Origin of the sequence: Streptomyces sp. NPDC055955, assembly GCF_042270245.1 — a bacterium.
In the GTDB taxonomy this organism is placed as follows: Bacteria; Actinomycetota; Actinomycetes; order Streptomycetales; family Streptomycetaceae; genus Streptomyces.
The window spans coordinates 1-111348 of record NZ_JBHJYS010000016.1 but is presented as its reverse complement, the minus strand read 5'-3'; the positions used below and the strand labels follow the sequence as shown (position 1 = coordinate 111348).

112 protein-coding genes, 1 pseudogene and 2 riboswitches (1 of these 115 only partly in view) are annotated in these 111348 nt (G+C 71.8%); of the genes and pseudogenes, 55 read left to right on the top strand and 58 right to left on the bottom strand.

The genetic code is table 11. The features are described from left to right. From ACFC96_RS29140 to ACFC96_RS29125, 4 genes are all read left to right on the top strand, one after another. Positions 1-36: the final stretch of an ATP-dependent Clp protease proteolytic subunit gene (locus ACFC96_RS29140; protein ID WP_376614914.1), read on the top strand. 600 nt of this gene lie to the left of the window's left edge; the window shows 36 of its 636 coding nt (coding positions 601-636); its start codon lies beyond the left edge, outside the window; it ends in the stop codon at positions 34-36. A 4-nt stretch (positions 37-40) separates the two neighbouring features. Next, on the top strand, positions 41-352 hold the full coding sequence (locus ACFC96_RS29135; RefSeq protein ID WP_376263349.1) for a hypothetical protein: 312 nt from the start codon (positions 41-43) through the stop codon (positions 350-352). 353 nt (positions 353-705) lie between these two features. After that, positions 706-883: riboswitch (cyclic di-AMP (ydaO/yuaA leader) on the top strand. 3 nt (positions 884-886) lie between these two features. Continuing rightward, positions 887-1360 (top strand): C40 family peptidase, encoded by a 474-nt coding sequence (locus tag ACFC96_RS29130; RefSeq protein ID WP_376263352.1) that lies wholly within the window; start codon positions 887-889, stop codon positions 1358-1360. Between the two features lie 106 nt (positions 1361-1466). Then, positions 1467-2024: a DUF6328 family protein gene (locus ACFC96_RS29125; RefSeq protein ID WP_376263355.1), complete on the top strand. Its 558-nt coding sequence runs from the start codon at positions 1467-1469 to the stop codon at positions 2022-2024. Positions 2025-2046: 22 nt separating this feature from the next. On the opposite strand, the gene ACFC96_RS29120 is transcribed toward ACFC96_RS29125, so the two are convergent. Next, entirely contained in the window at positions 2047-2481 is a 435-nt protein-coding gene (locus tag ACFC96_RS29120; protein WP_376614912.1) for an ATP-binding protein, read from the bottom strand. A 273-nt stretch (positions 2482-2754) separates the two neighbouring features. Here ACFC96_RS29120 and ACFC96_RS29115 point away from each other — a divergent pair, with 273 nt between their 5' ends. Further along, entirely contained in the window at positions 2755-3636 is an 882-nt protein-coding gene (locus tag ACFC96_RS29115) for a helix-turn-helix domain-containing protein (RefSeq protein ID WP_376263361.1), read from the top strand. A 9-nt stretch (positions 3637-3645) separates the two neighbouring features. Beyond that, positions 3646-3882 carry a DUF397 domain-containing protein gene (locus ACFC96_RS29110; RefSeq protein ID WP_376263364.1) on the top strand — a complete coding sequence of 79 codons (237 nt, stop codon included), beginning with the start codon at positions 3646-3648 and terminating at the stop codon, positions 3880-3882. On the opposite strand, the gene ACFC96_RS29105 is transcribed toward ACFC96_RS29110, so the two are convergent. Then, positions 3866-5026 (bottom strand): 8-amino-7-oxononanoate synthase, encoded by a 1161-nt coding sequence (locus ACFC96_RS29105; RefSeq protein WP_376614911.1) that lies wholly within the window; start codon positions 5024-5026, stop codon positions 3866-3868. The two genes, ACFC96_RS29110 and ACFC96_RS29105, sit on opposite strands and share 17 nt — an antisense overlap. 213 nt (positions 5027-5239) lie before the next feature. Between ACFC96_RS29105 and bioB the strand changes: the two genes are divergently transcribed. From bioB to bioD, 3 genes are read left to right on the top strand one after another with little or no spacing between them, the layout of a single operon-like run. Next, a complete protein-coding gene (gene bioB / locus ACFC96_RS29100) occupies positions 5240-6457 on the top strand; it encodes a biotin synthase BioB (protein WP_376263370.1) in 1218 nt (405 codons plus the stop codon). Next, positions 6450-7763 (top strand): adenosylmethionine--8-amino-7-oxononanoate transaminase, encoded by a 1314-nt coding sequence (locus tag ACFC96_RS29095; protein WP_376614909.1) that lies wholly within the window; start codon positions 6450-6452, stop codon positions 7761-7763. Before bioB ends, ACFC96_RS29095 begins: the two co-directional genes overlap by 8 nt. A 4-nt stretch (positions 7764-7767) precedes the next feature. Then, complete coding sequence (gene bioD, locus ACFC96_RS29090; protein ID WP_376614907.1) at positions 7768-8496, top strand: dethiobiotin synthase; 729 nt, start codon at positions 7768-7770, stop codon at positions 8494-8496. Between the two features lie 5 nt (positions 8497-8501). On the opposite strand, the gene ACFC96_RS29085 is transcribed toward bioD, so the two are convergent. Next, positions 8502-8840, bottom strand: coding sequence for a fic family toxin-antitoxin system, toxin component (locus ACFC96_RS29085; RefSeq protein WP_376263628.1), 339 nt, complete (start codon positions 8838-8840; stop codon positions 8502-8504). 49 nt (positions 8841-8889) lie between these two features. Then, entirely contained in the window at positions 8890-9117 is a 228-nt protein-coding gene (locus tag ACFC96_RS29080; protein WP_376263378.1) for a toxin-antitoxin system HicB family antitoxin, read from the bottom strand. Positions 9118-9294: 177 nt separating this feature from the next. Here ACFC96_RS29080 and ACFC96_RS29075 point away from each other — a divergent pair, with 177 nt between their 5' ends. The 9 genes from ACFC96_RS29075 (at position 9295) to mug (ending at position 19648) form a co-directional block, all read left to right on the top strand. Next, positions 9295-10092, top strand: a complete 798-nt coding sequence (locus ACFC96_RS29075; protein WP_376614905.1) for an ABC transporter ATP-binding protein — start codon at positions 9295-9297, stop codon at positions 10090-10092. A gap of 10 nt (positions 10093-10102) precedes the next feature. After that, the gene (locus tag ACFC96_RS29070) at positions 10103-12670 is read left to right on the top strand and encodes an ABC transporter permease (RefSeq protein WP_376614904.1); all 2568 of its coding nucleotides are present in this window, start codon (positions 10103-10105) and stop codon (positions 12668-12670) included. Positions 12671-12740: 70 nt separating this feature from the next. Next, the gene (locus ACFC96_RS29065; protein ID WP_376263385.1) at positions 12741-13631 is read left to right on the top strand and encodes an LLM class F420-dependent oxidoreductase; all 891 of its coding nucleotides are present in this window, start codon (positions 12741-12743) and stop codon (positions 13629-13631) included. A gap of 68 nt (positions 13632-13699) precedes the next feature. After that, positions 13700-14125: a GNAT family N-acetyltransferase gene (locus tag ACFC96_RS29060; RefSeq protein WP_376263388.1), complete on the top strand. Its 426-nt coding sequence runs from the start codon at positions 13700-13702 to the stop codon at positions 14123-14125. A gap of 191 nt (positions 14126-14316) precedes the next feature. Further along, positions 14317-15657, top strand: coding sequence for a hemolysin family protein (locus ACFC96_RS29055; RefSeq protein WP_376263391.1), 1341 nt, complete (start codon positions 14317-14319; stop codon positions 15655-15657). Then, positions 15654-16667, top strand: a complete 1014-nt coding sequence (locus tag ACFC96_RS29050) for a hemolysin family protein (protein WP_376614902.1) — start codon at positions 15654-15656, stop codon at positions 16665-16667. The genes ACFC96_RS29055 and ACFC96_RS29050 overlap by 4 nt, the downstream gene beginning before the upstream one ends. Before the next feature lie 79 nt (positions 16668-16746). Continuing rightward, positions 16747-17535: an SGNH/GDSL hydrolase family protein gene (locus ACFC96_RS29045; RefSeq protein WP_376263397.1), complete on the top strand. Its 789-nt coding sequence runs from the start codon at positions 16747-16749 to the stop codon at positions 17533-17535. Positions 17536-17639: 104 nt separating this feature from the next. Beyond that, on the top strand, positions 17640-19082 hold the full coding sequence (gene purB, locus ACFC96_RS29040) for an adenylosuccinate lyase (RefSeq protein WP_376263400.1): 1443 nt from the start codon (positions 17640-17642) through the stop codon (positions 19080-19082). Next, complete coding sequence (mug, locus tag ACFC96_RS29035; RefSeq protein WP_376614997.1) at positions 19079-19648, top strand: G/U mismatch-specific DNA glycosylase; 570 nt, start codon at positions 19079-19081, stop codon at positions 19646-19648. The genes purB and mug overlap by 4 nt, the downstream gene beginning before the upstream one ends. A gap of 33 nt (positions 19649-19681) precedes the next feature. On the opposite strand, the gene ACFC96_RS29030 is transcribed toward mug, so the two are convergent. From ACFC96_RS29030 to ACFC96_RS29015, 4 genes are all read right to left on the bottom strand, one after another. Further along, a complete protein-coding gene (locus ACFC96_RS29030) occupies positions 19682-20488 on the bottom strand; it encodes an SAM-dependent methyltransferase (protein ID WP_376614900.1) in 807 nt (268 codons plus the stop codon). A 90-nt stretch (positions 20489-20578) separates the two neighbouring features. After that, positions 20579-21013 (bottom strand): hypothetical protein, encoded by a 435-nt coding sequence (locus ACFC96_RS29025; RefSeq protein WP_376614898.1) that lies wholly within the window; start codon positions 21011-21013, stop codon positions 20579-20581. Between the two features lie 65 nt (positions 21014-21078). Continuing rightward, positions 21079-21816: an ABC transporter permease gene (locus tag ACFC96_RS29020; protein ID WP_376614896.1), complete on the bottom strand. Its 738-nt coding sequence runs from the start codon at positions 21814-21816 to the stop codon at positions 21079-21081. A gap of 2 nt (positions 21817-21818) precedes the next feature. Further along, positions 21819-22748, bottom strand: coding sequence for an ATP-binding cassette domain-containing protein (locus ACFC96_RS29015; RefSeq protein WP_376614894.1), 930 nt, complete (start codon positions 22746-22748; stop codon positions 21819-21821). A gap of 108 nt (positions 22749-22856) precedes the next feature. Here ACFC96_RS29015 and ACFC96_RS29010 point away from each other — a divergent pair, with 108 nt between their 5' ends. The 3 genes from ACFC96_RS29010 to ACFC96_RS29000 all read left to right on the top strand — a co-directional run bounded on the left by ACFC96_RS29010 (position 22857) and on the right by ACFC96_RS29000 (position 26053). Further along, the gene (locus tag ACFC96_RS29010) at positions 22857-24080 is read left to right on the top strand and encodes a sensor histidine kinase (protein ID WP_376614892.1); all 1224 of its coding nucleotides are present in this window, start codon (positions 22857-22859) and stop codon (positions 24078-24080) included. A gap of 45 nt (positions 24081-24125) precedes the next feature. Next, entirely contained in the window at positions 24126-24776 is a 651-nt protein-coding gene (locus tag ACFC96_RS29005; RefSeq protein ID WP_376263417.1) for a response regulator, read from the top strand. A gap of 119 nt (positions 24777-24895) precedes the next feature. Next, positions 24896-26053, top strand: a complete 1158-nt coding sequence (locus ACFC96_RS29000; protein WP_376263420.1) for an ROK family transcriptional regulator — start codon at positions 24896-24898, stop codon at positions 26051-26053. Positions 26054-26144: 91 nt separating this feature from the next. On the opposite strand, the gene ACFC96_RS28995 is transcribed toward ACFC96_RS29000, so the two are convergent. Further along, on the bottom strand, positions 26145-26912 hold the full coding sequence (locus tag ACFC96_RS28995; RefSeq protein ID WP_376614890.1) for a GntR family transcriptional regulator: 768 nt from the start codon (positions 26910-26912) through the stop codon (positions 26145-26147). A gap of 259 nt (positions 26913-27171) precedes the next feature. Next, the gene (locus ACFC96_RS28990; RefSeq protein ID WP_376614888.1) at positions 27172-28050 is read right to left on the bottom strand and encodes an RNA polymerase sigma-70 factor; all 879 of its coding nucleotides are present in this window, start codon (positions 28048-28050) and stop codon (positions 27172-27174) included. Positions 28051-28232: 182 nt separating this feature from the next. On the opposite strand from ACFC96_RS28990, the gene ACFC96_RS28985 reads away from it, so the two are divergent. Then, positions 28233-29063, top strand: a complete 831-nt coding sequence (locus ACFC96_RS28985) for an alpha/beta fold hydrolase (RefSeq protein ID WP_376263429.1) — start codon at positions 28233-28235, stop codon at positions 29061-29063. Positions 29064-29099: 36 nt separating this feature from the next. On the opposite strand, the pseudogene ACFC96_RS28980 reads toward ACFC96_RS28985, so the two are convergent. Then, positions 29100-29936: pseudogene (locus ACFC96_RS28980) on the bottom strand (EamA family transporter); the annotation flags it as partial. Positions 29937-29983: 47 nt separating this feature from the next. Between ACFC96_RS28980 and ACFC96_RS28975 the strand changes: the two are divergent. The 3 genes from ACFC96_RS28975 (at position 29984) to ACFC96_RS28965 (ending at position 34773) form a co-directional block, all read left to right on the top strand. Then, positions 29984-31465 carry a PLP-dependent aminotransferase family protein gene (locus tag ACFC96_RS28975; RefSeq protein ID WP_376614886.1) on the top strand — a complete coding sequence of 494 codons (1482 nt, stop codon included), beginning with the start codon at positions 29984-29986 and terminating at the stop codon, positions 31463-31465. Between the two features lie 176 nt (positions 31466-31641). Then, positions 31642-33225, top strand: coding sequence for an alkaline phosphatase D family protein (locus tag ACFC96_RS28970; protein ID WP_376263433.1), 1584 nt, complete (start codon positions 31642-31644; stop codon positions 33223-33225). Between the two features lie 96 nt (positions 33226-33321). After that, positions 33322-34773: a GNAT family N-acetyltransferase gene (locus ACFC96_RS28965; protein ID WP_376614884.1), complete on the top strand. Its 1452-nt coding sequence runs from the start codon at positions 33322-33324 to the stop codon at positions 34771-34773. Between the two features lie 152 nt (positions 34774-34925). Here ACFC96_RS28965 and ACFC96_RS28960 read toward each other — a convergent pair whose 3' ends face one another. Beyond that, complete coding sequence (locus ACFC96_RS28960; protein WP_376614882.1) at positions 34926-36137, bottom strand: trans-sulfuration enzyme family protein; 1212 nt, start codon at positions 36135-36137, stop codon at positions 34926-34928. Between the two features lie 60 nt (positions 36138-36197). Here ACFC96_RS28960 and ACFC96_RS28955 point away from each other — a divergent pair, with 60 nt between their 5' ends. Then, positions 36198-36692: an Lrp/AsnC family transcriptional regulator gene (locus tag ACFC96_RS28955; protein WP_116500114.1), complete on the top strand. Its 495-nt coding sequence runs from the start codon at positions 36198-36200 to the stop codon at positions 36690-36692. Positions 36693-36727: 35 nt separating this feature from the next. Further along, complete coding sequence (locus ACFC96_RS28950; protein WP_376614880.1) at positions 36728-38431, top strand: DUF885 domain-containing protein; 1704 nt, start codon at positions 36728-36730, stop codon at positions 38429-38431. Between the two features lie 59 nt (positions 38432-38490). On the opposite strand, the gene ACFC96_RS28945 is transcribed toward ACFC96_RS28950, so the two are convergent. Further along, positions 38491-38976: a rhodanese-like domain-containing protein gene (locus tag ACFC96_RS28945; RefSeq protein ID WP_376263446.1), complete on the bottom strand. Its 486-nt coding sequence runs from the start codon at positions 38974-38976 to the stop codon at positions 38491-38493. 146 nt (positions 38977-39122) lie between these two features. Here ACFC96_RS28945 and ACFC96_RS28940 point away from each other — a divergent pair, with 146 nt between their 5' ends. Further along, positions 39123-39578 (top strand): Lrp/AsnC family transcriptional regulator, encoded by a 456-nt coding sequence (locus tag ACFC96_RS28940; protein WP_116500112.1) that lies wholly within the window; start codon positions 39123-39125, stop codon positions 39576-39578. Positions 39579-39605: 27 nt separating this feature from the next. Here the strand turns inward: ACFC96_RS28940 and ACFC96_RS28935 are convergent, their stop codons facing one another. The 3 genes from ACFC96_RS28935 to ACFC96_RS28925 all read right to left on the bottom strand — a co-directional run bounded on the left by ACFC96_RS28935 (position 39606) and on the right by ACFC96_RS28925 (position 44485). Then, positions 39606-42602, bottom strand: coding sequence for an AAA family ATPase (locus ACFC96_RS28935; protein WP_376614878.1), 2997 nt, complete (start codon positions 42600-42602; stop codon positions 39606-39608). Beyond that, positions 42599-43762 carry an exonuclease SbcCD subunit D gene (locus ACFC96_RS28930; protein ID WP_376614876.1) on the bottom strand — a complete coding sequence of 388 codons (1164 nt, stop codon included), beginning with the start codon at positions 43760-43762 and terminating at the stop codon, positions 42599-42601. Before ACFC96_RS28930 ends, ACFC96_RS28935 begins: the two co-directional genes overlap by 4 nt. Positions 43763-43858: 96 nt before the next feature. Beyond that, complete coding sequence (locus ACFC96_RS28925; RefSeq protein WP_376263454.1) at positions 43859-44485, bottom strand: YigZ family protein; 627 nt, start codon at positions 44483-44485, stop codon at positions 43859-43861. Positions 44486-44656: 171 nt separating this feature from the next. Here ACFC96_RS28925 and ACFC96_RS28920 point away from each other — a divergent pair, with 171 nt between their 5' ends. From ACFC96_RS28920 to ACFC96_RS28905, 4 genes are all read left to right on the top strand, one after another. Further along, entirely contained in the window at positions 44657-46633 is a 1977-nt protein-coding gene (locus ACFC96_RS28920; RefSeq protein WP_376263456.1) for an amino acid transporter, read from the top strand. A 73-nt stretch (positions 46634-46706) separates the two neighbouring features. After that, on the top strand, positions 46707-47123 hold the full coding sequence (locus tag ACFC96_RS28915; RefSeq protein ID WP_340460889.1) for a BlaI/MecI/CopY family transcriptional regulator: 417 nt from the start codon (positions 46707-46709) through the stop codon (positions 47121-47123). Between the two features lie 8 nt (positions 47124-47131). Then, entirely contained in the window at positions 47132-48064 is a 933-nt protein-coding gene (locus ACFC96_RS28910; RefSeq protein ID WP_376263459.1) for a M56 family metallopeptidase, read from the top strand. A gap of 77 nt (positions 48065-48141) precedes the next feature. Next, a complete protein-coding gene (locus tag ACFC96_RS28905; RefSeq protein ID WP_376263462.1) occupies positions 48142-48549 on the top strand; it encodes a CoA-binding protein in 408 nt (135 codons plus the stop codon). A 143-nt stretch (positions 48550-48692) separates the two neighbouring features. On the opposite strand, the gene ACFC96_RS28900 is transcribed toward ACFC96_RS28905, so the two are convergent. From ACFC96_RS28900 to ACFC96_RS28890, 3 genes are all read right to left on the bottom strand, one after another. Then, positions 48693-49544, bottom strand: a complete 852-nt coding sequence (locus ACFC96_RS28900) for a hypothetical protein (protein WP_376614874.1) — start codon at positions 49542-49544, stop codon at positions 48693-48695. A gap of 103 nt (positions 49545-49647) precedes the next feature. After that, a complete protein-coding gene (locus tag ACFC96_RS28895; protein WP_376263468.1) occupies positions 49648-50205 on the bottom strand; it encodes a YbaK/EbsC family protein in 558 nt (185 codons plus the stop codon). 43 nt (positions 50206-50248) lie between these two features. Further along, a complete protein-coding gene (locus ACFC96_RS28890; RefSeq protein WP_376614872.1) occupies positions 50249-50821 on the bottom strand; it encodes a helix-turn-helix domain-containing protein in 573 nt (190 codons plus the stop codon). A 103-nt stretch (positions 50822-50924) separates the two neighbouring features. On the opposite strand from ACFC96_RS28890, the gene ACFC96_RS28885 reads away from it, so the two are divergent. Next, entirely contained in the window at positions 50925-51791 is an 867-nt protein-coding gene (locus ACFC96_RS28885; RefSeq protein ID WP_376263473.1) for an EamA family transporter, read from the top strand. Between the two features lie 90 nt (positions 51792-51881). On the opposite strand, the gene ACFC96_RS28880 is transcribed toward ACFC96_RS28885, so the two are convergent. Next, on the bottom strand, positions 51882-52646 hold the full coding sequence (locus tag ACFC96_RS28880) for an acyltransferase (RefSeq protein ID WP_376614870.1): 765 nt from the start codon (positions 52644-52646) through the stop codon (positions 51882-51884). A gap of 142 nt (positions 52647-52788) precedes the next feature. On the opposite strand from ACFC96_RS28880, the gene ACFC96_RS28875 reads away from it, so the two are divergent. Beyond that, complete coding sequence (locus tag ACFC96_RS28875; RefSeq protein ID WP_376263478.1) at positions 52789-53322, top strand: gamma carbonic anhydrase family protein; 534 nt, start codon at positions 52789-52791, stop codon at positions 53320-53322. Between the two features lie 23 nt (positions 53323-53345). Here ACFC96_RS28875 and ACFC96_RS28870 read toward each other — a convergent pair whose 3' ends face one another. Together ACFC96_RS28870 and ACFC96_RS28865 are read right to left on the bottom strand one after the other, a co-directional pair. Continuing rightward, on the bottom strand, positions 53346-53981 hold the full coding sequence (locus ACFC96_RS28870) for a DedA family protein (protein WP_376263481.1): 636 nt from the start codon (positions 53979-53981) through the stop codon (positions 53346-53348). Between the two features lie 99 nt (positions 53982-54080). Next, on the bottom strand, positions 54081-54518 hold the full coding sequence (locus tag ACFC96_RS28865) for a DUF4442 domain-containing protein (protein WP_376614995.1): 438 nt from the start codon (positions 54516-54518) through the stop codon (positions 54081-54083). A gap of 87 nt (positions 54519-54605) precedes the next feature. On the opposite strand from ACFC96_RS28865, the gene ACFC96_RS28860 reads away from it, so the two are divergent. From ACFC96_RS28860 to ACFC96_RS28850, 3 genes are all read left to right on the top strand, one after another. Beyond that, positions 54606-55562 carry a hypothetical protein gene (locus tag ACFC96_RS28860; RefSeq protein ID WP_376614869.1) on the top strand — a complete coding sequence of 319 codons (957 nt, stop codon included), beginning with the start codon at positions 54606-54608 and terminating at the stop codon, positions 55560-55562. Positions 55563-55657: 95 nt separating this feature from the next. Then, on the top strand, positions 55658-56695 hold the full coding sequence (locus ACFC96_RS28855; RefSeq protein ID WP_376614867.1) for a hypothetical protein: 1038 nt from the start codon (positions 55658-55660) through the stop codon (positions 56693-56695). A gap of 466 nt (positions 56696-57161) precedes the next feature. Next, positions 57162-58478: an MFS transporter gene (locus tag ACFC96_RS28850; RefSeq protein WP_376263488.1), complete on the top strand. Its 1317-nt coding sequence runs from the start codon at positions 57162-57164 to the stop codon at positions 58476-58478. On the opposite strand, the gene ACFC96_RS28845 is transcribed toward ACFC96_RS28850, so the two are convergent. The 4 genes from ACFC96_RS28845 to ACFC96_RS28830 form a co-directional block, all read right to left on the bottom strand. Then, the gene (locus ACFC96_RS28845; protein WP_376263491.1) at positions 58440-59285 is read right to left on the bottom strand and encodes a spermidine synthase; all 846 of its coding nucleotides are present in this window, start codon (positions 59283-59285) and stop codon (positions 58440-58442) included. The two genes, ACFC96_RS28850 and ACFC96_RS28845, sit on opposite strands and share 39 nt — an antisense overlap. 180 nt (positions 59286-59465) lie before the next feature. Continuing rightward, complete coding sequence (locus ACFC96_RS28840; protein ID WP_376614865.1) at positions 59466-60305, bottom strand: patatin-like phospholipase family protein; 840 nt, start codon at positions 60303-60305, stop codon at positions 59466-59468. Positions 60306-60393: 88 nt separating this feature from the next. Next, a complete protein-coding gene (tuf, locus tag ACFC96_RS28835; RefSeq protein WP_376263497.1) occupies positions 60394-61572 on the bottom strand; it encodes an elongation factor Tu in 1179 nt (392 codons plus the stop codon). A 327-nt stretch (positions 61573-61899) separates the two neighbouring features. Further along, the gene (locus tag ACFC96_RS28830; RefSeq protein WP_376614863.1) at positions 61900-62604 is read right to left on the bottom strand and encodes a DNA alkylation repair protein; all 705 of its coding nucleotides are present in this window, start codon (positions 62602-62604) and stop codon (positions 61900-61902) included. Between the two features lie 50 nt (positions 62605-62654). Here ACFC96_RS28830 and ACFC96_RS28825 point away from each other — a divergent pair, with 50 nt between their 5' ends. After that, positions 62655-63380, top strand: coding sequence for a TVP38/TMEM64 family protein (locus ACFC96_RS28825; RefSeq protein ID WP_376614861.1), 726 nt, complete (start codon positions 62655-62657; stop codon positions 63378-63380). Between the two features lie 33 nt (positions 63381-63413). Here ACFC96_RS28825 and ACFC96_RS28820 read toward each other — a convergent pair whose 3' ends face one another. Beyond that, positions 63414-64583: a thiolase family protein gene (locus tag ACFC96_RS28820; RefSeq protein WP_376614860.1), complete on the bottom strand. Its 1170-nt coding sequence runs from the start codon at positions 64581-64583 to the stop codon at positions 63414-63416. Between the two features lie 120 nt (positions 64584-64703). Here ACFC96_RS28820 and ACFC96_RS28815 point away from each other — a divergent pair, with 120 nt between their 5' ends. Then, positions 64704-65174: a winged helix-turn-helix transcriptional regulator gene (locus ACFC96_RS28815; RefSeq protein WP_376263508.1), complete on the top strand. Its 471-nt coding sequence runs from the start codon at positions 64704-64706 to the stop codon at positions 65172-65174. Between the two features lie 194 nt (positions 65175-65368). After that, a complete protein-coding gene (locus ACFC96_RS28810) occupies positions 65369-66244 on the top strand; it encodes an undecaprenyl-diphosphate phosphatase (RefSeq protein WP_376263510.1) in 876 nt (291 codons plus the stop codon). Positions 66245-66286: 42 nt separating this feature from the next. On the opposite strand, the gene ACFC96_RS28805 is transcribed toward ACFC96_RS28810, so the two are convergent. Next, entirely contained in the window at positions 66287-66640 is a 354-nt protein-coding gene (locus ACFC96_RS28805; protein WP_376263513.1) for a hypothetical protein, read from the bottom strand. A 127-nt stretch (positions 66641-66767) separates the two neighbouring features. Between ACFC96_RS28805 and ACFC96_RS28800 the strand changes: the two genes are divergently transcribed. Then, a complete protein-coding gene (locus tag ACFC96_RS28800; protein ID WP_227293511.1) occupies positions 66768-66944 on the top strand; it encodes a hypothetical protein in 177 nt (58 codons plus the stop codon). 45 nt (positions 66945-66989) lie between these two features. Here ACFC96_RS28800 and ACFC96_RS28795 read toward each other — a convergent pair whose 3' ends face one another. After that, positions 66990-67628 carry a maleylpyruvate isomerase N-terminal domain-containing protein gene (locus tag ACFC96_RS28795; RefSeq protein ID WP_376614858.1) on the bottom strand — a complete coding sequence of 213 codons (639 nt, stop codon included), beginning with the start codon at positions 67626-67628 and terminating at the stop codon, positions 66990-66992. A gap of 86 nt (positions 67629-67714) precedes the next feature. On the opposite strand from ACFC96_RS28795, the gene ACFC96_RS28790 reads away from it, so the two are divergent. After that, positions 67715-68227, top strand: a complete 513-nt coding sequence (locus tag ACFC96_RS28790; protein ID WP_376263519.1) for a nuclear transport factor 2 family protein — start codon at positions 67715-67717, stop codon at positions 68225-68227. Between the two features lie 92 nt (positions 68228-68319). Further along, a complete protein-coding gene (lnt, locus tag ACFC96_RS28785) occupies positions 68320-70014 on the top strand; it encodes an apolipoprotein N-acyltransferase (RefSeq protein ID WP_376614856.1) in 1695 nt (564 codons plus the stop codon). On the opposite strand, the gene ACFC96_RS28780 is transcribed toward lnt, so the two are convergent. Together ACFC96_RS28780 and ACFC96_RS28775 are read right to left on the bottom strand one after the other, a co-directional pair. Then, a complete protein-coding gene (locus ACFC96_RS28780) occupies positions 69938-70843 on the bottom strand; it encodes a Gfo/Idh/MocA family protein (RefSeq protein ID WP_376614854.1) in 906 nt (301 codons plus the stop codon). The genes lnt and ACFC96_RS28780 overlap by 77 nt on opposite strands. Further along, positions 70840-72180 carry an FAD-dependent monooxygenase gene (locus ACFC96_RS28775; RefSeq protein WP_376614852.1) on the bottom strand — a complete coding sequence of 447 codons (1341 nt, stop codon included), beginning with the start codon at positions 72178-72180 and terminating at the stop codon, positions 70840-70842. Before ACFC96_RS28775 ends, ACFC96_RS28780 begins: the two co-directional genes overlap by 4 nt. Positions 72181-72297: 117 nt before the next feature. On the opposite strand from ACFC96_RS28775, the gene ACFC96_RS28770 reads away from it, so the two are divergent. Beyond that, positions 72298-72912, top strand: coding sequence for a TetR/AcrR family transcriptional regulator (locus ACFC96_RS28770; protein WP_376614850.1), 615 nt, complete (start codon positions 72298-72300; stop codon positions 72910-72912). Between the two features lie 686 nt (positions 72913-73598). Here the strand turns inward: ACFC96_RS28770 and ACFC96_RS28765 are convergent. The 7 genes from ACFC96_RS28765 to ACFC96_RS28735 form a co-directional block, all read right to left on the bottom strand. After that, positions 73599-74150 carry a hypothetical protein gene (locus ACFC96_RS28765; RefSeq protein WP_376263533.1) on the bottom strand — a complete coding sequence of 184 codons (552 nt, stop codon included), beginning with the start codon at positions 74148-74150 and terminating at the stop codon, positions 73599-73601. A gap of 164 nt (positions 74151-74314) precedes the next feature. Beyond that, positions 74315-74998, bottom strand: a complete 684-nt coding sequence (gene ung, locus ACFC96_RS28760) for a uracil-DNA glycosylase (RefSeq protein WP_376263536.1) — start codon at positions 74996-74998, stop codon at positions 74315-74317. Between the two features lie 105 nt (positions 74999-75103). Continuing rightward, positions 75104-76684 (bottom strand): ABC transporter substrate-binding protein, encoded by a 1581-nt coding sequence (locus tag ACFC96_RS28755; protein ID WP_376614848.1) that lies wholly within the window; start codon positions 76682-76684, stop codon positions 75104-75106. 165 nt (positions 76685-76849) lie between these two features. Then, the gene (locus ACFC96_RS28750) at positions 76850-77617 is read right to left on the bottom strand and encodes an SDR family oxidoreductase (protein ID WP_376263542.1); all 768 of its coding nucleotides are present in this window, start codon (positions 77615-77617) and stop codon (positions 76850-76852) included. Between the two features lie 18 nt (positions 77618-77635). Beyond that, the gene (gene fabG / locus ACFC96_RS28745; RefSeq protein WP_376614846.1) at positions 77636-78397 is read right to left on the bottom strand and encodes a 3-oxoacyl-ACP reductase FabG; all 762 of its coding nucleotides are present in this window, start codon (positions 78395-78397) and stop codon (positions 77636-77638) included. A 159-nt stretch (positions 78398-78556) separates the two neighbouring features. Further along, complete coding sequence (locus ACFC96_RS28740) at positions 78557-78943, bottom strand: DUF3037 domain-containing protein (RefSeq protein WP_376614844.1); 387 nt, start codon at positions 78941-78943, stop codon at positions 78557-78559. After that, positions 78940-79767 carry a HipA family kinase gene (locus tag ACFC96_RS28735; protein ID WP_376614843.1) on the bottom strand — a complete coding sequence of 276 codons (828 nt, stop codon included), beginning with the start codon at positions 79765-79767 and terminating at the stop codon, positions 78940-78942. The genes ACFC96_RS28740 and ACFC96_RS28735 overlap by 4 nt, the downstream gene beginning before the upstream one ends. Before the next feature lie 119 nt (positions 79768-79886). On the opposite strand from ACFC96_RS28735, the gene ACFC96_RS28730 reads away from it, so the two are divergent. After that, the gene (locus tag ACFC96_RS28730) at positions 79887-80345 is read left to right on the top strand and encodes a Rieske (2Fe-2S) protein (RefSeq protein WP_376263553.1); all 459 of its coding nucleotides are present in this window, start codon (positions 79887-79889) and stop codon (positions 80343-80345) included. Between the two features lie 9 nt (positions 80346-80354). Here the strand turns inward: ACFC96_RS28730 and ACFC96_RS28725 are convergent, their stop codons facing one another. Continuing rightward, positions 80355-80999, bottom strand: coding sequence for a cysteine hydrolase (locus tag ACFC96_RS28725; protein ID WP_376614841.1), 645 nt, complete (start codon positions 80997-80999; stop codon positions 80355-80357). A 125-nt stretch (positions 81000-81124) separates the two neighbouring features. Between ACFC96_RS28725 and ACFC96_RS28720 the strand changes: the two genes are divergently transcribed. Further along, the gene (locus tag ACFC96_RS28720) at positions 81125-81592 is read left to right on the top strand and encodes a pyridoxamine 5'-phosphate oxidase family protein (protein ID WP_340460953.1); all 468 of its coding nucleotides are present in this window, start codon (positions 81125-81127) and stop codon (positions 81590-81592) included. Between the two features lie 57 nt (positions 81593-81649). On the opposite strand, the gene ACFC96_RS28715 is transcribed toward ACFC96_RS28720, so the two are convergent. After that, complete coding sequence (locus ACFC96_RS28715; protein WP_376614839.1) at positions 81650-82636, bottom strand: LysR family transcriptional regulator; 987 nt, start codon at positions 82634-82636, stop codon at positions 81650-81652. Positions 82637-82711: 75 nt separating this feature from the next. Here ACFC96_RS28715 and ACFC96_RS28710 point away from each other — a divergent pair, with 75 nt between their 5' ends. After that, positions 82712-83701: a DMT family transporter gene (locus ACFC96_RS28710; protein ID WP_376263563.1), complete on the top strand. Its 990-nt coding sequence runs from the start codon at positions 82712-82714 to the stop codon at positions 83699-83701. Here ACFC96_RS28710 and ACFC96_RS28705 read toward each other — a convergent pair. Continuing rightward, positions 83692-85023: an aminotransferase class I/II-fold pyridoxal phosphate-dependent enzyme gene (locus ACFC96_RS28705; protein ID WP_376614837.1), complete on the bottom strand. Its 1332-nt coding sequence runs from the start codon at positions 85021-85023 to the stop codon at positions 83692-83694. The two genes, ACFC96_RS28710 and ACFC96_RS28705, sit on opposite strands and share 10 nt — an antisense overlap. 35 nt (positions 85024-85058) lie before the next feature. Here ACFC96_RS28705 and ACFC96_RS28700 point away from each other — a divergent pair, with 35 nt between their 5' ends. Then, positions 85059-85757 carry a pyridoxamine 5'-phosphate oxidase family protein gene (locus ACFC96_RS28700; RefSeq protein ID WP_376263568.1) on the top strand — a complete coding sequence of 233 codons (699 nt, stop codon included), beginning with the start codon at positions 85059-85061 and terminating at the stop codon, positions 85755-85757. 70 nt (positions 85758-85827) lie between these two features. Here the strand turns inward: ACFC96_RS28700 and ACFC96_RS28695 are convergent, their stop codons facing one another. From ACFC96_RS28695 to ACFC96_RS28685, 3 genes are all read right to left on the bottom strand, one after another. Then, positions 85828-86802: a DMT family transporter gene (locus ACFC96_RS28695; protein WP_376614835.1), complete on the bottom strand. Its 975-nt coding sequence runs from the start codon at positions 86800-86802 to the stop codon at positions 85828-85830. 214 nt (positions 86803-87016) lie between these two features. Beyond that, positions 87017-88063 (bottom strand): DMT family transporter, encoded by a 1047-nt coding sequence (locus tag ACFC96_RS28690; RefSeq protein WP_376263574.1) that lies wholly within the window; start codon positions 88061-88063, stop codon positions 87017-87019. Between the two features lie 155 nt (positions 88064-88218). Continuing rightward, positions 88219-88731 (bottom strand): Clp protease N-terminal domain-containing protein, encoded by a 513-nt coding sequence (locus ACFC96_RS28685; RefSeq protein ID WP_376614834.1) that lies wholly within the window; start codon positions 88729-88731, stop codon positions 88219-88221. 199 nt (positions 88732-88930) lie between these two features. On the opposite strand from ACFC96_RS28685, the gene ACFC96_RS28680 reads away from it, so the two are divergent. Next, a complete protein-coding gene (locus ACFC96_RS28680; RefSeq protein WP_362909918.1) occupies positions 88931-89119 on the top strand; it encodes a hypothetical protein in 189 nt (62 codons plus the stop codon). A 122-nt stretch (positions 89120-89241) separates the two neighbouring features. Beyond that, positions 89242-89670: an SRPBCC family protein gene (locus tag ACFC96_RS28675; RefSeq protein ID WP_266566793.1), complete on the top strand. Its 429-nt coding sequence runs from the start codon at positions 89242-89244 to the stop codon at positions 89668-89670. An 88-nt stretch (positions 89671-89758) separates the two neighbouring features. Here ACFC96_RS28675 and ACFC96_RS28670 read toward each other — a convergent pair whose 3' ends face one another. Further along, the gene (locus ACFC96_RS28670) at positions 89759-90367 is read right to left on the bottom strand and encodes a PadR family transcriptional regulator (protein ID WP_376614832.1); all 609 of its coding nucleotides are present in this window, start codon (positions 90365-90367) and stop codon (positions 89759-89761) included. 140 nt (positions 90368-90507) lie between these two features. Between ACFC96_RS28670 and ACFC96_RS28665 the strand changes: the two genes are divergently transcribed. Further along, positions 90508-91317, top strand: a complete 810-nt coding sequence (locus tag ACFC96_RS28665) for a PhzF family phenazine biosynthesis protein (RefSeq protein WP_376263586.1) — start codon at positions 90508-90510, stop codon at positions 91315-91317. A 75-nt stretch (positions 91318-91392) separates the two neighbouring features. On the opposite strand, the gene ACFC96_RS28660 is transcribed toward ACFC96_RS28665, so the two are convergent. Then, on the bottom strand, positions 91393-92193 hold the full coding sequence (locus ACFC96_RS28660) for a CPBP family intramembrane glutamic endopeptidase (RefSeq protein ID WP_376263589.1): 801 nt from the start codon (positions 92191-92193) through the stop codon (positions 91393-91395). Between the two features lie 164 nt (positions 92194-92357). Here ACFC96_RS28660 and ACFC96_RS28655 point away from each other — a divergent pair, with 164 nt between their 5' ends. Further along, on the top strand, positions 92358-94130 hold the full coding sequence (locus ACFC96_RS28655) for a substrate-binding and VWA domain-containing protein (RefSeq protein WP_376614830.1): 1773 nt from the start codon (positions 92358-92360) through the stop codon (positions 94128-94130). A gap of 22 nt (positions 94131-94152) precedes the next feature. Here the strand turns inward: ACFC96_RS28655 and ACFC96_RS28650 are convergent, their stop codons facing one another. After that, complete coding sequence (locus ACFC96_RS28650; RefSeq protein WP_376614829.1) at positions 94153-95673, bottom strand: glutamate-cysteine ligase family protein; 1521 nt, start codon at positions 95671-95673, stop codon at positions 94153-94155. Between the two features lie 490 nt (positions 95674-96163). Between ACFC96_RS28650 and ACFC96_RS28645 the strand changes: the two genes are divergently transcribed. Both ACFC96_RS28645 and ACFC96_RS28640 read left to right on the top strand, forming a co-directional pair. Further along, positions 96164-96751 carry a hypothetical protein gene (locus ACFC96_RS28645; RefSeq protein ID WP_376263596.1) on the top strand — a complete coding sequence of 196 codons (588 nt, stop codon included), beginning with the start codon at positions 96164-96166 and terminating at the stop codon, positions 96749-96751. 341 nt (positions 96752-97092) lie between these two features. Further along, entirely contained in the window at positions 97093-97290 is a 198-nt protein-coding gene (locus ACFC96_RS28640; RefSeq protein WP_376263634.1) for a DUF5999 family protein, read from the top strand. Positions 97291-97379: 89 nt separating this feature from the next. On the opposite strand, the gene gcvP is transcribed toward ACFC96_RS28640, so the two are convergent. Further along, complete coding sequence (gcvP, locus tag ACFC96_RS28635) at positions 97380-100265, bottom strand: aminomethyl-transferring glycine dehydrogenase (protein ID WP_376263599.1); 2886 nt, start codon at positions 100263-100265, stop codon at positions 97380-97382. A gap of 183 nt (positions 100266-100448) precedes the next feature. Continuing rightward, a riboswitch (glycine riboswitch) is annotated at positions 100449-100544 on the bottom strand. A gap of 114 nt (positions 100545-100658) precedes the next feature. Between gcvP and ACFC96_RS28630 the strand changes: the two genes are divergently transcribed. Beyond that, a complete protein-coding gene (locus ACFC96_RS28630; RefSeq protein WP_376263602.1) occupies positions 100659-101045 on the top strand; it encodes a PRC-barrel domain-containing protein in 387 nt (128 codons plus the stop codon). Here ACFC96_RS28630 and ACFC96_RS28625 read toward each other — a convergent pair. The 10 genes from ACFC96_RS28625 to ACFC96_RS28580 all read right to left on the bottom strand — a co-directional run bounded on the left by ACFC96_RS28625 (position 101031) and on the right by ACFC96_RS28580 (position 111141). Further along, positions 101031-102455, bottom strand: a complete 1425-nt coding sequence (locus tag ACFC96_RS28625) for a DNA polymerase IV (protein WP_376614827.1) — start codon at positions 102453-102455, stop codon at positions 101031-101033. The genes ACFC96_RS28630 and ACFC96_RS28625 overlap by 15 nt on opposite strands. A gap of 56 nt (positions 102456-102511) precedes the next feature. Continuing rightward, a complete protein-coding gene (locus tag ACFC96_RS28620; protein WP_376614825.1) occupies positions 102512-103156 on the bottom strand; it encodes a MerR family transcriptional regulator in 645 nt (214 codons plus the stop codon). 194 nt (positions 103157-103350) lie between these two features. Then, a complete protein-coding gene (locus tag ACFC96_RS28615; RefSeq protein ID WP_100597640.1) occupies positions 103351-103824 on the bottom strand; it encodes a bifunctional nuclease family protein in 474 nt (157 codons plus the stop codon). An 86-nt stretch (positions 103825-103910) separates the two neighbouring features. Then, the gene (locus ACFC96_RS28610; protein WP_376263610.1) at positions 103911-104654 is read right to left on the bottom strand and encodes a MerR family transcriptional regulator; all 744 of its coding nucleotides are present in this window, start codon (positions 104652-104654) and stop codon (positions 103911-103913) included. Positions 104655-104670: 16 nt separating this feature from the next. Continuing rightward, positions 104671-105516: an FHA domain-containing protein gene (locus ACFC96_RS28605; RefSeq protein ID WP_376614823.1), complete on the bottom strand. Its 846-nt coding sequence runs from the start codon at positions 105514-105516 to the stop codon at positions 104671-104673. Between the two features lie 199 nt (positions 105517-105715). Then, complete coding sequence (locus tag ACFC96_RS28600) at positions 105716-106588, bottom strand: DUF881 domain-containing protein (protein ID WP_376263613.1); 873 nt, start codon at positions 106586-106588, stop codon at positions 105716-105718. 5 nt (positions 106589-106593) lie between these two features. Then, complete coding sequence (locus ACFC96_RS28595; protein ID WP_100597644.1) at positions 106594-106926, bottom strand: small basic family protein; 333 nt, start codon at positions 106924-106926, stop codon at positions 106594-106596. After that, positions 106923-107831 (bottom strand): DUF881 domain-containing protein, encoded by a 909-nt coding sequence (locus ACFC96_RS28590; protein WP_340459424.1) that lies wholly within the window; start codon positions 107829-107831, stop codon positions 106923-106925. Before ACFC96_RS28590 ends, ACFC96_RS28595 begins: the two co-directional genes overlap by 4 nt. Before the next feature lie 90 nt (positions 107832-107921). Then, positions 107922-110417 (bottom strand): sugar phosphate nucleotidyltransferase, encoded by a 2496-nt coding sequence (locus ACFC96_RS28585; protein WP_376614821.1) that lies wholly within the window; start codon positions 110415-110417, stop codon positions 107922-107924. A gap of 115 nt (positions 110418-110532) precedes the next feature. After that, positions 110533-111141, bottom strand: coding sequence for a CDP-alcohol phosphatidyltransferase family protein (locus ACFC96_RS28580; protein ID WP_227293547.1), 609 nt, complete (start codon positions 111139-111141; stop codon positions 110533-110535). Positions 111142-111348 lie beyond the last annotated feature (207 nt).

The following is a 111348-nucleotide window of genomic DNA, read 5'->3' as shown; positions in this document are numbered from 1 at the left end:
CGCAAGACGTCCGGTCCGGTCCGCGGCGCCAGGTGATCCGGTGACGCTGCCACCCGAACTGCCCCCGCTGCCCGCACTGACACGGGCCGAGTGCGAACTCCTCGACCGCTACCTGGAAGTGGTCGACCTGCTCGGCAGGATCAACCCGGCCAGGGGCAACCACACGTATGGCGGACTGCGGGCCGCGCAAGCGCTCGTCGGCAGGGCGACGGCCCTCCGGGACGCTCTGACGCTCATGCACCACCGGGGCGAGAGCGAGGTCCACGCGACGACGCTGGCTCAGGCTTTGCGGGTCCTGGACGGAGAAAGGAGGACACAACGGGTCACAGTTCCACCGGAGCCGGTCAACTGACAGCACGTTCAAGAACGAAGCGATCGATGCGAACCGTCCGGAGCCGGATCGAAACGGACCAGAAGAGGTACCCACATACGGAGTAGCCGGCACTCGCACATGGGAACCGGAAAAGTTGCGCGGAACGCCGACGCGGAGTCCTGGATTCCGCCTTCCGCTGCTGGTGCGGGCGTCGTCGGGACCCCCGCGCCGGGATGGAAAGGTGCTCTGTCCACCCGAACAGGCCAGTCGTGAGGACACTCACTTAACGCCGGTTCGGCTCTGCGTTCTTGGCGTTCTTGCGTGAAGATCCCTTCCGACGACAAGCCCCCGCCGCCGCGGCGGGGCGGTCCGCGCGGACGCCGAGTCCTGCCGCCGTGCGGATGCCAGGTCGACAGAAGTGGATCGGCAGGAGTGGAGGACCCGAGCATGACGGGCCGCCGGAGCTGTTTTCCGGGCCGGCCCTTGGGGTGAAGCCGCACTGCGCGGCCGGGCAACTTCGCCAGCCCGAATCCGACAGGTCATCCTTCACAGGCGGCTGACGAAGGGTTGCGCATGACCTCGCTCAATCGTGTCCCGTCGCTGCTCACCCGGGCCGGAACGGCCTCGGCCCTCACACTCGCCGTAGCGGGTGGCAGCCTGCTGGTCCCCGGAGCCGCGCCCGAAGCGGACGCCGCGCCACCGGCGACGAAAGCACTCCAGATCGCGGCCTCCAAGAAGGGGAGCCCCTACCGATGGGGCGCCACAGGGCCGCGCACGTTCGACTGCTCGGGCCTGACGCTCTACTCGTTCAAGGCTGCGGGCAAGAAGCTGCCCCGCACCGCCGCCCAGCAGTACAACAAGACCCGCCATGTCTCCGCGTCCCATCGAAAACGCGGGGACCTGGTCTTCTTCCACTCGGGCCGCGGCGTCTACCACGTCGGCATCTACGCCGGGAAGGGAAGGATCTGGCACTCCCCGAAGACCGGTGCCGTGGTGCGGCTCGAGCGGATCTGGACGAAGAGCGTCTGGTACGGGCGCGTGCGCTAGCGCCGCCTGACGGGTCCCCGGGAGCGCTGGGGACCCGTCAGGCGCCGGAGAGTGCTCGCGCGGCCCCGTCCGCCTCGGAACCTCGCAATGGGGTACTCGTGGTCGTATGGACGAGGAGCGAACGGCAGGCGACGAGGCCGCCCCACGCGACCCGGGCCCGCCGAGCGGAGGCCGGGACCGGCACGAGACGCCGCTGGAGCGCGCGGACCGCAACTTCGGCGAACTGCTCCAGGAGCTGAGAGTCACCCAGACAGGCGTGCAGATCCTCTTCGCGTTCCTGCTGACGCTGGCGTTCACTCCGCGGTTCGCGGCGCTGGACTCCGTGCAGCGCGCGACCTACATCGCGACGCTGCTGCTCGCGGTGCTCGCCGCCGCGCTGTTCACGGCGCCCGCGGCGCTGCACCGCGCCTTGTTCCGGCGCGGCGCCAAGCCGCAGATCGTGCAGATGTCCTCGCGCCTCGCCACGGCCGGCCTGAGCGTACTGGTGCTCGCCCTGACCGGGTCCGTGCTGCTCGTCGTGGACGTCGCGGCGGGGCGGGCGGCCGGGATCGCGGCGGGTGCGGGCACGTTCGCGGTCTGTGCGGGCCTGTGGGGCGTGCTGCCGCGTCTGGTGCGGCGCTCGCTCGCGCGGGCGAAGGAGGGGACGGACACCCCGTCCCCGTAGCCGCTCGCCACCCGCCGCCTTTTCACACCTGCTGGACAGGGACCGTCCACGGCAGGGCGATCCACACGGTCTTGCCGCCTTCGGGGGTGGGCATGACCGACAGGCTCCCGCCGCACTCGGCGGTCAGCCAACGGATGATCACCATGCCGCGCCCGTTGTCCTGCTGGACGGCGGCCGGGAGCCGCTTCGGGTGGCGAGGGTGGCTGTCCGTGACGCCGATGCGCAGGTGTTCGTCACGCTCCAGCTGCACGTCGACCTTGAAGACGGGCGACTGTCCGCGGGTGTGCATCACGGCGTTCGTGGCGAGTTCGGAGACGATGAGCCGGACCGTGTCGGCGGTTTCCGCGTCGCGCGGCATGCCCCATTCGGCGAGTACGTCACCGACATATGTGCGGGCCGAGGAGACCGAGGCGGGATCGCTCGGCAGAGTGACGGATGCTTCCTGGTGATCTGCCATGGCGACGTCGTCCCTTTTTTCGCCGGGGCCTGAATCCGACACATGGCGGATGACTCGAGGCGCCCCCCGGACTGGTGCTTCGCGCCAGAGTGCCACTCCCGCCCGGCCGGTGGAGCCGATCCCCCGAGATATGCATATATCTGTCGCTCGAAGCGGTGAACTCTGCGTCGATGGCCCGCATTTGGGCGCAGGCCGCCGGCTTCCTCTACGGTCGGCTCAGCACACCGATCCGCCCGGCCTGAAGGAGCCGGGCCGCAGGTCCGAGGAGACGGGATGAAACACGGTCCGGCGGTGCGCCGCCGCAGGCTCGGCGCGGAACTGCGCGCGCTGCGTGCCCGCGCGGGACTCACCAGTGGTGAGACGGCCCGGCTCGTCGGCTGGCACCAGTCGAAAGTGAGCCGTATCGAGACCGGGCACAGCGGCGTGAAAGCGTCGGACGTCCGGCTCCTGCTGGACGCGTTCGAGGTCACGGACCCCGGGATACGGGACCTGCTGGTCGCCTTGGCCGGATCGGGCGACGACGGCGGCCGGCACTGGTGGCACGCCTACCGAGGTCTTCTGCCGCCCGCCTACCGGGACTTCATCAGCCTGGAGTCGCAGGCGTGCCGGGTCAGGACGGTCGAGACGTCCGTCGTGCCGGGCCTCCTCCAGACGCCCGACTACGCGCGTGCGGTGACCAGGGCCGCGCTCGGCGGGCTGCCGGACGGACAGGTCGACGCACTGGTCGAGGTGCGGATCGCCCGGCAGGACGTGCTGCGTTCCGCGTCACCGCTCCGGCTCAGCGCGGTGCTCGACGAGGCGGTGCTGCGGCGGCCGGTGGGCGGTCCCCGGGTGATGGCGGAGCAGCTGCGCCATCTGGCCGCCGTGGCGAAACTTCCCCATGTACGGCTTCAGGTATTGCCGTTCACCGCAGGGGAGCATGTCGGACTAACCGGCCCTTTCGTTGTTTTCTCATTTCCGAACACTTCTGATCTGGACGTAGTGGTTCTCGACCAATTGACGAGTAGCCTCTACCTCGAACGGAAAGAAGACCTCAAGGCGTACACGGACGCCTTTGACACCCTTCGGATCCACGCCCTTTCGCCCGGGGACTCGCTGGATTTCATCGCCGGGATCGCCGGAGCGCACCGCCCTTGGGACAGTGAAAGCACGTAAGGAGGCACCATGTCAGCACTGCCTCGGTACGTACCATCTGCCGCGGTTCCCAGCACCTCTCTGCACGACGCGCCATGGCGGCGAAGCAGCCGAAGCACCGGAATGAACAACTGCGTCGAGACCGCTCCGCTGCACCATGGCCCCTCGGCCGGACTCCTCGCCGTGCGCGACTCCAAGCGCACGGCCGGACCCGCGCTGCTGTTCTCGCCCTCCGCCTGGGAGGGATTCCTCAACTCCTTGCGGTGAACGCCGAGTCAGGAGCATTGCGGCTGATCACCCGTACCGCCTGGGCGATTTGATCGTCGGTCAGGTCGGCGCGGGCGGTCAGCCGCAGCCGTGAGATGCCGTCCGGCACCGACGGGGGACGGAAGCAGCCGACGGCGAGGCCGGCTTCGCGGCAGTCCGCCGCCCAGCGCACCGCCTCCTCGGGGGACGGCGCGCGCACGGAGACGACGGCGGCGTCGGGCCGTACGGCCTGGAGCCCCTCGGCCGTGAGGAGTTCGTGCAGCGAGGACGCCACGGCGCGGGCCCTTTCGGCGCGCTCGGGTTCGCGGCGCAGCAGACGCAGGGCCGCGAGCGCGGCGCCGGCGGCCGCGGGCGCGAGGCCCGTGTCGAAGATGAACGTCCGAGCGGTGTTGACGAGATGGTCGATCACCCGGGCCGGACCGAGGACGGCGCCGCCCTGACTGCCGAACGACTTGGAGAGGGTGACCGTGACGACGGTGTCGTCCGCGCCCGCGAGCCCCGCCGCCTGCGGCGCGCCCCTGCCGCCGTCACCGAGCACGCCGAGCCCGTGCGCGTCGTCGACGATCAGACCTGCCCCGAACTCCCTTGCCACCCGCGCGAGTTCGTCCAGTGGAGCCGCGTCGCCGTCCACCGAGAAGACGGAGTCCGAGACGACGACGGCCTGTCCCTGATGCGTGTCGAGGGCCTTGCGGACGGCGTCGGGGTCGGCGTGCGGGACGACCTGCGTCGCGCCGCGAGCGAGCCGGCAGCCGTCGATGAGGGAGGCATGGTTGCTCGCGTCCGAGACGATCAGCGATCCGTGCGGGGCGAGAGCGGTCACGGCGGCGAGATTGGCGGCGTAGCCGGACGACAGAACCAGCGCCGCCTCGAAACCGCAGAACTCGGCCAGTTCGCGCTCGAGTTCGGCGTGCAGTTCCGTGGTGCCCGTGACGAGCCGCGAGCCGGTGGCGCCGCCACCCCAGCGCTGCGCCGCGTCCGCCGCTCCTGCGGTGATCTCGGGGTGTCGCGTGAGGCCGAGGTAGTCGTTGCTCGCGAGATCGAGGAGGGGGTTCGATGCGGGGCGGGGGCGCAGCGTGCGGACGAGTCCGGCGCCGCGGCGCACGCGCTCCTGCTCGTCGATCCAGCCGAACGGCGATGCCGCCATGTGAGTCCCTCCGCCCGGCCGTCGGGCGACCGGTTCTCGAGTGGGGTGTGCAGTCCCGTGCCCGCTGCTGTCCTGCACACAGTTTTGTAGGCAGTGCACAGACACTAGCGGGACATCCAGCCGCCCAGGGTGTGGCAATACCCACACCTCGAACCGGCAGAGTTGTGCAAAGCCTCCTTGGCCTGAGCAGGGCGCGTAGGCCAGGATCGGGCCATGGACCTGCTGAACACGCTGGTGGACAAGGGGCTGCGGCGCGAGCTGCCCAGCCGTGAAGAAGCGCTCGCCGTTCTGGCGACTTCCGACGACGAACTGCTCGATGTGGTGGCCGCGGCCGGCAAGGTGCGGCGGCAGTGGTTCGGGCGCCGGGTGAAACTCAACTATCTGGTGAACCTCAAGTCGGGCCTGTGCCCCGAGGACTGCTCGTACTGCTCGCAGCGGTTGGGGTCCAAGGCCGAGATCCTCAAGTACACGTGGCTGAAGCCCGACGAGGCGTCGAAGGCCGCGGCCGCCGGTGTCGCGGGCGGCGCGAAGCGGGTCTGCCTGGTGGCGTCCGGGCGCGGGCCGACGGACCGCGACGTCGACCGTGTCTCGGAGACGATCGGCGCGATCAAGGAGCAGAACGAGGGCGTCGAGGTGTGCGCCTGCCTCGGTCTGCTCTCCGAGGGCCAGGCCGAACGGCTGCGCGGCGCGGGCGCCGACGCGTACAACCACAACCTCAACACCTCCGAGGGCACGTACGGCGACATCACGACGACGCACACCTACGCTGACCGCGTCGACACGGTGCAGAAGGCCCACGCGGCCGGTCTGTCCGCCTGCTCCGGGCTCATCGCGGGCATGGGCGAGAGCGACGAGGACCTGGTCGACGTCGTCTACTCGCTGCGCGCGCTCGACCCGGACTCGGTGCCGGTCAACTTCCTGATCCCCTTCGAGGGCACGCCGCTCGCCAAGGAGTGGAACCTGACTCCGCAGCGCTGCCTGCGGATCCTCGCGATGGTCCGCTTCGTCTGCCCCGATGTCGAGGTGCGGATCGCGGGCGGGCGCGAGGTGCACCTGCGCTCGATGCAGCCGCTGGCGCTCCACCTCGCCAACTCCATCTTCCTCGGCGACTACCTGACGAGTGAGGGCCAGGCGGGCAAGGCGGACCTGGACATGATCACGGACGCCGGGTTCGAGGTCGAGGGCACCGACCAGGTCACGCTGCCCGAGCACCGGGGCGGGCCGTGTGGTTCCGACGCGGAGGCGGCCTGCGGTTCCGGCGCGCACGCGGCCTGCGGTTCCGGCGCGGGTTCGGCCTGCGGTTCCGGTGAGGGGTGCGGCTCCCATGAAGAGGCTGCGCAGTCCCCCGTCGCCGAGGTGCCCGAGGCGCGCACGGACCTGGTCGCCGTACGCCGCCGGGGTGCCGGTACGGATCTCGCGCCCAATGCCTGAGCTGCCCGGGCCCGCGGTGACGGGGCTGCCCGTGGCGGAGCTGCTCGACCTCGACCGGCGGCACGTCTGGCATCCGTACGGTCCGATGCCGGGGCGGCAGGAGCCGTTGGTCGTCGAGTCGGCGGCCGGGGTACGGCTGCGACTCGCCGGTGAGAGCGGTCAGGGCGCCGAGCTGGTCGACGGGATGTCGTCGTGGTGGTCGGCGATCCACGGCTACAACCACCCCGTGCTCAACGAGGCGGTGCGCGACCAGCTCGACCGGATGAGCCACGTCATGTTCGGCGGGCTCACCCACGAGCCCGCCGTCGGGCTCGCGAAGCGTCTTGTCGACATGTCGCCGGAGGGGCTCGAGCATGTGTTCCTCGCCGACTCGGGCTCCGTGTCCGTCGAGGTCGCGATCAAGATGTGTCTCCAGCACTGGCGTTCCCTCGGGCGGCCGGAGAAGCGCCGCCTGTTGACGTGGCGCGGCGGCTATCACGGCGACACCTGGCAGCCGATGGCGGTCTGCGACCCCGAGGGCGGCATGCACGAGCTGTGGTCGGGGGCGCTGCCGAAGCACGTGTTCGCCGACGCCCCGCCCACCGGGTACGAGCAGGCCTACGCGGATCATCTGCACGAGCTGATCGGGCGGCACGCCCATGAGCTGGCGGCCGTCATCGTGGAGCCCGTGGTGCAGGGCGCGGGCGGGATGCGGTTCCACTCCCCCGCGTATCTGCGGGTCCTGCGCGAGGCCTGCGACGCACACGACGTGCTCCTCGTGTTCGACGAGATCGCCACGGGGTTCGGCCGGACCGGGGCCCTGTTCGCCGCTGAGCACGCGTCGGTGACTCCCGATGTGATGTGTGTCGGCAAGGCTCTGACCGGCGGCTACATGACGCTGGCTGCGACGCTGTGCACGGCGCGTGTGGCGGACGGGATCTCGCGCGGCGACGTGCCGGTGCTGGCGCACGGGCCCACCTTCATGGGGAACCCCCTCGCCGCCGCGGTGGCCTGCGCCTCGATCGACCTCCTGCTCGGGCAGGACTGGGCGACGGAGGTCAAGCGGATCGAGTCGGGGCTGAGCGAATCGCTCGGCGCCGCCTCGGAGGTGCCCGGAGTGCGCGATGTGCGCGTGCTCGGCGCGATCGGGGTCGTGCAGCTGGACCACGAGATCGACATGGCTGCGGCCACGCGGGCGGCGGTGCGCGAGGGCGTGTGGCTGCGGCCGTTCCGCGACCTCGTGTACACGATGCCTCCGTACATCACGGGGGACGAGGATCTGGCACGGATCGGCCGCGCGGTGTGCGCGGCCGCGCGGGAGGGCTGAACACATGACAGTACTGGTGGTCACGGGGACCGGAACCGAGATCGGCAAGACGGTCACGACGGCGGCCGTGGCGGCCGCCGCGCTGGCCGCGGGGCGTTCGGTGGCCGTCCTGAAACCGGCCCAGACCGGTGTCGGGCCCGGTGAGCGCGGGGACGCCGACGAGGTGACGCGCCTGGTCGGCGGCGGGGTGACGGCCGTGGAACTGGCGCGGTACCCCGAGCCGCTGGCGCCCGCGACGGCCGCTCTGCGCGCCGGCCTGCCCCCGGTGCGCCCGCACGAGGTGGCCGACGCGGCGGCGAAGCTGGCGACGGACCACGACCTGGTCCTGGTCGAGGGCGCGGGCGGCCTGCTCGTGCGGTTCGACGCGGACGGGGGCACGCTCGCGGATGCCGCCGGGCAGCTGCGCGCGCCGGTCCTCGTCGTCGCGGCGGCGGGGCTCGGCACGCTCAACTCGACGGCCCTGACGACGGAGGCCCTGCGCGCCCGGGACCTGACGCCGCTCGGCGTGGTCGTCGGCAGCTGGCCGGAGCATCCCGACCTCGCGGCCCGCTGCAACCTCGCGGACTTCCCCGAGGTCTCGGGGACGAAGCTCCTCGGCGCGATCCCCGAGGGGGCCGGTGCGCACCCCGACTTCCGCGCAGCCGCGCCGAGTTGGCTGGCGCCGGAGCTGTCGGGCACATGGGACGCGGCGGCGTTCACCACGAGCGCCGAGGTGCCCCCGGTGAGTGCCTAGGGGCCTCACAGGCTCCAGCTGCGCAGTTCCTCCGCGATGTCGTGCACGGTCGCCCCGCCGTCCTTGACCAGGCGGGCCAGTTCCCTGACCTGGTCGGGCGACGTGGCGACCTTCAGGCCGCTCGCGACGAGATAGGCGTACGCGACGGCCGACGCGAACATCGCGTTCGAGCGTTCGAGAGCAGGGACGTGGAGGAGCAGCTGGAGCAGTGCGGCGGCCCGCGCCTGCGGGCTGTCGTACACGGCGGTCCCGAATATCTCGGCCTCGTGCCGGCTGACGGCTGCGACGAGCGCGCCCCAGTCGGTCACCTGAGGGTCTCCGGGCGTCTTCTGTTCGGCGATCATGAGAAGCCAGGCAAGGTCGATCCGCACGTTCTTCGATTCGCTCAAGGGCTCAGCGTCGGCCGTCGCGTTCCGCGCCGAATTCCTCGGCGAACACGGATTCGTACTGCTTCATGAAGTCGGCGGCCGCCTCGACGAACGTCCGGCCGAGCTCGCCCGCGTCCTGTCTGACCAGCTCCTCGATGTACCGGTTCACACTCACGCCGCGCGCCAGCGCACGCTCACGCGCGGCTCGGGCGGTGTCCTCGTCCACCCGTACGTTCAGCTGAGTCTTCGCCATGACTTCACGCTAGCGCCGACGTGCTAGCACCGGCAAGAAGACGCCGAATGTGCCCCTTACACGCGTATCGGGAGCCCGACCTCGGAGGGATACCGCGCGTGTGACGCACCCCACTACTCTCGTACGCGACACGGGAGTCGGTACGGCCAGGACGACGGCGAGACCCAGGAGGCGGCCTTGTCCACAGCGGCAGCAGAACAGCCCCACGGCCTGGCGGAGGCGGGCGACGTCGCCGCCCGCGCTCGGGGCCTGACCAAGGCGTACGGGTCCGGGGAGACCTCCGTTCTCGCGCTCGACTCGGTCGACGTGGACATCGCGCGCGGCCGGTTCACCGCGGTCATGGGCCCCTCGGGATCGGGCAAGTCCACGCTGATGCACTGTCTGGCCGGGCTCGACTCGGTCTCCGCGGGCCAGGTGTGGCTCGGGGGCACCGAGATCACGGGCCTGCGCGACAAGGAGCTGACGCGGTTGCGGCGCGACCGGATCGGCTTCATGTTCCAGTCCTTCAACCTCATTCCGACGCTGAACGCGGCGGAGAACATCACGCTGCCGATGGACATCGCGGGCCGCACCCCGGACGCGGAGTGGCTGAAGCAGGTCATCGACACGCTGGGCCTCGGCGACCGGCTGGGGCACCGTCCCGCGCAGCTCTCCGGAGGTCAGCAGCAGCGGGTGGCCTGCGCGAGGGCGCTCGCCTCGCGACCGGAACTCATCTTCGCGGACGAGCCGACCGGGAACCTGGACTCGCGTGCGGGCCTGGAGGTACTCGGGTTCCTGCGCGAGGCGGTGGACGGCCTCGGGCAGACCGTCGTGATGGTGACGCACGACCCCGGCGCCGCGGGCCACTCCGACCTGGTGCTCTTCCTCGCCGACGGCCGCCTCGTGGACGAGATGCCGCGGCCCACGGCGGAGGCGGTCCTGGAGCGCATGCGTCTGTTCACCGGGGGCAACAACCCCCACAACTCCCAGCCTTAGAGGGGCCGCTGTGCTGAAGGCGACGCTCAGGAGTTTCCTCGCGCACAAGGGCCGGCTGGTCCTGTCGGGGCTTGCCATCGTTCTCTCGGTCGCGTTCGTGGCGGGCAGCCTGATCTTCTCGGACACGGTGACCCGCACCTTCGACCGGCTCTTCGCGTCCACGTCCGCCGACGTGCAGGTGAATCCGAAGCAGGACTCCCTCGGCGAGACGGTGCCGACCGGGGCCGTCGAGACGGTCCCCGCCCGGCTCGCCCGGCAGATCAGGTCCGTCGACGGCGTCGCCGCGGCCAGGATCGACGCCGCCGCCCAGAACATCACCGTCGTGGACGCCAGGCACGACTCGGTCGGCCCGACCAGCGGCGCACCCACCATCGCCACCAACTGGTACGTCACGGACCGCAGTCCGGTCCGCCTGACCTCGGGCCATGCCCCGCGCGGCAGTGGCGAGGCACTGCTCGACGCGGACACCGCCGACAAGAAGCACCTGCGCATCGGCGACTCCCTCACCGTCCTCGCGCAACCGGGCTCCTTCACCGTCCGGATCGTCGGCATCGCGACCTTCCGCACCACCAACCCCGGCGCCGCGCTCGTCTTCCTGGACACGGCGACGGCACAGGCGAAGCTGCTCGGCGGGACGGACCGCGCGACGAGCATCTCCGTGGACGCGGCGCCCGGGGTGAGCGACGCCGCGCTGAAGCGGCGGATCGCCCGACAGCTCGGTTCCGGCTACGACCTGAAGACCGCAAGCGAACAGGCCACGTCGGACGCGGCGGACCTCGGCCCGTTCCTCGACGTGATCAAGTACGTGATGCTGGGGTTCGCCGGGATCGCGGTCCTGGTCGGGATCTTCCTGATCGTGAACACGTTCTCGATGCTGATCGCGCAGCGCACCCGCGAGCTGGGACTGCTGCGCGCGCTCGGCGCCGACCGACGGCAGGTGCGCCGCTCCGTCCTGACCGAGGCGGTGCTGCTCGGCCTGGTGGGCTCGGTGCTCGGCCTCGCGGCGGGCATCGGGCTGGCGCTCGGCCTCATCAGACTCATGAGCGCGTTCGGGATGAACCTCAAGTCGACCGAGATCGTGATCGGCTGGGGGACGCCCGTCGCCGCGTTCGCGGTCGGCGTCGGGGTCACGTTCGTGGCCGCGTATCTGCCGTCGCGGCGAGCGTCCCGGGTCTCCCCCATGGCGGCGCTCGCGGACGCCGAGATCGCGGGTGCGGGACGGCCGCTGCGGGTGCGCGCGGTGACAGGAGCGGTGGTCGGCGTGGCGGGGACGGCCGCTCTCGCCGGCTGCGCCGCGGCCACGAAGACGGCGAGCGCCTCGCTGCTCCTGATGGCCGGCATCGTCCTGACGCTGCTGGCCATGGTGATCGCGGGCCCCTTGCTCGTACGTCCCGTGATCCGCGTCCTGGGCGGCGCGTTCCCGGCCGTGTTCGGCTCGGTGGGACGGCTGAGCCAGCGCAACGCGCTGCGCAACCCGCGGCGCACCGGGGCCACCGCGGCCGCGCTGATGGTCGGGCTCGCTCTGGTGGCGGGCATGTCCGTGGCCAGCGCGTCGATGAGCAAGTCGTTCGACGAGCAGATCGACAAGACCCTGGGCGCCGACTTCACCGTCCAGAATGCCAACTTCGCGCCCTTCCCCGAAGAAGTCACTGAAAAGATCCGCGCCACGAAAGGGGCGGGGCTCGTCGTGCGACAGCGGTTCGTGCCGCTCGCGGTGCGTCTGCCGGACGGCAAGCGCGTGAAGACGACGGCCGCGGGTTACGAGGCACAGCTCGACGACGTCGCGCACATCACGTACTCCCAGGGCGACTCGGCGGCCGCACTCGCCCCCGGGAAGGTCGCGATGGACGCGGAGTTCGCCAAGGAGCACCACGCGCGCGTGGGCACGGTGGTGCCCGTGGACCTGCCCGGCGGGCGCACGGACCGGCTCACCGTCGCGGCCCTCACCGACCAGGGCGGGGGCGACGGATTCGGCATGTCCGGCGGCCTGTTCATGGGGATGGGGACGCTGGAGACGTTCCTGCCCGACGGCCAGGACTCGGCGGTGTACGTGAACGCCGCCCCCGGCACGGGCGTGGACGTGCTCCGCGCCCGCCTGGAGAAGGCCCTCGATCCGTACCCACAGGTGCAGGTCCGCGACCTGGCCGACTACAAGAAGCTCGTGCACGACCAGATCGCGGTGCTGCTGTACCTCGTGTACGCGCTGGTCGGGCTCGCGATCGTCATCGCCGTCCTGGGCGTCGTCAACACCCTGGCCCTGTCGGTCGTCGAGCGGACGCGGGAGATCGGTCTGCTCCGCGCCATCGGGCTCTCCCGGCGCCAGTTGCGCCGGATGATCCGCCTGGAGTCCGTGGTGATCGCCGTGTTCGGCGCGGTGCTCGGGCTCACGCTCGGTGTCGTGTGGGGGCTGGCCATCCACGAGGTGCTCGCGCTCCAGGGCATGGAGGCGCTCGCCATCCCATGGGGCACGATCGTCACGGTCGTGGTCGGTTCGGTCGTCGTGGGGCTCGCGGCGGCGCTCCTTCCGGCGCTGCGCGCCTCGCGGATGAACGTGCTGGCGGCCATCGCCCACGAATGATGTACTCGCCGTACGGGCTCCCACCGACCAGCGCCGGCGAGTTCAACTCGCCCGATACCGAGGAGAGTTCATGAGTCGCGCGTTCCGCTTCGGCGTCAACATGGTCACCCCCGCGTCCGGCGACGAGTGGCGCAAGCGCTGCCGCAGGGCCGAGGAGCTCGACTACGACGTGATCCTCGTCGCCGACCACCTGGGCGTGCCCTCGCCGTTCCCCTCCCTGGTCGCCGCCGCCGAGGCGACCGAGCGTCCGCGAGTGGGCACGTTCGTCCTCAACGCCGGCTTCTGGAACCCGGTGCTCCTCGCCCGCGAGGTGGCGACCACGGACGCGCTCACCGGCGGCAGGCTCGAACTGGGGCTGGGCGCAGGATACGTACAGGCGGAGCACGAGGCGGCCGGGCTGCCGTGGGGGTCGCCCGGTGAGCGGGTGGACCATCTGCGGCACGTCGTGGAGGAGCTGGACCGGCTGCTCGGGTCCGACGAGCATCAGCCCCGGCCCGTGCAGCACCCCCGCCCGCCGCTCCTGATCGGCGGCAACGGCGACCGGATGCTGAAGCTGACGGCCGAGCACGCACAGATCGCGGCGTTCACCGGGGCGCGCTCGGTCCCCGGCCACCCGGGCGGGAAGCTCGAGCACCTCACCCCTGAGGAGCTGGACGAGCGCGTCGCCGTGTACCGGCGCTTCGCGGCGGGGCGCGCGGAGCCCGCCGAACTCAATCTGCTGATCCAGATGGTCACGGTGACCGACGACCGGCGGGCGGCGATCCGGCCGGTTCTCGAACACATCCCGCAGTTCACGGAGGACGAGGCGCTGGACCTGCCGCTGCTGCTCGTCGGCACGGTCCGTGAGATCGCGGACCAGGTGCGCGCGCAGCGCGACCGTTACGGGTTCACGTACCTCACGGTCCTGGAGCCGTACATGGAGGCGTTCGGTCCGGTCATCGAGGAGCTGCGGAAGGCCTGAGCCGGGGGTGCTGTCCACATCCTGAAAACGGCGCGCGGGCCCGGCCGCCCGATGATGGGATCGCCCCCATGGATGATCTTCGGATACGGGCCGCGACGCCCGACGACCTCGATGCCGCCCTCGCCTTCTGGAAGCTGGCCGCCGAGGGCACCAGCATCAGTGACGACCGCGCGGGCGTGGAGCGGCTCGTCGCCCGCGACCCCGAGTCGCTGCTGCTCGCCGAGCGCGACGGGGTGCTGGTGGGGACCGTCATCGCCGGCTTCGACGGGTGGCGCTGCCATCTGTACCGGCTGGCGGTGCATCCGGACGCGCGGCGGCGGGGTGTGGGGTCGGCGCTGCTCGCGGCCGCGGAGGAGCGGTTCGTACGGCTCGGCGGGCGGCGGGGCGACGCGATGGTCCTGGACCGCAACGAACGCGCGCAGCACGCGTGGCGCGCCGGGGGCTATGCGCCGGAGCCGCAGTGGACACGCTGGGTCAAGCACCTCACGGACTGACCTGCGCGGCATGGGCGGCGGCGCCCCGACCACACGGGCTTTGCCGATCCTTTACCATGGACGCTCCACCTGTCTTCCCCTTCTCCCGAAAGGTGTGAGCGTCCGCCCATGGGCGAGCCTCCCAGTACCCGGCGCCTGCGACATCGCGCGATACCCACCGCCCTGCCCGATCATGGGACGGAGGTGACCCGATGACCGAAGTGCTCCTGCTCGCCGTGGCGGTGCTGCTCTCGCTCGCCTGCGGTGCGTTCGTCGCTGCCGAGTTCTCCCTCACCACGGTCGAGCGTTCCGGCCTCGAGCGCGCCGTCGAGCGCGGTGAGCGGGGCGCCGCCGGTGCCCTCAAGGCCGTACGGAACCTGACCTTCCAGCTCTCCGGCGCCCAGCTCGGGATCACCGTGACCAATCTGGTCGTCGGCATGCTCGCCCAGCCGTCCATCGCCACACTGATCGCCGGCCCCCTGGAGGCTCTCGGGCTCTCCCGCTCCGCCGCCTCCTCGACCGCACTGGTCATCGGCACGGGCCTGTCCACCGTCTTCCTGATGGTCGTCGGTGAGCTCGTCCCCAAGAACTGGGCGATCTCGTCACCGCTGGCCGTCGCCAAGCGCGTCGCCACGCCGCAGCGCCTGTTCAGCGCCGCGTTCCGCCCCTTCATCACGCACCTGAACAACACCGCCAACCGGGCGGTGCGCCGCCTCGGCATGGAGCCCGCCGAGGAGCTGGCCTCCGCGCGCGGACCCCAGGAACTGGTGGCCCTGGCCCGGCACTCCGCCAAGGAGGGCGCCCTCGAGGCGGACACCGCCGAACTGTTCATGCGCACCCTGAACCTCGCGGACCTCACCGCGGAGAACGTGATGACGCCGCGCGTCCAGGTCGTGGCGCTCGACGCGCAGGCCACCTGCGAGGACGTGGCGAACGCGACCCGGGCCACGGGCCTGTCCCGGTTCCCCGTCTACCGCGGCAGCCTCGACTCGGTCGTCGGCGTCGCGCACATCAAGGACGTCCTCGCCGTGCCCGCCGAACTCCGGGGCCGCCGTCCCGTGTCCGACCTGATGCGCGAGCCGCTCCTCGTACCCGAGACCCTGACCGTCGACCGGCTCCTCGACCGGCTCTCCGGGAAGCGCACGATGGCCGTCGTCATCGACGAGTACGGCGGCACCGCCGGCGTCGCCACCGTGGAGGACATCGTCGAGGAGGTCGTCGGCGAGGTGCGGGACGAGCACGACCCGCACGAGACACCCGACCTCGCCCCGGCCGGCGTGGACGACGAGGGCCACGCCCTCTACTCCGCCGACGGAGCCGCCCGCACCGACCAGCTCCAGCGGGTCGGCCTGCGCGTCCCCCACGGCCCCTACGAGACGCTCGCCGGCCTGGTCGCCACCGAGCTCGGCCGGATCCCGGCCGTCGGTGACAGCGTCGAGGTCGCCGGATGGCGGCTCGACGTCGTGGACGCCGCGGGCCACCGCGCGGCCCGCGTCCTGCTGCACGCGCCGCTCACCGAGGGGTCCGACGACGTCCCGGAGGGGGACCGATGACCGTGATCCAGCTCCTGATCGGCCTGGCGACGCTCGTCGTCAACGCCTTCTTCGTGGGTGGCGAGTTCGCCCTGATCTCCGTACGCCGCAGCCAGATCGAACCGCACGCGGACGAGGGCGACCGGCGGGCGAAGAGCGTCCTGTGGGGCCTTCAGCACGTGTCGGCCCTGCTGGCCGCGGCGCAGCTCGGCATCACGCTGTGCACCCTGGTGCTCGGCATCGTCGCCGAACCCGCCATCGCCCATCTTCTGGAGCCGGTGTTCGACGCGGTCGGCGTGCCGCACGGTCTGATCCACCCGATCTCGTTCGTGATCGCGCTGACGGTGGCCACGTATCTGCACATGCTGCTCGGCGAGATGATCCCGAAGAACGTCGCGCTCGCCGAGCCGGTGCGCAGCGCGCTGCTGCTCGGTCCCCCGCTCGTGGCCTTGGCCAGGGCGCTGCGTCCCGTGATCTTCACCGTCAACGCCTTCGCGAACGGGCTGCTCAAGCTGTTGCGCGTCGACGTCAAGGACGAGGTGTCCGCGACGTTCTCGGACGACGAGCTGGCCCGTCTGGTCAAGGACTCGGGCGACGCGGGACTCATCGACGACCGCGCCCAGGAGCGCCTGCGCGACGCGCTCGAACTGGGCCGGCGCCCGGTCAGGGATGTCGTCCTGCCGCTGGAGCGGGTGGTCTACGCCCATGTGGGCGTCACACCCGAGCAGCTGGAGCGGCTGTCGGCCCGGTCGGGGTTCTCACGCTTCCCCGTCGTCGACGACAACCGCCGCATCGTCGGCTATCTGCATGTGAAGGACGCCCTGGACGCGTCGCCGCGCGATCTGCCGTTCCGCATTCCTGACATGCGGCCGATCGCACGCGTCCGCGAGACGACGCCGCTCGACGACGTCCTCTCGGCGATGCGCGGCAGCCGTACGCACGTGGCGGCGGTCCTCGGCGCCGACGGGCGGCTCGCCGGTCTGGTGACGATGGAGGACGTCCTTCGGGAGCTGTTCGGACAGCCGGTGTGATCTCGGCGCCGTGTGCCCGACGCCGGGCACACGGCGCCCCGTCGGGCGGCCCGGGGCCCGGGTTACCATCGCTTCCGCCATGCAGAAAAATGCCAACCACACCAGTTACAGCAGCCTCGTCACGATCGGTGATTCGTTCTCCGAGGGCATGTCCGACCTGCTGCCCGACGGCTCCTACCGCGGCTGGGCCGATGTACTGGCCGGCCGGATGGCGGCGCGCACCCCCGGGTTCCGCTACGCGAACCTCGCCGTGCGCGGCAAGCTCATCGGCCAGATCGTCGACGAGCAGGTGGACGTCGCGGCCGCGATGGGCGCCGATGTCATCACACTGGTGGGCGGCCTCAACGACACCCTGCGCCCCAAGGTCGACATGGGCCGGGTGCGCGGGCTCCTCGAAGAGGCCGTCGAGAAGCTCGCGCCGGCCTGTGAGCAGCTCGTCCTGATGCGCAGCCCCGGACGCAACGGGCCCGTGCTGGAGCGCTTCCGGCCGCGCATGGAGGAGCTGTTCGCCTGCATCGACGACCTCGCGGCGCGGCACGGCGCGGTGGTCGTGGACCTGTACGGGCCACCCGCCCTCGGTGACCCCCGCATGTGGGACGTGGACCGGCTGCATCTGACGGCGGAGGGGCACCGCCGGGTCGCCGAGGCCGTCTGGCAGGCGCTCGGCCACGAGCCCGAGGCCGACTGGCAGGCCGTGCTCCCGCCGACCGCGCCGCCGGGGTGGGGCACACGCAGGCTCGCCGACGTCCGCTTCGCCAAGCAGCACCTGGTCCCGTGGATCGGCCGCCGCCTGACGGGCCGCTCCTCCGGCGACGGCCGCCCGGCGAAGCGCCCCGAGCTGCTGCCGTACGAGGCTCCGCGCGGCTGACCTGCCGTGACGAGGGGGCGCGCGGCGGACGCCCCGCCCTCGTAGCTTCCGACGAACGGGACCCTGGCGCTGGCCTGCACGAATCGCCAGTAGAATCCGTACACGTGACTGCTGCGCCTGCAAAGCCCCGTATCCCGAATGTTCTCGCCGGACGCTACGCCTCCGCCGAGCTCGCCACTCTCTGGTCCCCCGAGCAGAAGGTGAAGCTGGAGCGTCAGCTCTGGCTCGCCGTGCTGCGCGCGCAGAAGGACCTCGGGATCGAGGTGCCGGACGCCGCACTCGCCGACTACGAGCGCGTCCTCGACCAGGTCGACCTGGCCTCCATCGCCGAGCGCGAGAAGGTCACGCGCCACGACGTGAAGGCCCGCATCGAGGAGTTCAACGCCCTCGCCGGCCATGAGCAGGTCCACAAGGGCATGACGTCCCGCGACCTGACGGAGAACGTCGAGCAGCTCCAGATCCGCCTCTCCCTCGAGCTGGTCCGCGACCGCGCCGTCGCCGTCCTCGCGCGCCTCGGCAAGCTGGCCGGCGAGTACGGCGAGCTGGTGATCGCGGGCCGTTCGCACAACGTCGCGGCGCAGGCCACGACCCTCGGCAAGCGCTTCGCGACCGCCACCGACGAGCTCCTCGTCGCGTACGCCCGGGTCGAGGAGCTGCTCTCCCGCTACCCGCTGCGCGGCATCAAGGGCCCCGTCGGCACCGCGCAGGACATGCTGGACCTGCTCGGCGGCGACGCGGCGAAGCTCGATGAGCTGGAGCAGCGCATCGCGGGCCACCTGGGCTTCTCGCAGGCGTTCACCTCGGTCGGCCAGGTCTACCCGCGCTCCCTCGACTACGAGGTCGTGACCGCACTCGTACAGCTCGCGGCCGCGCCGTCCTCGACCGCCAAGACGATCCGTCTGATGGCCGGGCACGAGCTCGTCACCGAGGGCTTCAAGCCGGGCCAGGTCGGCTCGTCCGCGATGCCGCACAAGATGAACACCCGCTCCTGCGAGCGCGTCAACGGCCTCATGGTCATCCTGCGCGGCTACGCGTCGATGACCGGGGAGCTGGCGGGCGACCAGTGGAACGAGGGCGACGTCTCCTGCTCCGTGGTGCGCCGCGTCGCGCTGCCGGACGCGTTCTTCGCGCTCGACGGTCTCCTGGAGACGTTCCTGACCGTGCTCGACGAGTTCGGCGCGTTCCCGGCCGTCGTCGCCCGCGAGCTGGACCGCTACCTGCCGTTCCTCGCCACGACGAAGGTCCTGATGGCCTCCGTTCGGGCGGGCGTCGGCCGCGAGGAGGCCCACGAGGCCATCAAGGAGAACGCCGTCGCGTCGGCCCTCGCCATGCGTGAGCAGGGCGCCGAGCGCAACGAGCTGCTCGACAAGCTCGCCGCGGACACCCGGATCCCGCTGGACCGCGCCGGGCTCGACGAGCTGATGGCCGACAAGCTGTCGTTCACGGGCGCCGCGAGCGACCAGGTAGCCACCGTCGTCGCGCGTGTCGAGGAGATCGTCAAGCAGCACCCGGAGGCCGCCGGTTACGCGCCCGGAGCGATCCTCTGACCCGGCTGTCCCCCGCGGACCTGGAGGCCGCCCGTGACCGCATCGTTCCCGATGTGGTCGCGAGCGGCCTCTCCGTGCTTTTCTGCGGGATCAACCCGGGCCTGATGACGGCGGCGACCGGCCACCACTTCGCGCGCCCCGGCAACCGCTTCTGGCCGGTGCTCCACCTCTCCGGGTTCACGCCCCGGCAGCTGGCCCCCGCCGAGCAGGAGGAACTCCTGTCGTACGGGCTCGGGATCACGAACGTCGTCGCGCGGGCCACGGCGCGAGCGGACGAGCTGAGCGCGAAGGAGTACCGCGACGGCGGCCGTCTGCTCACCGCCAAGGTGGAGCGGCTGCGGCCGCGCTGGCTCGCCGTCGTGGGCGTGACGGCGTACCGGTCGGCCTTCGGGGAGCCGAAGGCGAGGATCGGCCCGCAGGAGCGGATGATCGGCGGGACCCGGGTGTGGGCGCTGCCCAACCCCAGTGGTCTGAACGCGCATTGGACGGCGGCGACGATGGCCGAGGAGTACGGGCGGCTGCGCGCCGCCGCCTCGGGGGACGACGGCGCGGGGCTGCCCGGCTGACGCGGCGTGTGACGGGTCGCGTGGTGGCGTGCGTCAGGGCTTGCGGGCCACGACGCCGAACTGGGCGACGATCGGCGCCTCGTCGGCGTCGTCCGTCCGCCAGCGCGCGCAGGAGACGAGGCCCGGCTCCAGGACGTCGAGCCCGTCGAGGAAGCCCTCGATCTCGGCCCGGCCGCGTGCCGTGATCGGCGGCGTCGCGTTCTCGTTCCAGAAGCGCATCGCCGCCTCGTTTCCCTCGCCGCCCAGTTCCAGTGTGGGGTGCGTGAGCACGAGGTAGCTGCCCGAGGGGACCGCGCCCAGGAGGTGGCGCACGATGGACGTGGCCTCGGCGGTGTCGAGGACGAAGTTCAGGATGCCGAGCATCATGACGGCGACCGGCCGGCCGAGGTCGAGGGTGCCGGACGCGGCGCGCAGGATGGCCGCGGGGTCGCGCGCGTCCGCGTCCACATAGCTGGTGGCGCCCTCGTCCGTGCTGGTGAGGAGCGCCCGGGCGTGCGTGAGCACGATCGGGTCGTTGTCGACGTAGACGACGCGGGATTCGGGGGCGATGCGCTGGGCGACCTCGTGGGTGTTCTCCGCGGTGGGCAGGCCGGTGCCGATGTCGAGGTACTGGCGGATGCCTGCCCGGCCGGCGAGGTGGGTGACGGCCTTGCCGAGGAAGACCCGGTCGGCGCGCGCCACTTCGCCGATGCTGGGGTACATGGACGTGACCCGGTCGCCGACCTGTTGGTCCACCTCGTAGTGGTCCTTGCCGCCGAGCCAGTAGTTCCACACGCGGGCGTTGTGCGCGATGTGGGTCGCGGTCTGCTCCCCCGGCTGCTGCCCGCTCTGCTCGCTCACGTGCTCTCCCTCGCCTCGGTCGTGCCCTGCTCCGGTGCCAAGATCCCATGGTGGCACGGGAGTTCCCGCCCGCACGGCCGAGGCGCGTCGTCAGGGCGGGTCCACGTCCGTGACGGCGGCGACGAGCCTGAACGGCAGGTCCTCCGCGCCGAGCGGGATGCCCAGCACGATCCACCGCCCGTCGGCCTGCCACACCTGGACGTCCGGCACATACGCGCTGAGCGCGGCCCAGGGCTCCGGTATGTCCTCGCCGCCCTCGACGGCGCGCAGGCTGACGCTCCACAGACTGAACCACTGCGGCTCTCCCCAACGCTCGGTGAGCAACGAGGAGAGCCCGTCCCGGTCGGCGACCCACTGCTCCTGAGCGGCGCCCTTGAGGGCGGCCTCCTGGGGCTCGTCGCACGTCGCCAACTCCGCGATGTGATAGCCCGGTCCGCCGGAGCCCGCGTCCGATCTGCCGTGCTCCGCGGGGAACTCACGGGAGCGCAGCAGGTCGATCGTCGCGAGATGCTGTGCGGTGCTCATGACGTCCAGTAAAGCGGCCACCACTGACATCTGGCGGGGCGTCCGGCGGTTACGAGCCTCTGTCGTCACGCGTCCCTGCGGCGCAGCGCCCACCAGCCGGCGAGCAGCGCGGCCGCCGCCCACCCGGCGGTGACGGCGAGCCCGGTCCACGGCCCGAGCGTGCCGGCCGGGTCCTGGCGCAGGACCTGTTGTCCGGCGTGGTCCGGCAGGAAGTCGGCGACGGAGGCGGCCATGTCGCCCACGACGAAGGACACGATCAGGATGAACGGGATCAGCAGGCTCAGGACGGCGACCGCGCTGCGCAGGACGACGGTGAGACCGGCCGCGAACAGGGACATCAGCGCGAGGTAGAGGCCGCCTCCGACGCAGGCGCGCAGCGCGCCCGGATCACCGAGCCCGAGGGCGTAGGACCCCATGAACATCTGCCCGGAGAGGAAGGTGACGAACGAGGTGACCTGGCCCGCGACGACGGCGAGGGCGCCGACGACCGTCATCTTCGCGGCGTAGAGCAGGTTCCTGTCGGGGACCGCGGCGAGGGAGACGCGCAGGGCGCCGTTGAGGTACTCCGACGACACGGCCGTCGTGCCGAAGGCGATGGCCGCGATCTGGCCGAAGTTGAGTGCGTAGAAGGCTCCGAAAAGGAGGTCGGCGTCTTCGTTGTCGGCCTCGGCCTGCCCGACCGCGGCGGAGGCCAGGATGTTGATGGCGACGGTCGTGACGAAGACCGCGACGAGTGAGCCGGCGCTCGCGCGCACCGACCTCACCTTGATCCATTCGGAACGCAGCACGGCGGTGGTCGACATCGTCAGGCCTCCTGGAGGGGGGTCGCGGCGGACGCGAACTCGGTGGAGCCCGCGGTGAGGGCGAGATAGGCATCCTCCAAGGAGGCCGATTCGTCGGCGAGTTCGAGGACGGGGATGCCGTCCGTGGCGGCGAGCGCGCCGATCTCCTCGGCGCGCGCGCCCGCGACGGTCCAGCGGCCGTCGCCGGTCGCCACGGCTTCGAGTCCCTTGCGGCGAAGTGCGGCGTGCAGGCTCGCGGGGTCGGTGGTGCGGACGCGGACGCGCCGCTCGCTGTGCGCGTCGATGAAGTCCCGCATCGGGGTGTCGGCGAGCAGCCTGCCCCTGCCCAGGACGACGAGATGGTCGGCGAAGGTGGCGGTCTCGTTCATGAGGTGGCTGGAGACGAGGACCGTGCGGCCCTCGCGGGCGAGGCTCCGCATCAGTTCGCGGATCCAGATGATGCCTTCGGGGTCGAGGCCGTTGGACGGCTCGTCGAGCATCACGACCTGCGGGTCGCCGAGGAGCGCGGCGGCGATGCCGAGGCGCTGGCGCATGCCCAGCGAGAACGTCTTGATCCGGCGTCCGGCGACGGCCGCGATGCCGGCGAGCTCCAGGACCTCGTCGACCCGGCGTACCGGAATGCGGTTCGAGGCGGCAAGAACGCGGAGGTGGTCGCGGGCGGTACGGGAGCCGTGTGCTGCCTGGGCGTCGAGCAGGGCGCCGACCTCGCGCAGGGGTTCGCCGAGCGTCGTGTAGGGGCGGCCGCCGAGTGTGGCGGTGCCCGACGTGGGCCGGTCGAGCCCGAGGACGAGGCGCATGGTGGTGGACTTCCCCGCGCCGTTGGGGCCGAGGAATCCGGTGACCCGGCCGGGCCCGACACGGAACGTCAGGCGGTCCACCGCGCGGGTCGTGCCGTACTCCTTGGTGAGCTCTTGGACGTCGATGCTGGTCATGGCTCCAGCCTTCCGGCCGCGCCCCCGCCGGAACCTCCCCCGGGCGTGGAGAGCGTCTCCCCCATGAGGGGGAGCCGTCCGCACCCGCATCGCTGGCACGATGGCGGCATGTCCCGCCTCCTCGCGCCGCTGACCCGCGCGGTCACGTACACCCGCTGGCTGCACCTCCTCGTCGGCGCGATCATCGCCCTCGTGTGCGGGGCGGTGTACCCGGGGCTCACCAGGCCGGGATACGGGGACTGGCTCCTCATGCTGGTGACACCGGTCCCGCTCCTCCTGGGGGCCGCCGTGTTCCCCGTCGTGCGCAGGGCCGAGGGGCTGCAGGCCCGGCTGATGCTGTTCCCCGGTGCCCACGCGCGCGTGGACGGCGACGCGCGGGACGCGGGCGTCTCCGTGGCACCCTCGGCGTCATGGCGCGACCGGGGCAGGACCGCGGTGTGGCTGACGCTGCGTCTGTGGGCAGGCTGCGCGGTCGCGTTCGTGACCGGCCAGCTCATGGCTCTCGCCCTGGAACTGGTGGACGCCACGTCGGGCGGCCCCGCCGAACCCGAGTCCCTCGTCCCCGTACCGGGGTACGGCTGGGCGTACGCGCTGCTCGTGCCGGTGCCGCCGCTGGTGCTTGTGGGAGCGGTCGCGCTCGCCGGGCGCCTGATGGCCTCGGCCGCCCTCGCTCTGCTCGGGCCGTCGGCGGCGGAGCGTCTGGCCGCCCTGGAGGAGCGCACCGAGCAGCTGCTCGAACGCAATCGCATCGCCCGGGAACTCCACGACTCCATCGGGCACGCACTGACCGTCGCCGTCGTGCAGGCGGGCGCGGCGCGGGCGGCCGCCGATCCGGCGTTCACCGACCGCGCCCTGGACGCCATCGAGGAGACGGGCAGGGCGGCGCTGGAGGACTTGGAGCGCGTCCTGTTGGTGCTGCGCGAGTCGGAGCAGCCCGCGAGCCGCCGGCCCACGCTGACGGAGGCGGACCGCCTGCTGGACTCGGCGCGTGCCTCGGGCGCCGAGGTCGACGCGGAGGTGCTCGGCGCGCTGGACACAGTGCCCGGTCCCGTCTCCCGAGAGGGCTATCGCATTCTCCAGGAGGCGCTGACGAACGTGCTGCGTCACTCGGGGACCGTCCCGATCCGGGTCGCCGTCACGGTCGACGCCGCCCGCCTGTGGCTCGACGTGCGCAATCCCCTTCCCGCGGGCGCGCCGGTGAGCGGCGGCGGCGGTGGCAGCGGCAGCGGTCTGCGGGGCATCCGGGAGAGGGCGGCGCTTCTCGGCGGCCGGGCGCGGACCGGTCCCGAAGCGGGGCAGTGGCGGGTGCACGTCGAGCTGCCGCTCGGGTGATCCCCGCCCTCAGGTACGCCCCGGCGGCTCCCCTAGGCTGTCCGGATGCCGCTCACCGTGCTCCTTGTCGACGACGAACCGCTGGTCCGCGCCGGGTTGCGTGCCGTGCTCTCGGCGCAGCCGGACATCGAGGTCGTGGGCGAGGCGGCCGACGGCGCCGCGGTGATCCCGCTCGTCAGGCAGCTGCGTCCGGACGTCGTCGCGATGGATGTGCGTATGCCTCTCCTGGACGGGATCGAGGCCACGCGAGCGGTGCTGCGCAGTGTGCCCGAACCGCCCAAGATTTTGGTCATCACGACGTTCGAGAACGACGAGTACGTGTACGGGGCGCTGCGGGCGGGCGCCGACGGGTTCCTGCTGAAGCGGTCGCGGCCCACCGAGATCGTGAACGCGGTCCGGCTCGTGGCCGAGGGCGATTCCCTGCTGTTCCCCGCGGCAGTACGGCGGCTCGCGGCCGAGTACGGCAACAGGTCGGCACGCGAGGCGATGGACCGCGCCGCGCTCACGGAGCGGGAGGCGGACGTGCTGCGCCTGATGACGGGCGGTCTGTCCAACGCGGAGATCGCCGAGCGGCTCGTCGTGGGAACGGAGACGGTCAAGTCGCATGTGAGCGCGGTTCTCGCCAAGCTCGGGGCGCGGGACCGGACGCAGGCCGTCATCGCCGCGTACGAATCCGGTTTCGTCTCGCCCGGCTGAGCGTCCCCGCGACCCGCCCGGCTGAGCGTCCCGCGACGCAGAAGTGCACCCGCGCTCGCCGGTGTCCGCGGCGGCGAGTACGATCCGCCCAACACGCGCGCGAGCTGGGAGGACGGACGTTGGGGCGGCTGACCGGCGGGGACCCTTCCCTGCTACGGCGGATCAACTCCGCGGTGGTGCTGCATGCCCTGCGCGCCACGGATCTCGCGACGCTCACGGAGATCACCCGGGTCACCGGGCTGTCCCGGCCCACGGTCGAGGGCGTCGTCGAAGGGCTCATCGCGGCGGGGCTCGTCGTCGAGACGGCCGTCGACGACAGCGGGGCGCGGCGTCAGGGGCGGCCCGCGCGGCGGTTCCGCTTCCGGGCCGAGGCGGGACACCTGCTGGGCCTGGAGATCGGCCCGCACCGCGTGGCCGCCGTCCTGTCGGACCTGGACGGCAAGGTGCTCGGCACGGCCGCGAAGGACGTCGACGAGACCGCTCCGGCCGACGAGCGCATCGAGCGGCTGCGGACCGCGGTCGCGGACCTGCTGCGCCGCGCGGGCGTCGCCCGGAACTCGCTGCGGGCGGTCGGCGTCGGCAGCCCCGGCATCGTGGAGGCCGACGGCACCGTGCGCCTCGGTACCGCCCTGCCGGAGTGGACGGGGCTGCAGCTGGGCGAGCGGCTACGGCGCTCCTTCAAGTGCCCGGTCCTGGTGGAGAACGACGCGAACGCGGCTGCGGTGGCCGAGCACTGGAAGGGCGCGGCGACCGAGTCCGACGACATCGTGTTCGTGCTGGCGGGCCTCAGCCCGGGCGCCGGCGCGCTGATCGGCGGTCGGCTGCACCGCGGGTACGGCGGCGCGGCCGGGGAGATCGGCGCGCTGCACCTCCTGGGGCGCGAGGTGCGCCCCGAGACGCTGCTGTCGACGACGGACGAGCCGCTGCACCCGCTCGACGAGCAGGCCGTCGCGCAGGTCTTCGCTCTCGCGCGCCAGGGCGACGAGCGGGCCGGCGCGGCTGTCGACCGGTTCCTCCAGCGCCTGGTGCACGACGTGGCGGCGCTGGTGCTCGCCCTCGACCCGGAGCTGGTCGTCGTGGGCGGCTGGGCGGCCGGCCTGGACGGCGTACTGGAGCCGCTGCGACGGGAGTTGGCCCGCTACTGCCTGCGGCCGCCGCGCGTGGCCCTGTCGGTGCTGGGCGAGGCGGCGGTGGCGACCGGGGCGCTGCGGCTCGCGCTGGATCATGTCGAGGAGCAGCTGTTCGCCGTCGAGGGCACGGTCACGGCGCGCCGCTAGCGGGAGACGTGCAGACGCCGAAGGCCCACCGTGGAACATCACGGTGGGCCTTTCACGGAACACGACGCGCGCGGGTCTCGCCGCGCGTGGGTCAGGAGGCGCGGCGGTCGGGGCCGTGGTGGATCTCGACGCCGCCCGAGTCGCCGAAGGTGAGGCGGCAGGTGTCGGCTCGGTAGGTGGCCACGGAGACCGCGGCCGTCCCGCCCTCGCAGAAGAACCGGGTCGTGACGACGAGGACGGGCGCGCCGGGCAGCCGGTCGAGCTCCTTCGCGTCGTCGGCACGGGCCGAGCCCAGCTCGACGGCGCGGTCCTGGCCCTCGAGCCCGAGCCGCCCCAGTTCGCGGAGCACGACCCGCGCGCGCGAGGGCCCGGACGGGGCGTCTATGGCGGAGAGTTCGGGCACGGACGACGCCGGTACGTAGAGCAGTTCGGCGGCGACGGGCTGGCCGTGCGACACGCGCGTACGGCGCACCCGGTGGACGCGCTCGTCGGGCGCGGTGCCGAGGATGCGGGCCACGGCCGCCGGCGGTACCGCGGGCTCGCTGTCGACGGCCTGCCAGGCTTCACCGTCGGCGGCGCCGGGCCACTCCTGGTCGTCGGACGAGTCGACCGCCACGCCCACGCGCGGCGGGGCGACGGTGGTGCCGACGCCACGGCGGCGCTGGAGCCTGCCTTCGAGTTCGAGCTGTTCGAGCGCCTGGCGGAGCGTGGCACGGGCGACTCCGAAGCGGGCCGCGAGGTCCCGCTCGTTCGGCAGGATCTCTCCCACCGCGAACTCGGAGTCGAGTGCCTCGGTCAGCACGGTCTTGAGGTGCCAGTACTTCGGCTCCGGCGCCGTCTCCAACTGCGTGGTCCCCACCCTGTCCTCCGCAATCGCCGTGTCCCGGCGGCGTTTAGCGCCCTTGTTTATTAAAGGTTCCTGCACTATCTCTGCGAGGGTAGGCCCGCCCTACGACTTGGTCAAGACCAATCCTCGGTCCGCTCGGGGGCTCGCGGGGGCTTTGCCGCAGAGCGTTCACGGCGGTCGGCACAGCGTTCACGCCGCGTTCGCGAAACGACGAAAGCCCCCGCCCGGTCGGGGCGGGGGCTTCGGCACGGCCGGCGCCGTGGCGAGGACGTCAGGCGAGCGACATGAGCTTGTCCGGGTTGCGCACGATGTATACGCACTGCACGTGGCCGTCGGCGACATCGACCTGGAAGACGCTGTCCGGCTTGCCGTCGACCAGGGCCAGCACCGCAGGCCGCGCGTTGAGCTCCACGATCCGGAAGGTGAATCCGGCGCCGCCGCCCTTGGCGGCCCCGGCCAGGAAGCGGCCGACCTTGTCGGCGGACTCGATGACGCGCAGCGGCGCCTTGGACTTGCCGCCGCTGTCGCCGACGAGACGCGCGTCGGGCGCGAGGAGCGCCATCAGACCCTCCAGGTCCCCGCGCGTCGCTGCCGCGAGGAAGCGCTCGGTGAGGTCGCGCTGCTCGACGGGGTCGACGTCGAAGCGCGGCCGGCGCTCGTCCACGTGCTTGCGGGCACGTCCCGCGAGCTGGCGCACGGCGGACTCGCTGCGTTCGAGCGTGGTGGCGATCTCGGCGAACGGGAACCCGAACGCCTCACGCAGGACGAACACGGCGCGCTCCAGCGGCGAGAGCGACTCCAGGACGACGAGGACGGCGAGCGACACCGACTCGGCGAGCACGGCCGCCTCCGCGGTGTCGGGCGCGGTCGGCCCGAAGTCGGTGACCAGCGGCTCCGGCAGCCAGGGACCCACGTACGCCTCGCGCCGGACCTGTGCCTGCCGCAGCCGGTCGATGGCCAGGCGGGTGGCGACGCGGACGAGATAGGCGCGTGGTTCGCGCACCTCGTCGCGGTCGGCCTGCGCCCAGCGCAGCCAGGCGTCCTGGACGACGTCCTCGGCGTCGGCCACACGGCCCAGCATGCGGTAGGCGACCCCCATCAGGACCGGCCGGTGCTCTTCGAAGACCTCAATCACGGTGTCGGTTGCCACTCCTCCATCCCAACGGACGCGACGGCGCGTGTCCAGGCGGAATCGATGCGGCGGTGACCACAAACGGCTCGACGCGGGCCTCTCTCGCCCCCTCCCCCTTGAACTGGGGGCTACTGAGCGGTAATTGTTGCTGACAAGCCGTCTAAGGAACCGTCGCTCGGGCGTCGGGGACAGGGAGCGACATGGCCGCAGAGGTGTCCTTCAGCATCGAAACCCCCGGTGGCCCCCGTGAGGTGACCGTCGCGTACGAACGCGTGGGCACCGGGGAGCCCCTGCTTCTGCTGCACGGGATCGGCCACCACTGGCAGGCCTGGGCTCCCGTGATCCCGGTCCTGGCCGCCGAACGCGACGTGATCGCGATCGATCTGCCGGGCTTCGGCTCCTCTCCCGCGCTGCCCGACGGCGTGGCCTACGACCTTCCGACGGTGACGGCCACGCTCGGCTCGCTCTGCGCGGCTCTCGGCATCGAGCGGCCGCATGTGGCCGGCAACTCCCTGGGCGGTCTGCTCGCGCTGGAGCTCGGCCGTGAGAAGCTCGTACGGTCGGTCACCGCGCTGTCGCCCGGCGGGTTCTGGTCGCAGGCCGAGCGCCTTTACGCGTTCGGCACGCTGCGCGCGATGCGGCAGGGCGCGCGGGCGCTGCCGGTTCCCGCGATCGAGCGGCTCGCGCGGTCGGCCGCGGGCCGGGCGGCCCTGACGAGCACCATCTACGCCCGTCCCGGCCGCCGTTCACCCGATGCGGTCGTCGCGGAGACGCTGGCCCTGCGCCACGCTCCCGGGTTCGCGCAGACCCTCGCCGCGGGTCTGGAGGTGCAGTTCACGGACGACGTGCCCGACATCCCCGTGACCGTCGCCTGGGGCACCCGCGACCGGCTGCTGCTGCGCCGCCAGGGCATCAGGGCCAAGCACGCCGTCCCCGGGGCCCGCCTTGTGCGGCTGCCCGGCTGCGGTCACGTCCCCATGAGCGACGACCCGGCGCTCGTCTCCCGCGTCATCCTGGACACCAGCCGCTGACCGCACCCCGAACACCCCCGAGCCGAGCGCCACTCCGGCGCCGACGAGCGCGCTGCCGACGGCCTGCGCGGCGCCGTACGTCCCGGTGCCGACGAGCGGCGCGGTGCACGCCGCCGCCACGGGGATGAGTCCGGAGAACAGGGTGGCGCGCTCGGCTCCGACGCGCTGCATGCCGACGTACCAGCACACGAAGCCGATCACCGTGACGACGGCGGCCTGCCACAGCAGAGCCGTCGCCTCGGTGGCGTCGGGTACGCGGAGCATGTCCGTGCCGTCGAGCACCACGCCGACGAGGGCCGACTCCAGGGCGGCGATCCCGCAGACCGCCCAGGACAGCAGCTTCGGGCCGAGGAGGCGCAGCACCGGCACCGCGAGGACGGCGAAACCGACCTCTCCGATGAGGGCCCCCAGGGAGAACAGCAGACCGGCCACGTCCGTACGCCCCCAGCCCTGGACGGTGAACGCGCCGAAGGCGACCAGCAACGCCCCGTGGAGAACGACCCGTTGGGGCCGGCGGCCCGCGAGGAGGGGCACGAGCACCGCCACGACGACCGGGGCGCATCCGACGAAGACGCCCGGGACGGCCGGTTCGGCGCTGCGCTCCGCGGCGAGCACCGCGAGGTTGAAGCCGACCATCCCGACGGCCGCCAGCAGGGCGAGCCGCCCCCATCGGCGCCCCGCGAGGTGGCGCAGCGGCGCCGCGCCGCCCCTGCCCAGCAGCGGCAGCAGAAGCAGGCAGGCGAGGGCGTACCGAAGGAACTGGCCGCCCGCGTAGGGGTAGTTCCCGAGGACGCTGTTGGCGGTGAAGGAGGCGCCGACGAGGACGCAGGCGAGGGCGGCCGGCAGGGCCCCTCGGATCGAGTGCGCGTTCATGGCCCTGACGCTAGGAGGGGTGGCGGCCCGGATTAAGGTCCACGTCCATGACGTCATCGGGGACCAATCCGCGTGCGGCCGGTCCGGGCACGGCGGACGAGGGGAGCCAACCGCCCTCCGCCGCGTGGGAGTTACTCCTGCCCGCCGCGTCGGCGCCCGCACGCGCGCGTGGCCGCAGTCTCCAGGCGGCGCTGCGGGACGCCGTCAGGTCGGGGCGGCTCGCGCCCGGGACACGCCTGCCGTCGAGCCGTGATCTCGCCGCGGATCTCGGCGTCTCGCGCGGGCTGATCACCGAGGCGTACGAGCAGTTGACCGCCGAGGGGTATCTGCGCAGCGGGCGAGGTGCGGGGACGTGGGTGGGCGGGGCGGTGCGCGCCGCGGCGGCCGCCGGTGTGCGGGACCTGGCGCCCCGCCCGCCGGGTACCCGGGCCGACTTCGTGGCGGGCAGCCCCGACCTGTCGCTGTTCCCGCGCGCCGCGTGGGCGGCGGCGCAGCGCGGCGTGCTGGCCGAACTGCCGCACCACATGATGGGCTACCCCGACCCGCGGGGCATCCCCCGGCTGCGGACCGCGCTGGCCGAACTCCTCACGCGGCGGCGGGGCGTGGTCGCCGATCCGGAGCGGATCATCGTCTGTTCCGGGGTGGCACAGGCGGTGACCCTGCTCGGATTCGTGCTGCACGCGCGCGGGGAGCGGTCCGTGGGCGTCGAGGACCCGGGGAGTCCCGATCTCGGTGCGCTGTTCGCCTCGGCCGGGGTCGGCACGACCGCCCTCCCGCTGGACGGCGACGGGCTGGCCATCGGGCCGCTGCGGGACTCGGGCGTGCGCTCCGCGGTGACGACGCCGTCCCACCAGTTCCCCTCGGGTATCGCCTACTCACCGGCGCGCCGCACTCAACTCCTCGACTGGGCACGGTCGGTGGACGGCCTCGTCGTCGAGGACGACTACGACGGGGACTTCCGCTACGACCGCGCGCCGGTGGGCGCGCTTCAGGGCCTCGATCCGGAGCATGTCGCGTACACGGGATCGGTGAGCAAGTCGCTCGCTCCCGGGCTGAGGCTCGGCTGGATGATCGTGCCCGCGGGGCTGACCGACGAGGTCGTCGAGCGCAAGCGCTACATGGATCTCGGCAATCCGGCCCTCGACCAGGCTCTTCTGGCCCGCTTCGTCGAGCGGGGCGACTACGACCGTCAGCTGCGGCGCTGCCAGCGCGCCTACCGCGAGCGCCGCGACACCCTCGTGGCCGCGCTCCACGCCCATCTGCCGGGCGCTCAGGTGACGGGGATCGCCGCCGGACTGCACGTCATCGTCCGGCTCCCCGAGCACTGCGGGCCGCAGTCCGAGCTCCTCGAACGGGCCTCGGCGGCCGGGGTCACCGTCCGCCCGCTGACCCACTACGGCACCTCGGACGGCGGAGACGGCGCGGTGCGCCTCGTCCTCGGCTACGCGCATCTGCCGCCGGCCCGGATCGTGGAAGGCGTACGTCTCCTGGCGCGCGCCGCGGCCCGCGAGGGGGCCACGCGCGCGTGAACGGCGGCGTGGTCGCGTGAGGCGATGCAGCGCGCCGGGTTCCCCGATCCCCAGGGGCAGTTGTTCACTTGGGGTTCGCGTGTGCGCCGTGGTGAGCCCGTAGGTGTGGCTTCGCCGCGGCGCCCCGCAGTGGTGGCACCGCACTGTCGTCGGAACCCGTTTCTGGAGGCGTATTCATGTCACACCGTCCGCCGAGTTCTCTGCCCGGCCGCCGCGGAGTGCTGCGCGGTTCGCTCGCCGCCTCGGCCGCGCTGGCCCTGCCCGCCGTGGGGGCGGCCGCCGCGCCGGCCTTCGCCCGGTCGGGTCGCCCCGAGGCGGCATGGGGTGTCCAGGCAGGCGACGTCGGCGCGAACTCGGGGCTGATCTGGACGCGCTCCGACCGCCCCGCCCGCATGATCGTGGAGACCTCCGCGACGGAGTCGTTCCGCCGGGCCACCACGTGGCGCGGGCCGCTGATCGGCGCGGGCACGGACTTCACGGGCACCACCCGCCTGCGCGGGCTGCCGCCGGGCGAGCAGATCCACTACCGCGTGGTGCTCGCCGACCCCGACGACCCCCGCCGCACGGGCGAACCCGTCACCGGCACGTTCCGCACCACCCCCGTGGGCCGCCGTGACGGGGTGCGCTTCCTGTGGTCGGGCGACATCGCGGGCCAGGGCTGGGGCATCAATCCGGACCTCGGCGGCTATCGCGTGTACGAGGACATGCGCGCCCTGGACCCCGACTTCTTCCTGTGCAGCGGCGACAACATCTACGCCGACGGCCCGATCCTGCCCAGCGTCACCCTGCCGGACGGCCGCGTGTGGCGGAACGTCACGACCCAGGAGAAGTCCAAGGTCGCCGAGACGCTGGCCGAGTTCCGCGGCGCGTTCCGCTACAACCTCCTCGACGAGAACCTGCGCCGGTTCAACGCGCAGGTGCCGTCGATCGTCCAGTGGGACGACCACGAGGTGCACAACAACTGGTACCCGGGCCAGATCCTGGACGACGCCCGCTACACGGAGAAGGACACGAACGTCCTCGCCGCGCGCTCGCTGCGGGCGTTCAGCGAGTACTTCCCCGTGTCCACGCTGCCGCCGGGCGACGACGAGGGGCGCGTGTACCGGGTCCTGCGGCACGGCCCTCTGCTCGATGTGTTCGTGCTCGACATGCGCTCGTACCGCAACGCCAACTCCCCGGGCCGGCAGCCCGACGACGCGACGGGGATCCTCGGCGCGCGGCAGCTGGCCTGGCTCAAGCGCGAGCTGTCGCGGTCGCGGGCCGTCTGGAAGGTGATCGCCTCCGACATGCCGCTCGGCCTGGTCGTGGCCGACGGCAAGGTGAACTTCGAGGCCGTCGCCCAGGGCGATCCGGGAGCGCCGCTCGGCCGCGAGCTGCAGATCGCGGAGCTGCTGCGCCACATCAAGCACGACCGGATCACGGGCACGCTGTGGCTCACGGCGGACGTGCACTACACGTCGGCGCAGCACTACGACCCGTCGCGCGCCGCGTTCCAGGACTTCGAGCCCTTCTGGGAGTTCGTCTCCGGCCCGCTGGCGGCGGGCGGATTCCAGGCGGTGAAGCTGGACGCCACCTTCGGCCCCGAGCAGAGCTTCATCAAGGCCCCGGACCGGGCCAACACCTCCCCGATGGAGACCCCGCAGTATTTCGGCGAGGTCGACATCGACGGCGGCAGCGGCGAACTGACGGTACGGCTGCGGCAGCAGGGCGGCGACGTGCTGTTCTCCCAGGTGCTCCAGCCGGGACGAGTGGGGCAGTAGCCGCCAAACGGGACGTAAGCAGTCTTTACTCATCGGTCACAATGCGTTCGCGATCACGCAACACCGTTCCTTCACAGTGGCTGCATGAGTCCAGACATGTCTGATGTGAGGCGGACCAGGAACGGCCGCCCCGTCCACCACTGGCGGCGCGACGTCGTCGAGCTCGCCGCCCTGTTCACGGCCGTGGCCGTCGCGGACGCCGTGGCGAACCTCGTCGGCCACGGCCCCGACGGCCCCGTGCTGCTCGCCGTCTCGGCCGTGGCACTGCTCGCCACGGCCGGATTCCACACCTGGTGGGCACGACGCCACAACCACGCACCCCCGACAGGCGATACCGAGGCCCGGCGGCTCCCCACGGAGCGCGCCGGGCAGTCGGAACGGTCCGACACAGAGATCCCCGCGGGCGACGGCCCGCAGGCGACGCACCCGGCCACGGCCACCGCGCTGTGGCGCATGCGGACGACGGTCCGTGACGAGCCGGGGTCGCTCGCGTCGCTGTGCACGGCGCTCGCCCCGCTGCGGGTCGACATCCTGAGCCTGCAGACGCACCCTCTGGGTGAGGGCACCGTGGACGAGTTCCTGCTGCGCGCGCCGCAGGAGCTGCCCGCCGCCGAACTCACCCGAGTCGTGTCCCGGGCCGGTGGCTCCGGCACCTGGATCGAGCGCGCCGACGCCCACGACCTCGTGGACGCGCCCACCCGCATCCTCGGTCTCGCCACGCGCACGGCCCTGGACGCCGCCGAACTCCCGCTGGCGCTGCGTCAGTTGCTCGGCCGATGCACCATCAGGTCACTGCCGGCCACGCAGACGAGCGGCCGAAGGACGCAGAGCGCGCCGGTGGAGGGGGCGCTCGAAGGGACCGTGATGCGGCTCCGGGCCCCCGAGGGCGGCGTGATCACCGTGGAGCGGCCGTATCTGCCGTTCACGCCGACCGAGTTCGCGCGGGCCCGCGCCCTGGTCGAGCTCGACGCGCGGCTCGGCCCGCGCATCCCGCGCAGCCAGGACGTCCTGACGCTCCCCGAGGGCAACGCGATCACCGTGCGCCGGGCCGACTCGAACGACGTGGACGAGGCCAAGGCGATGCAGGAGCGCTGCTCACGCGCGACGCTGAGCAAGCGCTACCACGGGCCCGTCGGCGACGCGGACCGCTACCTCAACCACCTGCTCAGCCCCCGCTTCGGCCGCACGCTCGCCGCGCAGACCGCGTCGGGCCGCATCGTCGCCCTCGGTCATCTGCTGTGGGACGGAGACGAGACGGAGATCGCGCTGCTCGTCGAGGACGACTGGCAGCGCCGCGGCATCGGCTCCGAGCTGCTCGGCCGCCTCGTGGCGATGGCGGTCGAGGCGGGCTGCGAGAGCGTGTACGCGGTCACGCAGGCGTCCAACACCGGGATGGTCGCGGCGATGCGCGGTCTCGGGCTGCCCCTCGACTACCAGATCGAGGAGGGCACGCTGGTGATCACGGCTCGTCTGGAGGCGACCGAGGTCAGGTCGCTGCTGCCGCACGACGGTCCCCGCACGGCGTACGAGCAGGCCGAACAGCACTGAGGGCCGGGCCGGCCGGGACCGACTCCACGTGAGCCGGCCCGGACCGGTCCCCTCCTCTTTCGGCCGGTCCGGGCCGGCGGCGCCCCTCTTCCCGGCCCCGTCCGGGCAGGCGCCGCTCCTCCATACGGCCGGTCCGGGCCGGCGGCTCTACGTCACTCCGGCACCCGCAGGCGCGCCGTGGTCGCACGCCCCGTACCTCCGCCCGGCTCCCCCAGCGCCTGGTCCAGGTCCGCCCACAGGTCCTCGACGTCCTCCAGACCCACCGACAGCCGCAGCAGCTTGTCGCTCACTCCGGCCGACCTGCGGTCGGAGGCGTCCACGATGCGGTGGCTGATGGACGCCGGGTGCTGGATGAGCGAGTCGACGCTGCCGAGGCTGACCGCCGGTGTCACCAACCGGACCGTCCGGATCACCTCGTGCGGGTCGCCCACGGTCTCGAAGGCGACCATCGCGCCGCCGATCCGCGGATAGTGCACGCGCGCGACCCGCGGATCCCGGGACAGCCGCGCCGCCAGTTCGGCCGCCGCCGCCGACGCGGCCCGCACGCGCACCGGCAGCGTCGCGAGGCCGCGCAGCAGCAGATAGCCGGCGAGCGGATGCAGCACGCCGCCCGTCGCGAACCGCACCTGACGCAGTTGCCGGGCGAACGCCTCGTCGCACGCCACGACCCCGCCCATGACGTCCCCGTGTCCGCCGAGGAACTTGGTCGCACTGTGCAGCACCAGCCGCGCGCCGTGCTCGACGGGCCGCTGGAGCACCGGCGTGGCGAAGGTGTTGTCCGCGAGGAGCGGGACCGTTCCGCAGGAGTGGGCCACGGCCCGCAGATCGAGTTCGGCGAGCGTCGGATTGGCGGGTGACTCCACCATCACGAGCCCGGTGTCGGGCCGGATCGCGTCCGCGATGCCCGCCGGATCGACCCAGGTCACCTCGGTGCCGAGCGCCCCGGCGGTGAGCAGGTGGTCGCTGCATCCGTACAGCGGCCGGACGGCGACGACATGACGCAGCCCGCCGCCGCCCCGTACGAGCAGCACCGCGGTCAGCGCGGCCATGCCGCTCGCGAAGGCGACCGCGCTCTCGGTCCCTTCGAGCCGGGCGAGCGCGGTCTCGAACCGGCCGACGGTCGGGTTGCCGAGCCGGGCGTACACCGGCGGGCCCTCGTCGACGACGCCGTCCGCCGCGAACGCGTCGATGCGGGCGGCCTCGCCGCGGCTGTCGTACGACGGGTAGGTGGTGGACAGGTCGATGGGCGGGGCGTGCAGCCCGAGTCCGGCGAGGTCGTCGCGGCCGGCGTGCACGGCTTCGGTCGCCAGGGCCCGCCGGTGGGCGGGGCCCGGGCGCGTGCCTGCGTACAGGTCGTTGTCCATGGACGACAGCCTGAACAACGACCGGAGAGGGCGGAACGAACCCCGTGCTACGTTCGGCCGATGGCCGATTCTGTCGTACTCGATCCGGTTGACCTGCACATACTGCGCCTCCTTCAGAACGATGCCCGCATCACCTACCGGGACCTCGCCGCGCAGGTCGGCGTCGCGCCGTCCACCTGCCTCGACCGCGTGACCCGGCTGCGCCGGTCCGGCGTGATCCTCGGGCATCAGCTGCGCCTCGACCCGGCGAAGCTGGGCCGCGGGCTCCAGGCGCTGCTCTCGGTGCAGGTGCGGCCGCACCGGCGCGAGCTGGTCGGTCCGTTCGTGGAGCGGATCCGGGCACTGCCTGAGGCGCGGTCCGTCTTCCATCTGACGGGCCCCGACGACTACTTGGTGCATGTCGCCGTCCGCGACACCGCCGATCTCCAGCGGCTCGTGCTCGACGAGTTCACCGCGCGCCGCGAGGTGGCGCGCGTCGAGACCCGGCTGATCTTCCAGCAGTGGGAGTGCGGCCCGCTCCTGCCCCCGTCGGCCGACGCCGTGGGTGAATCCTGATGACGCGGCCCCCCACCCCGTACGACCATGGCGTCATGTCAGATTCGCCAGCCACAGCAGCAGCCGTCACCGGACCGCTCCCGCGCGAGGTCGCCGACGCCTACGTCGACGAGCTCGTCGCCCTCGACCCCGTCACCGGCACCTACCTCGGCGTGCCCGAGAGCCACAGCAAGCTGCCCGATCTCTCACCCGCAGGTGTGGAGGCCCTCGCCGGTCTCGCCCGGGCGACCCTGGCCCGGCTCGACGAGGCCGAGCGCAGGCCCGGCGCCGACAGCGCGATCGAGCGCCGCTGCGGGCGGCTCCTGCGGGAGCGGCTCACGGCCGAACTCGCCGTGCACGACGCGGAGGAGCACCTTCGCGCCGTCACCAACCTCGGCGGGCCCGTGCACAACGTGCGGGAGGTCTTCACCCTCACGCCGACCACGACGGACGCCGACTGGGCGGCCGTCGCCGAGCGGCTGCGCGCCGTTCCGGCGGCGCTGGCCGGATACCGCGAGACGCTGTCGCTGGGCCTGGCGAAGAAGCTCCACGCGGGACCGCGTCCCACCGCCACGTTCATCGAGCAGCTCACCGAGTGGGCGGGCGGAGGGCGCGGCTGGTTCGAGGACTTCACCTCGGACGGGCCCGACGCGCTGCGCGCCGAGCTGGACGCGGCGGGCGCCGCCGCGACGGCCGCGGTGGTCGAGCTGCGCGACTGGATGCGCGACGTGTACGCCTCCGCGATCGAGGGCGCGCCCGACACGGTGGGCCGTGAGCGGTACGCCCGCTGGTCGCGCTACTACAACGGCACGGACCTCGACCTGGACGAGGCGTACGCGTACGGCTGGGCGGAGTACCACCGGCTGCTCGGCGAGATGAGGACCGAGGCGGAGAAGATCCTTCCCGGGGCGGCGACACCGTGGGTGGTGCTCGCGCACCTCGACGAGCACGGCACGCACATCGAGGGTGTGGAGGAGGTGCAGCGCTGGCTCCAGAACCTGATGGACGAGGCGATCGAGGCCCTCGACGGCACCCACTTCGAACTCGCCGAGCGGGTGCGGAAGGTGGAGTCCCGGATCGCCCCGGCCGGCAGCGCCGCGGCGCCCTACTACACGGCGCCGTCCGAGGACTTCACGCGGCCGGGGCGCACCTGGCTGCCGACGATGGGCCAGACCCGGTTCCCCGTGTACGACCTGGTGTCCACCTGGTATCACGAGGGCGTGCCCGGACACCATCTCCAGCTCGCCCAGTGGACACACGTCGCGGACAGCCTCTCCCGCTACCAGGCCGGTATCGGGATGGTGAGCGCCAACGCCGAGGGGTGGGCGCTGTACGCGGAGCGCCTGATGGACGAACTGGGCTTCCTCAAGGACGCCGAGCAACGGCTCGGGTATCTGGACGCGCAGATGATGCGCGCGGCCCGCGTCATCGTCGACATCGGTATGCATCTGGAGCTGGAGATCCCGGCGGACTCGCCGTTCCACCCGGGCGAGCGGTGGACGCCCGATCTCGCGCAGGAGTTCTTCGGGGCGCACAGCAGCCGGCCCGCGGACTTCGTGGAGAGCGAGCTGACCCGCTATCTGTCCATCCCCGGGCAGGCGATCGGCTACAAGCTGGGCGAGCGCGCGTGGCTGCTCGGCCGGGCCAACGCGCAGGCCAGGCACGGGGACGCGTTCGACGCGAAGGCCTGGCACATGGCGGCTCTCTCACAGGGGTCGCTCGGCCTCGACGACCTGGTGGACGAGCTGTCCCGGCTGTGACTCCGCCGCGGGCGGCGGCCGGTGGGGCCGCCGCCCGTACGGCGGTCCCTCTCGCGGTGTCAGCAGCCGCAGTCGTCCGAGTCGACCGGCGCCGTCAGCGGGTCGGCGTCGCGCCGCGCGGGCCCCTCCCACGTCTCGTACGCGAAGCCCTCCCGCGCCCAGTACTCGAAGCCGCCGAGCATCTCCTTGACCTGGAAGCCGAGTTCGGCGAGGGCGAGGGCCGCGCGCGTGGCGCCGTTGCAGCCCGGGCCCCAGCAGTACGTGACGACGGGCACCGCCTTGTCGAGGAGCTGCCCGGCCTGCTCGGCGATGAGCGCGGTGGGCAGGTGGACGGCGCCGGGTACGTGTCCCTGGTCCCACGAGGCGGTGGAGCGGGTGTCGATGACGACGAAGCCCGGGTCCCCGCCGGCGGCGAGCGCGGAGGCGACGTCGGACACGTCGGCGTGGAAGGCGAGGCTCGCGCGGAAGTGGGCGGCGGCCGCGGCGGGGGACGCCGGGGGCACACGGAGCACGGCGTTGGGGGTGGCGGTGGTGGTCGCGGTCATGATGTCGGCCTCCCTGGCGGATCGCTGCGGGCCGCACGACCGTGCCGCCCTCGACCAGAAATCTACGATCCGTGGCGATCTTCCTGAAGTGACGATCCCCGGCATCCCTCTTGATCGGCCGGGGATGTCCCTGCTATTCCTGCCACATGACCGGCGAATCCCCGTACACCCCCGATGCCACCGACTGGCGCATCCTCGACGTCCTCCAGCGCGAGGGCCGCGCGAGCTACGCCGAGCTCGCGAGGGCCGTCTCCATGTCCGCGAGCGCCGTCACCGAGCGGGTGAAGCGCCTCGAGGAGGCCGGGGTGATCGCGGGATACGCGGCGGTGGTCGTCCCCGAGCGGATCGGCCTGCCCATCCTCGCGTTCGTCCGGCTGCGCTATCCGAACGGGCACTACAAGCCGTTCCACGACCTCGTCGAGGTGACGCCGGAGATCCTTGAGGCGCACCACGTCACCGGTGACGACTGCTTCGTCATCAAGGTCGCGGCCCGCTCGATGAAGCACCTGGAGGAGGTCTCGGGCAGGATCGGCGCGCTCGGCTCGGTGACGACCAGCGTGGTCTACTCGTCCCCGCTCCCCCGGCGGCCGCTCGGCCACTGACCCGCCGCCGGGCGGCCACGGCCGGGCTCAGGTCCGCTGCCGTACGACCGAGCCCGACCGCCCCTTCACGATCTCCAGTTGCGCGTGCACCCGGCGGCGCAGGTCGGCGACGTGGCTGACGATGCCGACGCTGCGGTCCCGCTCGCGCAGGGAGTCCAGGACGTCGAGCACCTCGTCCAGGGTCTGGTCGTCGAGACTGCCGAAGCCCTCGTCGATGAAGAGGGTGTCGAGGCGGACACCGCCCGCCTCGTCCGTGACGACGTCCGCGAGACCGAGGGCGAGGGCCAGCGACGCGAAGAACGTCTCCCCGCCGGAGAGTGTCGCGGTGTCCCGCTCGCGCCCCGTCCACGCGTCCACGACGTGCAGGCCGAGGCCCGAACGGCCGCGCCCCGTACGGTCGTCGGAGTGCACCAGCGTGTACCGGCCGGACGACATGCGGGACAGTCGCGCGGTCGCCGCGGCGGCGACCTGTTCGAGCCGGGCCGCGAGCACGTAGGACTCCAGACGCATCTTGCGTTCGTTGTCCGCGGACGTGCCGGCGGCGAGGCCCGCCATGCGCGCCACCCGGTCGTACGCGGCGCGCAGCGGCGCGAGTCGTCGCACGGCCGTGGCGCAGCGAGCCGAGAGCCGGTCGATCTCGGTACAGCGGCGGTCCGCCTCGTCACGCGCGGAAGCCGCGTCGCGCACCCGCCGGTCGGCCGCCTCGGCCGTGTGCTGCGCGGCGGGCACATCGGCGGGCGCCTGACGGGCCGCCGCCGCGGTGTCGTCCTCGGCAAGGACGGCACGCACCGCGGCCTCCTCGGACTGGCGGGCGTCGAGCCGGTGCTGAAGGTCCCTGTGCTGGGCGTCGTCCAGAAGGGCGGCGTCCGCGGCTTCCGGCGTGTCGAACCCGGCGCGGAACGCCGCGTCGGCGAGTCGCGCGTCGGCGTCCTTGAGCCGCGTGGCGGACTCGTCGGCGCCCCGGGCGGCGTCGGCGGCCGCCGTGAGCTGCGCGGCGAGGCGCTCCAGCTGCGCGGCGCGCGCGCCCACACTGGCCTCCGCCCCGCGCGCCTGCACCAACTCGCGCTCCAGAACGCCCTGTTCGCGGTCGACGCTCTCACGCAGCGTGGCTCGGGCGGCGGCGCGACGTGCGGCTTCCTGCTGTACGGCGAGTCTGCGGTCGTGCTCGCCCTCGGCCTGTCCGAGGGCCTCACGCGCGGCGTGCAGCCCGGAGGCGAGGCCGCGCGCCTCGGCGTGTCGGGCGCCCAACTCCTCGGCCGCATCGGCGAGTTCCCGGGCGGATGTCTCGCCGGCGGCGGCCGTCGCGGCGGCGAGGGACTCACGCACCGCGGCGAGCCGGCTCTCCTGCTCGGTGCGCGCTTCGTCCGCGCGGCGGTATGCGGCGAGGGCGGACTCCTCGGCGTCGCGGCCGACATGCTCCGCGGTCTTGCGCATGGGGGCGGGGTGTTCGGTGGACCCGCACACCGCACAGCTCTCGCCGGGGACCAGCTGCGCGGCCAGTTCGGCCGCGATCCCGTTCAGCCGCTGTTCCTTGAGGCCGAGCCAGTACTCATGGGCGGCCGCGGCCTCCTCGCGGGCCCGCAGGGTGCGCGTCCGGGCGTCGGCGGCCTCGCCGGAAAGCAGGTCGCGACGCCGGGCGGCCTCCAACTTCTGTCGCGCGGGCTCCAGTTGCCCCGCCAGGTGCTCGGCGCGCGTCGCGGCCTCCTGCGCGGACTCGACGGCTTCCTGGAGCGCGGCCCGGGCGCTGTCCCAGCCGGCGAGCCAGCTCGCCGCGTCCTGGAGCAGCTCGTCGTCGGCGCGCTCCTCGCGGTCGAGTCCTCGGCGCTGCCCGGCGAGTTCCGTCAGGCGCAGTTCGGCGCGCCGGGCGGACTCCAGGCCGCCCAGCTCCTCGGCCGCCTTCCGCGCGGCGGCGGCGAGACCCGCCGCGCCGGCGCCGTCGAACGACTCGGGCAGCGCGGCACGCGCGCGTGCGTCCTCGCCCGTGGCCCTGCGGTGTTCGGCCTCCGCGGCCTCGCGCAGCGCGAGGGCGGGCGCCACGGCCTCGGCCTTGCGGCCCCGCGCCATGCGCTCCTGGACCCGCCGGTGCTCGTCCGCGCGCTCGTCGAGCCGCGCGGCCCGCTCCCGCGCCTCCTCGAACCGCCGCTGGAGCCGGCGCACTTCCTGTACGTCGTCCAACTCGCGCTGCGCCTGCGTGCGGGCCGCGTCGGCGGCGGTCAGCGCGAGGTGTGCCGCGGTGAGCCGCTCGCGGGCGGCGGAGCGGGCGACGGCGGCCCACGTGAGGACGGAGTCGGCGAGCCCCGGGTCGCCGGGCGCGGCGTCGGTGGCGGGCAGTTCGACGATGTTCCCGGCGGCCTGCTGCATACGGTGCGCGTCGGCGAGCAACTCGGCGTCCGCCGCGCGGACTTCGCTCTCGGCGGCGCGACGCTGCTCGGCGAGTCTCTGCTCGGCCGCGGCGAAGCGCCGCGTGTCGAAGAGCCGTCCGAGGAGCTTGCCGCGGGCCTCGGCGTCGGCCCGCAGGAACCGCGCGAAGTCCCCCTGCGGCAGCAGGACGACCTGGCAGAACTGCTCCTTGCTCATCCCGAGGAGCTGGCTGATCTCCTCGCCGATCTCCTGATGGGAGCGACTGAGGTCCTTCCAGGTGCCCGCCGCGGCGTCGTACTCGCGCAGCCGGCTCTGGGCCTTGTCCATGGTGGTGCCCGTGCCACGCTTCTTGGGGCGCTCCCACGGGGGCTGCCGGGTCAGCTCCAGGCGGCGCCCCGCGACGGTGAGGTCGAGGGTGACCTCGGTGCGGGTGCCGGGCGCGGCGTGGTCGCTGCGCAGGGAGGTGCCCTGGCCGCTGCCCTGCCGGGCGCCGGGGACCGAGCCGTACAGGGCGTAGCAGACGGCGTCGAGGACGGAGGTCTTGCCGGCGCCCGTCGGGCCGTGGAGCAGGAAGAGGCCCGCCGAGGACAGGCTGTCGAAGTCGACCTCCTGACCGGCCCCGAAAGGTCCGAAGGCGGTGATCCGCAGCCGGTGGAGCCTCATCGGGCGACCTCGCGCCGGGTGTCGTCGATGCGCACCGCGTCGAGGGCCTCACGCAGGACGGCGCGCTCGCGCTCGTCGGGTCCGGCGCCGCGCACGTGGGTCACGAAGTCCTCCGCGATCTGCTGGTCGTCGCGCCCCTTGAGGCGCTGCGCGTACGAGACGTCGGGGTCCTCGGGGGCGCGCTGCGGGTCGAAGGCGAGGCTGAGGGTGTGCGGGAACCGCTCGGCGAGGCGGGCCATGGGGTCGTCGGGCCTGACCGGGTCGGTGAGCGTGGCCTCGACCCAGGACTCCTCGTGGGCGCTCAGGTCCGGGCGCGCGAGCAGGTCCGCGAGGTCCCCGCGGATCCGGGCGAGGGGCCTGGGCACCGGGCAGTCGACGCGCTCGGCGGCGGCGAAGCCGTCCGCGTCCAGGTCGACGAGCCACATGCTCTTGTGGTGGTCGGCCTCGGAGAAGGAGTACGGGAGCGGCGAGCCGGAGTAGCGCACGCGCTCGGAGATGATCTGGCTGCCGTGCAGATGCCCGAGCGCCACGTAGTCGACGCCGTCGAACACGCCGGAGGGGACGGCGGCGACTCCGCCGACGGTGATGTCGCGCTCGCTGTCGCTGGCCTCGCCGCCGGTGACGAAGGCATGGGCGAGGACGACGGACCGGGTCCCCGCAGGGCGCTCGGCGAGATCGGCCCGCACCCGGTCCATGGCGGCGGCCAGGACGGCCTCGTGGCCCGGCTTCGACACCCCGAACTCGTCCTTCACCAGCGCCGGTTCGAGATAGGGCAGCCCGTAGAACGCCACGTCACCGGTGGCGTCCGGGATCAGCACCGGGGTCGCGCACGCGCCGGGGTCGGTGCGCAGGTGGATGCCGGCGCGGCCGATGAGCCCGGCGCCCACCCCGAGGCGGCGCGCCGAGTCGTGGTTCCCGGAGATCATCACCGTGGGGATGCCCTGGTCGGCGAGGCGGTGCAGGGCGTCGTCGAACAGCTCGACCGCGGCGAGGGGCGGCACCGCGCGGTCGTACACGTCGCCCGACACGACCACCGCGTCGACGCCCCGCTCACGGACGGTCGCGACGAGGTGACCGATGAACTCGGCCTGGGCGCCGAGCATGTTCACCCGGTGGAACGCCCGGCCGAGATGCCAGTCGGAAGTGTGCAGCAGCCTCATAATGCCCGAGACTAACGGGCGGGTCGGACATCACGGGCGGCCACCGGCGTATCGGTACCTGCTCCGCCGCACACGCGCCCCGGCCGCCGAAGCCGGTCACGCGTCCCCGTACGCCTCTCCCCCGAGCTCGAACTTGGCGGTGCCGGCGGTGACATCGGCCAGCCACGCGCGGAACGCGTCCACGTCGGCGTCCGGCAGACCGATCTCGATCGTGACCGCCTCCCCGTAATGGACGTCACGCACCTCACGTCCCGTGGACCGCAGATCGTTCTGGACCTTGCCGGCCCGCTGGTGGTCGACGGTGACGGTGGCGAGCCGGAAGCGGCGCCGGGTGAGGGTGCCCAGCGCGTCGAGCGCCTCGCCGACGGCTCCTCCGTAGGCGCGGATGAGGCCGCCCGCACCGAGCTTCACGCCTCCGTAGTAGCGGGTCACGACGGCGACGACGTACCGCATCTCGCGGCGCGTGAGCATCTGGAGCATGGGGACGCCGGCCGTGCCGCCCGGTTCACCGTCGTCGCTCGCCTTCTGCACGGCGGCGTCGGCGCCGATGACGTACGCGTAGCAGTTGTGGGACGCGGTGGGGTGCTCCCTGCGGATGCGCGCCACGAAGTCCTGGGCCTCGCGCTCGGTGGCCGCGGGCGCGAGCGCGCACAGGAACCGGGAGCGGTTGATCTCGGTCTCGTGCACGCCCTCACGGGCCACGGTGCGGTACTCGTCCTGCATCCGGCCAGCGTATGCCGCGTGCCGGGGTTCGCTCGCCCCGCCCGTCGCCCCGGTCACGCGGTGGTGGATACTCGCTCGTCGTCGCAGCGCTCGCGGGACGTCCCTTCCCGTGGCTTCCTGCGCGGATGCACTCCCCGGGTCCGTACCGGCACGACAGAAAGCAGTTCCCCCATGACCGGCACGCAGGCCGAACCCGTCGAAGGCACGGCCGTCCGGCCGCCGTCCCCCCGATGGCGGTCCTGGCTCCTCGAAGGTCTGAGCGAGACGACGGCCCGGCACCCCGGACCGCACGGCACGCCGCCGGACGAGCACAAGGGTCACACGTGGTGGCGGGTGATGTGTCTGACGGGCGTGGACTACTTCTCGACCCTCGGCTACCAGCCGGGCATCGCCGCACTCGCCGCGGGACTCCTGTCCCCGCTGGCCACGCTCGTCCTGATCGCGCTCACCCTCGGCGGCGCGCTGCCGGTCTACCGGCGCGTCGCCAAGGAGTCCCCGCACGGCGAGGGTTCCATCGCGATGCTGGAGCGGCTCCTGCCGTGGTGGGCGGGGAAGCTGTTCGTCCTCGTTCTGCTCGGGTTCGCCGCCACCGACTTCATGATCACGATCACGCTGTCGGCGGCCGACGCCGCGGCGCACGTCGTCGAGAACCCCTTCGCGCCCGCGTCGCTCGACGGTGCGAACATCTGGATCACGTTGTTCCTGGTGGCGGGCCTCGGCGCGGTGTTCCTCAAGGGGTTCCGTGAGGCGATACGGGTGGCGGTCGTGCTCGTCGCCCTCTACCTCATGCTGAACGTGGTCGTCCTCATGACCGCCGCCTGGCACGTCCTGACCGAGCCGGTGAAGATCGGCAACTGGTGGGACGCCATGACCGCCGCGCACTCCTCGCCCGTCGCGATGATCGGCGTGGCGCTCCTCGTCTTCCCGAAGTTGGCGCTCGGCATGTCCGGCTTCGAGACGGGCGTCGCCGTGATGCCCCAGGTGCGCGGCGACGCCACGGACACGTACGCGCGTCCCGAGGGACGGGTGCGGGACACCCGCAAGCTGCTCACCACGGCCGCGCTGATCATGAGCGGTTTCCTGCTGCTCTCGAGTCTCGCGACGACGATCCTCATCCCCCAGTCCGCGTTCGAGAGCGGTGGTCCGGCCAACGGCCGCGCCCTCGCGTTCCTCGCGCACCAGTACCTGGGCGAGGGTTTCGGCACCGTGTACGACGTCTCGACCATCGCCATCCTGTGGTTCGCCGGAGCCTCGGCGCTCGCGGGGCTCCTCAACCTGGTGCCGCGCTACCTGCCGCGTTACGGCATGGCCCCGGAGTGGACGCGCGCCGTCCGTCCGCTGGTGCTCCTGTTCATGGCGATCGCCGTCTTCATCACGCTCTGGTTCAACGCGAACGTCGATGACCAGAGCGGCGCGTACGCGACCGGTGTCCTGGTCCTGATGCTGTCGGCGTCGTTCGCCTCGACGGTCGCCGTGCGCTCGCGCGGGCACAAGGCCGCGACCGTCGGCTTCGGGGCGATCACCGCCGTGTTCGGGTACACGCTCGTCACGAACGTCATCGAGCGGCCCGACGGCATCAAGATCGCCCTCCTCTTCATCGTCGGGATCCTCCTCACCTCGTTCGCGTCGCGCGTGCACCGCGCCTTCGAACTGCGGGCGGGCGAGGTGACGTTCGACGAGACGGCGGCGCGGATCGTCGACGAGGCCGCGGGCCACGGCCCGTTGCGGATCATCGCGAACGAGCCCGACGAGCACTCCAAGGCCGAGTACCGCGCCAAGGAGTACAGCCAGCGCGAGCAGACCCACATCCCGGACGGGCGGCCCGTCCTGTTCCTGGAGGTCTTCGTCCACGACTCGTCGGACTTCACCGCGCCGGTCGCGGTCCACGGCGACGAGAAGCACGGCGTACGACGGCTGCGTGTCCAGGGCGCGGGCGTGCCGAACACCATCGCGGCCGTCCTGATGAGCCTGCGGGCCCGCACGGGCGAGGTGCCGCACGCGTACTTCAACTGGACCGAGGGCCATCCCGTCAGCCATCTGCTGCGCTTCCTGGTGTTCGGCGACGGCGAGGTCGCGCCGGTCACCCGCGAGGTGCTGCGCCGCGCCGAGCCCGACCCCGCCCGGCGGCCCCGCGTCCACGTGGGCTGACCCGCGCCCGCATCTGCGGAATAGGATGTGGCGCCCACGTGTGGGTGACGGCCGGGGCGGAGGGCGACGGGACATGACGCGGGACGGACACGACGGCCGGCGGCCGCGGCGCCGGGGGCAGGGCGAGCTGGAGGCCCAGGTCCTCTCGGCGCTGTGCGAGGCGCCGGGCCCGGTGACGGCGGCCTGGGTCCAGGAGCGGGTCGGCGGCGACCTCGCCTACACGACCGTGGTGACGATCCTGACGCGGCTCCTCGCGAAGAGCGCGGTGACCCGCGCCCGCGAGGGCCGCTCCTTCCTGTGGACGCCGGCTGCCGACGGGGCGGGGCTCGCGGCGCTGCGGATGCGCAAGGTGCTCGACGGCGAGTCGAACCGCGAGGCGGTCCTCGCACGCTTCGTCACCGCGCTCCCCCCGGGCGACGAACAACTGCTGCGGGACCTCCTCGAACAGGCGGAACGGCCGGACGAAGCCCCCGGCCCCGGCGAGGGCTGAGCCGGGCGATGGGGGTCTTCGTCTTCCTGCCGCTGGTGCTTCCGCTGACGGCCTGGCCCGTGGCGCGCCTCGCCCAGCAGCATCTGCACCCGCGCACCGCGACCCGTCTCCTGACGGCCGTCGCGTCAGTGATGGCCATGTGCAGCACGCTGTGCCTGGCGCTGCTCATGGTCGTCGGCACGGCCCAATTGCCCGGCAATCCCCTCCCCGACGGCTGGTCGGACCCCGAGGTGCGGGCGGCCGTGCCGTTCGACGGGGTGGCGGGCAGGGCCGCGATCCCCGCCCTCGCCGTCGTGCTCGTGGTCTGTACCCGGGTCGTCGTCCGCCACCACTTGGTGCGGCGGCGGGCCCGGCGCGCGCTCACCGGGCCCCGCGACCGGAGCGTCGCGGTCGTGCCGGACACGGTGCCGTACGCGTACGCCCTGCCCGGTGGCGACCGCGACCGGGTGGTGGTGACGACCGGGCTCCTGGCCGTGCTCACCGGGCCGGAGCGCAGGGCGCTGTTCGCGCACGAGCGGGCCCATCTGGCGGCCCGGCACCATCGTCATCTGCTGGTGGCGCAGTTGGCGGCGCGGGCCAATCCGTTCCTGCTGCCGCTGCGCACGGCGGTGGCGTACTCGACGGAGCGGTGGGCCGACGAGGACGCGGCGCGCTCCGTGCACGACCGCCGCGTCGTGGCCCGTGCGATCGGCAAGGCCGCCCTCGTCTCGCGCGCAGCGCCGGCCCCCACGCTGGCGGGCCTCGCGGCGCCGGGCCCGGTCCCGCGGCGGGTCGCGGCCCTCCTGCGCCCGGCCCCCACGGCGCACAGCTGGCCACCGGTGGGCACGGGGATCGGCCTGGCGGCGTGGGCGGCGGCCGTGGGCACGGCGGCGTCGGCGATGTCGTCGGCGAACTCGGCGGTGACCATGATCCGCATCCTGCACGCGGCCACGTTCCTGTGACCTCGTCCGGCGGGAATCCCGCACGACACCGCCCTGTTGACCACGGTGAACACCCGTAGACCCCCAGGAGGCAGCGCATGTACGGCGATCAGGAGACGGTCCGCAGGATCCTCACGGAGCTCGGCGACACCTGGGCGGTCGTGGGCCTCTCCTCGAACAGGGCGCGCGCCGCGTACGGCGTCGCCGAGGTCCTCCAGCGCTTCGGCAAGCGCGTCGTCCCGGTCCACCCGAAGGCCGAGTCGGTCCACGGCGAGCAGGGCTACGCGTCCCTGGAAGAGATCCCGTTCAAGGTCGACGTGGTCGACACCTTCGTCAACTCCCACCTCGCGGGCCAGGTCGCCGACGAGGCCCGGTCGATCGGGGCGGAGGCCGTCTGGTTCCAGCTCGGCGTGATCGACGAGGCGGCCTACGACCGCACGCGTGACGCGGGGCTCGCGATGGTCATGGACAAGTGCCCGGCGATCGAGATCCCGCGCCTGGGCTGAGTCGCCCCACCCGGGTGACCGCCGTGCGCGAGGCGGCAGTTGCTCCTCGCGCCGCGGCAGCGTCACCCCGGACCGCGACACGGCGGGGGGCGACACGGCGGGGAGAGTGCTTGCCCCGAGAGGGAGCCCGAGCACCCCCGTCCTCACTTGCACGCGATCGGCTCGATCGCCCCCGGCCACCGCTCCACGCCGCCCCCGGTCCGCACATAGGCCACGGACCTGTCGGCGGAGAGCCACAGTCGGCGCCGCCCGTCGCGGTACCCGGTGTCCGTCGCCCCGTCCGGCAGCCGTGTCCTCGGCGCGTACGAGGAATGCAGGAGTTCGCGGGGCAGCGCGTGTTCGGGGTCCCGGAGGTACTGACGGTCACCGAGGTGGAGGAACTCCGCCGACTGCCAGTCGCAGTGCTCGGGCCCGGCCGCGCTGAAGATCTCGGACGCGGGCACCGGGTGCCCCTTGCGGTCCGCCCACACCCGGATGTCGAGGTGGGCACGGTCCCGGCGGGCGAACTCGGACGGATCGCACTGGGCGTACGTCTCCAGACCCCAACCCGGCCTGTGCGGGAGGTCCTTGGCGACGATCACGGCCACGCGGGTGCGGCCGGCGACGTCGTACGAGTACAGGACGCGGCGGCCCGCCTCGCGCTCGACGCGATAGCCGCGCCGCGGCAGGGACCGGGAGAACTCGTCGGCCACGAGCCCGTTCAGGGCCTCGTCGGGCGAGTCCGCGCCGTCCGCCGCGCCCCAGCCGTCGTCCCCGGCGCCGCCCTGGTACGGCTCTCCCGCGCATTCGAGGGCGAGCACGGAGGCACCCCCGCCCTGGACGTCGTCCTCGTCGCCGTCGATGTCGGGCGCGGTCGCCCGGAGAGGGCCGCGGTAGGGGGCGGCCGGCGCCGAGCCGGCCACCACCAGGCCCTCGGGGACTTCCGCGCCGCAGGCCGCCACGGACACCAGCGACGCCGTCGCCGCCGCCAGCGCGGCCGCCGTCCGGATTCTCATGCCTCGCCCCACCCGATCCCTCCGCCCCGCACCGCCCCGCGCCAGTGCGCGGAGCCGCTCCTCAGACGCGGCGGGCCCCGGGTTCGTTCGGCCCCGGGCGGGGTCAGTTCACGCCGAGCCCTTCGAGGACCACCGCGCCGGGCAGGTCGAGGAAGGCCTTGCCGGGCACGATGAGCTTGCCGCGGCGCGTTCCGCTGCCGATCAGGACGTGCGGCCGGTCGACGACGGCCGCGTCCACGAGGAGCGGCCAGTCGGCGGGCAGCCCGATCGGGGTGATGCCGCCGTACTCCATGCCGGTGGCGCCGGTGGCCGTCTCCATCGGGGCGAACGACGCCTTGCGGGAACCCAGTTGACGGCGTACGACTCCGTTGACGTCGACCCGGGTGCCGGAGAGGACCAGGCAGGCGGCGAGGGTCGTCTCGCCGCCGCGCTTGCCCGCGACGACGACACAGTTCGCGGAGTCCGCGAGCAGTTCGGGGCCGTAGTGCTCGACGAACGTGGCCGTGTCCGCCCACTCGGGCTCGGTGTCGACATGGATCAGCTGCTCCGCCGGGACCGTGCCGTGCCAGTTGCGTACGGCGTCGGCCACCGGTTCCGTCAGCAGGTCGAGCGCCTCGGGAGCGGGGCGGACGTGGTCGAAGTTTCCGATGGGTGCGCGCATGTCGGCACGCTAACAGCCGTCCGCGGCGGCCGAGTCGGGCGTCTCAGCGTACGGGCGGCACCGACACGGCCATGGTCATCTCCATCGCCTCGGTGCCGTCGTTGCGGTAGGTGTGCAAGGCGTCGGCCTCGAACGAGACACTGGATCCGGCGGGCACGCGGTACTCGGCGCCGTCCACGACGAGAGTCAGCTCGCCGGCCGTCACATGGAGCAGCTCCACCGTGCCCGCGGGGTGCGGGTCGGAGCCAGTGCCGTCGCCGGGTTCCAGGTGCCAGTCCCACATCTCCAGGGGGCCGGGGGCCTCGGTCCCGGCGAGCAGCCGGTTGTAGCTGCCGGTGTCCGTGCTCCACAGACGCACGGCCTGCTCGGGCGGGACGATGCGGACCTTCGGGCCCTGTTCGTAGTCGAGCAGGGTGGTGATGCTGATGCCGAGCGCGTCACCGATCTTGACCACGGTGCCGATGCTGGGGTTGGTGCGGGCCTGCTCGATCTGGATGAGCATGCCGCGGCTGACCCCGGCGCGCGTCGCGAGACCGTCGAGGGTGAAGCCGCGCTCGGTGCGCCAGCGCTTGACGTTGCGGCCGAGGGACTGGGTCAGCAGGTCGAGGTCCGACACATTCCGTCCAATATTCTGGATGACAGCGTTCAATTCATTGAACTAACGTGGGGTGCAACAAAGCATTCACCGCCGTTCACCACACTGTACTGCGAGGCAGACCATGACAGCACTCTTCGCCCTGGCCACCAGCCTCATGTGGGGCCTGGCCGACTTCGGCGGAGGGCTCCTCACGCGACGAACTCCCGCGCTCACGGTCGTGGTGGTCTCGCAGAGCATCGCCGTCGCGGTGCTCGGCGCGATCGTGGCCGCGACCGGGGCCTGGAGCGAGGCGGGGCCACAGCTGTGGTTCGCGGTCGCGGCCGGCCTAGTCGGCCCGGTCGCCATGCTCGCCTTCTACAAGGCGCTCGCCCTGGGCCCGATGGGCGTCGTCTCGCCCCTCGGCTCGCTCGGCGTCACCGTGCCCGTCGCCGTGGGCCTGGTGCTCGGGGAGCGTCCCGGGCTGCTCCAGTTCGCGGGCATCGGCGTGGCCGTCGCCGGGGTGATCCTGGCCGGCGGCCCGCAGTTCAGGGGCGCGCCCGTGCAGCGTCAGGCCGTCCTGCTCACGCTGCTCGCCGCGTTCGGCTTCGGCGCGGTGATGGCCCTGATCGCGGAGGCCTCGACCACCGTGACCGGGCTCTTCCTGGCGCTCTTCGTGCAGCGGGTGACCAATGTGGCGGCGGGCGGCACGGCCCTGTACGTGTCCGTGCGGCGCGGCGGCCGGGCGCTTCCCGAGGACGGTGGGATGCAGGCCGTGCGGTCCGCGCTCCCCGCGCTCGCGTTCGTGGGCCTCGCCGACGTGGCGGCCAACGGCACATACGCGATGGCGGCGCAGCAGGGCCCGGTCACCGTGGCCGCCGTGCTCGCCTCGCTCTACCCCGTCGTGACAGCGCTCGCCGCGCGCGGCCTCCTCGGCGAGCGCCTGCGCGGGGTGCAGGCCGCGGGGGCGGGCCTCGCACTGGTGGGCACGGTGCTGCTGGCCACGGGTTAGGACCGGTCCGGACAGACCTTGGGGACTCCGGCTCGGATCATGCCGGACCGGCCCCGTGAGCCCGGCACGATCCGGACCGGACGAAAGCCCCTAGGCGCTCGCGCCCGGCTGGACGCCCTCGTCGAGCTCTTCCAGGTCGGCGAGCGCGAGGAGCTGCTCGGGGGTGACACCTTCGGGGATCGGGGCGGGCGCGGGTGTGCGCAGCGGCGGCTGCCAGCCGTTCTCCTCGTCCCAGCTCCGTACGACCCGGGCGGGCGCGCCGGCCACCACCGCGTGGTCCGGCACCTCACCGCGCACGACGGCGCCGGCGGCCACCACGACGTTCCGTCCGATCCGCGCGCCCGGCAGGATCACCGCGCCGGTCCCGATCCAGCAGCCGGGCCCGATCTCCACCGGCTCCATCCGCGGCCACTGCCTGCCGATGGGCTGGTGCGGGTCGTCGTACGAGTGGTTGGTCGAGGTCACGTAGACGTACGGCCCCAAGTAGCAGTCGCTGCCGATCGTCACCGTCGTGTCGGCGATGACATGGCTGCCGCGGCCGAGGACGACGCCGTCGCCGATGCGCAGGATCGGTTCCGTGCCGAGGTCGAGGTCGGGCATCAGGCCCGCGGTCAGAGTGACCTGTTCCGCGACGATGCAGTGCGCGCCGAGGTGGATCCAGGGCTCGCCGAAGACCGTGCCCTGCGGGAAGGCCAGCTTGGTGCCATGACCGAGGGACCCGAAGCGGTAGCGGCCGGGATGCTCGGCGGTGACCGCGCCCGCGCGCTGCGCCAGGCGCCAGCCCGCCTGCACCGCGCGATGGGCCAGACGTCCGGCGAAGGCGCGGGATGAGAACGCGTTCCAGTTCTTCGGCACAGCCACACGTTACTCAGCCGTACGCCGCCGCGCAGAGCCTTGGCCTGTGATCTTCGCCCCACGCGGCACGAGCCCGAAGCGGTCCCGTACGGTTCGCTCTGGCGCGACACCGCTGTGCGAAGACCGAAGAGGAGACGAAGCGATGGGCCAGCAGGCACTCATCACCGGGATCGGCGGCAAGGACCCGGAGCTCGACCAGGAGGCGTTCGCCGCGCCGACCTCGGTCGTGATCGGCGAGGTCACCCTGCACGCCGGGGCGAGTGTCTGGTACGGCGCGGTGCTGCGCGCGGACTGTGGCCCGATCGTGCTCGGCGCCGACAGCAACATCCAGGACAACTGCACCGTCCACGTCGACCCCGGCTTCCCGGTGACGGTCGGCGAGCGGGTCTCCGTGGGACACAACGCGGTCCTGCACGGCTGCACCGTCGAGGACGACTGCCTCGTGGGCATGGGCGCCACGGTGCTCAACGGCGCGGTGATCGGCGCCGGCTCCCTGGTCGCCGCCCAGGCGCTCGTCCCGCAGGGGATGCAGGTCCCGCCGGGCTCACTCGTCGCCGGGGTGCCCGCCAAGGTGAAGCGCCCGCTGACCGACGAGGAGCGTGCGGGCATCACCCTGAACGGCACGCTCTACGTGGAACTGGCGAAGGCACACCGCGCGGCGCACGCGGACGGCTGACGGCCGCCGTCAGGCGTCGCGTGTCACTCGGCGGCCGGGACCGACTGCGCCTCGGCCGCCGCCTTCTTCGCCTTGCGCTTGACGATCAGCATGGACGCCAGGCCGATCAGCACGGCCGCGGCGAGCCCGTAGTACGAGAACCGCTTGAGCCAGTCCTCGGCGACCACGCCGATGTAGTAGATGACGGCGGTCGTGCCGCCGGCCCAGATGACCCCGCCCAGGAAGTTCGCGATGAGGAACTTCCAGTACGGCATGTGCAGCACGCCCGCGAGCGGGCCCGCGAAGATGCGCAGCAGGGCGACGAAGCGGCCGAAGAAGACCGCCCACATGCCCCACTTCTCGAAGGAGCGCTCGGCGGTCGCGACATGGGCCTCGCCGAAGTGGCGTGGGAACTTGTCGCCGAGCCACGCCAGCAGGGGGCGTCCGCCCTTGCGGCCGATGGCGTATCCGATGGAGTCGCCGACGACGGCTCCCGCGCTGGCGCAGGCGCCGAGGACGATCGGGTTGACGTCACCCTGCTGGGACGACAGCAGCGCCGCCGAGACCAGGACGATCTCCCCCGGCAGCGGGATGCCCAGGCTTTCGAGCCCGATGACCCCGGCCACCAGGGCATAGATGGCGACCGCCGGTACCGTGTCGAGCCATTCCTGGACGTGCAACGCCGATTCCTCCCGTGTCGGTGGGCGTGTGCCCGGCGCACGCTCCCCCGGGTGCGCATGCCGGGCAGCCTACCTGCTCGAGGAAAACCAGGACGCGGCTCAGCTGTTGGGGCGCAGCGTCCAGACGACGCTCATTTCCCCGGTCACAGCACCGTCGGCGCGCTGGATCGCGACCGTCACCGGGAACTCGGGGCGCTCCCCCGCGTCCAGCTCGGCGACCACGTCGACGGCCGGGCGGCCGAGCGTGGCCGTCGCCGTGACGGGGCCCATGGCGAGCTTCTTGTACGCGATGTCCGCGCGCACGGCGAGCGGCACCGCCCGCGACAGCTGGTCCCCGAACGCCGCGAGGACGATCGCGCCGCTCGCGGACTCGCCGAGCGTGAACATCGCTCCGGCGTGCGGTCCGCCGACGTGGTTGTGGTACTCGCTCTGGTCCGGCAGGGCCACGACGGCCTTCTCCGGAGTGGTCTCGAGGAATTCGATGTTCAGGGTCCGGGCCATCGGCACGGTGGCGGCGAGCATCTCGCCGATCGACATCTGTTCTGCGCTCATGGTGCGTGATGTTACCCACGAGTAGCGACCTTGGCCATCCTCGGTCCGGCGGTGGCTCTATCGTTGCTCGCCATGTGGCCAGGAGAGCAGGGTCCCGGGGGCGAGCAGAACCCGCAGGGCCGCCGACCGAATCCGTACCAGCAGCCGAACCCGTACCAGCAGCCGTCCGGACAGCAGGTCTGGAACGCGCCCACGATGCCCGCCGGATCACCCCAGCCGTCGCCGGAACCCCCGAAGCGCGGACGGACGGCTCTCATCGCCGTGGTGGCCGCCGCCGTGGTCGTCGTCGCGTCCGTGGTCACCGGAGTCCTCGTCCTCGGCGGCGACAAGGACAAGAAGGACGACAACGCCGGGCCCGGCCCCACGAAGTCCTCGGCGGCCGCGCCGAGCGCGACCGGCAACCCGCGTGCGGGCGGCGCTGTCGAGCCGACCGTGCACGGCTGGAAGACGGTCGTGAACACCGACCACGGCATGGCGTTCGACGTTCCCGCCACCTGGCTGGTGAAGTCGAACGGCTGGGTCAACTGGGTCTCCAAGGACGGCGACCCGCGCGAGAAGCCGCTCATCGCCATGAGCAACCCGGCGTTCCTCGAAGAGAAGTGGTGCGTCTCCGACGACGACAAGGACGGCAACGAGGAGGAGTCCTCGCTCGGCGCGACCGGGTCGCGGGGCAACAACGGCGCCAGGAGCACCGAGGAAGCCGCCACCAAGGACGCCACGATGTGGGTCTACGGCGCGTACTCACAGCCCGACAAGAAGAGCATCACCACGAAGCCGGCCCAGTCGTACACCACCGCGTCCGGCCTCAACGGCAGCCTGGTGACCGCCTCTTCGGCGGGCGTCGAGCAGAAGAAGCACGGCAAGTGCTCCTCCGACGGCAAGGCCGCCGTGTTCGCCTTCAAGGACGCCGACGGCGACTTCGCGTCCTGGTCGTTCTTCGGGCCCACGGGCGTCAAGGGCGAGGTACCCGACTCCACGGTCCGGAAGATCCTCAGCACCGTGCGGCTCGTGGACGTCAGCGACTCCTGAGCCACGACGCGGCGACGAGGCCGCCGGCGAACCGTTGCACGTCCGGTACAGGGCGACGGTGCCGGCGGCGGCCCGGACCTCTATTGTTGGGCGCCATGTGGCCAGGACAGCAGCCGCCCGGGGGCGAGCAGAACCCGCAGGACCAGAATCCGTACCAGCAGCCGGGGTACCAGCAGCAGCCCAACCCCTATCAGCAGCCGGGCTACCAGCAGCAGCCCAATCCGTACCAGCAGCAGCCCGGGCAGCAGCCTCCGGGGCAGTGGGGCGCTCCCACCGTCCCGCTCGGCGCTCCCCAGCCGCCGAGCGGCAACGACGGCGGCAACAAGACGAAGATCACCGCGATCGTCGCGGCCGCGGCCGTCGTGGTCGCCGCCGGCGTGACCGGTTTCCTTGTCCTCGGGGGTGACAAGGAGGACAAGGCGGACCCCAAGCCGTCCACGTCCCCCACGAAGTCCGCCTCCAAGGACCCGAGTCCCGACGCGAGCGACGACGTCAACCCGCGCGACCCGGCGAACGCGCCGAAGGCCACCATCGCGGGCTGGCAGGTCGTCGTGAACCCCAAGTACGGGACCGCGTTCGACGTACCGGCCGACTGGGCCGTCAAGTCGGACGGCCTGATCACCGGCTTCGAGGACGCGAAGGACGACAACGGCAAGCCCCTCATCACGATGTCCGCACCCGCGTTCCTCAAGGAGAAGTGGTGCACGTCCGACGACGACAAGGACGGCAACGAGGACGACAGCGCCCTCGCCGCGGCGGGCACCAAGGGGCAGAACGGCGCCAAGAACACCCAGGACGTCGCGCGCAACGACTCGGCGTGGTGGGTGTTCGGCGGCTACACGGACCAGAAGAAAGCGTCGAAGAAGCTCCTGACGATCGGTAAGCCGAAGGACTTCACGACCGCTTCCGGCGTCAAGGGCAGCGTGGCGACCACCTTCTCGTCCGGTGTGCCGAAGACCGGCAAGTGCGACACCGACGGCAAGGCCACCGTGTTCGCCTTCAAGAACTCCCAGGGCGACTTCGTCTCCTGGACGTTCTACGGCGCCAAGGGCGTGAAGGACGAGGTCCCCGACGCCACGGTGCAGAAGATCCTCAGCACCGTACGGCTCCAGGGTGACCCCAGCGTGGAGTGAGCCGCACGGGCCGGCGTCCGGTCCGCCCGATGGAGGGCAGGCCGGACGTTGTCAGCGGCGTGATGCGATCGGCTCGGGTGGTCCCGGCAGACCCACCTGCCAAGATCGCGTCCTCGGTCGCCGGTAACTGCCGGTACGCACCAGTGGGTTGCCGGAGCTGTCGGTGCAGGTCCAGTAGGCGTGCGCCGAGTTGTTCTTGTGGATGTGGTCGATCACGGCCGTGATCGCCGGCGGCCGGGGCCACGCTCGCCGGCGCCGCCGCCGCACGAAGAGACGAGAATTGCTTCCGCATCTCGTCCCTTTTCCTCGAGGATCAGCCGGCGCCCACGAGGCTCCGATGCGGCGTGACCATGACACGAAGATTCATGATCGATCCATCCGCGTGACGCGCCGGGACCGCTCGCGTTCGGCCGGGTGGAAAGAATCTCGTTTGGCAAGTCGGACCCACTGCGGCGATAGTCCCTCAGTGAACTCTGCCGCCGTTTCCCCGCTCAGACCCCGCCGACCCGCGTGGGCGGGCCGCAATTACAGCCTGCTGGCGCTCGCGGCGTTCGTGACGACCCTCGGCAGCAACGGCGCGCTGATCGCGTCCGCGTTCGCGGTGCTCGAGACGGGGGGCGACGGCGGGGACGTCGGCCTCGTCGCCGCGTCACGCACCCTGACGCTCGTCCTGTTCCTGCTCGTCGGCGGAGCCGTCGCCGACCGGCTGCCCCGCCACCACGTGATGGTCGCGGCCAACGCGCTCAACTTCCTCTCCCAGGGCGCCTTCGCGCTGCTCGTCCTGACCGGCAGGCCCGAGCTGTGGCAGATGATGCTGCTCAGCGCGCTCGGCGGCACCGGGCAGGCCTTCTTCAACCCCGCCGCCGAAGGCATGCTGATGTCGTCGGTCGACCGGGAGCAGGCGAGCCGCGCCTTCGCCCTCTTCCGGATGGCGATGTCGGGCGCGGCCGTGGGCGGCGCGGCGCTCGGCGGTGCGATGGTCGCGGCCGTCGGGCCCGGCTGGGTGCTCGCCGTGGACGCGGTCGCGTTCGCCGTCGCGGGCACCCTGCGCTCCTTCCTCGACGTCAGCCACATCGCGCCGCGCGAGCCCGGCGGAGGCCTCCTCGCCGATATGCGGGACGGCTGGCACGAGTTCATCGGCCGGCCGTGGCTGTGGGGCATCGTCGCGCAGTTCTCCGTCGTGGTCGCGGTGGTCGGCGCCGCCGACGCGGTCTTCGGCCCGCTGGTCGCGCGCGACTCGCTCGGCGGCCCCGGGCCCTGGGGACTCGCGCTCGGCGCTTTCGGCATCGGGACCGTCGCCGGGGCGTTCCTGATGATGCGGTGGAAGCCGCGCCGGCTGCTGCTCGCCGGGACACTGTGCGTGTTCCCGCTGGCGCTGCCCTCGGCGGCGCTCGCGGTACCGGTGCCTCTTGCCGTGCTGGTCTGCGTGATGTTCGTGAGCGGCGTGACGATCGAGGTGTTCAGCGTCTCCTGGATGACGGCGCTGCACCAGGAGATCCCGGAGGACAAGCTGTCCCGGGTCTCCGCGTACGACTGGTTCGGCTCCGTCGCGATGGTGCCGGTCGCCACCGCGCTCGCGGGTCCCGCGGAGGCCGCCTTCGGCCTGGCCCCCGCGCTGTGGGGCTGCGCGGCGCTCGTCGTCGTCGCGACGGGCGCGGTCCTGTTCGTGCCGGAGGTACGCCGGCTGACGCGCCGCCCCGACACCGTCGAGCAGCACGGGCCCGCGCCCGAGCCGGTGCTCCTCTCAGCCGATGCCGAAGGAGCCGCCGGGCGGCTCGGGTGACGGCACCGCCTCCGCGTCCCGTACGGGCTTCGCGCTGCCGGTGAAGCGGCGCAGCTGAGCGCCGTGCTCGACGCGGGCCGGGAACACGTCGGCGGCGGCGCGCCGGGCGAGCGCCACGATGTCGAGTTCCTCGTGGGAGGCCACGAGGACCGTGTTCCCGAAGCGTCTGCCGCGCAGCACGGTGGGCTCCGCGATCAGCGCCAGATGCTCGAACACCGTGGAGAACGTGGCGAGTTGGGAGCGGAGGAAGGCGAAGGGCGTGCCGTCCGCGAGGTTGGCCGCGTAGACGCCCGTCGGGCGCAGGACCCGCTCGGCGGCCTCGGCGTACGCCACGGTGGTCAGATGGGCCGGGACACGGGAGCCGCCGAAGACGTCCGCCACGAGTACGTCGGCGCTGTCGGCGTCGGCCGACTCCAGCCAGGTGCGGGCGTCGGCCCCATGGACGGTGATCCCCGCTCCGTCGGGCACGGGCAGGTGCTCGGCGACCAGGGCGAGCAGCCCCCGGTCCGCCTCGACCACGTCCTGACGTGAGCCGGGCCGCGTCGCCGCCGCGTAACGCGGCAGGGTCAGCGCGCCACCGCCGAGATGCAGCACGTCGAGCGGCTTTCCGGGCTCGTCCGCACAGTCGAGGACATGCCCGAGCCGGCGCGCGTACTCGAATTCGAGGTGTTCCGGCGCGTCCAGATCGACGTACGACTGCGGCGCCCCGTCGACCGTGAGCAGCCAGGCCCTGCGCCGGTCCACGTCGGGCATCAGCTTGGCGGTGCCGTGGTCCACGGTCCTGGTCACGGGTATCGGCTCGTCCACGCGTCCATTGTGCCGGGCGGTGGGAGTGGCGGGGGCGGGGCGGGGTTCACGGGGTGGACGGGTCCGCGGGGTGGCCGGCTCACCGGAGGGCGTCTGTCGTGCGACGGGCGTGCCGGGTGGCATGCGCCGGGCGTACGGGCAGCAGGGGGCAAGCCGCACGGCGCTCGCCCAGGGCCTTGCTCAGCCCCACACCTCGGCCACGGCCGCCGCGTGCGCCGGCGCCTGATCCCGGCCCGCGCGGGCCGAGGGGGCGCGGTGTGCCGGGTCGAGGCTGTTGTGGCCCATCGCCTTTCTGGTGGTGCGGTCCGGGGTGACGAGGGTGACCCGCGCCCCGCCCGCGGTAAGGCGTTCCGCCTGAGCGCGGGCCGATGCGAGGGTGCCGCCGCCCGAGGCGACCGGGGCGATGATCACGATGCGGTCGTGGCCTTCGGCGAGGTGCGCGTTGGACGGGGAGCGAACGCCGCCGTCGATCCAGCGGCCGTCCCCGAACGTGACCGGCGGCCAGACGCCCGGCACGGCGCAGCTGGCCGCGACGGCGTCGACCAGGCCGACGCCACTGCCCCGGTCGAGGACACGGAACTCGCCGGTCGTCGCCCTCACCGCCGTCACCAGGAACGGCCGTTCGGGCCAGCTGTGGGAGACGAGCCGCCCCGCGATGACCGCGCGGCGCGTCGCTTCGTCCGGGGTGTCGGCGGCCAGCGCGATGTGGCCCACCTTGCGGCCGAAGTCCTCCGGCGTGTGGGAGGAGAGCGCAGCGCGGGCGTGGCGGAGGGTGGCGGCGGCGCCCAGGCGCCCGGCGATCTCCCCTACGGGCTCGGCGAGTTGGCGCTCGTACAGCTCGGCGTGAGTCAGTCTGCCGGAGGTGAGCTGGGCTCCGACGACGGAGCCCGCGGAGGTGCCGATCACGGTGTCGGCGTCCCACAGGTCGGCGCCGGCCTCGGCGAGGCCGTGGAGGATTCCGGAGATCCAGCCGATGCCGGAGAGGCCACCGCCCCCGAGTACGAGTGCCCTGCCTGCCACGTGAGACCTCCCTGCCGGCTCCGGAATCCAGTGTGGCCGACGTGCGGCCGCCCGCCTCCCGCGGGGTGCGGGAGACGGGCGGTGCGGTTCAGCCGACGGAGCTGACGGTGCCCGCGCCGACGGTGCGCCCGCCCTCGCGGATCGCGAAGCCGAGGCCCGCCTCCAGGGGCATGTCGCGGCCGAGCTCGACCGTCATCGTGACGGTGTCCCCGGGCCGGGCGACGGCGCTCTCGCCGAGGTCGACGTCGCCGACGACGTCCGCCGTGCGCAGATAGAACTGCGGGCGGTAGCCGGTGGAGACCGGTGTCGTCCGGCCGCCCTCGGCCGCCGAGAGGACGTACACCCGGGCCGTGAAGCGGCGGCTCGGGCTGACGCTGGCCGGGGCCGCGACGACGTCGCCGCGGCGGACCGCGTCGCGGGGCACTCCGCGCAGCAGCAGCGCCACGTTGTCCCCCGCCTGCGCCTCCTCCATGGGCTTGCCGAAGGTCTCCAGGCCGGTGACCACGGTCGCCGCCGCGTCGGTGTCCGCGCCGAAGATCTCGACGCGGTCGCCGACGCGCACCCTGCCGCGCTCGACGGCGCCGGTGACGACCGTGCCCCGTCCGGTGATGGTGAGCACGTTCTCCACCGGCAACAGGAACGGCGCGTCCACGTACCGCTCCGGCATGGGCACATACGTGTCCACGGCGTCGAGCAGCGCGTCGATCGCCCCGGTCCAACGGGGGTCGCCCTCAAGAGCCTTGAGCCCGGAGACCCTCACCACGGGGACGGAGTCGCCGCCGTACCCGTGCGCGGAGAGCAGTTCGCGGACCTCGAGCTCGACGAGGTCGGTGAGCTCCTCGTCCCCCGCGTCCGCCTTGTTGAGGGCGACGACGATGTGGTCGACGCCGACCTGGCGGGCGAGCAGGACGTGCTCGGCGGTCTGCGGCATGATCCCGTCCAGCGCGGAGACCACGAGGATCGCCCCGTCGAGCTGCGCGGCTCCGGTGACCATGTTCTTGACGTAGTCGGCGTGGCCGGGCATGTCGACGTGCGCGTAGTGGCGGGTGTCGGTCTCGTACTCGACGTGCGCGATGTTGATGGTGATGCCGCGGGCGGCCTCCTCCGGGGCGCGGTCGATGCGGTCGAACGGCACGAACGTGCCGGCGCCGCGCTCGGCGAGGACCTTGGTGATGGCGGCGGTGAGGGTCGTCTTGCCGTGGTCGACGTGGCCCATGGTGCCGATGTTGAGGTGCGGCTTGGTGCGCACGTATGCCGTCTTGGGCATGACTGGGTGGTTCCTCCCGGAACGTGTTCCTCAGCGGAACAGGGTGTGTTGGCCTCCTCGATGAGGCGGGGACCCCGGATTCCCACCGACCCTCCCCCTGCGGGGTCCGCCGGAATGTCCGGAGAGGGTCAGCTTCGGGCGCCGTCTGCTGCGGCGGCCAGGAAGACGGCAGCCTTCGCAGCGTCCGCGACTGCGGACGTGGCTGCGGGGAAGGCGTACCGGAACATGACGCCGATCATCGCCGAAGAAGCGGCGCGGGTCGAACGGTTTTCCGGCGGCCCGGGCGCTTCCACGGGTGGCCCGGTCTCCCTTGGGGTGTAAGGGAGTTCAGGGCCCGATGTTCTTCAGTGCCTCACGCACCGACAGGGGCGCGAGCCGGTCCCGGTGGGCGGCGACGAAGGAACGTACGGCGTCCGGGTCGGTCTTCGCGTACTCACGCAGGCACCAGCCGATGGCCTTGCGGATGAAGAAGTCGGGGTGCGGCGCCTGGCGCAGGCAGTAGCCGAAGAGGCGCTCCGTGTCGGTCGTCCCCTTGCGGCGGAGCTGGTGCAGGAGCGCGGTGCGGGCGATCCACAGGTCGTCGTCCTCGATCCACGCGTCCATGTCCTTCGCCAGGCGCGGGTCGGCCGCGACGAGCGCGCCGACGACGTGCGCGGCGAGCAGGTCGACGGTGTCCCACCACGGGACCGTCGACACGAGATGCCGGGCGACGGGCAGGAAGTCGGACGAGCAGCGGCCCGCGTGCCGGCGCAGGTAGTCGACCGCGAAGTACGCGTACTCGCGCTCGGGCAGCTCCCAGCAGCGCAGCGCGAGCGCGGTGCAGTCGCTCTCGTCGGGGCGCGGGACGCCGGCCAGCACCGTGCGCGAGAGCGCGCGGCGTACGGGGGTGGTGAGACCGAGGAAGGGAGCCACGTCCTTCATGTACGCGCGCATCTGCCCGGCCCTTTCGGGGTCCGCCGCCGTGGGGTACACGGCGGTGAGACGCTCCAGCAGGGTGTCGGCCGGCGCACTGCGCGGGACTGTGACGGTCATGCGACGCAACCCTACGGCGAACTTACATCCGGGTCGGTTAGTCTCCCCGGATGCCCGACACCGTCGCGACCCGTCCCGAGGGACTCGCCGCCGCCCGGCCGGCGGGCCCTGCCCTGCGTTGCACGAGAGTTCTGCTGTCCCCGTGGTCACGGCTGTCGCTCCTGGTGGCGCTGCTCGCCGCGGGCGGGGCCACGGTGTTGCTCCTCCAACCGCAGCGGCTGCTCGCCGACGGCTGGCCACCCCAGTTGAGCGGCGCCGGCGCGGTCGTCCTGTTCGGCGTCGCGTACGGTCTGTGCACGGTGGCCTTCGTCCCGCGGCCGCTCCTGAACCTCGCGGCGGGCGCGCTCTTCGGTTCCCAGCTCGGCACCCTCGCGTCGCTCGGTGGCACGGTGCTCGGCGCCGGGGTGGCGTTCGGGCTCGGCCGGGTGCTCGGCCAGGAGGCCCTGCGGCCCCTCGTACGCGGCCGCTGGCTGAAGGCGGCCGACGGACAGCTGAGCCGGCACGGCTTCCGTTCGATGCTGGCGGCTCGGCTGTTTCCTGGTGTGCCGTTCTGGGCGGCCAACTACTGCGCCGCGGTCTCGCGCATGCGCTGGGCGCCGTTCCTGCTGGCCACGGCGATCGGTTCGGTCCCCAATACGGCGGCGTACGTCGTCGCCGGGGCCAGGGCCTCGACGCCGACGTCGCCCGCGTTCCTGATCGCCATGGGGTTCATCGCGCTGACCGGGCTGGCGGCGGCGGTGGTCGCGTGGTGCAAGCGGCACCGCCTCCGCGGCTGACGCGCTCCGGGGGCTCGGAGCGCTGCTGACGGCTCAGAGCGCTTCGAGGACGGTCGCGTTGGCGAGCCCGCCGGCCTCGCACATCGTCTGGAGTGCGTAGCGTGCGCCGCGGGCGCGCATCGCGTGGACCAGGGTGGTCATCAGGCGGGTGCCGCTCGCGCCGAGCGGGTGGCCGAGTGCGATGGCCCCACCGTGCACGTTCAGCTTCGCCGGATCGGCGCCGGTCTCCTGGAGCCAGGCGAGGACGACGGCCGCGAACGCCTCGTTGACCTCGAACAGGTCGATGTCTCCCAGCTCGAGACCCGCCCTGCGCAGCACCTTCTCGGTGGCGGGGATGACGCCCGTGAGCATCAGGAGCGGGTCCGAACCGGTGACGGCGAAGCTGTGGAGGCGGGCGAGAGGGCGCAGGCCGAGCCGGGCCGCGTTCTCGCTGGTGGTGATGAGCACGGCGGAGGCGCCGTCGTTGACGGGGCTCGCGTTGCCCGCGGTCACCGACCAGTCGATCTGCGGGAAGCGCTCGGCGAAGTGCGGATCGTAGTAGGCGGGCTTGAGCCCGGCGAGGATCTCGGCGGTGGTGCCGGGGCGCACGGACTCGTCTCGGGTGACCCCTTCGAGGGGCGCGACCTCGGCGTCGAAGAGCCCGTCCGCCCAAGCCCGGGCGGCCTTGCGGTGCGACTCGACGGCGTAGGCGTCCATCAGGTCGCGGGACAGCGACCACTTGGCGGCGATCAGCTCGGCGCTGACGCCCTGCGGGACCAGCCCTTCCGGATAGCGCTCGGCGACACCGGGACCGAACGGGTCGGCGCCCTCGGGCACGTTCGACCACATCGGCACGCGGCTCATGGACTCCACGCCGCCGGCGATCACCATGTCGTAGGCGCCGGAGATCACGCCCTGCGCGGCGAAGTGCACGGCCTGCTGGGACGAGCCGCACTGCCGGTCGACGGTCGTGGCGGGCACGGACTCCGGGAAGCCCGCCGACAGGACGGCGTACCGGGTGGTGTTCATGGCCTGCTCGGCGACCTGGTCGACCGTGCCGCCGATGACGTCGTCGATGTGCGCGGGATCGATCCCGGCGCGCCGGACGAGGGTGCGCAGGGTGTGGGCGAGGAGTTCGACGGGGTGGACATGAGCGAGCGTCCCGTTCGGCTTTCCCTTGCCGACGGGGGTGCGTACGGCTTCGACGATGACTGCGTCACGCATGGTGCGGGCCTCCTTGGCCGACGGGGCTTTGCCCGGCGCCGAACTACCAGTGAGTAGGAAAACTGAACTCACCATAGCCTTGTTAGTTGGAAAAGCAAACCCTCCCTTACACTGATGCGCATGCCAGCCGCCAAGGACCCGCGCCCCTGCTCGATCGCCGACACGCTGGCCGTGGTCGGCGAGAAGTACTCGCTGCTGGTCCTGCGCGAGGTGTGCCTCGGCAACGGACGCTTCGACCGGCTGGTGCGCAACATCGGGGCGCCGCGCGACATCCTGGCGACGCGTCTGCGCCGCCTCGTCGACGCCGGCATCCTCAAGAAGGTCGCCTACCAGGAGCGCCCGCAGCGCTTCGAGTACCGGCCCACCGCGGCGGGGCTCGAACTGGAGCCGGTCCTCATGACCCTCATGGCGTGGGGCGACCGTCATCTGCGCGAGGACGACGACCGCCCGATGGTGATCGAGCACACCTGCGGCAACGAACTGGTCCCCGTCGTGACCTGCTCCGCGTGCGGCGACACCGTCCACCACGAGGACCTCAGCGCCCATCCGCAGGCCCCCGGCTGGACCACGGCGGGACCGGCCGTGGCGTAGCGGCCGTCCGGGTGAAGAGGGCCTGTCATCGTCTCTTCACACAAGGGCGCTACGCTGCCCCACGGCGGGCGCCCTTCCACTTCCGTACCCCTTGACCCGTACGGCCTCGCCCGCCCGTCCGTCCTTCCTCCGTGTCCGCCCCTGGCCTGCGCGTCTGCGGTCAGCTCACGTCAGCACTTGGATCGCGTAACTTCATGTCTTGGTTCGAATCATTCATCCTCGGGCTCGTCCAGGGGCTGACCGAGTTCCTGCCCATCTCGTCGAGCGCGCATCTGCGGCTGACCGCGGCCTTCGCGGGCTGGCACGACCCGGGGGCCGCGTTCACGGCGATCACCCAGCTCGGCACCGAGACGGCGGTGGTCATCTACTTCCGCAAGGACATCGCGCGGATCATCTCCGCATGGTTCCGCTCCCTCACGAACAAGGCGCTGCGCAGCGACCACGACGCGCAGATGGGCTGGCTCGTGATCGTGGGCTCGATTCCGATCGGCGTGCTCGGTGTCGCGTTCAAGGACCAGATCGAGGGCCCGTTCCGCGATCTGCGCCTGACCGCGACGACCCTCATCGTGATGGGCATCGTCCTCGGTGTCGCCGACCGTCTCGCGGCACGCGACGAGGTCGGCGGCAAGCACCGCGCGGTACGGGAGCGCAAGGGGCTCAAGGATCTCAGCGTCAAGGACGGGCTGATCTACGGCGTCTGCCAGGCCATGGCCCTGATCCCCGGAGTCTCGCGCTCCGGCGCGACCATCAGCGGCGGCCTCCTCATGGGGTACACCCGCGAGGCCGCGGCCCGTTACTCGTTCCTCCTCGCGATCCCCGCCGTCCTCGCCTCCGGAGTCTTCGAGCTGAAGGACGCGGGGCAGGACGGCTCCGTCTCCTGGGGCCCGACCGTCTTCGCGACGATCATCGCTTTCGGCGTCGGATACGCGGTGATCGCATGGTTCATGAAGTTCATCTCGACGAAGAGCTTCATGCCGTTCGTGTACTACCGGATCCTGCTCGGCATCGTGCTGATCGCGCTGGTGACGGCGGGCGTCCTGAGCCCGCACGCCGGGGAGTCCGCGGGCTGACCCCGTCCGGCCCGGGCCGGACGGGCCCCCTCGTCCCTCCCGTCACTTCTCCCACGGCCAGCGCGCGTCGCCGCCCCGCTCGATGAGCGGGATCAGGCGGAACGCCTGGCCGGTGAGGCCGCCGAAGGCGTGCCGGTTCGCGCCGCCCGAAGGGGCCGCGCCCACCTTGCATCCGGCCATGTTCCACATGTAGACGGGCACGTCCTTCGGCACGAGCGCGTCGATCTCGGTCTCGGCCATGCCGCCGTGGTCGCGGGCGTTCGACGGGAACCAGCCGGGCCGGGTCTGCTCGTCGGTGACGACGACCACACGGTCGTGCCCGGTGAAGTGCTTCTTCACCGCGGTCGGGCGGGACGCGACGCTGCCACCTGGTTTTTCACCGTCGGGTCCGAGCACGGTCCGCCCTTCGCCGGGGGCTGTCGCCAGGGACCGGCAGCCAACTGATCGGTTTTCAGGATCACTTGGCGAATATGTTCCGTCGCTCAGGGTTCCCAGCGGGCGACGGGCACCCTAGCCTTACGGCATGCCGCTTGAGTGTTCGGGTTCCGCGCGGTCTGCCGAGGAAGTCAACGAGCAGATCCGCGGGTTGTGGTTGCGCGCGGGTGGCCGGCTCTCCACCGAGCAGCGCGCACAGTACGCGCGCCTCGTCACCGAATGGGCTGTCGCGGTCCGTACGGAGGTCGTCCAGGCCGCGGCCTGACGCCCCGTCAAGTTTCTTTCCCGCCCGGCCGGCCTGGCGGCCCGTTCAGCGGACTTCGGCGTTCCAGCGCCAGGACGTGAGCCGCTCCCTGCCGGGCAGCTCGCCGCGTCCCGTCGCCCACAGCAACGTACGCCAGGGGTCGTCGCCCCGCGGCGCCTCGGGGAACAGCCGGGCGAGGGCCCGGGCGCAGAGACCGGTGGGCGGGGTCCATTCGAGGCCGAGGCCTTCGGCGATGTCCTGCGTGTGGACGAGGGTCTCCACGACACCCATCGCGCCGAAGCCCGCGGGGTCCGAGAGGCCGAACACATGGTGGGCGCGGGTCTCGGGCACGGCCGTCCGCACCATCGCGACCAACAGGGCGCCGCTCGCGTCGAGCACCTGGAGCAGACCCGCCGGGCCCGCGTCGCGGTTCGCGAAGATCACGTTCGCGGGGCCGTCCGGCCTGCGGCGCGTCCAGTCGAACGGCACTTCGGTGTCCGTCGGCGGCTTCGCCGGCCCGAGTTGGGCCGCGTACGCGAACAGGTCGTCGGCCAGATGCTCGGCGGTCTCCCAGCAGTCCCACTCCAGCGAACCGGCCCTGACGCCCCAGTCGGCACCCGGCGCCCCGCCGAAGGTCTCCACCGCGAGCCGCACGGAGTGCGCGAGGTCGTCGGCGGCGGTCTGTGCGGTGCTCTCTCGGGACATGCCGAGAAGGTACCAATGATCACTGCCGCGGTCCTCTCCCCGTCGCGCCCCTTGGATCCGCGGTTCCCGTGCCCAACACTGACCCAATGACACAGCGCGTAGAACTCGCCACCGTGATGGACCGACTCGCCATCGAGGAGCTGATCACCGACTACGCGGTGTCCGTGGACGACGGGGACTGGACGGCCTACCGCGGACTCTTCAGTCCGGACGGGCGCGCCGACTACCGGCGGGCCGGCGGCATCGAGGGCAGCGCGGCCGAGATCACCGAGTGGCTGACCCGGACGATGGAGCTGTTCCCGATGCGTCAGCACCTGATCGTGAACCGGCGGCTGCGCTTCGGCCGCCTCGACAACGACACCGGGGACACGGCCGAGGTGCAGGCCGACTACATCAACCCGATGCGGTTCGCCGGCGACGGCGCGGGCGGCGCCGGCGACGCGCCCTCCCATGAGCCCTCCGGCGCACCCGACTTCGTGTGCGGCGGCCGCTACGCCTTCACGCTGGTGCGGACACACTCCGGCTGGCGGCTGCGTGGAGTGACCGTGCACGAGAAATGGCGCCGCACCGACGCCGCCGCGGCGGCCACCGCGCCCTGACGCGAGCGCCCCGGATGCCCACTGTCAAAGATCGTCCCGGACGCGCACACTGAAAGCACGTACCGGGCGTCGGACGACGAGGGAGGCGGCGCATGGACGGGTCGGGCGAGAGCGGTCGGGCGCGCTCGTCGAGTACGACGCAGTCGAGGCCGGCGTCGACGCCACCGGCGGCGTGGGCGGCGCCCGCCGCGTCCTGGCAGGGCATCGCTCGCCGCCTCGCGCTGTCCCCCTGGTGGCGTGGCGTCGCCGCCGTGTGCGCGGGCGCGCTGCCCGCCCTCGCGTTCCCGGCGCCGTCGCTGTGGTGGCTGGCCTACGTCGCGCTGGTGCCCTGGATGCTCCTCGCCCGCTCCGCCCGCACACCGCGCCGCGCGACCCTCGACGGCTGGCTCGGCGGCCTCGGGTTCATGCTGGCGGTGCACCAATGGCTGCTGCCGAGTCTGCATGTGTTCACGGTGGTGATCGCGGCGCTGCTCGGCGCGCTGTGGGCGCCCTGGGGCCGGCTCGTGCGGCGGCTGCTCGGCGGCACGCCCACGCGCGGGCAGGCGGCCATCGCCCTGATCGCGGTGCCTTCGGCGTGGCTGATGGTCGAACTGGTGAGGTCCTGGCAGGGGCTGGGCGGCCCGTGGGGGCTCATCGGGTCGAGCCAGTGGCAGGTCCAGCCCGCCCTGCGCGTCGCGTCGGTGGGTGGGGTGTGGCTGGTCAGCCTGCTCGTCGTGGCGGTCAACACCGCCGTCACGATCCTCCTTGCGGCCCGCGGCGCCCGTACGCCCGCGGTGGCGGGGCTGTTGGTGACGGCCACAGTGACGACGGCCTCCTGGGCCTGGGCCCCGCGTCCCGAGCCGGACGGCCAGGTCAGGGTCGCCGTCGTCCAGCCGGGTCCGATAGGTGGCGCCGACAGCGGCGAGAAGCGCTTCGACCGGGAGGAGCAACTGACGCGCGGCCTGGCCGGGCAGGACGTCGACCTGGTGGTCTGGGGCGAGAGCAGCGTCGGCTTCGACCTCTCGCAGCGGCCGGACCTCACGCGCCGGATCGCGGCGCTCTCGCGCGAGGTGGGGGCGGACGTCCTGGTGAACGTGGACGCGCGGCGCGTCTCCCCGGCCGGCGCCCCCGGCATCTTCAAGAGCTCGGTCCTGGTGGGCCCGGACGGTCTCACGGGGCAGCGCTACGACAAGATGCGGCTCGTCCCCTTCGGCGAGTACATCCCGGCGCGCCCACTGCTCGGCTGGGCCACGTCGGTGGGCAAGGCGGCGGGCGAGGACCGGGTGCGCGGGACCCGGCAGGTCGTGATGGACGCGCGGTCCGCGCGGGACGGCCATCTGCGGGTCGGCCCGCTCGTGTGCTTCGAGTCGGCGTTCCCCGACATGACACGGCACCTCACGCGCGACGGTGCGCAGGTGCTGCTCGCGCAGTCCTCGACGTCCACGTTCCAGCACAGCTGGGCGCCCGAGCAGCACGCGTCCCTCGCGGCCCTGCGCGCCGCGGAGACCGGCCGCCCGATGGTGCACGCGACGCTGACCGGGGTGTCGGCCGTGTACGGCCCGGACGGCTCACGCGTCGGCTCCTGGCTCGGCACGTCGGCGAGCGCGGCCCGGGTCTACGAGGTGCCGAAGGCGCGCGGCACGACGCTGTACGTACGGTTCGGCGACTGGCCCGTGCACGCGGCCGTCGCCGTGCTCGCCCTGCTGGGCACGGCGGAGGCCGTCCGCCTGTTCAGACGGCGAACCGTTGCACCTCACGTACGACCTGCTCGCACAGCACATGCGTCTCCAGCGCGTCCTTGGCGCTGAGGACCGTGCCCGCGCGCACGCCGTCGAGGAAGCCGAGCACCACCTGCTCGATGCCGCGCTGGCGGGCCACCGGAACCCAGTCGCCGCGGCGGCGCACCGTCGGCTGGCCCTTGTGGTCGATGACTTCGGCGAGGTTGACGACCTGGCGCTTGGTGTCCTGCCCGGAGACCTCGAGAATCTCCTCGGTCGAGCCGCTGAGCCGGTTCATGACGCCGATCGCCGTGAACCCCTCCCCACCGAGCTGGAGCACCACGTGGTGCAGCAGGCCGTCCTCGACCCGGGCGCGCACCGACACGTCGTCGATCGGGCCGGGCACGAGGTAGCGCAGGGTGTCGACGACGTGGATGAAGTCGTCGAGGACGAGCGTGCGCGGGTCCTCGGGCAGCCCGATCCGGTTCTTCTGCATCAGGATCAGCTCGCGCGGGTGCTCGGCGCACTGCGTGTAGCCGGGTGCGTGACGGCGGTTGAAGCCCACCGTCAGGCTGACCCCGCGCTCCTCGGCGAGCCGCACGAGGCGCTGCGACTCGGCGAGTTCGTAGGCGAGCGGCTTGTCGACATAGGTGGCGACGCCCGCTTCGAGAAGCCGCGTCACGATCTCGGGGTGGACGGCGGTCGGCGCGTGCACGAAGGCCGCGTCGAGCCCCTGCGCGAGCAGCGCGTCCAGGTCCGTGTGCCGGTGTCCGGCGGGGATGTGGTGCGTGTCCCCGACCCGCCGGAGCGTCTCGGGTGTACGGGTCTGCAGATGCAGCTCTACCCCCGGCAAGGTGGTGAGCACGGGCAGATACGCCTTCTGCGCGATGTCTCCGAGACCGATGCAGCCGACCTTCACGTCCGTCTTCCCCTCGCCCCGGGCCGAGTGTCCGGCTCGGCCCTCTGTGTCCGGGCAGCATACGGCCGCTGCGGGGGCCGCCAGTCCGCGATCTCGTCGAATCCGCGCAGCATGACGGCGGGTCCGGTCTTGTCGAGAGCGGCGACGAGGGCGTTGCGCAACACCGTCGCGGGCCGGTTCCTGAGCATGTTCACCCTGGCGACGCCGACGGCCTTGCGGGCGATGGCGGTCGTACGCGGCCTGCGCGCGGCGGTGTACGCGGCGAGGTCCAGGGCGTCGGAGTGCTCGGGGTCGGCGTGGTGGGCGAGCACGACGGCGTCCTCGATGGCCTGGTTGCCGCCCTGGCCGAGGGTCGGGGGCATGGCGTGGGCCGCGTCACCGAGGAGCGCGACCCGGCCGCGGTGGAAGGCCGGCAGGGGCTCGGCGATGTGGTGGACGTCGTGGCGCAGGACCTCCTCGGGCGCGGCCGCGTCGATGATCGCCGGGATCGGGTCGTGCCAGTCGCCGAAGCGGCGCAGGAGCTCGGCCTTCTCGCCGTCGGGGGCGCGCCGGCCGGCGGGGGCGATGGCGGCGCCGTAGGCGTAGACCGTGCCGTCCGCGAAGGGGTGTGTGCCCCAGATGCGGCCGCGTCCCCAGGTCTCGTGCTGGGCGAAAGGGCTGCGCAGGGGCGGGACGAGGAGGCGCCAGGTGGTGAAGCCGGCATAGACCGCGCCCGGGTGGGCGGGGAAGAGCGCCGCGCGCACGGCGGACCTGATGCCGTCGGCGCCGACGACGAGTTCGGCTTCGAATGCGCGGTCCGGTGTGGTCACCCGGGCGGGGCGTGCCGGGTCGCCGACGACGCCGGGGTCGGCGAGGGCCGCCTCGGACGCGGTGTGGACGACACCGTCGGGGAGCCGGGACGCCAGCTTGTCGATCAGGGTCGCGCGGTGGAGGAGCACGAGGGAACCGCCGAAGCGCTCGGCGGCGGCCTTCGCGTCGGAGCGCGACAGCCAGCGGCCGCCGGGGGTGCGCAGGCCGCCCTCGCCGTCCCATGCGGCGAGGGACCGGATCTCCTCGCCCAGGCCGATGACGTCCAGGGCCCGCTGCGCGTTCGGGGCTAGGGAGATCCCGGAGCCGACGGGCTGCAGCTCGGCGGCCCGCTCGAGGACGGTGACGTGCCAGCCGCGCAGGTGGAGCGCCACTGCGGCGGTGAGGCCGCCGATGCCGCCGCCCACGACGACCGCGCGGGGACGCCGCCCGCGCCCGCCGGCGGTGCGTGCTTGCGGTCGCGCCGGGGTCCTCCCTGTCGAGTCGGTCCGTTCGGTGGGGAACGCTGATTCCTCCGGTTCGGCAGTCATGGCCTCGCGCTCCTCACGTCTCACCATGCCCGGCTCGACCCGCCCGGGCTCACTACATCTGTAGTGCGTCAGGATCCGAACGTACTACAGGTGTAGTTCCGGCGGTAGGTTGGGACCATGCCCCCTCGCAACAGCGCCGCCGGCGCCACCGGCGCACCTCGCGCCGAAGTCATCGCCGACGCCGCACTCGATCTGCTCGCCGAGCGCGGGATGCGGGGCCTGACACACCGGGCCGTCGACGAAGCGGCGGGCCTGCCACAGGGGTCGACGTCGAACCACGCACGGACCCGGCTCGCCCTCCTGGAGGCGACGGTGCGGCGCCTCGCGGTGCGCGAGTCACGCGTGCTCGCCGTGGACGAACTGCCGGATCCGGCCGGCGGGATCCACGCGCTCGTCGACGGCATGGCGCTCGCGCTGCACCGCTATCTGACCATCCACCCTCAACTACTGCTCTGCCGTTACGAGCTGGCGCTGGAGGCGACGCGGCGGCCGGAGTTGCGGACGTTCTTCGACGAGACGGGTCGGCAGTTCCACGAACCGCTCACCTCGCTGCTGCAGGCCGCGGGGTCCCGGGATCCGGAGCGGCACACGCTGTCGCTGGTGGCCTGGTCCGAGGGCATCATGTTCTCGTGCGTGGCCGGGGCGTTCCACGCGTCGGTCCCGGACCTGGCGGAACTGCGGGCGGGGTTCGGGGAACTGCTGCGCGGCATGCTCGACGCGTCCCCGTCCTGACCTGCGCTTCACCCGTGCGGGGCATCATCGGCCGACGGGCCCGCCACCAGGGTCCGCACCCGACAGAGTTGCGCGGGTGCATCGATCGACGACCTCAGCAGCGCTTCTGCTCACGATGGCGGCCACGGCCGCCGCGGTGTCCGGTTGCGTGAGCGTACGGCAGCCGGGGCCTGCGGCCGCGCCCTCCAGCGCCCCGGCCGCTCCGGCGGCACCCCGCCCCGACGGCCGGGCGGCCCCCAAGGTCGTGCAGGCGCCGGCGCGGGAGGCGCTGGACCGGATGGGCCGTAAGCCACCGGCCCGAACAACCTCACCGGAGCCGACCCGAACGCCACGCCCACCCCAGCCGCCGCGCCACGAAGCCCCGCACCCGCCCCCTCCCGGCCACGCGGCACACCCCACAGCACCTCCGCCGCACCACCCGCACACGGCCGCCCCCGCGGCTCCGGGCGTCCCGGGCGTGCCGGGTGTCCCGGGCGGTGTGTGCGCCCTGGGCAACCAGTACGGCAAGTGGAACCCGAACAGTCCCGAGGCCCGCATCTGCCGGAAGACGTACGGAGGGTGAGGCGGGCCGTGCGGCGGGCCGGAAAGTGACGGGGCAGAAGGTGAGGGGGTGACGAAGGACAGGGCGAAGCGGGAGGCGCATCGACCGGAGGCCCATACGGGGGGCGGGCTGTGAGGGGGGCCGCCTACGAACTCCGTCTCGGCGGCCCCAGCGGCTCGCCCCCGGCGGAATCGCGGCCCGGGCCCTCGTCCCTTCCGGGCGGCATCGCCGCGACCCGCGTCTCCAGGCGGGCGATGGCCGCCCGCACACCGTCCCCGTAACCGTCGTCCCCGAGCGCGCCCACCACGGCGCGTGCCTGTGTCAGATGGCTGCGGGCCGCTCCGGGGCGGCCGAGCTTCACATAGTCCGCCGCCAGGTTGAGATGCAGCGAGGGGTAGAGCGCGCGGACCGCGAGCGACTGCTCGTGGAGCGCGAGCCGCGCCTCGGTCAGGCCCTCGGCGGCGGACAGGGCCCGCAGGTCCCACGCCAGCTCGTGGTCCGGGTCGTCCTGGGCGTCCGCCATGTAGTGCGCCAGCGTGCAGCGGTGGAGGGGGTCGCCGTCCTCGCCGATCTCCGCCCACAGGCCGAGGTACCGGTCCCTCGCCTCCTCGCGGTCACCGGCGTGATGGAGCATGACCACCTGCCCGATCCGGGTCATCATGGCGTCGTCCGCCGCCTGCTCCCGCTGCTCAGCCACAGGTCCTCCACGCTCGTATGCCGATCGTCCAAGCTGATAACGATTCCGACGCTATAGGCAGCCGCTCACAATCCCGGTCAGGCGCGGGCGGGGGTCCCTCCGGGGGCCGGGTGCTCACCGCACGCGGAGCTGCACCCACCCGGAGGAACAAAACACCCGGGGCGTCAGCCCAGGTTCGGAATCCGCCAGTCGATCGGTGTGTGCCCCTGAGCGGCCACGGCCTTGTCGATCTGCGTGAAGGGATGCGAGCCGAAGAACTTCTTCGCGGACAGCGGCGAGGGATGCGCGCCCTTCACGACGACATGGCGCTCCTCGTCGATGAGGGGGAGCTTCTTCTGCGCGTAGTTCCCCCACAGGACGAACACGGCCGGGTCGGGCCGGTCGGCCACCGCGCGGATCACCGCGTCGGTGAACTTCTCCCAGCCCTTGCCCTTGTGCGAGTTGGCCTCGCCGGCCCGCACCGTGAGGACCGCGTTCAGCAGGAGGACTCCCTGCTCGGCCCACGGCATCAGATACCCGTTGTCCGGGACCGGGTGGCCGAGCTCCTCCTTCATCTCCTTGTAGATGTTCCGCAGGGAGGGCGGCGTCTTCACGCCGGGCCGCACGGAGAAGCACAGACCGTGCCCCTGCCCCTCCCCGTGGTAGGGGTCCTGGCCGAGGACGAGGACCTTGACCCGGTCGTACGGGGTCGCGTCGAGCGCCGCGAAGACCTCCTCGCGCGGCGGGTAGACGGGACCCCTCGCGCGCTCCTCCTCGACGAACTCGGTGAGCTCCTTGAAGTAGGGCTTCTGCAGCTCCTCGCCGAGGACGCCGCGCCAGGACTCGGGCAGCATCGCGGTGTCGGTCACGTCAACAACCTCCGGGGTACGGTCACTTCACGGCCGCACGAGGCACGGCCGCTGCACACCCCAGAACCTACCCGCGGCCACTGACAACGGGCCCCGGCGGACCGCCTACCAGCTGGTCTTGCGCTGCAGCTCCCACATCATCATGATCGTCGACGGGTCGAGTGCCCGCTCGCCGCCCGAGATCTCCTCGCTGGCCGCGATGTACTGCTTGCCCTGCCACAACGGCAGCAGCCGGGCGTCGTCGACGAGTATCTGCTGGGCCCGCTTGAACTGGCCCACCACGGCGGCGCGGTCGCTCTCGCGGCGCGACTGCGGCAGCAGATCGTCGGTGATCTCCTTGGACGCGTAGGGCGTTCCGAGCGCGTTCTGCTGCCCGACGAAGGGCGCGATGAAGTTGTCCGCGTCCGGGAAGTCGGGGAACCAGCCACGGCCGAAGACGGGGTACTCGCCCTTGCGGTATCCGGCCTCGAACGTCTTCCAGGGACGCCCCTTGACCGTGACGTCGAACAGTCCGGACGCGTCCAGCTGTCGCTTGAGCTCGGCGAACTCGTCGCCGGTCGCGGACCCGTAGCGGTCGGTGGCGTACCAGAGGGTGAGCGGGACCGGGGCCGTGATGCCCGCCCGGGTGAGGATGTCCCTGGCCTTGGCCGCGTTCGGGTCGCCGAAGTCGTCGAAGAAGCCGGTGGTGTGGCCGGTCAGGCCTCTCGGGACCATCGAGTAGAGCGGTTCGACGGTGTCCTGGTAGATCTTGTGGGCGATCGCGCCGCGGTCGACGACCTGGGCGACGGCCTTGCGGACGGCGGACTTGCGCGCCCAGTGATCCTTGGGGTTGAACACCAGGTAGCTGATCTCCATGCCCGCGCCCTCGACGAGCTGGATGCCGTCCTTGGCCTGCTTGCCCTGGAGCCCCACGACGTCCGACGCGGCGAGCCCGCGGTACGTGGCATCGATCTTCTTGGCGCGCAGGGCGCCGACCATCGAGGCGGAGTCCTTGAAGTAGCGGATGGTGACGGCGCTGTTCTTGCGTTCGGCGAACCCGTCGTAGTGGTCGTTCTTGACCAGCTCCGCCTTGTCGCCGTCGGTGTACGCGTCGAGCGCGTACGGCCCCGAGCCGGCGATCTTGCCGTCGTCGCGGACCGCGTCGGCCGGGTACTCGGCGGGGTCCACGATGGACATCGCCGGTGTCGCGAGCACGAAGGGGAAGGTCGCGTCGGGCTTGTTCAGGGTGAAGGTGATGTCACGGTCGCCCTTGACCGCGACCGACTTCAGGCTGCCGAGGAGCCCCTTGGGCCCACCCTTGACGTCGATCCTGCTGATGCGGTCGATGGAGTACTTCACGGCCGTCGCGTCGAGCTTGTCGCCGTTCGAGAACGCCATGCCCTCGCGCAGCTTGCAGTGGTAGACGCTGTTGGAGGGGTCGGTGAACTCGCAGCGCTCGGCGGCGTCGGGCTTCGGCTCGGAGGCGCCGGAGGGGAAGCTGAGGAGGGTCTGGTAGACGTTCCTGAACAGCTCCCAGGAACCGTCCCAGGACGCGGCCGGGTCGAGAGTGCTCGGCGCGCTGGTGGTCCCCACGACGATGGGTTCGGTGTCGTCGGACTCTCCGGACGACATCAGTCCGCATCCGGCAAGGAGCGATATGCACGTTATCGCCGCCAGTAGACGGGGGCCCTGGATCCGGTTGAACACGCGCGCGCTCCTCGATCGGCCATGCCACAGGTCGGCAGACCATACCGCAGTGCCCCGCCGGGCCAACGAGGCACTCCGGCAGGGCACTTGATGCGCACGTACGGGACGTACGCGGGGAACTTTCAGTTAAGCGAACTTGGTCCGATTAGGCCTCACGAGGCTTTGTCAGCTGACGCCCGCATTGAGGAAAATCCCGCCGTCGACCACGAGGGTCTGACCGGTGATCCAGTCGGACTGCTGCGAGGTCAGGAAGGCGGCGGCGCCGCCGATGTCCTCGGGCACACCGAGCCGGGCCAGCGGGTAGGCGGCCGCGGCCTCGGCCTCCCGGCCCTCGTAGAGAGCCGTCGCGAACTTGGTCTTCACGACGGCCGGGGCGATCGCGTTGACCCGCACCTTGGGCGCGAACTCGTGCGCGAGCTGGACGGTCAGGTTGATCATCGCCGCCTTGCTCATGCCGTACGCGCCGATGAACGGGGACGGGGCGAGACCCGCGACGGAGGCGATGTTGACGATCGCCCCGCCGTTCTCGCTCTGCCACGCCTTCCACGTCTGCTGGGCGAAACCGAGCGCGGAGATCACATTGGTCTCGTAGACCTTGCGGGCCACGCTCAGGTCGAGCTCGGCCATCGGGCCGAACACCGGGTTCGTACCGGCGTTGTTGACCAGGTAGTCGACGCGGCCGAACGCCTCCATGGTGCGCTCGACGGCTGCGGCCTGGTGCGCCTCGTCGTGGGCCTTTCCGGCCACGTAGATGACACGGTCGGAGCCGAGGGCCTCGACGGCCTCCTTGAGCGCGTCCTCACCGCGGCCGGTGATGCACACGCGGTCGCCGCGCGCGACGAAGGCCTCGGCGATGCCGTGGCCGATGCCGCGGCTTCCGCCGGTGACGAGGGCGACCTTGCCGGAGAGCTCAGGGAGCTGGGCTGACGTCATGTCCGTTTCCCCCCGGCCCTAGTTGAGCGGTCCGCCGGCGACGTACATGACCTGGCCGGAGACGAATCCGGCCGCCTCGCCGGTGAAGAAGGCGATGGCGTTGGCGATGTCGTCGGGCTTGCCCACGCGCTGGACCGGGATCTGCGTGGCGGCGGCGGCCTGGAACTCCTCGAAGCCCATGCCGACACGGGCGGCGGTGGCGGCCGTCATCTCGGTGACGATGAAGCCGGGGGCGACGGCGTTCGCGGTGACACCGAACTTGCCGAGCTCCTTGGCGAGGGTCTTGGTGAAGCCCTGGAGGCCGGCCTTGGCCGCCGAGTAGTTGACCTGGCCGCGGTTGCCGAGCGCCGACGACGAGGACAGGTTGACGATGCGGCCGAACTTGGCGTCCACCATGTGCTTCTGGACGGCCTTCGACATCAGGAACGCGCCGCGCAGGTGCACGTTCATGACGGTGTCCCAGTCCAGGGCGCTCATCTTGAACAGCAGGTTGTCGCGGAGCACGCCCGCGTTGTTGACGAGGATCGTCGGCGCGCCGAGCTCCTCGGCGATGCGCGCGACCGCGGCCTCGACCTGCGCCTCGTCGGCGACGTCGCAGCCGACCGCGAGGGCCTTGCCCCCGGCGTTGGTGATCTGCTCGACGGTGTCCTTGCAAGCGGCCTCGTCGAGGTCGATCACGGCTACGGCGCGACCCTCGGCGGCCAGACGTACGGCGGTGGCGGCGCCGATGCCGCGTGCGGCACCGGTGACGATCGCGACGCGCTGCTCAGTGGTGGACATGCTCTTCGGTCTCCTCGCCCTAGAGTGCGGCCCTCACGTCCCAACTCGGTGAGCGACCGCTTAGTACCCTGTGGACGTGACGCTAGAAGTCCTGGCACCCGGTGTCAACGTACCCACCGGGTGCGACTGATCACTCACCGCGAAGGGGCCGCCTCGAGGTCACCTCACCAGGAGGTCGAGAAGCCGGTCGGCCTCGGCCTCGGGGTCCTCGGTGAGACCGGTGTGCACAGGTCCCGGCTGCACGACCGTGGAACGTGGCGCGACCAGCCACCGGAAGCGCCGACCCGCGTCGTCGTCCGCCGCCTGGCCCGCGTCACCGCCCCCGCGGCAGTGGCTCTCGACGGCCGCGAGCGACGCGCGGACGCCGGTCACGTCCGCCTGTGGATCGAGGGCGCGCAGCTTCGCCTCGTCAAGGTGCGTGAGCGCGCGGACGTAGGACTTGGCACGGCAGTAGACGACCACGCCGGCATTGATCTGCTCGCCGCGCTCGACGCGCGGGACGACGCGCAGCAGGGCGTATTCGAAGACGTCTCGGGTGGTCGTCACCGGGTGCCGCCCTTCACCGTCGCCGTGCCGGTGACCCAGCCCGGGGCGCGCGGGACACGGTCGGGATCCGGCTCGGGCAGGCCGATCCGCTCGTGGACGGTCGCCGCGCGGGGCAGCAGCACGGCGGCGTACGCGCGCCGCACCGCATCCGGGTCGTCGAAGCCCGGCTCGTCGGCGAGCCAGGCGTCCGGGACGTCGGCGGTGACCTCGGCGAGCAGTTCGTCGGTGAGCCGCGGCGCCAGCTCCGCGGCGGCGGCCGCGACGTCGGGCGCGAAGGGGGCGAGGGCATGGTCACGGGCGTCGTACGGCCGGGCCGCCGCGGCCTGGGCCCCGCGCCAGTTGTGGTGCCAGATCATGCTCGCGCCGTGGTCGATGAGCCACAGGTCGCCGTGCCAGACCAGCATGTTCGGGTTGCGCCAGGACCGGTCGACGTTGTTGATCAGCGCGTCGAACCAGACGACGCGGCCCGCCTCCACGGGATCCACCTCGTAGGCGAGCGGGTCGAAGCCGAGCGCGCCGGAGAGGTACCGCATCCCGAGGTTCACGCCGCCGCTCGACTTGAGGAGGCCCTGCACCTCCTGGTCGGGCTCGCCCAGGCCGATCACGGGGTCGAGTCCGATCCGTACGAGCCCGGGCACCCGGAATCCGAGCCGCCGTGCGAGCCCCCCGCAGATCACCTCCGCGACGAGCGTCTTGCGGCCCTGTCCCGCGCCGGTGAACTTCATGACGTAGGGGGCGAGATCGTCGGCCTCGACGAGCCCGGGGAGCGATCCGCCCTCCCTCATCGGGGTGACATAACGGGTCGCCGTGACTTCGGTGAGCATTGCCCCAGGTTAGGCGAGACATCATCGCCGTACGAAAGTCCGTCCGGTGTTGAACATTCCGGTCCCGCGGCCCGTACGGAAGTGGGCCACCCCCCTCGAACCGAAGGGAAACACCAGTAATGACCGCTTCGCACGAGTCCGCATCCGCCCCGACCCGCCGCACCGTCGTCGCGGCCGTGGGAGCCGCCGGTATCGCCGCCGCGCTCACGGCGTGCGGGAGTTCGGACGATTCGTCGTCCTCCCAGCCGGCGGGAAACGGGGCCAAGGAGGGCGCGGCCGGAGACGGGGCGGGCAAGGAACTCGCCAAGACCGCGGACATCCCCGTCGGCGGCGGAAAGATCTTCGGTGACGCGGGCGTGGTGGTCACGCAGCCGAAGAAGGGCGAGTTCAAGGCCTTCACGAACATCTGCACCCACAAGCAGTGCCCGGTCACCGCGATCGAGGGGGGCACCATCAACTGCCCGTGCCACGGCAGCAAGTTCTCCATCGAGGACGGCAGCGTGAAGCACCCGCCCGCCGCGCAGCCCCTGGCCGCCAAGGAGATCACCGTCTCCGGCGACTCGATCACCCTGGCGTAGCGACGCGGGTCAGCGGCCTCGGCGCGGGCGCTTCCAGCAGGCGAGCACGTCGTGTGTGGACGTCACGGTGGCGACGAGGGCGAGCGTGTTGCGGATCATCGCGGGGGTGTAGTCGGACGGCACCCCCGCGACGGCGTCGGCGGGCACGGCGACGGTGTAACCGCGGTTCACCGCGTCGAAGACCGCGTTCGGTATCGCGACGTTCGCCGAGACGCCGGTGACGATCAGCGTCCGGCAGCCGAGGTTGCGCAGCAGGGCGTCCACGTCGGTGCCCGCGATCGGCGAGAGGCCGTGCAGCCGGCGTACGACGATGTCCTCGTCCGCCACCTCGACGGGCGGCGCGATCCTGACCGCCTCGGTGCCGGAGATCTGCTGTACGGGCAGTCGCGCGGCGGCACGGAACAGCCGTCCGTTGCGGTTGGCGCCGCGCCCGTCGGGCCGCCGCTCCGCCACGGCGTGCAGCACCTGCACACCGCTCTCGTGGGCACCCGAGACGAGTCGCGCCACATTGCCGAGCGCCCCGGACGACCTGGCCTCCTCGGCAAGTTCGGGCAGAGCGCTGTCGGGGCCGACGACTCCCTGCTGGCACTCCACGGTCAGCACTACGGTGGTGGCCGGATCGAGCAGTTCGGCGAGCTCTTCGTACGACGGCACGGGGTCCCCCTGTCGCAGGCGTCCTGAGCGGCGAGAGATTAGCCACCATTGCGCCATGGGGGAAGACACCCCATGCTTCTGATCTGACAGACCGTCAGTGAAAAGCCCGCGAAGGGGGAGTACGCATGGCCGTCACACAGCGCCGGGGCCGCAGGATCATGATGACACCGGCCGAGCTGGACGAGTTCCTGGGATCCCAGCGCACCTGCCGCGTCGCCACGGTCTCGCCCGACGGCTCCCCGCACGTCAGCACCCTGTGGTTCGTCTGGGACGGCACCTGTCTGTGGCTGTACTCGATCACGCGCAGCCGCCGCTGGGCCGACCTCCTCAAGGACCCGCGCATCGCTGTCGTGATCGACGCGGGCGAGGAGTACGGGGATCTGCGCGGCGCCGAGCTGTCGGGCACCGTGGAGTTCGTCGGGGAGAGCCCGCGCACCGGTGAGCCCGTCCCCGAACTGGACGCACCCGAGCGGCTGTTCGCCCGCAAGAACTTCGCGATGGACGAGATGGTGCACGACGGCCGGCACGCCTGGGCCCGGCTCACGCCCGACAAGATCGCGTCGTGGGACTTCAGGAAGCTGGCGTCGCTCTAGGGCCTGTCGTCACATTCCCGTCCGCCCGGCGGGCGGACGGGAATGTGACGACAGGCCCTATCCCTCGCCGGGCGAGCCCTCTCCGGCTGAACCTTCACCTGGCGAGCCTTCCCCCGGAGACCCTTCTCGCGCGGCGACATCCCCGCCCAGACTCGCGCCCACGCCCCGGAGCGCCTTCACCGCCGCCCTGATCGACGGCCGCCGGTCCGCGTCGGCCCGCCACACGACGTAGACGTGCCGGCGTACGCGCTGCCGCACCGGCACGGTCACCACCCCGTCCGGCACCGGATCGCGCCCGAGGAGCGGTGCCACGCACACACCGAGCCCGGCGGCGACGAGGCCGAGCTGGGTGTGGGTCTCGGCGGCGCGATGGCCGATACGGGGCTCGACACCCTTGGCTCGGAGCGTGAAGAGCAGCCACTCGTGGCAGAACTCGCCCTCGCCCCACGTGATCCACTCGTCGTCGGCGAAGTCCTCGAGGCCCACCTCGCGGCGACCGGCGAGGGGGTGGTCCGCCGGCATCGCGACATCGGCGGGATCGTCGAGTATCGCCGCCTTGACGAGGCCGTCGGGGAGCGGCATCGGCTTGTTATACCAGTCGAGCACGACCGCCAGGTCCAGGTCACCGCGCACGACCCCGGCGACCCCCATCTCGGGCTCCAGCTCCTGCGAGCGCAGCCGCAGACCCGGATGCTCCGCTCGCAGGGCCGCGAGGGCGCGCGGGAAGAGGCCGCGGGCCGCGGTCGGGAACGCGGAGATCCGCAGCTCCCCCACGACCTGCCCACGGTGCGCCTCCAGGTCCGACTGCGCGAGCTCGACCTGGGACAGGATCCGCCCCGCGTGCTCGGCGAGCAGCCGCCCGGCGTCGGTGAGGCGCACTCCCCTGCCGTTCTTGGCGAGAAGCTGCTGGCCGACCTCGCGTTCCAGCTTGGCCATCTGCTGCGAGACGGCGGACGTCGTGACGTGCAGGCCTTCCGCGGCGCCGCTGACGGACCCGTGTCGGGCGAGTGCGTCGAGGGTGCGCAACCGCTCCAGATTCAACATGTAAGCGATGCTAAGCGATACCAGGGAACAAGTCTCGCTTGTGCTAAGAGGTTGTGGGGCGGCACCCTTACGCCCATGAGCACCGTCGCCTCCTCGTCGCTCCCTGCGACTCCGGCCCCCGCGCCTTCCGGCATCCCCACGGAAACACCTTCCTCCGCACGGCCCCGCCGCGCCCTCGACTGGCGCGTCCGCTTCGGCGTCCTGTCGCTGATCTGGGGCTTCAGCTTCCTCCTCATCAAGGTCGGCACCGACGGCTACGCACCGTTCCAGGTGACGCTGGGGCGGCTCGCGTTCGGCACGGCGGTGCTCGCCGCGGCCATGGCCGTGAAGCGTGAGCGGCTGCCGAGGGGCCTGCGGACCTGGGGACACATCGCGGTGGCGGCGCTGCTGCTCAACTCCCTGCCGTTCTCGCTGTTCGCGTTCTCCGAGCAGACGATCCCCTCGACGCTCGCCGGTATCTGCAACGCGACGTCTCCGCTGTGGGGCATGGCCCTGTCGCTGGTGGCGCTCTCCGAGGACCGGCCCACACGCCGCCGGGTGGCGGGGCTCGGTATCGGCTTCCTCGGGGTGCTCACGGTCCTCGGCGTGTGGCAGGGCTTCCACGGCCTGGACCTGGCCGGCACGGCGATGGCGCTGCTCGCCTCGCTGTGCTACCCGGTCGGCTGGATCTATCTACGCCGTACGCTGGCCGGGACCGGCCACTCGAACCTGTCGCTGTCCGGCGCGCAGCTCCTGACGGCCACGGTCCAACTGGCCGTCGTCACCCCGGTGTTCACGACACTGCCGGCCCACCTCCCGGTCCTGCCCCTGCTCGCGATCGTCGCCCTGGGCGCCCTCGGCACCGGCCTCGCCTTCCTCATCCAGTACGGCCTGGTGGCGGAGGTCGGTCCGACCACGGCGCAGATGGTCACCTATTTCATCCCGGTGATCGCGACGGCCGCGGGGGTCGCCCTGCTCGGCGAGTCCCTGAGCTGGTCCACCCCGATCGGCGCGGTGGTCGTGCTGGCGGGTGCTGCGCTCACACAGTCCAGGGCGCGTCCCTCCCGGCGTGGCACTCAGCCGTAACGGCGCGCGGGGGCCGGCCCGGTGGCGGACGCGACGGCGTCGGCCACCGGGCCGATGTCGTCCGCGCCGAGCGTCGACACGGTGATGCGCACCCCGGGCGCCGCCCCCATCCGGAAGCGCGCCCCGGGCGCGACGGCCCATCCGGCGTGCAGCAGCCGGGCGACCGCCCCCGTCTCGTCCGGTACGGGCACCCACACGTTCAGGCCGCTGCGACCGTGCGCGTCGATCCCGCGCTCGGCGAGGGCCGCGATGAGCGCGTCGCGGCGCTGCCCGTAGGACGCGGAGACGGCGCGCGTGTCCACCGCGCCCTCGGTCCACAGTCGGGCGACGGCCCGCTGGAGGATGCGGCTCACCCAGCCGGGGCCGAGGCGCTGCCGTCCCTGCACCCGGTCGACCGTGACCGCGTCGCCCGTCAGCACGGCGAGCCGCAGGTCGGGCCCGTAGGCCTTGGCGGCGGAGCGGACCAAGGCCCAGTGCCGCGTCGCACCGGCCAGCGGATACAGCGGCAGGTCGACGATCCCGTGCCCGTGGTCGTCCTCGATGAGCAGTACGTCCTGGTGGGCCGCCAGGACCGTGCGCAGCGCACGCGCGCGTGGCGCGGTGACGGCGGCGCCGGTGGGGTTCTGGGCGCGGTCGGTGACCACGAGGGCCCGCGCCCCCGCGCTCAGGGCCCGCTCCACCTCGTCGGCCAGTGGCCCGTCGTCGTCCACGCCGACGGGCACCAGGCGCAGCCCGAGCGCCGGGACCAGGTCGAGGAGGCTGCCCCAGCCCGGGTCCTCGACGGCGACGGCGTCGCCGGGCTTGAGGTGCGCGGCGAGCACCCGCTCGATGGCGTCGAGGGAGCCCGACGCGACGGCGACGGGGCCCTCCGGAATCCCGTCCCTGTCGAAGTCGACGCGCGTGTGGCGGGCCAGTTCCGGCTCCAGGAGTCCGTCGCCGTAGAGGACGGGCACCTTGTCGCCCTGCGCGGCCGCCCAGGCGAAGGCCTCGGCGAGCGGGGGCAGCAGGCCCGTATCGGGGTTGCCGTTCGAGACGTCGCGCACGCCGGCCGGCACGTCGACGCGGATCAGCTCGCGCGCCGTCGTGGCCGGCTTGGACCGCACGCGGCTGCCGCGGCGCCCGGCGGTCTCGATCACTCCGCGCTCACGCAGCGTGCGATAGGCGGCCGCGACCGTATTGGGATTGACCCCGAGATGCTGGGCCAACTCCCTCATCGGCGGCAGGAGTTGCCCCGGCAGCAGGTCACCCCCGCCCACCGCGCGCTCCACGCTGGCCGCGATCTCGGCTGCGCGCCGTCCTTCGATCGGATACTCTCCTAGCACAAAGCAGATTATGCACTAGTGCAATGGAGTTCGCAATGAGCGTGGCATCCGAGCCCGGCACCGTCGCCTCCGGGGACGCCTCCGCCTCCTACCCGGCCACCGACCGCACCGTCCCGGCCCGCATGCGCGAGCGGACGCACTACGACCGCGAGCTGGTCCACTCGATACTCGACGAGGCGTACATCTGCCATCTCGGGTTCGTCCGCGACGGCTCCCCCGTCGTGCTGCCGACCCTGTACGGACGGGTCGGCGAGACCCTCTACGTGCACGGTTCGACGGGCGCGCGCGTCCAGCGCATGGCGGGCGCGGCCGACCCCGGACTGCGGGTCTGCCTGACGGTCACGCATGTCGACGGTCTCGTGCTCGCGCGCTCCGCCTTCCACCACTCGCTCAACTACCGCTCCGTGGTGGTGCACGGCCTCGCCCACCAGGTGACCGACCCCGACGAGAAGCGCACGGCTCTCGACGCGCTCGTCGACCACGTGGTGCCGGGCCGCTCGCAGGACTCGCGCCCCGGGAACGACAAGGAGCTCGCGGCGACGTCCGTCCTGCGCCTCGACCTCGCGGAGGTCTCCGCACGGGTCCGCGCCGGCGGCCCCAACGACGACGAAGAGGACCTCGGCCTGCCGTACTGGACCGGCGTCGTCCCGCTCACCAAGGGCCACGGCGCGCCGGTCCCGGCCGACGACCTCGCGCCGGGCATCGCGGTGCCGGACTACCTGACCGTTTCGTAGGGCTCTTCCATGGCACGTCCCGGGCCGAGCCCCGGTGAGCGTCGATACGCCCACCGGGGCTCGTCGTCCGCTACCTCGCGCGCGCCTCGGCCACGGCGAGCCCGGTCACCGCGGCCAGCATCAGGACCGTGCCCGCCACCGTCGGCGCGGTCAGCCGCTCGCCGAGGAGCACGACCGCGATGACGGCGGCGCTCACCGGTTCGAGCAGCATGATCACCGAGACGGTCGCGGACCTGACCACCGCGGCGCCCGAGAAGTACAGGGCGTAGGCGAGCGCGGTAGGTACTGACGCGATGTAGACCAGCATCCCCAGCACCTGGAGCGGCTGGGAGGTGTGCGGCACCAGACCCTCCAGCGCCCCGAGCGGCAGGAGGCTCACCGCGGCGACGGCGAACGTCAGGACGGACGTGTCGAGTTGATCGCCCGACCGGCCGTCCCGCCCGAACCACCGCGTCAGCAGAGTCATCACGGCGTAGCCGGCCGCGGAGACCACGGCCCACGCGACGCCGGCGGGACGCACGGCCGCGCCCCCGCCGCCGAGCACGAGGACGGTGAGGCCCGCGAGGGCGCCCAGCACGGCCAGCAGTCCGCCGCCGCCGAGCCGTTCGCCCATGATCAGGCGCGCGCCGAGCGCGATGAGGACCGGCCCCGCGCCGAGGGTGACCACGGTGGCGACGGCGAGTCCGGTCGCCTGGACCCCCGCGAAGTACGCGGTCTGGAAGACACTCAGGGCGATCCCGGTGACGACGATCCGCACCGCCTTGCGCAGGCGCGGTTCCGTCGCGGGCCGGGTCCTGCGCGGTCGCAGGGCCCGTGCCACGAGCAACAGCGCGAGGCCGCCCAGGCAGCGCCAGAACGACAGGGCGGCGGGGCCGAGGTCACTGGCCCGGAAGACCAGCGAGGCGGCGGCGCCCGCGGTGCCCCAGGCGGCGCCGGCGACGACGAGGTAGAGGAGCCCGCGCCCGACGGGCAACAGCGATGCTGCTCCGGCGGACGACGTACGGGACGAGGTGTCGGCTGAGTCAGCCGCGACAGTGTGCAACACGTGGTTCTCCACGAAGAGTGGCCTCCGCGCCCCATGGACGGGGGCGGGGCAAGGACACGGACTGTCGTCTGCGGGCAGCCGTGAACCGCTCGGGTCGTCCCGAGCCGGATCCTCGTCGAATGGGCCGCCGGAGCGCGATGGTCCGGGCGGCCGCCGCCCGCGTTACGCGGCCGGGGGCGGAAGCACGAGTGCGCGTGAATGCATGATCAACACCTTAGTTCGCGCTGCCGCTGCCGGACAACGTCTTGTCCGGCGACTCCGGGAACGCCTCGTCCGGGGCGGACCCGTCCGGGGCGACCTCGACCGCGACGGCGACGATCTCGGGCTTCGCCGGAGCCGAGGACTGCGCGATGAACGCACCGACCAGGACGACCGCGCCGCCGACGATCTGCGGTGCCGACAGATGCTCGCCCAGGAGCACCCAGGCCAGCACGGTCGCGATGACCGCTTCCAGGCAGGCCACGACTCCGGCCACCTGGGGCGAGAGGCGGCGCACGGAGAGGACCCCGGTGACGTAGGCGATGACCGTGGCGATCAGCACGATCCAGCAGAGCAGCAGCCACGCGGGCACGGAGGTGCCGTTCATCGAGGCACTGCCGCCGAGCACCGACCAGTCCATGCCCCAGGGGCGCGCCACGACCGTCAGGACGAGGGCGCCGACGAGCAGCCCGTACGCGATCACGCCGAGCGGGTCCGGGGCCCGGTCCCCCGCGTCGCTGCCCTGGTCGGACAGGACGAAGTAGCCGACCTGGCAGCAGGCGGCGGCGAGGGCGAGCAGCAGTCCGATCAGGTCGACGCTGAGGCCCGCCCACACCTCGACGACACAGGCGAGGCCGCCGACGGCGAGGACCACGCCGAGCGCGGCGGCGCGCGTCACGGGCCTGCGCTGCACGAAACGCACCCAGCCGAGGACCAGCGCGGGGGCGAGGTACTCGATGAGGAGCGCGACACCGACAGGGATTCGGGAGATCGCGGCGAAGTAGCAGGCCTGTACACCGGCGACGGCGAGCAGGCCGAACCCGGCGAGCAGCGCGGGCCGCCGGACGACCAGGGAGCGGTGCCGCCAGGCGACGGGCAGCATGACGAGCGCGGCGCCGGCGACGCGTAGCCACACCACGTGGAGCGGGTCGAGACCCGCCTCGATCAGCGGCTTCGCCGCCACACCGGAACCGCCGAAGGCGAGCGCCGAGACAAGGGCGAGCCCCAGTCCGACACCTCGCCCGCGGTTCGCCTGAATCCCCTGAGACGCATGCACCGGCACATCATGACAGCCGGCGTCATGACCGTCATCCCCGATGACCCCTGTCTCACGTGCCGGACGCGCCGGGCATGACGAACGGAGGCACGCCCCCAGGAGCCGCCCCGAACAGAACCGACCTCAACGCGAACCCGGGCCTCGGCCCAGAACCGCCCGCCTCAGCACCCGGCCTCGACACGCCGCCGCAGGCCCTCCGCGTCGACCCCGGCCCGGCCGAGCACCTCGACGGCGCGGCACTCCCGGTCCGCCGCGAGCGAGGTGAGGAGGTCGACGCCGCGCGCACGCGGGTCGCCGCGGCGTTCGGCGCGGTCGAGCGCGGCTTCCATCGCGGCCGCCGCGGCGGGCGACCAGCCGAGCCCCGTCACGACGGGCACGGCTCCGGAGTCCTCGACCGTGCCCTGCCAGTGGAGGCCGTAGCCGATGCTCCGCTGCACGAGGTAGCCGAGGAGGCGCGCGAGCTGGGGTCCGCCGCCGAAGGCCTCGCGCACCTGCGGGTCGGTCTCGAGGAGAGAGTGCAGGAGATGCGCGGTGTCGATCTGGCGGTCCCCGTCACGGACGGCTCTGCGGCGGGCACCGGCCACCACCGAGGCGAGCTCGGGACTGAGCCTGGCGTCGACATCTGCACGACTGTGGCCGCTTGCGGCGGCCTCGGACGGGGTAGGGCTTTGCACATCTCCCACCTCATCAGTCCCTGTCCGGCCGGGCATCCCCGGCGGGAAGCATTTCCACGTCCGACGCAAGGTGGGCACGCATGAGCGGGTTCTCCTCCTTACGGATGAGATCACGCCTTTTTACCCCGAGAGGCGCGCGCCGCCTTGCATCGCGCCCCGCTCGCAACCGAAGACGCACCTGAACCCGTCCTTCACAAGTATGGAGAGCAGGTGCTGGCTCGTGGCCCTGCCTGCGATCGACGGCAGGCAGTACGTGTACCGGGTGTACGCACCTGACGACGCGCTGCTCGCCGACCTGTTCTGGGACGCCTGGCACTGTCACGACGAGGGGCCGTTCCCGCGCGCCTCGGACCTCTTCGACGCCGCGGTCATCGAGAAGCTCGACTGACCGCAGTTCCCCCGCATCCGTTTCTGACGCTTCATCAGTATTGAATGTTCGAGGCCCTGCGGCTACTTTCCGCGACACCACGGCTGCGCCCGCCGCAGCTCTCGTCGAGAAGGGGTGGTCGCATGGCCGAAGTCAGCGCGGAAGCACGGATCGGGGCGCCCGCGGAGAAGGTCTGGGCCCAGCTCACCGACTTCACCGCGTACGGCGAGTGGAACGCCACACACACGAGCTTCCCGAAGGGCGCCCCCACGTCGCTCGAAGTGGGCGGCACCTTCGAGGAGAACATGAAGCTCATGGGATTCCCGGCGGAGGTGACCTGGACCGTCGAGGACCTGGAGACCACCCGCACCCTCGCCATCAGGGGCAAGGGTCCGATGGGCGTCAACGTCGGCACGCGCTACACCCTGACCGCGGACGGCGACGGCACGACAGTCCGCATCGACGGCGAGTTCACCGGAGCCGCCGTGTCCCTGATGGCGGGCAAGCTCAAGGACTCGGCGACGGCCGCGCTCAACGAGTCGCTGCGCAAGCTGGCCGGCCTCGTCGCCTGAGCCCCACCCACCGGCGAACACATGAAGGCGCCCCGCACGCTCGGTGCGGGGCGCCTTCGCCTGTCGGTACGGGATCAGCCCGAGGACGTCAGTCCTCGTCGGCGAGGATCAGGTACAGCTTCTTGCGGGCGTCGTTGATGACGGTCAGCGCCTTCTCGCGCTGCTCCTTGCTGCCGGTCTTCCAGACCTGCCCGAACGCCTCCATCAGACCGAAGCCGGCCTGCCGGATCTCGTTCAGGGTGTCCCAGTCGACCCCGCGCCCGGCCTCCTCCCAGGGAGCGTCGGGCCCCTCGTCGGCCGCGGAACGGCCGGACTCGGTGAGCGCGAACAGCTTCTTGCCACCCTCGCTCTCGCTGGCGATCAGGCCCTCGTCCTCCAACAGCTGGAGGGTCGGGTACACCGAACCCGGACTGGGCTTCCACGCCCCGCCACTGCGCTCGGCGATCTCCTGGATCATCTCGTAGCCGTGCATCGGACGGTCCTTCAGGAGGGCCAGGATCGACGCGCGTACGTCGCCGCGCCGTGCCCTTCCGCGAGGTCCGCCCCGGCCGCCGCGCCCGCCGCCCCAAGGTCCCGGGCCGAAGCCCGGCCCGAAGGGGCCGAAGGCGGCGCGCCGCCCCTCGAAGCCGCCCCGACCGTGATGGCCGGGCCCGCACTGTCCATGCCCGTGTTCATGCTCGTGGCCATGGGAACGCATCTCCATCATTCCTTCCATCGTTGATCGGTCGCGATGCGTCAACGATATATCGGAACTGTTCGACTGACAACCCTCCGCCGGTCCAGCTCTTCCGAATTGGCCTTGGCCTGCGTTTTCGCCGTCCCCGTAGCGTCGGCCCCATGCGCATTCGAATCGTGGACGCCTTCACCGACCGCCCCTTCGCCGGCAATCCGGCCGGCGTACTCCTCCTCGACGCCTTCCCCGACGACGCCCGGCTCCAGGACATCGCCACCGAGGTCAACCACGCCGAGACGGCGTTCGCCCACCCGCTGCCCGCCGGCGGCGGCGCCGACTGGGCGCTGCGCTGGTTCACCCCCGCCACCGAGGTCGACATGTGCGGCCACGCCACCCTGGCCACCGCGCACGTGCTGCACAGCACCGGCGCCATCCACGGCCCGGTCCGCTTCACCACCCGCAGCGGCGTGCTCGTGGCGACCCCGCGCGAGGACGGCACGATCACGCTCGACTTCCCGACCGCACCCCTGACCCGTATCGACAGCCCCGAAGGGGTCGCCGCGGCCCTGGGCGCCGAGCCGCTCTCGGTGCACGACACCGGCCGCCAGGTGGGCGACCTGCTGGTCGAGCTCGCGGACGAGAAGACCGTGCACGCCCTCGCACCCGACCTCAAGGCACTCTCCGCCCATTCGGAACGGGGCGTGATCGCGACCGCCCGCGCCGCGGACCCCGACGGCGCCTACGACTTCGTCTCCCGCTGCTTCTTCCCGCGCGTCGGCATCGACGAGGACCCGGTCACCGGCAGTGCCCACACGGCCCTCGCGCCGTTCTGGTCCGCGCGCCTCGGCCGCACCGAACTCACCGGCCTCCAGGCCTCCGCCCGCACCGGTTTCGTGCGCACCGAACTGCGCGGCGCCCGCACCCTGCTGACCGGCCGAGCCGTCACGGTCATCGAGGGCGACCTGCTCGCCTAGGACCTGGGGCCTTTCACGCCGCAGGGGCGTACGAAGATCTCGTACGCCCCTGCATCCGACACCCGCCCCCCGACCTCACGCCGTGGGCAGCCACCCCACCTTCCCCGCGAGCAGCGCGTATCCGACGAACGCGCCGATGTCGAGCAGCGAGTGCGCCACCACCAGCGGCCCGACCCGTCCCCACCGCCGGTACAGATACGCGAAGACCAGGCCCATCGCGAGGTTCCCGAAGAACCCGCCGATGCCCTGGTAGAGGTGGTACGAGCCGCGCAGCACCGAGCTGGCCACGATCGCCGTGCCGGGCGTCCAGCCCAACTGCCCCAGCCTGCGCAGCAGGTAGCCGACGACGATCACTTCCTCCAGGACGGCGTTCTGGATCGCCGACATGATCAGGACCGGGAACTTCCACCACACGTCCGGCAGCGCCTCCGGCACCACCGTGAGGTTGAAGCCGAGGCCGCGGGCCGCCAGATAGAAGGCGATGCCCGTACTGCCGATGACCGCGGCGATCACCGCGCCACGGGTCGTGTCGAAGAGCGGTCTCGTCCGGTCGAAGCCGATCGTCCGCATCCCGACGCCCTCGCGCATCAGCAGGTGCGCGACGAGCGCGACCGGGACGAGCGCGCTCGCGATCCCGAACAACTGCCACGCCAGATCAAGCCACGGCCGCCCGGGAGCCGCCGAGGCGTTCAGGGTCGCCGCCTGGTCCTTGAGGCCCCCCGGTTTGGTCACCGATCCGACAAAGCTGATCAGCGCGGACACTGCGCTCGCACCGAGCGAGAGCGCCAGGACGAGCAGTGTCTCGTTCCGAAGAATCTGTCGCGAGAGCCGCTCGTTCGGAAATGAATCAGCCACCGCACCCGCCTCCGCCTGCACACCTGCCTCCAGTTGAGTAATCCCGCCTCATCCCCCACCTGGCCCCGCTAGGGTCTCGAATAAAGGTACGAAGATCGCGCGCGACAGGCCGGGGGGACGCAGGCCGTTCTTTGGTGTACCTCTCCCCTTCCGTCGGGCCGGGACCCGAGGAAGGGCACCACCGCATGGGACGTCACAGCTTGCCCGACGAGTATGGGACGGACGCGGTCGCCCCCCGCCGCCGCACGCGCGGCCGGACCGTCGCCATCGCCACGGCCCTCGTCCTCGTGGTCGCCGGGGGCACGGCTCTGGCGGCCAGGAGCGGCCTGCTCTCCCTCGGCGGGACCTGCGACGGCAAGACGGTCCACCTCGACATCGCCGCCTCGCCCGATGTCGCCCCCGCGCTGCGCGACGCCGCGGACCTCGCCCGCAAGAACCACCTGACCTCCGACGGACAGTGCCTCGACACCCGCGTGCAGGCAGGCGACTCGTACAAGATCGCCGACGCCCTGCGCAAGGGCCGGAAGGACACCCGGGACTACGAGGCGTGGGTGCCGGACGCGAGTCTGTGGATCCAGCGCGCCGGCCTGGGCGCGAACGCCACTGCGGTCACGGCGACGGGCAACATCGCCTCCTCCCCCATCGGCATCGGCATGGTGCCGTCGGCCGCGAAGAGCATGGGCTGGCCCGCGAAGAAGTACACCTGGGCGCAGTTGACCGGCGCGGCCATGGAGGGCGACAAGCTGCGGCTCGGGACCGCGGACCCCGCGCGCAGCGCGACCGGTCTCCTGGCCCTGACCCGGCTGGGCGCCTCCACCGAGAAGTCCGGGAAGGAGGACGACACCCAGGCCGCCGCCATGGCCAAGGCGCTCTCACAGCGCACCACCGACAGCGACGACCAGCTGACCGACACCCTGGCGCGCGACTCCTCCGGCACCGAGCAGGGCAATCCGCGCCGCAATCAGGCGCTGATCCTCTCCGAGCAGTCCTCGTTCCGGTACAACGCGACCGCCGGCGACAAGGACGGACTCGAACTCTTCTACCCGAAGGACGGCTCGCCGCAGCTGGACTACCCGTTCGCACTGGTCGACGAGGGCGACAAGTCGACGGACGAACGACGGGCCGCGATCCGCTTCATGACCCTGCTCGGCGAGGACGCCGGCGTCAGGATCCTGGAGGAGCACGGTTTCAGGACGGACGACGAGGAGCCCTCGGACGCGCTGGTCGCCGGGGCGGGCGGCCGCAGCCCCCAGCCGTACGCGGCGTCGGACTCCGAGCCGCCGACGGACAAGGAGCTCCAGGAGACCCTCGGCATGTGGACGATCACGGTGCAGAGCGCCCGGATCACCGTCGTCGTGGACGCCTCCGCCTCCATGGCGAACTTTGTGCCGGGCCGCAACCAGTCCCGCATGGAGGTCACGAAGGCCTCGATGCTCCAGGCGCTCGCCACGTTCACGCCCGAGGACGAGATCGGCCTGTGGGAGTTCGCCACGCTCCTCGACGGGAACCGCGACTACCGCAAGCTCGTACCCACCGAGCGTCTCGGCGACCGCAAGGGCGGCGGCACCCAGCGCGACAGGTTGTCCGAGGCCTTCAGCGGCCTGCAGCCCGTGCCGGGCGGCGCCACGGGTCTCTACGACACCACGCTCGCCGCCTACGAGGAGGCCACGTCCTCCTACCGGAACGGCAAGTTCAACGCCCTCGTGGTCGTGACCGACGGCGCGAACCAGGACCCCGGGTCCATCGCGCGCAGCAACCTCGTCTCACGGCTCCAGAGCCTTGCCGACCCGCAGCACCCGGTGCCGCTCATCGCCATCGCGGTCGGCCCCGACGCGGACAAGGACGAGGTCGAGCAGATCGCCGGGGCCACCGGCGGCTCCGGGCACCAGGTCAGCGACCCGGCCGAGATCCACGCAGTGATCCTCAAGGCGATCGTGGAGGCGGGCGCCAAGGGCTGACCGAGCGGAACCGCCGCACCGGTCAGCCCAGTTGCACCGCCGGCGCCGGAAGCCCCACCGGCCACATGTGCACCGGGTCGCCCGCGTGCATCAGCTCGCAGTAGCGCCGAGTGGTCGCCGCGAGCGCCGCGTCGCGCTCCAGGCCGCTCTCCAGCGCGCTGTGGAACGTGGCCGCCTGCCACGAGGCGCCGTTGACCCGCCGCCGGCAGCGCTCCTCGATCACCCCGAGGTAGAAGTCACGGTCGGCCGCCTCGATGCCCCAGGCGTCGAGCCCGGCGGCAGCCAGCGGCAACAGCTCGTCCCGTACGAGAGTGACGGCGGCCACCTTCTCGATCCCGCCGAAGCGGCCCCGGCGCGGCCAGTCGAGGCGCGCCTCGATCCCGTACCGGCAGGCCTCGTCGAAGTTGCGGGCCGCCGCGTCGAAGGGCAGGCGGGTCCACACGGGGCGGGCGTCCTCGGCCAGGGCGCGCACGACGCCGTAGTAGAAGGCGACATTCGCGATGACGTCGGTGACGGTGGGGCCCGCGGGCAGGACGCGGTTCTCCACGCGCAGGTGCGGCATACCGTCGGCTATGCCGTACACGGGGCGGTTCCACCGGTAGACGGTGCCGTTGTGCAGGACGAGTTCGGCGAGGGTCGGCACTCCGTCGTCGTCGATGACGCGCAGCGGCTCCTCGTCGTCGCACAGGGGCAGCAACGGGGGGAAGTAGCGCAGGTTCTCCTCGAAGAGGTCGTACGCGCCGCTGATCCAGCGCTCACCGAACCAGGTGCGCGGCCGGACCCCCTGGGCCTGGAGTTCGGGCGGGCGGGTGTCGGTCGCCTGCTGGAACAGGGGAGGCCGCGACTCGCGCCACAGCTCATGTCCGAACAGGAACGGCGAGTTGGCGCCGACCGCGACCTGCACGGCCGCGACGGCCTGCGCCGCGTTCCACACGTCGGCGAAGCGGGCGGGAGTGACCTGGAGGTGCAACTGCACGGAGGTGCACGCCGCTTCGGTCGCTATGGACCCCGAGCTGCAGCGCAGATGCTCCACCCCGTCGATGTCGACCTCGAAGTCCTCGCCGCGCGCGGCCACCATCTGGTCGTTGAGGAGGCTGTAACGGTCCACGTCCGACAGGTTCGCGGAGACGAGATCATCGGGCACGAGCGTCGGGAGAATGCCGATCATCACGATCCCGGCGTCCACCTCGTTCGCTTTCCGGTGGGCATAGGCGAGGCCGGTCCTGAGCTCCTCCGCGAGCCGGTCGAGAACGCGGCCTCCCAAGCGATGGGGGGCAATGTTCACTTCCAGATTGAACATTCCGAGTTCGGTCTGGAAATCACGGCTCGCGATGCGCTCGAGAACTTGCGCATTCATCATTCTGGGCATGCCGTCGGGCCCCGCGAGATTCAACTCGATCTCCAGGCCCATCAGATTTCTCGGACGGTCGAACCTCTCCTCCTCCAGGAGTCTCCCGAGCCCCGCCAGACACTGCTGCAACTTCCTGCGGTAGTGCCGTCGATCGGACAGGTCGAACGCGCCCGCCGCGACCTTCTCCCCCATGGAAGCATCCCTCCTCGCCTGGGCGGCCCGGCCGCCCGGCCGCTGTGTCACGGTGGATGATGCCCAGGCAAGTTGATCGATAACGCCCCGCTTCCCGCCACGGGCGAGTAGGCTCCCAGCAGTTGTCACGGGGCACATTCACTAGGCATGCAGCATGTCGAAGAGACCATTCCACCCAGCCTGGTGATAAACGCCGACGAGAACCGGCCGTCCGCTCGCCGTGAAGATTACGAGGTCACCGACCCGGCACCGCCGAAAATCGGGAGATTCCCCTCGTCTCGGCGACCGAATAACGCCTTGCCGAGCATTTTCGCGACGGCTAGACGAAACACTGCGTGAACACGTGTCGTATAAACTTCGCGAACGAGGCAGAGAGTTGGCGCTCGCGGTACCTGCCCCGCCCCCTCTGGCCCGGTCAGCAGACAGAGCCGTCCGCTCGTCCCGCCACGCCCTCGATCCACCGTGCCTGTCGAATGAGAGGCGACCCACCATGCCGCTGCATGTCCCTCCGGCTCCCGCGCCCGCCCTGCGCACCGTCCTCACGGCCCTCGGTTCTCCCACCGCGGTCCGCGAGGCCCGCACGCCCTCCCTGCGCTCCGCCCAAGGACCGGCGAGCCCCGAACTCCCTTTGCCCGTCCACGTGCTGGACCGGGTCATGGGCAGCGCGGGCCCCTCGCCGACCCGACTCGCCGGCTGGCGGTTCCTGATCCGCTGCGGGGAACGCGCGGTCGCCGCCGCCGACACGATGCTGACTGCCGACGGCTGGGCGTTCTCGCACTTCTTCGAGGGCCCGTACGTCGCGGCCACCGAACACGCGCTGCGCCAGGCCGAGTCCATGCCCGCGGCCTACCAACCGCGCCTGCTCTCGGTCCCGGAGTTGTACATGCTCACTCTCTGGCTGCACGGGGACTGCAACGCCGACGCCTCCACGGGACATCCCGCGGCCAGTGACCTCCTGGTCCCGCTCGCGCCCGCGCCGCCCGGCATCGCCGCCCACCGCCCCCACCGGGTCGCCGAACTGCTGCCCGTCCTCACCCATCGACTGACCCCCGCTCCCCTGCTGGGCTCACCCGCCTGACGCGACCGGGCCGTCCGACGCGCCCGCGCCCCGCTACCGATGCCGACCGGTCGCGGGGCGCAGCCGTGCCCTCGCGGGCCCGTCCGGACTAGCCCGGTCAGGCCACCCCGAACCACCCGAAGGGACAGTGCAGTTGGGGTGAACCGTCCGCACGGGTGACGCGTCCTCATCCAGTGAGGACCGCTGCGACGAAATCCCTGCGGATTGACGCCCGTAGGGCAACACTGGGTTCCGGACCGACCGACAAACGGGGGGCGGCCATGAGCAACGCTTCGAGCCGCAGGACAGACAGCGACATCACACCCATCACCGACATCACTTCACAGGGAAAGATCCCATCCATGTGCCAGCACCAGCCACCGTGCCCGTCCGCAGACTCCGCCGACCGGGAGGCCGCGCTCCCTGTGGCCCACCACCCCGAACAGGGCTGGAGTCTGCTCTGCAACGGCGTCCTGCTCTTCGAGGACACCGGTGAGCTGCTGCCAGACGGCCAGATCATCGCTCCGCACCGTCCGGTGCACGTCGTGACCGCGGCCTGAGCGCATCCGGACGCCGACGGCGTCCGCAGTACGAAAGGGCCGGCCCCGGGAAACCCCGGAACCGGCCCTGACGCATGTCAGCGTGCGTATCAGTCCTCGTACGCGTCCATGGGCGGGCACGAGCAGACGAGATTCCGGTCGCCGTACGCCTGGTCGATGCGACGGACCGGCGGCCAGTACTTGTCGGCGGCCACGACACCGGCGGGGAAGACGGCCTCCTCGCGGCTGTACGCGTGCTCCCACTCGCCGCCGAGCGCGGCCGCGGTGTGCGGCGCGTTGCGCAGCGGGTTGTCCTCGGCGGGCCACCGGCCCGAACCGACCTTCTCGATCTCCCCGCGAATGGCGATCATCGCCTCACAGAACCGGTCGAGCTCGGCCAGGTCCTCGCTCTCGGTCGGCTCGATCATCAGCGTCCCTGCGACCGGGAACGACATGGTCGGCGCGTGGAACCCGTAGTCGATGAGCCGCTTGGCGATGTCGTCGACGCTGACGCCGGTCGCCTTCGAGATCGGGCGCAGATCGATGATGCACTCGTGCGCGACGAGGCCGGCGGGGCCCGTGTAGAGCACCGGGAAGTGCGGCTCGAGTCGCTTGGCGATGTAGTTGGCGCTGAGCACCGCGACCTGCGTGGCCCGCTTGAGGCCCTCGCCGCCCATGAGCCGCACGTACGCCCAGGAGATCGGCAGGATGCCCGCGGAGCCCCACGGCGCCGCGGAGATCGGGCCGACGCCGGTCTCGGGTCCGGCCGCGGGCTGCATCGGGTGGTTGGGCAGGTACGGCGCGAGGTGCGCGCGGACACCGACCGGACCGACGCCGGGGCCGCCGCCGCCGTGCGGGATGCAGAACGTCTTGTGCAGGTTGAGGTGCGAGACGTCGCCACCGAAGTGGCCCGGCTTGGCGAGACCCACCAGGGCGTTCAGGTTGGCGCCGTCGACGTAGACCTGACCGCCGGCGTCGTGCACCTGCGCGCAGATGTCGGCGACGTGCTCCTCGAAGACACCGTGCGTGGACGGGTAGGTGATCATCAGGACGGAGAGCTCGTCGGCGTACTGCTCGATCTTGGCGCGGAGGTCCGCGACGTCGATCTCGCCGTCGTCGGCCGTCTTCACGACGACGACCTTCATACCGGCCATCACGGCGCTCGCGGCGTTCGTGCCGTGCGCGGAGGACGGGATGAGGCAGACGGTGCGCTGGTCGTCGCCGTTGGCGCGGTGGTAACCACGCACGGCGAGCAGACCGGCCAGCTCGCCCTGCGAACCGGCGTTCGGCTGGAGCGACACCTTGTCGTAACCGGTGACCTCCGCGAGGCGCTCCTCCAGCTCACGGATGAGCGTGAGGTAGCCCTGCGCCTGGTCGGCGGGCGCGAACGGGTGCAGCTGGCCGAACTCGGGCCAGGTGACCGGCTCCATCTCCGTCGTCGCGTTGAGCTTCATCGTGCAGGAGCCCAGCGGGATCATGCCGCGGTCGAGCGCGTAGTCGCGGTCGGCCAGCTTGCGCAGGTAGCGCAGCATCGCGGTCTCGGAGCGGTGCGCGTGGAACACGGGGTGCGTCAGGTAGTCGTCGCCACGCAGAAGGCCCGCCGGCAGCGTGTCCACGACCGCCGCGTCGAGCGCGTCGACATCGGCCTCGACACCGAACGCGGTCCAGACGGCGCCCAGCTGGGTCCGCGTCGTGGTCTCGTCGCACGAGATCGACACGTGGTCGGCGTCCACGAGGTGGAGGTTGACACCGCCTTCACGCGCGGCGCTCACGACGTCGGCGGCCCGGCCCGCGGCCTTCACGGTCAGGGTGTCGAAGTACGCGCCGTGCACGACCTCCACGCCACCGGCCTTGAGGCCCTCGGCAAGCAGCGTCGCGAACCGGTGCGTGCGCCGCGCGATGCCCTTGAGGCCATCGGGCCCGTGGTAGACGGCGTACATGCCGGCCATGACGGCGAGCAGCACCTGAGCGGTACAGATGTTGCTGGTGGCCTTCTCGCGCCGGATGTGCTGCTCACGGGTCTGCAGCGCGAGGCGGTACGCCTTGTTGCCGTCGGCGTCGACGGAGACGCCCACGAGGCGGCCGGGCAGGCTGCGCGCGAACTTCTCACGGACGGCCATGTAGCCGGCGTGCGGACCGCCGAAGCCCATGGGGACACCGAAACGCTGCGTCGTACCGACGGCGATGTCGGCGCCGAGCTCACCGGGCGAGGTCAGCAGCGTGAGGGCGAGCAGATCGGCGGCGACCGTGACGACGGCGCCCAGCTCGTGGGCCTGCTCGATGACGGGCTTGATGTCGCGGACGGCACCGGAGGCGCCCGGGTACTGGATCAGGACGCCGACGACGCCGCGCTCGGCGACCTCGGCCGGAATGCCCTCGGACAGGTCCGCGACGACGACCTCGACACCGGTCGGCTCGGCACGCGTCTGGATCACGGCGATGGTCTGCGGCAGCGCGTCCGCGTCGACCACGAAGGCGCCGTTCTTGACCTTGCCCATGCGCCGGGACAGCGCCATGGCCTCGGCCGCGGCCGTGCCCTCGTCGAGCAGCGAGGCGCCCGAGGTCGGCAGGCCGGTCAGCTCGGCGACCATCGTCTGGAAGTTCAGCAGCGCCTCGAGCCGGCCCTGCGAGATCTCCGGCTGATAGGGCGTGTACGCCGTGTACCAGGACGGGTTCTCCATGACGTTGCGGAGAATGACGGGCGGCGTGAACGTGCCGTAGTAGCCCAGTCCGACCATCGAGTCGAGGACCTGGTTGCGGTCGGCGAGGGAGCGGAGCTCTGCGAGCACCTCGGCCTCGGTGCGGGCCCCGGGAAGATCGAGCGCCTCGGCGCTCTTGATCACGTCCGGGACCGCGGCCGCCGTCAGCTCGTCGAGCGAGCCGTACCCGACCTGCGCGAGCATCTTGGCCTGCGCTGCTTCATCCGGACCGATATGGCGCTGCTCGAAGGGGATTCCCTGCTCCAACTGGGAGAGCGGAATACGGTTGGCGGTCATTGCGGAGGCCTCCTGGTCATTGCGACCTGCGAGGGGCACCACGGCGCGGGTGCCCGGACGGCCTCCCCCTCTGTCATCTCAACCTGAGAGTTTCACCGGCACACCCCCATCACGAAGGGCATGACGACTTTCACCGTCGGTGAGAGCGGAGGCCTGAACGCCCGCCCTGCTTTCCAGAGTGACCTCGTCCGTGCGGTACAGGGGCCTGAGAGATTCCGGGGAGGAGTTGCTCCTTCGGCGCCTCCGGTGTCATCCGGAGGACTCTCCCGCACGGGGTCGGCAGCCATCGCCAGCCTACCAGCGGCGACAACACCCCCGGCCTCGAGTGGCCGCCTCCCCCAATGTGCACTTTGGTAGTGCTTACGGATGAGTTGCGAGCAGCTGGAGGGCCCCGTGCAGACCGATATCGATCCGCGCAACCTGATCGGCCGCAAGGCGTTCGACCGCAACGGGGCCAAGATCGGGACCGTCGACGAGGTCTACCTCGACGACGCGACCGGTGTCCCCGAGTGGGCGGCGATACGCACAGGCCTGTTCAGCCGGGACGCCTTCGTCCCCCTGGAACCGAGCGAACTCGTGGAGGGCACCCTGCGCATCCCCTTCGAACGCTCCCTGATCAAGGACGCCCCCGACTTCGGCGTCGGCCGTCACCTCTCCCCCGAACAGGAACTCCAGCTCTACCACCACTACGGTCTCGACATCTCGGCCCCGGACGACCCCGTGCCCCCCAAGGACCGCGACTTCGGCAAGATCGCCCACCCTCCGTCAGACGACACCTGACCCGGCATCCGGCTCCCGCGCCGGACAGCGCCCGGCCCCGCCCTCCACCAGCGGCAGCGGCTCCGCCGGTACGAGCGCGGGGTCATCGGTCCGGAACGTGCGCACCCGCCCCGGCTCCGAGTACGGCGTCTCGAAGCGCACGGTCACCCGCCCGAGCCCGCTGCCCTGCACCCACCCGTGCCCGAACTCCTCATGCCGCACGTCATGCCCGGCCACCCAGCGCCGGTCCGCGGCCTCGACGACCTCGTCGGCAACCGCCTGCCCCTCGTCCCCCGCACCACCCGCCCCTTCCGCCTCGCCCTCACTCGCCCCCTCGGCCGCGTGCGCATCGGCCTCGGCCCGCGCCTGCGCGAACAGGTCCTCCTGCGTGTAGTCGGCCAGGCCGGTCACCCCCACGCCGAGCAGCCGCACCCCTCCCGTCGTGTCCACGGACTCCAGGAGCCGGGCGGCCGCCTCGCGCACCACGGCGGGGTCGTCGGTGGGCCCGCGCAGCGTCTCTGACCTGGTCAGCGTGGAGAAGTCGTAGCGCCGCACCTTGAGGACCACGGTCCGCCCGGACCGCTCCGCCCCCCGCAACCGCTGCACGCACCGCTCCGCAAGCCGCTGCACCTCGGTCCGCACCCGCACCCGGTCGTGGATGTCCACGTCGTACGTGTCCTCGACCGACACCGACTTGGCGTCACGCTCGGCCACCACGGGCCGGTCGTCGTGCGCGAGGGCCATGGCGTACAGCGACGCCCCGTGCGACTTCCCCAGCAGCCGTACGAGCTCGTCCTCGCCCGCCTCGGCGATCTCCTCGACCGTGGTGATCCCGGCCCGTCTCAGATGGTCCCCGGTCGCCGGCCCCACGCCGGGCAGCGTGCGCACCGACATGGGCCCGAGCATGGCGCGCTCGGTACCGGGCACGATCAGCTCCAGCCCGTCCGGCTTCGCCGCCTCGGAGGCGATCTTCGCCAGCATCTTCGACGCCGCGAGCCCCACCGACCCGGTCAGACCCGTCACGGCCTTGATCTCGTCCCGCAGCCGCTCACCGACGAGCCGCGCCGACGCGGCGTCCCAGGCCGCCTCACCGGCCTCCAGATCGACGAACGCCTCATCGAGGCTCAGCGGCTCCACCAGCGGCGACAGCTCCCGCAGCAGGCCCATCACCTGCTCGCTGACCTCCCGGTACAGCCGGAAGCGCGGCACGAGATACGCGGCATTGGGCGCGAGGCGGCGTGCCTGCCCCATCGGCATCGCCGAGTGCACTCCGAACACGCGGGCCTCGTACGAGGCGGTGGCCACCACCCCACGAGGCCCGATCCCACCGACGACCACGGCTTTCCCGCGCAGACTCGGCTTCGACGCCTGCTCCGCCGAGGCGTAGAAGGCATCCATGTCGAGATGCAGGATCGTGGGCGCGGTTCTCACATGTCCGATGCTGCCCTACGGCACTGACAATGCCCCGGCCGACGCATCGGCCCCGCTCACACCGCGCGGTGGCGCCGCCTCGCCAGCTCGTCCGCCGGGTTGTTCCCGAGGAGCGTCTCGCCGGTGTCGACGCGCTCCCCGTGCAGCTGCGACAGGGCGCTCTCGACATCCCGCCACACCACACCGACAGCGATACCGAAGATGCCCTGCCCGCCCTGGAGCAGATCGTGGACCTCCGCCGGCGAACTGCACTCGTAGACCGTGGCGCCGTCGCTCATGAGGGTCAGCCGCTCGAGATCGCTGAAGCCGCGCTCCCGCAGATGCTGCACCGCGGTGCGGATGTTCTGCAGTGAGACACCCGTGTCCAGGAACCGCTTCACGATCTTCAGTACGACGACGTCCCGGAAGCTGTAGAGCCGCTGGGTCCCCGACCCGTGGGCCGGGCGCACACTCGGCTCGACCAGTCCGGTCCTCGCCCAGTAGTCCAGTTGCCGATAGGTGATACCGGCCGCCGCGCACGCGGTGGGTCCGCGGTATCCGACCTGCTCGGGCGTCGCGTCCTCATCCCTCTGAGCGACCACCGGCAACACCGTCGGCCGACGCGGAATGTGATCGGCCGCGTGGCCGTGAAGCGAGTACGGGCCGCTCTCCGCCGGACTGTGTCCGCCGCCCCCAGCCGTACCGTCGCCGCTGCTTCTCACGCCGACCTCCTCATTGACCTGCCTTCTCGACGGTAGGCAGTCACCAGGGGTGCGTCAACGATCGCCACACTCGGCACGCCGAGTGATAATCACCCTACGAGTGGTTTCCCGTGCCTCACCGCGGGGAAAGGCTAGCCGAATGGTCCGGCCGGAGCCCCGGCGCGGCAGCGGCCGCCTCACGACGGCCGCTCGCGTCACTGGCTGTTGGTCCCGAAATCCTCGGGCGAGATCTGGTCGAGGAACTCGCGGAACTTCTCCACCTCGTCCTCCTGCTCATCCGGGATCGCGATCCCGGCATCATCGAGCACACCGTCACTGCCGTAGATCGGCGTGCCGGTGCGCAGCGCGAGCGCTATGGCGTCCGACGGGCGCGCACTGACCTCGACTCCGCTCGAGAACACCAGTTCCGCGTAGAAGACGCCTTCACGCAGGTCTGTGATGCGTACTTCCGTGAGCTCCTGCCCGACCGCTTCCAGCACGTCCTTGAAAAGGTCGTGCGTCAGCGGGCGTGCGGGGGCCATGCCCTGCTGTGCGAAGGCGATGGCCGTCGCCTCCCCCGGTCCGATCCAGATGGGGAGGTAGCGGTCGCCTCCCACTTCACGCAGGAGCACGATCGGTTGGTTGGAGGGCATTTCGACCCGGACACCTACGACGTCGAGCTCGTTCACACAGCAACCCTAGGACGTGCCCGGCAGGTTTGGGTAGTCGGGCACCCGTCGATCGCCGGACGCACACCGCGCGAGCACCCCTCGGATCAGGGCAGACGCACTCCGAGCGCGGTCTGCACAAGCGCGCCGTGAAGCTTCACCGTCAGCCCCGCCAGCTCCTTCGCGCGGGCCTGCGCATGCGCCCGGGTCTGGGGATTGCGGTGCCGTCGCAGCGGCGCGACGACCTGGTCGATCAGGCCGGCATCCCGGTCGGCCGCGGCCTTCATCGCCCGCAGATGCCGCGGCTCGATCCCGAAGCGGCCCAGCTCCATGACCAGCTCGGCGACCGTGACCGCCTCCGCGTCGTATCCGCCGTCGGGCAGCGGCGCGATGAGGCCGTACGACTCCCACTCGTCGAGCTCGGGAGACTCGACGCCGGCGGCGGCAAGCAGCTCGTCACGGCCCACACGGGCCACTGTCGGCCCTTCGCCGCCCTCCGGGGCCCTGCCGTCCTCGCCGTCGCCCTGCAGTCCCGGAGAGGGCAGCGTGATCGCTTCTCCGCGCCCCAGAGCGTCGAGCTGTTCCTTGATGACCTTCAGCGGCAGGTAGTGGTCCCGCTGCATACGCAGTACGTGGGCAAGTCGCTCGACGTCGTCCGGGCTGAACTTGCGGTACCCCGAGGGGGTCCGCTGTGGCTCGATCAGCCCCTCGGACTCCAGGAACCTGATCTTGGAGATGGTGACTTCGGGAAACTCGTCGCGCAGCACGTTCAGCACGGTGCCGATGCTCATCAGCCGACTGTCCGTGAGGGCGATGCCGTGACCGGCACCGCCCTTCGGTGTTTGAAGCATGGACCTTCCTGACAGGTCAGATGCCCCGCTGGCTCGCGTAGAAGACCAGCCGGTACTTGCCGATCTGCACCTCGTCGCCGTTCGACAGCGTGACCGAGTCGATCCGCTCCCGATTGACGTACGTGCCGTTGAGGCTGCCCACGTCGCTGACGGTGAAGGCACCGTCAGCACCGCGACGGAACTCCACGTGGCGGCGCGAGACGGTCACGTCGTCAAGGAAGATGTCGCTCTGCGGATGCCGTCCCGCCGTGGTCAGTTCGCCGTCGAGGAGGAAGCGGCTGCCCGAGTTCGGACCGCGTCGCACCACCAGGAGCGCCGAGCCGAGCGGCAGGGCGTCGACGGCGGCCTGGGCCTCCGGGGAGAGCGCCGGCGACAGCGTCTGACCGGTGACTTCGGCGTCGTAGGCCTCAAGGCCCGAAATGGAAATCGTCGAGGTCGTCTCGGACGGACGCTCCGCCGTGGCACGCAGGGGCGCACCGCAGTTGGAGCAGAACCGGCTCGCCTCGGCGTTGCGGTTTCCGCACCTCGTACACACCAGTGCCGACATGGACGGATCCTCCTGCCGCGGCTGCCCCGCGGGGGCATGGGACGCATACGGATCGGGGGTAAACCCTCCACCCGCACTTGAGGTTGGCGGTTCCCCGAAACCTATGCGGCCGGACGCGGCAGGGTCAACAGACGACGCGCCCTGTCCGCCCGAAATGTCAGCACCCTGAGGGCCGACCTGATCACGGAACAGCGGACGCTCCGCCCCCTGCACCTCCGCGTCCTGGGCGCGCGGTGCACGGTGGCGGGCAGTGGCACTGGCATTGCCGCTGTCCTCACGTGCGCTCTTGCCGAACAACTTCGCAAACAACTTCACGGGCGATTCCCCTTGACCGAAACAGACCCGCCCGTGGGGCAGGACGAACCCTGATTGCACACACCGCCGTACATCGGCGACACAGACATCCTCACAACGTCCGTATCCGCCAAACAGTTTCCACCACGCACCCCACTTACGGTGCGCCGACCCCCCGCAACCTCATGCCCTGGCCCGAACACCCCCATGCGCCCCCGCCTCACTGGGACGACGACTGAGCGTAGTCAGGCCGCTTCGCCGGTCGCAAGGCGTCCACAACGATCTTCTGCGCCTGTGCCACGGTAACGGTGGCCTGCTCCTTTTCCAGAGTCTGAACCACCCCACCAGGGATGTTCAGCGCCGGCTCCAGGTCCTGCGGCTTGCCGATGACCTTGAAGACGAAAGGCTCGCCGATCTTGTGACCGTCCACACTCACCTTCCCGCCGCTCGCATCCGTCAGATACGTGTCGGCCACCACCCGGACGTCGTTCACCTGGATCGCCTCGGCGCCCGCCGCGCGCAGCTCCTGGATCGCATCGAGCAGCATGTCCGCCTGCACCGCGCCCTTCTTGTCGGTGATCGTCAGCGTGATCCCGGGGCCCTGCGCCGCCACGGTGCCCGCCAGAATGCCGAGTTGCCGTTCCCTCTCGACCGTCTGCTTGCGGGCCTCCTCGGCCTGGTCCGAGCTGTTCTCCAGCTCGGTGCGCTGCCCCTCGAGACGCTGCTTCTCATCTCCCAGACGCTGAGTACGGTCATCCAGTTCATCGAGGATGCGTACGAGATCTTCCTGACGTGCGCCACGCAGCGCGCTGCTGTCGCTGTTGGACCGCACCTGGATCGCCAGACCCAGGCCGAGCACGAACAACAGGACGGCGACGATGAGTTGCGCACGGGAGACCCGCGGCGGCCACAGCCCCTTGGCCAGCCGCTGGCGTCCGCTCAGTGACGGGGTCCCCCCCTCCGCGGCCGGCGCTTGCGCACCGTCATCACCGTCCACGTGGTCCGCGCCGTCCACCGCTTCGGGAGCGACCTCGTCCGGCAGTTCCTTGCGCAGGCGGTGCTGCTCGTTGTTCTTGTTCTCGTCCTCGGACATCGGCCTCACGCCCGGAAGATGTGCCGCCGGATGGCGGCCGCGTTGGAGAAGATACGGATTCCGAGCACCACGACGACGCCGGTGGACAGCTGCGCGCCCACACCCAGCTTGTCGCCCAGGAACACGATCAGGGCCGCCACGACGACGTTCGACAGGAACGACACGACGAAGACCTTGTCGTCGAAGATCCCGTCGAGCATCGCCCGCAGGCCGCCGAACACCGCGTCGAGGGCCGCCACCACGGCGATCGGAAGATAGGGCTCGACCACCGCCGGAACCTCGGGCCGGACGAACAGCCCGACCACAACTCCCACGACGAGGCCCAGTACGGCAATCACGATGTGCCCTTCTCTGTTCTCGGCTCTGCTGTACGTACGGTCAGGCTCGGCGCTGCGGGCAGGCGGACGTCGTCCTGGGCGGAAATGCTGGTCCGGATCCCGAAGTTCTCCTGCAGGGCGTGCAGGTACAGACCGTCAGGGCTGTTCTGGAACCGGGTGCTCAACCTCTGGCCGTCCCCCACCGCGAGCACCGTGTACGGCGGCACGAGCGGTCTGTTGTCGACCAGTATCGCGTCACCCGCCGCGCGGATCGCGGACAGGGCCGTCAGCCGCTGTCCGTTGATGGCGACCGCTTCGGCACCGGACTGCCAGAGCCCGTTGACGACCCGCTGCATGTCCCGGTCGCGCACCCGCCCGGTGTCCGAGAAGCTCGCGCTCTCGCGCGGCCCCCCTCCGCCCTGGTCGGCCTCCTTGGCGTCGTCGACGACCAGTTTGACTCCCCGGCCATGCACTGCCGTGGCCCCGGAGAGCAGACCGACCAACTCGCCTTTGTCGCCGCCGTGTTTCTTCAGCGCCTCACGCTGGCGGTCGCTCACGTCGTTGCGGAGCGTGTCCACCTTGCGCTCGAGCTTGTCCGCGGCCGCCGTCTCCCGGTCGATACGGGCGATGAGCTCCTCGCGCTCCTTCGCCACGACCGGTGCCGCGACCCGCGCCTGCGCCGCCCCCACCGTCACCACGAGCGCCGCGAGGACGAGCCCCGCCGCGAGCCCGAGCTTGGCCCGCAGGGTGCGCGGCAGGCCTCCGCTTCCCTCGGCCTTCTTACGAGCCGCCGCCTCCGCGTATCCGTCGTCGAGGCTGTGGTCCATCACGTTCGTCAGCAGCGACATGGACGCGTCGGGACGCCTGGGGCTCACGGGGCTTGAGGGACTGCTCCGATCGGGGGGCTGCTGCGGCATGCCGCACATCGTCGCACGTGCCGTCCCCCACCGCCGAATGGCCCCACCTGCGGACCGGTCGGCGCCCGTGACAGACGCCGACCGGCACGGTGCGAGGGCTCAGCGACCGGCGCTGTCCACGACGGCCGCCCACTCGTCGAGCAGTTGCTGTGCCGAGGCGTCGTCGGGCCCCTCGGCCCACAGGTGGGTGACGGCCTCGGCCGGGTCGGGCAGCACCATCACCCAACGCCCGTCCGCCTCGACGACCCGCACGCCGTCGGTCGTGTCGACGGACCGGTCACCGGCCTCCTCGACGACCCGCCGCATCACGAGCCCCTTCACCGCCCACGGAGTCGCAAGGTCCCGCTTGAGCACGTGCGCCCGCGGGATCCGCGCATCGATCTGGCTCAAGGTCAGCTGCGTCCGCGCCACGAGCCCGATCAGCCGGACAAAGGCGGCCGCACCGTCGAAGACGGAGCTGAACTCCGGAATGATGAACCCTCCACGACCGTCACCGCCGAAGATGGTCCCCTCGTCCCGTCCGACCCGCGTGAGGTCGTCGGGCGACGTGGTCGTCCACTCCACCTGCGTGCCGTGGTAGGCGGCCACCTGCTCGGCGATACGCGTCGTGGTCACCGGCAGCGCGACCCGGCCGCTGCGCCGCTCGGCGGCCACCAGGTCGAGCATGACGAGCAGCGCACGGTCGTCCTCGACGATCCGGCCCTTCTCGTCGACCAGCGACAGCCGCTCGCCGACCGGATCGAACCGGACGCCGAACGCGGCCCTCGCGGACGCCACGATCTCACCGAGGCGCACCAGACCGGACCGGCGCGCGTCCCCCGTCTCCGTCGGCCTGGACTCGTCGAGCCCCGGGTTGATCGTCAGCGAGTCGACACCGAGCCGGCCGAGGAGACTGGGCAGCACCAGACCGGCACTGCCGTTCGACGCGTCGACGACGACCTTGAGCCCCGCCTCGGCAATCCCCGTCGTATCGACATTCCGCAGCAGGGAACCGGTGTACGAGTCGAAGACGCTCGACGGGAAGTGCAGATCGCCGATCTCTCCGGGGAACGCGCGCCGGTACTCCTGTCGCGCGTACACCCGGTCCAGCTTCCGTTGACTGGCCTGCGAGAGATCCGCTCCCCGCTCGTCGAAGAACATGATGTCCACGGAGTCCGGCACGCCAGGCGTCGTACGGATCATGATCCCGCCGGCGCTGCCTCGCGCGGTCTGCTGCCGCGCGACGGGCAGCGGCACGTTCTCCAGGTCGCGCACGTCGATGGCGCTCGCCTGCAAGGCGGAGATGACCGCTCGCTTCAAGGCTCGCGCACCACGCGAGTGGTCACGGGCCGTGGTGACGGTGGAGCCCTTCTTGAGCGTCGTGGCGTACGCCCCCGCGAGCCGCACGGCGAGCTCCGGGGTGATCTCCACGTTGATGATGCCGGAGACGCCGCGGGCACCGAAGAGATGCGCCTGCCCTCTGGACTCCCAGATCACCGAGGTGTTGACGAAGGCGCCGGCCTCGATGGTCTTGAACGGATAGACCCGGACGTTGCCCTGAATAATCGATTCCTCGCCGACGAGGCACTCATCGCCGATGACCGCGCCGTCCTCGACGCGAGCGGCCCGCATGATGTCGGTGTTCTTGCCGACGACGCAGCCGCGGAGATTGCTGTGCTGCCCGATGTACACGTTGTCGTGGACGACGGCCTTGTGCAGGAAGGCCCCGCTCTTCACGACGACGTTCGAGCCGATCACGGTGTGCTCGCGCATCTCCACGTCGGCTTCGACCTTGGCGTAGTCGCCGATGTACAGCGGACCGCGAAGCACGGCGTCCGGATGGACCTCGGCCCCCTCGGCGACCCACACTCCGGGCGAGATCTCGAATCCGTCGATCTCGACATCGACCTTGCCCTCGAGTACGTCGGCCTGTGCCTTGACGTAGCTCTCGTGCGTTCCGACGTCCTCCCAGTAGCCCTCGGCGATATAGCCGTAGATCGGCTTGCCTTCCTTCATGAGCTGCGGGAAGACATCGCCGGACCAGTCGACCGACACATCGGCTTCGACGTAGTCGAACACCTCGGGCTCCATCACATAGATGCCCGTGTTCACCGTGTCGGAGAAAACCTGGCCCCAGGTGGGCTTCTCCAGGAAGCGCTCGACCTTGCCCTGCTCGTCGACGATGGTGATGCCGAATTCAAGGGGATTGGGAACGCGGGTCAGACAGACCGTGACGAGCGCGCCCTTTTCCTTGTGGAAATTGATGAGGTCGGTGAGGTCGAAATCGGTCAGAGCGTCACCGGAGATCACAACGAAAGCGTCGTCCTTGAGTGCTTCCTCTGCGTTCTTCACGCTGCCGGCTGTGCCGAGTGGCTTCTCCTCATTGGCATAGGTGAGCTCCATGCCGAGCTCTTCGCCGTCCCCGAAGTAGTTCCTGACGAGAGATGCCAGGAACTGCACGGTGACGACGGTCTCGGTGAGCCCATGCCGCTTGAGCAACCGCAGCACATGCTCCATGATCGGCCGGTTCACAACCGGCAGGAGCGGCTTGGGCATACTCGAGGTCATGGGGCGCAGGCGCGTGCCTTCGCCTCCAGCCATTACGACGGCCTTCATGTCGGAAGCGTCCTCCTTGAAGAGACGACTGTCTAGCCGACTTCGCCCGTCCGGATGGACCCGCAGATCTCAGACTGCGGGCCGACCTGGCCTCGAATACCGCCACATGGAGGGCTCAATCGGCCGTAGAGTCCGCCCTGACCAGTCGGCGGACCTGCACTACGTAGAGGATCCCTGCCCACCAGTAGAGCGTTGTACCCCATCCTGCGAACGCCCATCCGAAAATAGCAGCGAGCGTGTTGATCCAGCCGCTTCCGTCACTGAGGAGCAACAGGGGGAAGGCATACATGAGGTTGAACGTGGCGGCCTTGCCGAGGAAGTTCACCTGCGGCGGCGGATAGCCGTGCCGGCGGAGGATGCCCACCATCACCAGGAGAACCAGTTCCCGGGCAAGCAGTACGGCCGTCAACCAGATCGGCAGAATCTCGCGCCAGGTGAGTCCTACCAGCGTGGACAGAATGTAGAGCCGGTCTGCGGCAGGGTCGAGCAGCCGGCCGAGGTTGCTGATCTGATTCCAGCGCCGGGCGAGCTTCCCGTCGAGATAGTCGCTGACACCGCTGAGCATCAGGACCAGGAGGGCCCAGCCATCGCTTTTGGGCCCGCCGAACTCGGGCCTGAGGATGAGCCACAGGAACAGGGGTACGCCAAGAAGACGCGCCATGCTGAGGATGTTCGGGATGGTGAGCACCCGGTCCGTCTGGACACGGGTCTCCTGGACCTCCACCCGGGGGCCTCCTGTGGGGAAACGAGCCAACGATGCCCCCTGACCCTACCCTCAGCTCACATGAGTGCGTGCAGAGGGGTCCACAAGAATGGCCGCACCATATTTGGCGCACAACGCAGAAAACCCCCGTGACAGGATTCTCATCCCGTCACGGGGGTTTTCTTCAAAAATAGTTCGGCGGCGTCCTACTCTCCCACAGGGTCCCCC

Coding starts and splice junctions, on each gene's coding strand:
- ACFC96_RS28945 (WP_376263446.1), bottom strand. CDS start 38,976: ATGACCGCGACCACCACCGCCACCCCCAACGCCGTGCTCCGTGTGCCC.
- ACFC96_RS28920 (WP_376263456.1), top strand. CDS start 44,657: ATGACCGGCACGCAGGCCGAACCCGTCGAAGGCACGGCCGTCCGGCCG.
- ACFC96_RS28875 (WP_376263478.1), top strand. CDS start 52,789: ATGGGCCAGCAGGCACTCATCACCGGGATCGGCGGCAAGGACCCGGAG.
- ACFC96_RS29125 (WP_376263355.1), top strand. CDS start 1,467: ATGGACGAGGAGCGAACGGCAGGCGACGAGGCCGCCCCACGCGACCCG.
- ACFC96_RS29110 (WP_376263364.1), top strand. CDS start 3,646: ATGTCAGCACTGCCTCGGTACGTACCATCTGCCGCGGTTCCCAGCACC.
- ACFC96_RS28665 (WP_376263586.1), top strand. CDS start 90,508: ATGCGCATTCGAATCGTGGACGCCTTCACCGACCGCCCCTTCGCCGGC.
- ACFC96_RS28820 (WP_376614860.1), bottom strand. CDS start 64,583: ATGCGTGACGCAGTCATCGTCGAAGCCGTACGCACCCCCGTCGGCAAG.
- ACFC96_RS28790 (WP_376263519.1), top strand. CDS start 67,715: ATGACACAGCGCGTAGAACTCGCCACCGTGATGGACCGACTCGCCATC.
- ACFC96_RS28950 (WP_376614880.1), top strand. CDS start 36,728: ATGTCAGATTCGCCAGCCACAGCAGCAGCCGTCACCGGACCGCTCCCG.
- ACFC96_RS29115 (WP_376263361.1), top strand. CDS start 2,755: ATGAAACACGGTCCGGCGGTGCGCCGCCGCAGGCTCGGCGCGGAACTG.
- ACFC96_RS29010 (WP_376614892.1), top strand. CDS start 22,857: ATGTCCCGCCTCCTCGCGCCGCTGACCCGCGCGGTCACGTACACCCGC.
- ACFC96_RS28935 (WP_376614878.1), bottom strand. CDS start 42,602: ATGAGGCTCCACCGGCTGCGGATCACCGCCTTCGGACCTTTCGGGGCC.
- ACFC96_RS29005 (WP_376263417.1), top strand. CDS start 24,126: ATGCCGCTCACCGTGCTCCTTGTCGACGACGAACCGCTGGTCCGCGCC.
- ACFC96_RS28585 (WP_376614821.1), bottom strand. CDS start 110,417: ATGAAGGCCGTCGTAATGGCTGGAGGCGAAGGCACGCGCCTGCGCCCC.
- ACFC96_RS28810 (WP_376263510.1), top strand. CDS start 65,369: ATGTCTTGGTTCGAATCATTCATCCTCGGGCTCGTCCAGGGGCTGACC.
- ACFC96_RS28655 (WP_376614830.1), top strand. CDS start 92,358: ATGGGACGTCACAGCTTGCCCGACGAGTATGGGACGGACGCGGTCGCC.
- ACFC96_RS28965 (WP_376614884.1), top strand. CDS start 33,322: ATGTCTGATGTGAGGCGGACCAGGAACGGCCGCCCCGTCCACCACTGG.
- ACFC96_RS28645 (WP_376263596.1), top strand. CDS start 96,164: ATGCCGCTGCATGTCCCTCCGGCTCCCGCGCCCGCCCTGCGCACCGTC.
- ACFC96_RS29025 (WP_376614898.1), bottom strand. CDS start 21,013: ATGAGCACCGCACAGCATCTCGCGACGATCGACCTGCTGCGCTCCCGT.
- ACFC96_RS29050 (WP_376614902.1), top strand. CDS start 15,654: ATGACCGTGATCCAGCTCCTGATCGGCCTGGCGACGCTCGTCGTCAAC.
- ACFC96_RS28700 (WP_376263568.1), top strand. CDS start 85,059: ATGAGCGTGGCATCCGAGCCCGGCACCGTCGCCTCCGGGGACGCCTCC.
- ACFC96_RS29095 (WP_376614909.1), top strand. CDS start 6,450: ATGCCTGAGCTGCCCGGGCCCGCGGTGACGGGGCTGCCCGTGGCGGAG.
- ACFC96_RS28640 (WP_376263634.1), top strand. CDS start 97,093: ATGTGCCAGCACCAGCCACCGTGCCCGTCCGCAGACTCCGCCGACCGG.
- ACFC96_RS28650 (WP_376614829.1), bottom strand. CDS start 95,673: ATGGGGGAGAAGGTCGCGGCGGGCGCGTTCGACCTGTCCGATCGACGG.
- ACFC96_RS28600 (WP_376263613.1), bottom strand. CDS start 106,588: ATGTCCGAGGACGAGAACAAGAACAACGAGCAGCACCGCCTGCGCAAG.
- ACFC96_RS28865 (WP_376614995.1), bottom strand. CDS start 54,518: ATGTCGATCGGCGAGATGCTCGCCGCCACCGTGCCGATGGCCCGGACC.
- ACFC96_RS28830 (WP_376614863.1), bottom strand. CDS start 62,604: ATGACCGTCACAGTCCCGCGCAGTGCGCCGGCCGACACCCTGCTGGAG.
- fabG (WP_376614846.1), bottom strand. CDS start 78,397: ATGTCCACCACTGAGCAGCGCGTCGCGATCGTCACCGGTGCCGCACGC.
- ACFC96_RS29130 (WP_376263352.1), top strand. CDS start 887: ATGACCTCGCTCAATCGTGTCCCGTCGCTGCTCACCCGGGCCGGAACG.
- ACFC96_RS28735 (WP_376614843.1), bottom strand. CDS start 79,767: ATGCTCACCGAAGTCACGGCGACCCGTTATGTCACCCCGATGAGGGAG.
- ACFC96_RS28975 (WP_376614886.1), top strand. CDS start 29,984: ATGACGTCATCGGGGACCAATCCGCGTGCGGCCGGTCCGGGCACGGCG.
- ACFC96_RS28905 (WP_376263462.1), top strand. CDS start 48,142: ATGTACGGCGATCAGGAGACGGTCCGCAGGATCCTCACGGAGCTCGGC.
- ACFC96_RS29045 (WP_376263397.1), top strand. CDS start 16,747: ATGCAGAAAAATGCCAACCACACCAGTTACAGCAGCCTCGTCACGATC.
- ACFC96_RS28985 (WP_376263429.1), top strand. CDS start 28,233: ATGGCCGCAGAGGTGTCCTTCAGCATCGAAACCCCCGGTGGCCCCCGT.
- lnt (WP_376614856.1), top strand. CDS start 68,320: ATGGACGGGTCGGGCGAGAGCGGTCGGGCGCGCTCGTCGAGTACGACG.
- ACFC96_RS28770 (WP_376614850.1), top strand. CDS start 72,298: ATGCCCCCTCGCAACAGCGCCGCCGGCGCCACCGGCGCACCTCGCGCC.
- ACFC96_RS28675 (WP_266566793.1), top strand. CDS start 89,242: ATGGCCGAAGTCAGCGCGGAAGCACGGATCGGGGCGCCCGCGGAGAAG.
- ACFC96_RS29020 (WP_376614896.1), bottom strand. CDS start 21,816: ATGTCGACCACCGCCGTGCTGCGTTCCGAATGGATCAAGGTGAGGTCG.
- ACFC96_RS28885 (WP_376263473.1), top strand. CDS start 50,925: ATGACAGCACTCTTCGCCCTGGCCACCAGCCTCATGTGGGGCCTGGCC.
- ACFC96_RS28910 (WP_376263459.1), top strand. CDS start 47,132: ATGGGGGTCTTCGTCTTCCTGCCGCTGGTGCTTCCGCTGACGGCCTGG.
- bioB (WP_376263370.1), top strand. CDS start 5,240: ATGGACCTGCTGAACACGCTGGTGGACAAGGGGCTGCGGCGCGAGCTG.
- ACFC96_RS28795 (WP_376614858.1), bottom strand. CDS start 67,628: ATGTCCCGAGAGAGCACCGCACAGACCGCCGCCGACGACCTCGCGCAC.
- ACFC96_RS28750 (WP_376263542.1), bottom strand. CDS start 77,617: ATGACGTCAGCCCAGCTCCCTGAGCTCTCCGGCAAGGTCGCCCTCGTC.
- ACFC96_RS28710 (WP_376263563.1), top strand. CDS start 82,712: ATGAGCACCGTCGCCTCCTCGTCGCTCCCTGCGACTCCGGCCCCCGCG.
- ACFC96_RS29055 (WP_376263391.1), top strand. CDS start 14,317: ATGACCGAAGTGCTCCTGCTCGCCGTGGCGGTGCTGCTCTCGCTCGCC.
- ACFC96_RS29060 (WP_376263388.1), top strand. CDS start 13,700: ATGGATGATCTTCGGATACGGGCCGCGACGCCCGACGACCTCGATGCC.
- ACFC96_RS29085 (WP_376263628.1), bottom strand. CDS start 8,840: ATGATCGCCGAACAGAAGACGCCCGGAGACCCTCAGGTGACCGACTGG.
- ACFC96_RS28670 (WP_376614832.1), bottom strand. CDS start 90,367: ATGCGTTCCCATGGCCACGAGCATGAACACGGGCATGGACAGTGCGGG.
- gcvP (WP_376263599.1), bottom strand. CDS start 100,265: ATGACCGCCAACCGTATTCCGCTCTCCCAGTTGGAGCAGGGAATCCCC.
- ACFC96_RS28925 (WP_376263454.1), bottom strand. CDS start 44,485: ATGCAGGACGAGTACCGCACCGTGGCCCGTGAGGGCGTGCACGAGACC.
- bioD (WP_376614907.1), top strand. CDS start 7,768: ATGACAGTACTGGTGGTCACGGGGACCGGAACCGAGATCGGCAAGACG.
- ACFC96_RS28960 (WP_376614882.1), bottom strand. CDS start 36,137: ATGGACAACGACCTGTACGCAGGCACGCGCCCGGGCCCCGCCCACCGG.
- ACFC96_RS28970 (WP_376263433.1), top strand. CDS start 31,642: ATGTCACACCGTCCGCCGAGTTCTCTGCCCGGCCGCCGCGGAGTGCTG.
- ACFC96_RS28930 (WP_376614876.1), bottom strand. CDS start 43,762: ATGAGGCTGCTGCACACTTCCGACTGGCATCTCGGCCGGGCGTTCCAC.
- ACFC96_RS29065 (WP_376263385.1), top strand. CDS start 12,741: ATGAGTCGCGCGTTCCGCTTCGGCGTCAACATGGTCACCCCCGCGTCC.
- ACFC96_RS28800 (WP_227293511.1), top strand. CDS start 66,768: ATGCCGCTTGAGTGTTCGGGTTCCGCGCGGTCTGCCGAGGAAGTCAAC.
- ACFC96_RS28680 (WP_362909918.1), top strand. CDS start 88,931: ATGGAGAGCAGGTGCTGGCTCGTGGCCCTGCCTGCGATCGACGGCAGG.
- ACFC96_RS28715 (WP_376614839.1), bottom strand. CDS start 82,636: ATGTTGAATCTGGAGCGGTTGCGCACCCTCGACGCACTCGCCCGACAC.
- ACFC96_RS28775 (WP_376614852.1), bottom strand. CDS start 72,180: ATGACTGCCGAACCGGAGGAATCAGCGTTCCCCACCGAACGGACCGAC.
- ACFC96_RS29015 (WP_376614894.1), bottom strand. CDS start 22,748: ATGACCAGCATCGACGTCCAAGAGCTCACCAAGGAGTACGGCACGACC.
- tuf (WP_376263497.1), bottom strand. CDS start 61,572: ATGCCCAAGACGGCATACGTGCGCACCAAGCCGCACCTCAACATCGGC.
- ACFC96_RS29080 (WP_376263378.1), bottom strand. CDS start 9,117: ATGGCGAAGACTCAGCTGAACGTACGGGTGGACGAGGACACCGCCCGA.
- ACFC96_RS29105 (WP_376614911.1), bottom strand. CDS start 5,026: ATGGCGGCATCGCCGTTCGGCTGGATCGACGAGCAGGAGCGCGTGCGC.
- ACFC96_RS28895 (WP_376263468.1), bottom strand. CDS start 50,205: ATGCGCGCACCCATCGGAAACTTCGACCACGTCCGCCCCGCTCCCGAG.
- ACFC96_RS28815 (WP_376263508.1), top strand. CDS start 64,704: ATGCCAGCCGCCAAGGACCCGCGCCCCTGCTCGATCGCCGACACGCTG.
- ACFC96_RS28825 (WP_376614861.1), top strand. CDS start 62,655: ATGCCCGACACCGTCGCGACCCGTCCCGAGGGACTCGCCGCCGCCCGG.
- ACFC96_RS28860 (WP_376614869.1), top strand. CDS start 54,606: ATGTGGCCAGGAGAGCAGGGTCCCGGGGGCGAGCAGAACCCGCAGGGC.
- ACFC96_RS29120 (WP_376614912.1), bottom strand. CDS start 2,481: ATGGCAGATCACCAGGAAGCATCCGTCACTCTGCCGAGCGATCCCGCC.
- ACFC96_RS28900 (WP_376614874.1), bottom strand. CDS start 49,544: ATGAGAATCCGGACGGCGGCCGCGCTGGCGGCGGCGACGGCGTCGCTG.
- ACFC96_RS28590 (WP_340459424.1), bottom strand. CDS start 107,831: ATGTGCGGCATGCCGCAGCAGCCCCCCGATCGGAGCAGTCCCTCAAGC.
- ACFC96_RS28720 (WP_340460953.1), top strand. CDS start 81,125: ATGGCCGTCACACAGCGCCGGGGCCGCAGGATCATGATGACACCGGCC.
- ACFC96_RS28855 (WP_376614867.1), top strand. CDS start 55,658: ATGTGGCCAGGACAGCAGCCGCCCGGGGGCGAGCAGAACCCGCAGGAC.
- ACFC96_RS28730 (WP_376263553.1), top strand. CDS start 79,887: ATGACCGCTTCGCACGAGTCCGCATCCGCCCCGACCCGCCGCACCGTC.
- ACFC96_RS28955 (WP_116500114.1), top strand. CDS start 36,198: ATGGCCGATTCTGTCGTACTCGATCCGGTTGACCTGCACATACTGCGC.
- ACFC96_RS28610 (WP_376263610.1), bottom strand. CDS start 104,654: ATGCTTCAAACACCGAAGGGCGGTGCCGGTCACGGCATCGCCCTCACG.
- ACFC96_RS28915 (WP_340460889.1), top strand. CDS start 46,707: ATGACGCGGGACGGACACGACGGCCGGCGGCCGCGGCGCCGGGGGCAG.
- ACFC96_RS28940 (WP_116500112.1), top strand. CDS start 39,123: ATGACCGGCGAATCCCCGTACACCCCCGATGCCACCGACTGGCGCATC.